Source organism: Streptomyces sp. NPDC050315 (genome assembly GCF_040655775.1).
In the GTDB taxonomy this organism is placed as follows: domain Bacteria; phylum Actinomycetota; class Actinomycetes; order Streptomycetales; family Streptomycetaceae; genus Streptomyces.
Genome location: NZ_JBFAKN010000014.1, coordinates 1 through 95,491, shown reverse-complemented (window position 1 = coordinate 95,491; position 95,491 = coordinate 1). Strand labels below are relative to the sequence as shown.

Sequence of the window (95,491 nt, the reverse complement as noted above, 5' to 3'; positions counted from 1 at the left end):
TCGGTGACCTGGGCGAACGCCGCACCGAACAGCTCGGCCAAGGTCTCGTCCCACTGGTCGGGGACCACGCCGCGCACGTCGTACGCCTTCACGATCTGCGACAGATCAGCCACAGCCACCCTCCTGAGGTTCTCTTCGGGGCCCCCAAGCTACCGGGAAGATCTGTGGACCGGCCGTGAACCATCGGTGAACGACGGCCCGTAGGTCGGCATCCGGCCCGAAACCGACTGTCCGGCGCGGCGGAAGCCGACCCTCACGGCAGCATCCAGCCCAGTACCGCCGTGCTCTGCGCCAGCACGATCAGGCACATCACGAGCAGGAGCAGCAGGCTCCACGGGAGGACCTTGCGGAGCAGATCGCCCTCGCGGCCCGCGAGACCGACGGCGGCACAGGCGATGGTGAGGTTCTGCGGGGAGATCATCTTGCCGAGGACGCCGCCGGAGCTGTTGGCCGCGGCGAGGAGTTCGGGCGAGAGGCCGGACTGCTGGGCCGCGGTGACCTGCAGGGCGCCGAACAGGGCGTTGGCGGAGGTGTCGGAGCCGGAGACGGCGACGCCGAACCAGCCCAGTACGGGCGAGAGGAAGGCGAGGCCCGCGCCGGCCGCGGCGACGAAGTGGCCGATGGTGGCGGCCTGGCCCGAGAGGTTCATGACGTAGGCCAGGGCGAGGACGGACGTCACGGTGAGGATGGCGAAACGCAGTTCGTGGACTGTGGCCAGCCATTCCTTGGCGGCGGCGCGCGCCCGTACGCCGAGGACGGCCGCGGTGATCACGCCCGCGAGGAGGACGAGCGTGCCGCCGGTGGCGACCAGCGGGAGCGTCAGGACGTTGCCGCCGACCGGCTTGCCGTCGGGCCCCGCGACGTTCAGCAGCGGCCAGTCGAAGGACCGGGTGGCGGCCGCCGCCCAGTCCTTGAACGGCGGTATCTGCACGAGCGAGAAGATGACGATGATCAGGCCGTACGGGGCGTACGCGCGGACCGTCTCGCGGCGGCTGTCGCGCACGTCGAGGTCCTCGCTGCGGGCGCCGGTCAGGACGGCTTCGCGTACGGGGGCGGCGGCGGGGCGCCGGGCGGCGGGCACCGCGACCAGCGCGGCGGCGCCGATCAGCGCCGCGCCGATGTCGGCGAGCTGCGCCGAGACGTAGTTGGCGGCGGCGAACTGGGTGGCGGCGAAGGCGACGCCGCAGGCGAGCGCGGGCAGCCAGGTCTCGCGCAGGCCGCGGCGGCCGTCCACGAGGGCGACGAGCAGCAGGGGGACGATCAGCGCGAGCAGCGGCGTCTGGCGGCCGACGACGGAGGCGACGGAGTCCAGCGGGAGGCCGGTGACCTGGGCGAGGGTGACGACGGGGGTGCCCATGGCGCCGAACGCGACGGGGGCGGTGTTGGCGACGAGCGCGACGACCGCCGCCTTGACGGGGTCGAAGCCGAGGGCGACCAGCATCACGGCGCTGATGGCGACGGGCGCACCGAAGCCCGCGAGGGCTTCCAGGAGCGCGCCGAAGCAGAAGGCGATGACGAGCGCCTGGATACGGGGGTCGGCGGAGAGCCGGGAGAAGGAGCGGCGGAGGACGTCGAAGTGCTGGGTGCGGACCGTCATCCGGTACACCCAGAGGGCGTTGACGACGATCCACATGATGGGGAAGAGCCCGAAGACGGCGCCCTGCACCGCGCCGGACAGCGCCTGCGTGACGGGCATGCCGGAGCCCAACGAGGCGGTGAGCAGGGCGACGGCGAGGCCGATGAGGCCCGCGTGGTGGGCGCGCATCCGTACGGCGCCGAGCAGGACCAGGACGGTGATCAGCGGCAGGGCCGCGACGAGCGCGGACAGGGCGAGCGAATCGGCGATCGGCTGAAGCTGCTGGACGAACACTCCGGACATGCGGCCTCCCCGGCGGCGTGGCGGCTCCCCCACTCCTTCCGGCATGCGGAAGGCGATCTCGCAGGAGTGGACGAATGGTCGTGTCCGCGCCAAGCCGGAGTCAATGGGCCGTCATGAACCGATTCAAGAACCGAGTCATGAACCCAGTCATGGACCGAGTCATGAACTGACTGCCGATCAGAGGTGATCGCGCGTCAGGAGCAGACGCGGTCGGCAGGCAGAAACGAATGCGCCGCGGAAACGGCCGAAAACCGGCGGTTGTTGAGCCGTGTCGGCTCCAACAGGGGCGCGCTCAGGAGTCCGGGGAACGGAGCACGCGCAGATGCCCGCGGCGGGCGACCTCCATGGGGTCGGCCTCACGGGGGCCTGCCGCCTCGGGTCCGCCGACCGTACGTTCCTGCGGACGCGCCGCTTCCCGCACCGCGTTGGCGAGTGCTTCGAGGTCGTCACCGCTCGGCTGGACCGCGCCGGGATCGGCGGCCAGCCGGACGACCTCCCAGCCGCGCGGCGCGGTCAGGCGCTCGGAGTGCTCGGCACACAGGTCGTAACAGTGGGGTTCCGCGTAGGTGGCGAGCGGGCCGAGCACAGCGGTCGAATCCGCATAGACGTACGTCAGCGTTGCGACGGCGGGACGGCCGCACGCAGTGCGCGAACAGCGACGTACAGGGCTCACGACGTTGGACGGTACCGCACTCTTGAGCGGGCCGCGACGACTCTCCACGACCTCACCCGGCCGTGTCGTCCCGGTTCGCCCGACCTGTCTGACCTGCGCACGCTCGGCCTGACCTGCGTCGAGAACCCGTTGCCGCCCGAGTGGGGGCGATGATTCCCCTCCTCACTCCAGTCAATTCGTGTCATTTCGCGGGCGTTACGCGAGCGTTCGGCGGTCACATCGGCCCGGATGAACGAACGGAACAGAACTCGGACCGATCAGTGAGCGACATGAGGCGGACGGGGCAAGAGTTCGGCCGTCCCCGGCCCGCGGCGGCTACGCTCGTGATTGATGGACAGCCCCGTACCTCCCCCGGCCGGCGCCGGGGGCAACCCCAGCCCGACGGAGCCGCGTCCGCGCCGCCGCGATCGCCACGGCCGCGGGATGCGCGGCCCGATCGCCCCGCCCCAGGTACCGCTCTCGGTGAGCCGTGCCGACGCCTTCGTGGACCTCGTGCACGACTCCGTGGAGCGGCTGGAGCGGCGCTGGCCGCAGCTGTCGGAGGTGGAGTTCTCGGTGCGCGAGGTGCCCCGGCTGGGGCCCGGCGGGGACGAGGGGTTCGCGGCGGACGAGGACACGGTGCCGCTGGGCAGGGTGCTGCCCTCGGAGGCCGGCCGCCGGGACCGGATCGTGGTCTACCGGCGTCCGGTGGAGATCCGTACGAAGAACCGCGAGGAGCGGGCGCTCCTCGTGCACGAGGTCGTCGTCGAACAGGTCGCGGAGCTGCTGGGGCTGGCCCCGGAGTCGGTCGATCCCCGGTACGGGCAGGACTGAACAGGACTGAAACGGGCCCCTCGGGAGTCATCTCCCCAGGGGCCCGCTCCGGTCCGGCCGCTCAGTCGTTCAGTACCGACATGTTCCAGCCCGACGTCGGCACCTCGACCGTGCCGCGGTCGTCCGGCAGGGTCTGGACGGTGAAGCTCTGGACGCCGCCGTGCGGCAGCGCGAGCGTGCGCGCCGCATAGACCGGCCCGCCGCCCTTCTCCGGCTCCACAGTGAGCGCATAGGTGCCCTTGAGGCCGTTCGGGCGCGGCGGCTCGACGGCGAGCGTGCTGCCGCCCTTGACCGTGTACGTCTTGGAAACCGGGCTGCCGCCCTCGCTGCCCGCCGACGCGGTGACCTTCACCCGCACGTCCTTGCCCTTCTGCGGGGCGACGAGCGAGAGCGTGCTGCCCTTGGCACGGTTGTCGGCCGCGGTGGCGCGGTCGCCGACCGGCTTCGTCGCGGGGATGAACGCCATCTCCTGGTCCGCGCCCTTGCCCCGGGTGACCCGCAGCGCGGCGGCGACCGGCGCCTTGGAGCCCTCGGCCGGCGTGAGGATCAGCGAGCCCGCCTCCCCCTTGGTGAGGTTCTTCAGGTCGACCGCGGTGGTCATCCCGCTCTTCAGGTGCAGCGTCTCCAACCCGGCCGGCACGATCGCGCCGGTGGGCGTCGCGAGCTGCACCTTCAGGTCGGCGTCGGCGGAACCGGGGGCGAGGGCCACCAGCCGTACGGAGGTGGCGTCGGCCGGGATGCCCGGCAGTACCAGCCCGGAGGCGCCGGAGGCCGGGTCGGCGGCGGCCGGCAGCCAGTCGCCGCCGGTCTTCTCGTCGGCGGCCTGCATGGCCGCGCCGACGCGGCCCTCACGGGCGATCACGTGCAGCGCCACGTTGGTGGCGCGGGTGTCGGAGAGCGTGGAGAGCAGTACCGGGACGCTGGAGTGCGGCGGCACCTGGATGTCCTCGCCGGACGCCGCCTTCAGGGGGCCGTCCTTGCCGTACAGCTTCAGGTCGACGACGGCGGCGGTGTCGTCGGGGTTGGTGAGGTGGACGTAGTCCTGGCGGTCGGGCGAGGTACTGGCGCCGGGGAACCAGAAGTCGGTGTCCGGAGCGCTGCACGAGGTGCCGAGCAGGCCGCGGCCGACGCCCGCGCTGACGTCGGTGGTCTGCTGGACGCTCCAGCCGGGCGCGAGACCGCCGTCGGCGGCGCCGATGAGGGCGGGCGCGTCCGAGCTGTCGGTGGTCGCGGTGACCGGCGTGCCGGGGGCCTTCAGGGGCGCGACGGGCTTCGCGTCCGCCGCCTTCTTCTTGTCCTTGCCGTCCTTCTTGGCGTCGTCCGCCAGGCCGTCCTCGGCGGGCTGCAGGCTCGCGCTGCCCTTGCCGGCCCCGGCGCCCTTGGGCGTGAAGGCGGTGTACGTCGTCTCGCCGACCTCGGAGGAGGTCGGGGCCGGGCACATCAGCGCGGAGCGCTGTACGGGCAGCCTGGTGGCCTTCGAGGCGGTGGGCTCCGCGCCGTCTCCGGGCGCCGCGACGGCGGCGACACCGGTGACGGCGGCGAGCGCGACGACCGCGCCGATCAGGGACATGGTGGTGCGGTTCACTGCTGGTCGCTCCCGTCGCGGCGGGGCTCGCGGTACGAGCCGTCGTGCGTGGTGCCGTCGTACACCGTGCCGTCCCCGTAGGGCTGCTGCTGCCCGTAGCCGTACGGGTCGTAGACGCCGGCCCCGTATGCCTGCTGGGCGTACGGGTCGGGCTGGTACGGGTCGGCTGGCGCGTACGGCTGCCCGTACTGCGCGGCCTGGTAGGGATCGGCACCCTGGCCGCCCTGCCAGTCCTGGTACGGCGGCTGCTGCGGCATCTCGGGCACGGCCTGCTGCGGGACGCCCTGCGCGGCCGCATAGGGGTCGGCGGCGTACGGGTCGCCCTGGGCAGCGGCGTACGGGTCGGCCTGCGGGGCGCTCGCCGCATACGGATCGGCACCGTCCCGGGCGCCGGGCACGGCCGCCTCCGGCTTCTGCGCTGCCGCCGCCTCCTGGGCCGCGCGCAGCCTACGGGCGCGGCGGCCCTCGCCCTCGATGGGCTCCGCGGGCACAGCCGCCGCGAGGCCCTCCTCGGGCAGGTCGTCGTCGACGTCCCGGCGGCGGCCCGGCAGGGCCATGACCACCAGCACGACGGCGAGCAGGCCCTGTGCCGTCATCCAGAGGGTGTGGGTGAGCGGGCTCTCGTGGGTGAGGTCCAGCCGGCCCCCCGTGGCGGGCAGCTCGAAGCCCTGCGCCCAGCCGTCCACCGTGACCGGCTGCAGCGGCTTGCCGTCCAGCGTGGCCTGCCAGCCCTCGTCGGCGGCGTCCGCGAGGCGCAGCACCCGCCCCTCGGGCCCGGCGGGCACCTTCGTGTGCGCGTCGACCGGGTCGGCGGCGACCGCGACCGGCGCGGCGGCCGTACCGGCCTGCGGGGCGCCGCTCTTCGTACCGCTGACGATGGAGATCCGGGAGACCCGGCGGTCCACCCGCCACAGGGCGCTGCCGTCCTCCTGGCTCATCCGGGTCAGGCCCGGCGTGGCGTCCAGGGTGCGGCCCATCTCGCGCGGGGCGCCGTCCTTGACCAGGACGTACCGCACGGCGTAGCCGCCGAGCCGGTCGGTCTGGTCGGCGCCGGAGCCCGCGACCAGGTTGGCGACGATGTCGTTCAGGCGGCTGTCCTCGCCGGCCTCGGCCGCGATGTCGGCGTCACCGAGGCGCGCGCCGGAGCCGCGCACGAGGGAGTACGCGACGTGCCCCGCGTCACCGTCCAGGACGAGGGTGCGGGGGCGGTCGGCACTGCCGGACTCCTCGGCCACGAACGCCGGGACCTGCTCGGGGCTGCGGCGCTCCACGGGGCCCGCGGCGCCGCCGATCATCCAGCTGACCGCCGCCCACACCGGGGCCAGCGCGGCGGCCAGCGCGATCAGCACGGCCACCGGCTGCTTCCAGCCGAAGCCGAGGGACATCATGCGGGTCCGGATGCCCTCGGCGCCGACCGCGGCGGCGCACAGCAGCGCCAGGCCGTAGACCAGCGCGGGCGGCCCGGCCCAGCCGGAGCCGTTGGCCAGGCCCGCGAAGAGCAGCGCGACCAGGCCGGCGACCCAGGCGGTACGGATGGTGCGCTGCCGCTCGCCGCGCAGCAGCGCGCCCAGGGCGGCGAGCACGACGCCGAGCAGCAGGACGCTGCCGTACGCCTTGGGGCCGCCGGGGCTGAACCCGAGCAGGTCCAGCCAGTCGGCCTGGCCGGGCTTCGAGGCGAGCCCGGCCTCCAGGAAGAAGCGGGACGGCTCGGTCAGCAGCGACAGCGACCAGGGCGCGAGCACGACCATCGGGGAGACGACGACGGCGAGGAAGCGCAGCGCGTACGCCACGATCTTGTCGCGGTTGCCGTCCAGGAAGCGCAGCACCAGGAGGCCGAGGCCGAGGAGGACGGCGATCGGCCAGACGATCGGGGTGAAGGCCGTGGTGAAGGTCAGCAGCAGCGCGTACGCCCAGGCGGCGCGGAAGCTCGGCCGCACGCCCGGCGCGAGCCGCAGCCCGCTCGCGGCGACCGCGGCGCGGGCCATCAGCGGCAGCAGGATGGCCAGTACGGCGGTGCCGATGCGGCCGCCGGCCAGCGCGCCGGTCGCGGCGGGCAGGAAGGCGTACGCCACGGCGGCCCAGGCCCGCAGCAGGCGCGAGGCGACCAGCGGCCGGGAGGCGAAGTACGCGGTCAGCCCGGCCAGCGGCACGGAGCAGACCAGCAGCAGCGTGACGGCGAAGCCGGTACTGCCGAAGAAGACGCTCGCCACGAGGGCGACGACCGCGAGGTAGGGCGGCGCCGAGGCGGTGGAGCCGATGCCGACGTCGTGCCAGCTGTGGAAGTACCGCGCCCACAGGTCGGAGACGTCGCCGGGCGCGGGCAGCAGGCCGCCGCCGGTCAGCGCGCCGCCGCCGAGCAGGCCGCGGCAGGCGATCAGCGAGACGAGGAGCAGGACGACGAAGAGGACGGGCGCGGGCCGGCGGGCGATCCGCTTCAGCCGCGCGAACTGCTCGACCTCCAGGAAGTCCGCGTCGTCGCCGCCGGGCCCGGACTCCACGGCGCCGTGCCGGCCGCCGGCGGAGGCGTCGGGCGCGGCACGCCCGGCGAAGTTGCTGGCGACCTGTTCGGCGGTGGCCCGTACGGTCGCGCCGGGCGGCGGGAAGAGCGGGCGCAGCTCGCTCGCCTCGACCGCGGGCTTCCCGCGTCTGCGCCGGGCCGCCATGATCTTGCCGGGCCGCAGCAGGGTGCCGAAGAGCCCGGCGAGTTCGTCCAGCGCCTGGCCCGGGACCTTGCCGACGAGGTAGGCGAGGACGCGCAGGAAGGTGCCGAGGACCAGGCGGAGCAGTACGTACGGCAGTATCGCGCCGCGGGTGTTGGCCAGCAGGGTGTAGACGGCACCGGCCTTGTCGACGCGGTGCGGGCCCGCCACGGAGCGGCCGACGCAGTCGATCGGCCGCCGCTCGCGGGAGGCCGCCTCGGCGTGCCGCAGTACCGCGTCCGGCGCGATGAGCACCTGGTGTCCGGCGGCCTGGGCGCGCCAGCACAGGTCCACGTCGTCGCGCATCAGCGGCAGCCGGCGGTCGAAGCCGCCGAGCTGCTCGTAGACGTCGCGGCGGATGAGCATGCCGGCGGTGGAGACGGAGAGCACTGAGCGCACCTGGTCGTGCTGGCCCTGGTCCTGTTCGCGGCGGTCCAGGCCGGTCCAACGGCGGCCGGAACGGGCAATGCTGACGCCGGCTTCGAGGAGCTGCCTGCGGTCGTACCAGCTGCGCAGCTTCGGCCCGACGATCACGGTGGAGGGGCTGGCATCGGCGACGCGCAGCAGTTCGGCGAGCGCGTCGGGGGCCGGCGCGCAGTCGTCGTGCAGCAGCCAGAGCCACTGCACGGGCTCGCCGTGCGGCAGGTCCGGCATGTCGTACGCCTCGTCGCGCCAGGTCCTGGTGACCGGGTCCCAGCCGCTGGGGCGCTTGAGGTAGGGCAGGTCGTCGGGGGTGAGCACCGGCGCGGCGCGGACCGCCTCGTCGACGGCGGTGCCGAAGCCGGAGCGGCGGGCGAGGTGCAGCACCCGCTCGTCACCGAGGGCTTCGGTCAGCAGCCGGGCGGAGTCGTCCGCGCTGCCGGTGTCGGCGCCGATGACGTTCTGCACCGGGCGCTCCTGGCCGAGCAGGCCGTCGAGCGCGTCGGGCAGCCAGCGCGCGCCGTCGTGCGAAACGATCACGGCGGTGACGACATGCCGCGGGAACTGTGGCGCGGCGGCTTCGTATGAGGCGGCCTGGGCCGCCGACTGGCTGTGCACGGACATCGAGGTACGGGCCCTCCGGACCCGGGGCTGCCGTCTCCCGCGGCGGGCGGGCCGCTGCGGGGTGTGGCCCCCGGAAGACACTGCGATGGACTGCGATGGACTGCGCTGGACGCGCGCTCACCATGCGGGTGTTGGTGCGTCTCGGACGGAGCCCCACACTAATGGTTCGCGCGGGCGCGTCTGCCGGGTCCGTACGCGGTGCCCGTCCGGCCGCGTGACCGGCCGTGCGACCGGCCGTGCGACTGGCTGCGGAAACAGCACTCCGCCCCCGGCCGGTGGCCGGGGGCGGAGTGGGTGCTCGTCGTCTTCCGCGGTGGCGGTGCCGGTCCGTCGACCGGCGGGTGTGCGCTGTGCCGACCGGGGCCGAGCGTCTGCCGCCCGGGCCGTCGCGGTCGGGCTTCAGACCGCGGCCTTCTTCAGCCGGCGCCGCTCGCGCTCGGACAGACCGCCCCAGATGCCGAAGCGTTCGTCATTGGCAAGAGCGTATTCAAGACATTCGGAACGGACCTCACAGGCGAGGCAGACCTTCTTCGCCTCGCGGGTGGAGCCGCCCTTTTCCGGGAAGAAGGACTCGGGATCGGTCTGTGCGCACAGCGCGCGCTCCTGCCAGCCGAGCTCCTCGTCCGCCTCCTCGACCAGCAATTCTTCGAACAGCTCGGTCATGTGCGCCCCTCGTCTGTCATTGCGTCCCCGTGATGTTGCCGTTACCGATGACGGCTGAACGACACGAGTGAAATTACAAGTGTGCCGATCCGGGCCAGTCAAGCCGAGATCTGCTATTGGGCCCCTTATTCACTCTGCGGAACCAAGGGTATGCGGTAAGTGTTCAAATCGGCAAAAACCAGGACAAACATTCGCCTCACACATCCCGCACCCCCCTTCTTCCCCTGAAGGACTCAACGGACAGCGATCACGTTGCACTCCAGTACCAGAAGCGGGCTTGATCACATTCAGATCACGGAACCGCAACGGCGTTTGGCGACACAACTGATGGGCCACCTCTCCCGGCCATCGGGTGCACAAACCTTTCGTCGGTCGCAGTTAACCGGATGAGGTGAAACATTTACCACAATCCAGACATCCGGTTGACACGGCCGCCAAGTACCCGCTCTCCTTGACTCCATGCCAGTGACGCCCGCGCCCCGCCTGACCCGTTCCTACGGGTCCCGCTGCGCTGCCCAGGCTCGCTGTCGCTGTTGCAGCTGTTGACGCTTCCGAGCTCCAGCTTTCTTTCTTCCCCGCACCACGCCTGAGCGCCGCCCGGCGCCGCCGTACGACGCACCGCGCCGCACGGCCCTTGCGCAGCCTCTCTTCTTCTTCCGAGGAACCAGAAGTCCATGAACAGCGACAGTGACCTCCAGATCGCCGGCGACATCTTCGAGGTCAGCCATCTCCTCCAGCCCGCACGCGAGCACCCCGCGACCGTGGCCGAATTCGCCGGGCTCGCCCGTTCGATCGCCGCCGACCGCGCCCAGTGGGCGCATCTGATCGAGTACGACGCCACCACCCGCTGGTACCACCGCCTGCGTACCGGGCCCGGCTACGAGGTCTGGCTGCTGAGCTGGCTGCCCGGCCAGGGCAGCGGCCGCCACGACCACGGCCCGTCCTCCGGCGTACTGACCCTGCTGGAAGGCGAGTTGACCGAGCGCGCGAAGAGCGGGGACCGCGAGCTGACCCCCGGCTCGCAGCGGGTCTTCGCGCCGGGCTACGTCCACGAGGTCGTCAACAACTCCCTCGCACCCGCCGTCAGCCTGCACATCTACTTCCCGGGCCTGACGGACATGCCGATGCACAGCGCGCAGTGCTCGCCCGCGCTCCAGAAGGCGCCCGCGCCCTGACATGCTGGGGCCATGCGCATTGTGGTTCTCGCCGGCGGCATCGGCGGCGCCCGCTTTCTGCGGGGACTGAAGGCAGCGGCTCCGGACGCGGAGATCACGGTCATCGGCAACACCGGTGACGACATCCATCTGTTCGGGCTGAAGGTCTGCCCGGACCTGGACACCGTGATGTACACGCTCGGCGGCGGCATCAACGAGGAACAGGGCTGGGGGCGTACGGACGAAACCTTCCGCGTGAAGGAGGAGTTGGCCGCCTACGGAGTCGGACCGGAGTGGTTCGGGCTCGGTGACCGGGACTTCGCCACGCACATCGTCCGTACGCAGATGATGAGCGCGGGCTATCCGCTCAGTGCCGTCACCGAGGCGCTGTGCGACCGCTGGCAGCCGGGCGTACGGCTGATCCCGATGACCGACGACCGGGTCGAGACCCATGTCGCCATCGAGGAGGACGGCGAGAAGAAGGCCGTGCACTTCCAGGAGTACTGGGTCCGGCTGCGCGCCTCCGTACCGGCGCAGGCCGTCGTCCCGGTCGGCGCCGATCAGGCCAAGCCCGCGCCCGGCGTGCTGGAGGCCATCGGCGCCGCCGACGTGATCCTCTTCCCGCCGTCCAACCCGGTCGTCAGCGTCGGCACGATCCTGGCGATCCCCGGCATCCGCGAGGCGATCGCGGAGGCCGGCGCGCCGGTCGTCGGCCTCTCCCCCATCGTCGGCGACGCGCCGGTGCGCGGCATGGCCGACAAGGTGCTGGCCGCGGTCGGCGTCGAGTCGACGGCTTCGGCCGTGGCCGCCCACTACGGCATGGGGCTGCTGGACGGCTGGCTCGTGGACACGGTCGACGCGGAGAAGGCCGCCGAGGTGGAGGCCGCCGGTATCCGCTGCCGTGCGGTGCCGCTGATGATGACCGACCTGGAGGCGACGGCGGCGATGGCCCGCGAGGCGCTGGCGCTGGCCGAAGAGGTACGGGCGTGACCGCCGGGCCGCAGGACGCGCCCGCGACCACGCGCGCCCCGTACGACGCGCCCGCCGAGGAGGCACCCTCGTACCGCGTCTGGGCGCTGCCCGGCATCCCCGAGGTGCGCCCCGGCGACGACCTCGCCAAGCTGATCGCCGCCGCGGCCACCGGGTCCGGGATGCCGGGCCTGGCCGACGGCGACGTGCTGCTGGTCACCTCGAAGATCGTCAGCAAGGCCGAGGACCGGATCGTGCGGGCGGACGACCGCGAGGCCGCCATCGACCGGGAGGCCGTACGGGTCGTGGCGCGGCGCGGCACGCTGCGCATCGTCGAGAACCGCAACGGCCTGGTCATGGCCGCCGCCGGGGTGGACGCCTCGAACACGCCGCAGGGCACGGTTCTGCTGCTGCCCGAGGACCCGGACGCCTCGGCGCGGGCCATCCGGGCCGGGCTGCGCGAGGCGCTCGGCGTGGACGTCGGCGTGATCGTCACCGACACCTTCGGGCGGCCCTGGCGCAGTGGCCTGACGGACGTCGCCATCGGCGCGGCGGGCGTGCGGGTCCTGGAGGACCTGCGCGGCAGCACCGACAGCCACGGCAATCCGCTCGGCGTCACGGTCGTCGCCACGGCCGATGAGCTGGCGAGCGCGGGTGACCTGGTCAAGGGCAAGGCGGGCGGGCTGCCGGTCGCGGTGGTCCGGGGGCTGCCGCACGTGCTGTCGTCCGCGCGGGGCGCCGGTGGCGCCGGTCGCGCCGATGGCGCGGAGAGTGCGGCGGGCGCGGAGGGTGCGGCGGGCGCGGATGATCTCGGGGCGCGGGCGCTGGTGCGGTCCCCCGCCGATGACATGTTCCGGCTCGGTACGTCCGAGGCCGTACGGGAAGCGGTGACGCTGCGGCGGACGGTCCGGCAGTTCACCGACGATCCGGTGGACGGCGGCGCCGTACGGCGCGCGGTCGCGGCCGCCATGACCGCGCCCGCGCCGCACCACACCACTCCGTGGCGCTTCGTTCTGCTGGAGTCCGAGGAGTCCAGGACGCGGCTGCTGGATGCGATGCGGGACGCGTGGCGCGCGGATCTGCGCGGCGACGGGAAGTCCGAGGAGTCGGTGGCCAAGCGGGTGCGGCGTGGCGATGTGCTGCGGAATGCGCCGTATCTGGCGGTGCCGTGTCTGGTCATGGACGGGGCGCATACGTACGACGGGCCGGATGCGGCGGCGGATGCGCGGCGGAATGCGGCTGAGCGGGAGATGTTCGTGGTCGCGGCCGGGGCGGGGGTGCAGAACTTCTTGGTCGCGCTGGCTGGGGAGCGGCTGGGGTCGGCCTGGGTGTCCTCGACGATGTTCTGTCGGGATGTCGTGCGGGATGTTCTTGGGCTGCCGGGTGACTGGGACCCGATGGGGGCGGTGGCCATTGGGCGGCCGGCGGGGGTTCCTGGGCCGCGGCCGGCGCGGGAGGTTGCGGACTTCGTCGTGGTGCGGTGAGGGCGCCTTCGGCGGGTGGCCGGCTGCCCGCCGGTGGGGGTGCCGCTGTGCCCACCCGTGCCGCCCTAGCGGCACGTATGCCCACAGCTGGGTGGGAGGGGAGGCGGAGGCGGAGGCGGCTACCCGCAGCCGGGTGGGGCGGAGGCGGCTACCCGCAGCTGGGTGGGAGGGGAGACCCGGGGGCCCGCAGTGGCGGGGTGCGGGTGCTACAGCCGGGCGATGTCGCGCGGCGAGTAGCGGGGGGCTCGGCGTGGGGGGACTCGGCCCGATAGGAGGAGGTAGCGGGTTGCTCGGTGGCGTTGGCCGTCGTACGGGGTGAGCAGGTCGAGCATCTCGTCGTCCGTGCCGTGCATCCGGCCCGTGAGGGCGTATACCGCGATGCGCGGTAGGTGGAGGTCGCCGAGGGTGAGGGCGTCGGGGGCGCCGTTGGAGCGCTGGAGGGCCTCTGCCGCCGTCCATGGGCCGATGCCCGGGACCAGCTGGAGGCGGTGCAGGGCGTCCGGGAGGTCCATGTGCGCCGCCTCCTCCAGGCGGCGGGCGACCCGCGCGGCGCGCACGATCGTGTCGGAGCGCTTGGCGTCGACGCCCGCGCGGTGCCACTCCCAGGACGGGATCATCGCCCAGCCGCGCGCGTCCGGCAGCACCCGCAGCCGCTCGTGCGGGCCGGGCGCCGGCTCGCCGAACCGCTGCAGGAGCAGCCGCCAGGCCCGGTACGCCTCGTCGCTGGTGACCTTCTGCTCCAGGATCGAGGGGATGAGTGACTCAAGGACGAGGCCGGTGCGGGCCAGGCGCAGACCGGGGTTGCGGCGGTGTGCTTCGTGGACGATGCGGTGGCGGGCCGTGAAAGCCGATGGGTCGTCCAACTCGCCGAGGAGGGACGGGAGTTGGTCCAGCATCCAGTCCGCGCCCGGGCCCCAGGCCTCGGCTTCGACGCACGCCTCCGAAGGGCGCGCCGCGACCTTGAGCGTCACCGGCCCGTCGGGCGTGCGGGTGGCCCGCCAGACGATGCCGCCCTCCACCCGGTACGCGGGATCGCCCGGTCCGCGGCCCAGCACACCGAGGGTGCGCAGGAGGTCGTACGGGCCGGGCGGGGCCCAGGTGCGGATGCGGGGCATCCGTTCAGCGTACGGGAGCGGGGCGACGCGCCCGCCGCCCCGCCGTCACACTGCGGCGGCCATCAGGCGCTCCCGCCGTCACACCGTGGCGGCCGTCACTGGTCCGAGGAGAAGCGGACCGCCCCGGCCGGCAGCTCCGCGCCGCACCACACGCGGACACCGTCGCGCAGCTCGTTGTCCGCGCCGACGGTGGCCCCGTCGCCGATGACCGCGCCGTGCAGGACCGTACGGGCGCCGACCCGGGCCCCGGCCCCGATGAGCGAGTCGTGGATCTGGGCGCCGGGCTCGACGACCGCGTCCGCCAGCACCGTGCTGCCCACGACGCGCGCGCCCGCGCCGACCCGGGCGCCCGCGCCGACGACCGTGCCGCCGCTGAGCTTGGCGTCCGCGGCGACGTCGGCGCCGTCCAGTACGAGGTGTTCGCCGCGCCGCCCGGGGACGGCCGGGGAGGGCGCGTGGCCGAGTACCAGGTCGGCGGAGCCGCGGACGAAGGCCTGCGGGGTGCCCAGGTCGAGCCAGTAGGTGGAGTCGACCATGCCCTGGAGGTGGGCGCCGGACTCCAGCAGGCCGGGGAAGGTCTCGCGCTCGACGGAGACCGGGCGGCCCTGCGGGATGGCGTCGATCACGGAGCGATTGAAGACGTAGGCGCCCGCGTTGATCTGGTCGGTGACGATCTCCTCGGGGGTCTGCGGCTTCTCCAGGAAGGCGGTGACCCGGCCGGTGTCGTCGGTGGGGACGAGACCGTACGCGCGCGGGTCCTCGACCCGGGTGAGGTGCAGCGAGACATCGGCGGAGGTCTCGCGGTGGGTACGGACGAGCGCCGCGATGTCCAGCCCGGTGAGGATGTCGCCGTTGAAGATCAGTACCGGGTCGTCGGGGCCCGAGTGCAGCCGGTGGGCGACGTTGCGGATCGCGCCGCCGGTGCCGAGCGGCTCCTTCTCGGTGACGTATTCGAGATGAAGGCCCCATTCCGCCCCATCACCGAAATACGGCTCGAAAACCTCGGCGAGGTAGGAAGTGGCGAGCACGATGTGCTCCACGCCCGCCGCGCGGGCCCGGGCCAGCTGATGCGTCAGGAACGGCACACCCGCGGCCGGGACCATGGGCTTGGGCGTGTGCACCGTCAGCGGACGCAGCCGGGTGCCCTTGCCGCCGACCAGAAGGATCGCTTCAGTCACCTTTGTGTTCTCTGCTTCCTGGTGGGGTCGGCCGGACGGCGGACCAGTGTAGGCAGACGGTTTGCCCGCTTTGCCAGCGGGCTTACCCGCCAGTAGACGGGATGTTCCGGCGCCGCCCGGCCTGGGCGCCCGTGCAGGTCACGGGCGCCGACCCCGGGCCCTCAGCGCCCCTGGAAGCGGGCGGAGGCGGTGCGCGCCGAGCCGAGTGTGCCGTACAGCGCGGCCCCTGGGCAGCTCGTCACATATCCGTCCCTGTGTCCGGAGATGACATTCAGCCGGACTTTGGTTCCCTTCTTGTAACGGTTGTTGCCTGCCGAGGTCAGAGTGGCTTTTCCGTTCGGATCGCGGCCGTGCAGCCCCAGCTTCCAGGCGGTGAGCTTGCCGAGCACGTCGAGCGCGGGGGCCGGTGGCTTGGCCTTGTCGAAGGTGCCGATGACGGCGATGCCGGTGGTGTCGTTGTTGAAGCCGAGGGTGTGGGCGCCCACGACGGGTCTGGCGACGCCGCCGGCCCGCCCCTCGAAGACCGCGCCGCACTTGTCGATCAGGAAGTTGTACCCGATGTCCCGCCAGCGGTTGCTCTTGACGTGGTACCGGTAGATGCCGCGGACGATCGCCCCGGACTCGTTGCAGGCGTAGCCGTTGCCGGTGGCGCTGTGGTGCACGAACGCCGCCTTGACGGTCTTGCTGTATCCGAACTTGGGCTCCCGCAGCTGCTCGTTGGCGCCCCAGCCGAGCCTGGTGATGATCGCCGGCCGCGGCCCGACCTTCGGCTGCGGCACGGGCGCCGCCTGCGACTGCGGCGCGGCGCCGCTCTGCGGTTGCGGCACGGGCGCCTGGCCGCGCGCCTCCCCGCCGGCCGCCGCCAGGTCGGCCTGCAGGGCGTTCGCGGGCGCGGCCGGGATGGTGGTGGCGCCCGGCTGCGCGAGCCCGGCGTTGGCCTCCGCGCTGTCCGCCGCCGCCTGCCCGGCGGCGGCGTTCGGCGCGGGATCGCGCGGCTTGGCGGGGCGGCCGGGGTCGACCAGCTCCAGGCGCATTCCGTCGGGCAGTTCGGTCACGGCCTGCCGGCCCTGCTCCGGGGCGATCCGCATCTGTACGGCGTCGGAGTCGCCCACCCACAGCGGGGCGGTGCCGCCGCGCGGCTTGTCGCCGCGGCGTTCGGGGGCGTCGAGGTCGGGGGCGTCGTCGTAGTGCGTCTGCACGTCCTGCCAGGCACCCCATCGGTGGCTGCCGGTGGCGCGGGTGCGGACCTGCGGCTGGCCGTGCAGCTCGGCCTCGGCGTCGCTCCAGACGACGCCGACGAGCGAGAAGGGCCGCACGACCTTGACGGGCATCCCCAGGGGCGCGGCCTTGCCGGCCCGGCCCGAATGCCCGCCGGGCAGCGCCCGGTCGCGGTCGCCGAGCCGGACGAGCGGCAGGGACTGGGTGCTGCCGGGAACGTCCGCCGAGGCGGGCCCGGGAGCGGCGGCTGTCCGGGCCGGGGCGGGGTTCGCTCCGGCCGGCAGCGCGAGCGGTACGACGAGGGCCGCGAAGGTCGCGGCGCCGAGCGAAGTGGCAACGAAGGCACGCATGGCAGCGATCCTGTACGCAGTAGGGCAAATCCGCCATTTGGCACCTGACGCCTCATCGGCGCGGCGGGAGCCGCGGGTACGCCGTACGGCGGCGGGCGGCCCGCGTAGGCTTCCGGGGATGAACGCCACCGACCGAACCCCCGCCGACCTGCTGGGATCCGCGCTGTCCTCGGACCCGGCGCGGCCGCTCGTGACCTTCTACGACGACGCCACCGGCGAGCGCGTCGAACTGTCCGTCGCCACCTTCGCCAATTGGGTGGCCAAGACCGCCAACTACCTCCAGGACGAGCTGTCCGCCGAGCCGGGCGACCGGCTCGCGCTGCTGCTGCCGGCCCACTGGCAGACCGCCGTCTGGCTGGTGGCCTGCTCGTCCGTCGGAGTGGTCGCGGACGTCGGCGGCGCCCCGGCGGCCGCGGACCTCGTCGTCAGCGGCCCGGACACCCTGGAGGCGGCGCGCGCCTGCTCCGGTGAACGGGTGGCGCTCGCGCTGCGCCCGCTGGGCGGCCGCTTCCCCGAGCCGCCGGCCGGCTTCGCCGACTACGCGGCCGAGGTGCCGGGCCAGGGCGACCGCTTCGCGCCGTACGTGCCGGTCGACCCGCACGCGCCCGCGCTCGCCGTGGACGGCCGCGAGTTCACCGGCGCGGAGATCGGGACGGCGGCCGTGGAGCTGGCGCAGCTGCCCGAGCGGCAGCGGGTGCTGAGCGCCCTGCCGTACGAGTCGTGGGACGGGCTGGCGTACGGGCTGTACGCGCCGCTGGCGACCGGCGGCTCGGTCGTCCTGTGCCGCAACGCCGACCGGCTCGACGAGGACGGGCTGGCCCGGCGCAAGGAGGCCGAGCAGGTCACGCTCACGGCGCCTGCCGCCGCCTGAGCCCACTGCCAGGCGGTTCGCGTCCGTCGCCCGACCGGCCCAGCCGGCGCCCGCTGCGGGAGCCGATCCGTCCGGCGCGGTGAATGATCGTGGGGAGGTACAACCCCGCGCGGAACTCGGCCGTCTGCCTGAGTACCGGGGCCCGGGCACGTCACCCGGACCGCGGCACCGAGTGAGACGGCCGTATCCCGTGCGGCCGACGCACGAGGGGTGGACGCAGCCGTGGACGACAGGCCGGAGATCCCCGAGGAACTGCAGCGCTGCAATGAACCCGCGCCCGAGGGCGGCCTGCCCCGGCGGCGGTGGCTGCGCTGGACCGCGCTGGGCGGCGGCGCCGCCGTGCTGGGCACGGCGGCCGTCGGCTGGCTGGCGTACGACAAGCTCAACGGGAACATCACGGCCGACTCGGACACCGCGGCCCAGCTGCGCGAGTACGAAGCGGAGCGGCCGCCCGCCTCGGCGACGAACGTGCAGAACATCCTGCTGATCGGCTCGGACAACCGCGGCGGCGGCAACCGCAAGTACGGCACCGACGACGGCACCCAGCGCTCGGACACCACGATCCTGCTGCACCTGGCGGCGGACCGGAAGAGCGCGACGGCGGTCAGCATCCCGCGTGACCTGATGACGCAGGTGCCGCAGTGCACGAAGCCGGACGGCAGCCGTACGCAGCCGCTGTTCACCCAGTTCAACTACGCCTTCGAGGCGGCGGGGCCGGCCTGCACGATCCGCACGGTCGAGCGGATGACCCACATCCGCATCGATCACCACATGATCCTGGACTTCACCGGCTTCAAGAAGATGGTGGACGCGGTGGACGGCGTGGAGGTCTGCCTGCCGCAGGCCGTCGCGGACCAGGACGCGCACCTGAACCTCGCGGCGGGCCGCCACGTGCTCCGCGGCGAGCAGGCGCTGGGGTACGTACGGACCCGCAAGGCGCTGGGCAACGGCAGCGACACCCAGCGGATCGAGCGGCAGCAGCAGTTCCTGGCGGCGCTGGTGAAGAAGGTGCAGGGCAACGGCGTACTGCTCAATCCCACGCGCCTGTACCCGCTCCTGGACGCCGCGACGAGCTCCCTCACCACCGACGAGGGGCTTGCCTCCCTGAAGGACCTGTTCAACCTGGTGCGCAGCGTCCGCGACATCCCCACCGAAAAGATCCGCTTCCTGACCGTTCCCCGGCAGGCATACGCGTACAACGTGAACCGGGACGAACTGGTGCAGCCGGACGCCGGCCTGCTCTTCACGCGGCTGCGTGCCGACCGGCCGATTCCGGTCCGCCCGGCGCCGACAGAACACACGGACACCACCGAATACGACGACCCGGCCAAGGACCCGCACACCGGACAGACGGATGCCCGCGGGCAGGGCCATTCGAACAGCCGGGACGAAGCTGACAAGCCCGGCCATCATGAATCGGCCACGCCGGGGCCGTCGACCACCTTCCGGGGAACCACAGCAGATCGGGGCATCTGCCAATAAAACCTGCGCAAAGGGTGGATCAAGGACACGAAAGTATCGGGTGGATTGCCCAGTTGTAGGGACGTGGAATTTGTCACGGGCGTCGCTTGACGCTGAACTGGGCGGATAGTGTGAGCGATCCGGTCCGCACGACCAGGCTGACCGCGCACTGCAATCCGACCGACCGAGCGCCTTGAGGGGGCAGGCGCCGCGTGGCACCGACGGAGGACTCTCAGCACCGTGGACGCGCAAGGCCGTGGGCAGGCGGGGGACATGGACCCCGCCGATCAGTGGGTGTTCGACCCGAACACCGGCAACTACGAACTGCGACTGGATGCTGGCTCAAAGTCAGCCCCCAGGCAGGCCGGCCGGAGAGCCGCAGCCCCCTCGGCGACCGCCGCTGGGAGCAGCAGGAGAGAGCGACGGCTTCAGGAGCGCGGCCGGACGGCCGGCGCAGGCGGTGACACACCGACCCGCGAGCTGCCCGCCCAGCGCAACCGCCGGGCCGGCGGCCGCGCGGGGCACCGCTCGGCCGCGGCGGCGGCGCCCGTGGCGAGCACCGGCCGGCGCAAGCCGAAGCCGAAGGCGTCGAAAAAGAAGAAGGCGCTGTACTGGGGCGCGGGCGTGATGGGCTTCGTGCTGGTCGCCGGCTGCACCGGTGCGTACTTCGTCTACCAGCACCTCGACGGCAACATCTCCAAGGTCGACGTCGGCATCAACAACGAAGCGGTCACCGACGGCCCGGTCAACATCCTGATCATCGGGACGGACGCCCGCGAGGGCAAGGGCAACGAGGGCTACGGCGACATGGGCAGCGTCGGCCACGCCGACACCACGATCCTCATGCACGTCTCCGCGGACCGCACCAACGCCACCGCGCTCAGCATCCCGCGCGACATGGTCACCGACATTCCGGACTGCCCGACCACGATGAAGGACGGGACCAAGAAGACCATCCCGGGCGAGACCGGGGTGCGCTTCAACACCAGCCTCGGCCAGGAGGACCGGGACCCGGGCTGCACGTGGCGGACCGTGGAGAAGCTGACCGGCCTGAAGATCAATCACTTCATGATGGCGGACTTCAACGCCGTCAAGGAGCTGTCCACCGCGGTGGGCGGCGTCGAGGTGTGCGCCGGCAAGGACATCAACGACCCCAAGTCGCACCTCAAGCTCAAGGCCGGCCGGCACGTCGTCCAGGGCGAGCAGGCGCTGGCGTTCGTACGGACCCGGCACACCGTCGGCTTCGGCAGCGACCTGAGCCGCATCGAGCTGCAGCAGCAGTTCCTCAGCTCGATGATCCGGAAGATGAAGTCCAGCGGCACGCTCAGCAACCCCAGCAAGCTGTGGAGCCTGAGCAACGCGGCGACCAAGGCGCTCACCGTCGACACCGGCATCGGCAGCGCGAGCAAGCTGATGGATCTGGCCAAGGACCTCAGCCGGGTGGACGTCAAGAACGTCACTTTCGCGACCGTGCCCGTGCTGGACAACCCTGAGGACCCCGCGACAGTCATATTGGACAAGGCCAAGGCCGAACCGCTGTTCAAGATGGTCCAGTCCGATAAATCGCTGACCAAGACGAAGAAGGAAAAGAGCAAGAAGAAGGCCAAGCCGGTCACCAAGGCGCCCGCCGCCGAGGTCCGGGTCGACATCTCCAACGGTGGCGGCCCGCTGGGCGCCGCCCAGGAGACCGTCGACTGGCTGCAGAACGACAAGGGCGCGCCGCTCACCACGAACGCCGGCAACGCCACCACGACGCTGGACAAGACCCGCCTGGAGTACGCGCCCAACCAGGCAGGCCAGGCCGCCACCCTGGCCGAGTGGATGGGCCTGCCCAAGTCCGCGATGAAGCAGACGAACGGCGACGCCGGGCCCAAGGTGCCGATGAAGCTCATCCTCGGCAAGGACTTCACCGGTGCCGGGGAGCCGATAGCGGCGCCCGACAAGGCACCTGACGGAGTCCAGAACGTCAACGCCGACGACAAGAACATCTGCGCCAAGTAGGCCTGCAGAGAACCACCAGCACCAGCAGTACCAAGTGAAGACCGACCGGCCGCCCTGCCAGGCCGCCGAGCGCACCACCGGATGAAGGAAAAACGGGGAGGGGCAGCCGATGCGGCAGAGCAGTGTGCGTGGTGACCGATCACGCCGACACCAGCCCGACGCCCAGGAGTTGGGCTGGGACGACAGCCTGTACGAGGGCCGCAGCGACGGGGGCGGGGACGGCGGCGCGGCCGTCCCCGCGGAATCCGGCGGGCACGGCCGGCGGAAACGCCGAAGAGGCCGCCGGGTCCTTCGCTGGACCGCCGGCATCGCCGCGCTCCTCGTGCTCGGCACGGCAGGCGCCGGTTACCTCTACTACGAGCACCTCAACGGCAACCTCCGCAAGGGCATCCTGGACCTCGGCGACGGCGGGCTGAAGAAGCCCGAGCCCAACGCCTTCGGCCAGACCCCGATGAACATCCTGCTGCTCGGCTCGGACAGCCGGAACAGCAAGGCGAACGTGGAGCTCGGCGGCGCGAAGGCGGACGTGGGCCGCAAGCCGCTGGCGGACGTGCAGATGCTGCTGCACGTCTCCGCCGACCGCTCCAGCATGTCGGTGCTCTCGATACCGCGCGACACCCGCGTGACCATCCCCGAGTGCACCGACCCCAAGTCCGGCGAGAAGTACCCGCAGACCACCGGGCCCATCAACCAGTCGCTCCAGCACGGCGGTCCGGGCTGCACGGTCGCCACCTGGAAAGAGCTGACCGGCATCTACATCGATCACTTCATGATGATCGACTTCGCGGGTGTGGTGCAGATGGCCGACGCGGTGGGCGGCGTCCCGGTCTGCGTGGAGAACAACATCTACTCGCACGACAGCAAGGGCCACGGCAGCGGGCTGAAGCTGACCGAGGGCGAGCACAACATCAAGGGCGTCCAGGCGCTCCAGTGGCTGCGCACCCGCTACGGCTTCGAGGACAACACCGACATCGGCCGGGCCAAGGCCCAGCACATGTACATGAACTCGATGATCCGTCAGCTCAAGGCGGGCACCAAGCTCACCGACCCGGGCAAGCTCCGGGCGCTGGCGGAGGCCGCCACCAAGGCGCTGACCGTGGACGAGGGGCTCGGCAGCGTGAAGAAGCTGTACGACCTCGGCGGCGACCTCAACCGGGTGCCGATCAAGCGCGTCACCATGGCGACCATGCCGTGGTCCTACGGCCCCGGCGAGTCCTATGTGATCCCGAAGCCGGGCGACGCCGAGCAGGTCTTCGCGATGCTGCGCAACGACACCGCGCTGGACGGCAAGGACAAGAAAAAGCAGAAGCCCGCCGCCGACCCGAAGCCCACCACGCCCAAGGACCAGCTCCAGGTCACCGTGCAGAACGGCACCAACGGCGCGATCCAGGGCCCGGTGGTCGGCCGCGCGAGCCAGATCCAAGGGCAGCTCGCGTCGCTCGGCTACGCGGCCGCGGCCACCGACGCCACGCTCATCGCCCAGGCCGACACCACGATCACGTACGGGGGCAAGGACGCCGAGGGCGACGCGCTGGCCGTCGCCAAGGCGCTCGGGCTGCCCAAGAGCGCGGTGAAGGAGTCCAGTTCGGCACAGGGCATCCGGCTGATCGTCGGCAACGACTGGCGTACCGGTACGGCGTATCCGGAGACGGCCGGCGGGAAGCAGCAGGCGAACAAGGCCCCGGAGAGCGCGGACGCCCTCAACGGCGAGGACAAGAAGGCGTGCATGAAGGTGAACCCGGACTACACCTGGTGAGCACGGCGTAAGCAGAGCGGCGCCCGTATCCCTGGGGATACGGGCGCCGCTCTTTACTGGTCAGGGCCGCTGGGCGGTCTCCGCCGGGGCCTTCGTCACCGCCGGGCGGCGGCTGGCGATGACCTTCTTGGCCAGCGAGCGCGGGCTGGTGAGGAAGCCCCAGCCCCACGAGAAGTGCATGGTCGCCAGCGCGACGGGGATCTGGGCGCGGGCCTTGAGCGACAGGCCCTTGCCGGCCGGGACGGAGCCCGCCAGGATCGCCGCGAGGTAGGCGCCGGGGACGACGAAGCCCCAGGGCGTCACGGCCGCGCCGACCACGAGGCCGGCGGCGAACGCGCACAGGGCGGTCGGCGGCGCCAGGTAACGGGCGTTGATCGAGCCGGAGTGGTAGCGCGCGACGACGTGCCGCCACTTGCCGTAGTCCTTGTACTGCTTGGCCAGCGCCTTGACGCTGGGCCGCGGGCGGTACTGCACCTTCAGCTCGGGCGAGAACCAGACCAGCCCGCCCGCCTCGCGGATACGGAAGTTCAGCTCCCAGTCCTGCGCGCGGATGAACTCGATGTTGTACCCGCCCTGCTGCTCCAGCGCCTCGCGTCGGAAGACCCCGAGGAAGACGGTCTCGGCGGGGCCCGCCTGGCCGCCGGTGTGGAAGGCCGCGTTGCCCACCCCGATCTTCGAGGTCATGGCGGCCGCGACGGCCTCTTCCCAGGCGTTCTCGCCCTCGGCGTTCATGATGCCGCCGACGTTCTGCGCGCCGGTCTCCTCCAGGAGGCGCACCGCGGTCGCGATGTAGTTGCGCGACAGCATGCCGTGGCCGTCCACCCGCACCACGATGGGGTGCCGGGACGCGTTGATCGCGGCATTCAGCGCGGCGGGGGTGCGCCCGGTCGGGTTGGGCACGGTGTGGACCCGCGGATCCTCCCGTACCAGCTCGGCGGCGATCTCGTCGGTGCGGTCCGTGGACGGCCCGAGCGCGATCACCACCTCCATCTCGCCCTCGTACTCCTGCTCCAGGATGTGGCGCACGGAGTTGCGCAGATGACGTTCCTCATTGAGCACCGGCATGATCACGGAGACTGCGGGGTGCTGGCTCGGCGTGGCGTTCATCGGTACTCACGTTACCGCGAACGGGCGTACGGGCCCCACGGCAGCCGAGTGGCGCGATGGACCGGTGCGGCGTGTGATGACAGTCAGCCGATCATACGGACGTACTGTCATCTTTCGCCGCGTCTACGAGGAGGTGCCCTCTATGCCCGAGCCGCCCCGCACCCTCCCCCTCCCCGCACCCGGCAGGCGGCGCCGGAGGGCGCGGTGGATCGTGCGGGCGACCGCCGGCGTCTCCATCGTCCTGCTGGCCGCGAGTGGCGTCGGCCACGCGATGGTGACCGGGGTCAACGAGGGCATCTCCCGGGTGGACGCCTTCAAGGACATGGGCGAGCGGCCCCGGACGAGCTCCGGGGACGGGATGAACTTCCTGGTCGCGGGCACCGACGGCCGGGACCGGCTGTCGGCGGCGGAGAAGGAGAAGTACCACCTCGGCGGTGAGCCCTGTCACTGCACCGACACGGTCATGCTCGTCCACCTCTCGGCGGCCCGGGACCGGGCCAGCGTGATCAGCCTGCCCCGCGACTCCCTCGTCGAGGCGCCCGAGCGCAAGGACGAGAAGACCGGGCGGACGGTGCCGGCGCACAAGATCAAGCTGAACGCGGCGTACGCGGAGGGCGGCGCGAACCTCACCGTCCGCACCGTGGAGCACATGACCGGGGTGCACATCGACCACTACCTGGAGGTCGACTTCACCAGCTTCATGAAGACCGTGGACGCGGTCGGCGGCGTACGGGTGTGCACCACCCGGCCGCTGCAGGACCGGTACTCCGGGCTGGACCTGCCCAAGGGGACCAGCGAGCTGAACGGCGGCGAGGCGCTCCAGTACGTCCGCGCCCGGCACCTCGACGGCGGCTCGGACCTGGGCCGTATGCAGCGCCAGCAACGCTTCCTGGTCGCCCTGCTGCACAAGATCACCGACTCGGACGCGCTGGTGAACCCGGTCACGTTCAAGCGGATCACCTCGACCCTGCTGGACTCGCTGCGCGCCGACGCGGGCTTCGGGACGCGCGAGATGGTCGCCCTCGGGCAGGCGCTGCGCGGCTTCAAGCCCGCCTCCTCGGAATTCGCCTCCGTCCCCGTCAGCGACATCAGCTACTCGGTGCCGAACCTCGGCTCGACGGTGAAGTGGGACGAGGACCGCGCGGAGAAGCTCTTCGCGGCCGTCCGCGCCGACCGCCCGCTGGCCGTGCACAAGAAGCGCAAGCAGCGCGCGACCGTGGTGGACGTGCCGCCGGACGAGATCCGGGTGCAGGTCGACAACGGCACCCGCACCCGCGGGCACGCGGCGCGGGCCGACAAGGCGCTGCGCGCGACCGGCTTCGACACCACCGGCACGCCCCGCAACGCATCGGCCCCCGCCGACCGTACCGTGATCAGCTACGACCCGCGCTGGAACCGCTCGGTACGGACGCTGGCCGCCGCGCTGCCCGGCGCTGAGCTGCGCGCGGTACCGGGCCAGGGCCCGCTCCTGCGGGTCACCCTCGGCCCCGACCACGAGGACGTCCACAAGGTGCGCGCCGAGGTCCCCGCGCCCGACTCCGGCGATGTGCCGGCGGTCACGGGGGACGAGGAGGAGTGCCGCTAGCCCCGGCCTCGTACGCGGGTCCTCAGCCCTCGTCGACGCCGTCGGCGGCGCGGCTCTGGCGCAGCTCCATGATGGCGCGGCGCCGGGCGAGCCGGTGCGTGCGCCGGATCTGCGCCTCCTGGTAGCGCCGCTTGTCGCGCTCGGTCTCGGGGATCACCGGCGGGACCCGGCGCGGCTTGCCGTTCTCGTCGACGGCGGCGAAGACCAGGTACGCGGAGCCGACCTGCTGGGCGGGGGTGGACTCGTTCCAGCGCTCGGCCAGTACGCGCACGCCGACCTCCATCGAGGACCGCCCGGTCCAGTTGACCTGCGCCTTCACATGGACGAGATCACCGACCCGGACCGGCTCCAGGAACGCCATCTCGTCCATGGAGGCGGTGACGGCGGGGCCGCCGGAGTGCCGGCCGGCCACCGCGCCCGCCGCGTCGTCCACCAGCTTCATGATCACGCCGCCGTGCACGGTGCCGAGCAGATTGGTGTGGCTCGCGTCCATGATGTGGCTGAGCGTCGTACGCGAGACGGAGGTGGGCTTGCCGGGAAGGTCGCCCTCCGGGCCGTCGGTGACGAGGTCGGTCATACGTCCACCCTATGCACCCCGCCGGACGCCTTCTGCCCGAGACGGTCACGGAGCCCACCGACCGGTCCGCTTTACCCCCGTTTCCTCCCATTACAAGTGCAATCGCGGGCAAACATGCGCCCCGCCCGTCCCGAAACGTCGTTTCCTGTCCCACGCGGCCCAATCGTCGCGCCCTCCCCTTTATGCCGCTTCGTTTTGCATCAGCTCTGCAACAGCCGGGGTCCGATCCCGTCCCCGCCCTGTATGGCGAGGTGTACCGGCAGGCACACTTTGCTCCATGAACGAGTGGCGCGACGGGCTCCCCCGTGACGACGACAGGAACCGGTACGGACGCGGCAGCAGCAGCGCCCAGCCGGAGGGCGCGCGCGCCATGCGACAGGTGCGCCGGGAGCCCGCGGCCGATTACCACGCGGCCGGCTACAACGAGCCGCCGCTGCCGCCCGGCATGTCGCCGCGCCGCCAGGGCGTCCCGCCGCAGCCGGGCCGCGACGGCGGGCACGGCGGCGGCCGCTACGACGACGGGTACAACACCGGCCAGGTCTACGGCGGCGGCCACGGTGGCGGCGGCGGTTACGGCGACGACGGCTACCGCCCCCGCCCCAACTGGGGCCGCCGCATCAAGCGGACCTTGGTCACGCTCATCGTGGTGCTGCTCGTCGTGTCGGTCGGCACGTACTTCTGGGCCGACTCCAAGATGCGCAAGGAGGTCGACCTCAGCAAGGTGATCGACCGCCCCGAGGAGGGCGACGGCACCAACTACCTGATCGTCGGCTCCGACAGCCGCGAGGGCATGTCCGACCAGCAGAAGAAGGACCTGCACACCGGCTCCGCCGACGGCAAGCGCACCGACTCGATGATGATCCTGCACGTCGGCTCCAACGGCCCGACGCTGATCTCGCTGCCCCGCGACTCCAACATCACGATCCCGGAGTTCCGCGGCTCCGAGTCCGGCAAGATGCAGCCCGCGATGGGCCCCAACAAGCTCAACGCCGCGTACTCCATCGACGGCCCCCAGCTGCTGGTGCGCACCGTGGAGTACAACACCGGCCTGCACATCGACCACTACGCCGAGATCGGCTTCGCCGGCTTCGCGAACATCGTGGACGCCATCGGCGGCGTCGACATGAAGCTCGACAAGGGCTTCAAGGACAAGTGGTCCGGCGCCGACTTCAAGGCCGGCGAGCAGACCCTGAACGGCCAGCAGGCCCTGGCGTACGTCCGTACCCGGCACGCCTTCTCCGGCAGCGACCTGGATCGCACGAAGAACCAGCAGAAGTTCCTCTCGACGCTGGCCCACCAGGTGGCCTCGCCGGGCACGATCCTGAACCCCTTCGCGCTCTACCCGGCCATGGGCGCCGGCCTGGACACCCTGATCGTCGACAAGGACATGGGCCCCTACGCGCTCGGCAAGATGTTCTTCGCGCTGAAGGACGTCACCGGCAAGGGCGGCGAGGGCAAGTCGATGAACATGCCGACCTCCGGCAGCGTCGGCGGCAACCTCCAGTGGGACATGCCCAAGGTCAAGCAGCTGGTCGGCGAGCTGAAGAACGACGACCCGGTCACGGTCACCGCGGACGAGTGACCCGCTCCTGATCGCGCGAAGGCCCCGGCTCCTGGGAGGGAGCCGGGGCCTTCGCGTACGCCCTGTACCGCGCCGTTACGGCAGGTTGCGCGCCATGACGATGCGCTGGACCTGGTTGGTGCCCTCGTAGATCTGCGTGATCTTCGCGTCGCGCATCATTCGCTCCAGCGGGTAGTCACGGGTGTAGCCGTAGCCGCCGAGGAGCTGGACGGCATCGGTGGTGGCCTCCATGGCGACGTCCGAGGCGAAGCACTTGGCGGCGGCGCCCTGGAAGGTCAGGTCGGCGTCGCCGCGCTCGGACTTGGCCGCGGCCGCGTACGTGAGCTGGCGGGCGGCCTCGATCTTCATGGCCATGTCGGCAAGCATGAACTGCACGCCCTGGAAGTCGCCGATCGGCTTGCCGAACTGCTTGCGCTCCTGGACGTAGCCCTTGGCGTAGTCCAGCGCGCCCTGGGCGATGCCGAGCGCCTGGGCCGCGATGGTGATGCGGGTGTGGTCCAGGGTCTTCATGGCGGTGGCGAAGCCGGTGCCCTCGGCGCCGATCATGCGGTCGGCGGGGATGCGGACGTTGTCGAGGTAGACCTCGCGGGTCGGCGAGCCCTTGATGCCGAGCTTCTTCTCCGGGGCGCCGAAGGAGACGCCCTCGTCGCCCTTCTCCACGACGAAGGCGGAGATGCCCTTGGAGCGCTTCTCCGGGTCGGTGACCGCCATCACCGTGTAGTACTCGGAGACGCCCGCGTTGGTGATCCAGCGCTTCACGCCGTTGAGGACGTAGAAGTCACCGTCGCGGACGGCCTTGGTCTTCATGCCCGCGGCGTCCGAACCGGCGTCCGGCTCGCTCAGGCAGTACGAGAACATCGCGTCGCCCGCGGCGAGCGGGGCCAGGTACTTCTTCTTCAGGTCCTCGGAGCCGGAGAGGATCACCGGCAGCGAGCCGAGCTTGTTGACGGCGGGGATCAGGGAGGAGGAGGCGCAGACGCGGGCCACTTCCTCGATCACGATCACGGTGGCGAGCGCGTCGGCCCCGGCACCGCCGTAGGACTCCGGTACGTGCACGGCGTGCAGGTCGTTGGCGACCAGGGCGTCCAGCGCCTCCTGCGGAAAGCGGGCCTCCTCGTCCACCGGGGTGGCGAACGGTGCGATCTTCGCCTCGGCGAGCGCGCGCACCGACTCGCGGAGCATGTCGTGCTCCTCAGCCGGCCGGTACAGATCGAAATCAGCGTTTCCCGCCAAGGTCTCTCATCTCCCCTGAGTGCTAACTACCGTTAAGTAACCTGTCGCGTTTCCCCGAATTCTAGAGCCGGAGCACCCCCTGGGGTACGTGAGGTTGCCGACAACGACCGGATCGCCACACCCCTTGTCCCGGCTATGCTCGGCCCCGCAACAGACTTCGTTCGCACCTGGAGCGTCCATGCCCCTCAAGATCACCGTGATCGGCACCGGCTATCTCGGCGCCACGCACGCCGCCGCCATGGCCGAGCTCGGCTTCGAGGTGCTGGGGCTCGACATCGTGCCCGAGAAGATCGAGATGCTCGGTCGCGGTGAGGTGCCCCTGTACGAGCCGGGGCTGGAGGAGCTGCTGCGCAAGCACGTCGCCGGGCTGCCGGGCTCCAGCGGGCGGCTGCGGTTCACCACGTCCTGGGAAGAGGCCGGCGCCTTCGGCGATGTGCACTTCGTGTGCGTGAACACCCCGCAGAAGCACGGCGAGTACGCCTGTGACATGTCCTACGTCGACAGCGCCTTCGAGTCCCTCGCGCCGCACCTCACGCGGCCCACGCTGGTCGTCGGCAAGTCCACCGTGCCGGTGGGCAGCGCGGCCCGGCTCGCCAAGCGGCTGGCCGAGCTGGCGCCGGCCGGCGAGGAGGCGGAGCTGGCCTGGAACCCGGAGTTCCTGCGCGAGGGCTTCGCCGTCGAGGACACCCTGCACCCCGACCGGCTCGTGGTGGGTGTCGCGAGCGAGCGTGCCGAGTCGCTGCTGCGCGAGGTGTACGCCACACCGCTGGCCGAGGGCTCGCCGTGGGTCGTGATGGACTACCCGACCGCCGAGCTGGTCAAGACCGCCGCCAACTCCTTCCTGGCGACCAAGATCTCCTTCATCAACGCGATGGCCGAGATCTGCGAGGCGGCCGACGGTGACGTGGTGAAGCTGGCCGAGGCGATCGGCCACGACGAGCGGATCGGGAAGAAGTTCCTGCGCGCCGGTGTCGGCTTCGGCGGCGGCTGCCTGCCGAAGGACCTGCGCGCCTTCATGGCGCGCGCCGGTGAGCTGGGCGCCGACCAGGCGCTGACCTTCCTCCGCGAGATCGACTCGATCAACATGCGCCGCCGCGGCCACATGGTGGAGCTGGCACGCGAGGCGGTCGGCGGCGGCTTCCTCGGCAAGCGGGTCGCCGTACTGGGCGCGACCTTCAAGCCGGACTCCGACGACGTACGGGACTCCCCCGCGCTCAACGTCGCGGGCCAGATCCACCTCCAGGGCGGCCAGGTCACCGTGTACGACCCCAAGGGCATGGAGAACGCCCGCCGGGTCTTCCCGACGCTGGGGTACGCGCCGACCGCGCTGGACGCCGCGCGCGGCGCCGATGTCGTACTGCACCTGACCGAGTGGCGGGAGTTCCGCGAGCTGGACCCGGCCACGCTGGGCGAGGTCGCCGCGCACCGCCGCATCCTCGACGGCCGCAACGCGCTGGACCCGGAGCTGTGGCGCAAGGCCGGCTGGACGTACCGGGCGCTGGGACGCCCGCGCGCCTAACCCTGGGCCTTTCGGGCTCTGTACGTACGCATCTTCGCCCGGCTGCCGCAGACCGCCATCGTGCACCAGCGGCTGCGTGCGGCCGGGCTTCGGTCGTAGAAGACCCACTGGCAGTCGTGCGCCTCGCAGGCCTTGAGGCGGCGCCAGGTGCCGTCCGCGGCGGCGGTCGCGATGCCCGCGGCGATACGGGCGGTCAGTGCGGCGACCCCGGTGAGTCCGGGCGCCGGGCACAGTGCCGCCTCGCCCCGCGCGTCCACGGTGAGCGTCAGCGGCGCGGCGGTGAGCAGCGCGCCGAGGGTGCGCTCGGTCTCCTCGGGCAGGTCGGTCCCCGTGTGCGCCAGACAGGCCGCACGCAGCGCCTCGCGCAGCCGTTGGACGGCGGCCAGTTCACGTTTCCCGGCCGGAGCCGGTGGCAACCCGTGGTCGCGCAGGAAGGCGGCGAGGCCGCCGGGCGCGGTCAGCGCGTCCTGTCCGGTCTCGATGTCCAGGGTGTTCGCCAGATCCTGGACCAGTGCCAGGGAAGGCGGCGCGCTACGGTCGGCCACCCTTGCCACGTTACCCGCTGAGGGCCATCATGCAGTAACCGAAGTTACCGCTACACCGTCGCAGGAGGTAACACCATGGCCATCGCTCAGTACGGCGTCGTCGTGCTCGACACCCCCGACCCGGAGGCCCTCGCCAAGTTCTACGCCGACCTGCTCGGCTGGGAGGCCGGGAAGCTGGAGGGCGACTGGATCGAGGTGGCCGGGCCGCAGGGGCGGATGCTCGCGTTCCAGACGGCGCCCGACATGGTGCCGCCGGACTGGCCCAGCGGTGAGCGCTCCCAGCAGCTGCACCTGGACTTCCGGGTGCCGCGGGACCGTATCGACGAGGCCGAGCAGGAGGCCCTCGCGCTCGGCGCGCGGCTGGTCCAGCACGACGAGGGCAAGCGCGACTTCCGGGTCTACCTCGACCCGGCGGGGCATCCGTTCTGTCTGTGTCTGCACTGAGGACGGCCCTGGCGGGGGCCGGGCGGGGAGCCCCGCCCGGCCCCCGCTCTCAGGTCCAGGCCCAGTGCAACCGCGTCATCCGGTCCCGCCGGTCCGCCCGGTCCAGCCGGTCGATGGTCGCCGTGGACGGCCCGCGGCGGTGCCGGGCCTCGCGCGCGGCGAACTCCGCGCCGCGCATCGCCCGCAGGGCATTGCCCCAGGTCAGCCCGGCCAGATCGGAGAAGGTCCAGCCGCGGGTGATCAGTTCGGCGAGCAGCCGCGGATAGCCGGAGACGTCCTCCAGGCCCTCCGGCCGCCCGTCGGCCGGATCGGTGTCGAAACCGCCGCCGAGGCCGACGTGCCGGGCCCCCGCCACGTTCCGTACGTGATCGAGGTGGTCGGCGACGTCCTCGACGGTCGCGGCGCCCACCGGCCCGGTCACCCGCTGCGGGGCGAAGGTGACCATGCAGATGCCGCCGTTGCGGGGCAGCTGCGCGAGCACCTCGTCGGGCACGTTGTGCCGGTGGTTCGTCAGATTCCGGGCGGCGGACCGGTGCAGGAAGACCGGCGCCTTGGTGATGGCCAGCGTATGGCGCATCGTGTCGACCGAGGCGTACGAGAGGTCGATGAGCATCCCGAGGCGGTTCATCTCCCGGACCACCTCCTCGCCGAAGGCGGTGAGGCCGCCCGCGCACGGGGTGTCGGCCGCCGCGTCCGCCCACGGGGTGTTGCGGTCCGGCGTGAGCAGCATCGAGCGCACGCCCAGGGTGTGCAGGGCCCGCAGCGCGCCGAGCGAGCTGTCGATGATCTGGCCGCCGGCCGAGCCGAGCAGGCAGGCGATGCGGCCGCGGTTGCGGCACTCGGCGACATCGTCGGCGGTCATCGCCAGGCGCAGCGCTTCGGGGTAGGCCCGCACCAGCTGGTGCACGAAGTCGATCTGTTCGAGGGTCGCGCTGATGGCGTGGTCACCGCTGAGCGCGGTGGGCACCTGTACGGACCAGAACTGCGCGCCGACGCGGCCCTGCCGCAGCCGGGGGAGGTCGGTGCTGACGGCGGGTTCGCCGTATTCGAGGTCGTAGTAGTGACCCGGCGTCAGGTCGTCGCCGTGGTGCAGCCGCAGCGCCCAGGGCAGGGCGTTGTGGCCGTCGAAGACGGGGTGCGCGGCGAGCAGCGCGTGCGCGCGGGAGAGCGGGTCGCGGCGCAGCGGGGGGTCGGCGGGGCGCCCGATTGATCCGTAGGGGGAGTGGGCGTCCTCGGCGGTGCCGAGATCCCCGGCGGCACCGGTGAGGTCTGCGGCTTCCAGATCGGGGGCGAGGTCGGCCATGGTCGGAGCTCCTGGATCGGTGGCAGTAGGGCCACGGTGACACGGGAGATCCACTTCTTCGCGGTGAGTGATGCGTACGGGTCATCCCCCGCGCGACACGCGGTGGATGACCCGTACTGCAGGCCCGTACTGCGGCTCTCAGCCGTCCAGCTGACCGATCGTCGCGTTCGACGGGCCGCGCCGCTTCTGGAGGTCACGGGCCACGTCCTCCGCCGCCCGCAGCGTACGCACCGCGTTCTGCCAGGTGAGCTTGGCGAGGTCGGCCTCGGACCACTTGCGGTCCAGCAGCTCCGCGATCAGATTCGGGTAGCCCGCCACGTCGCGGAGGCCGTCCGGGGTGAAGGCCGTGCCGTCGTAGTCGCCGCCGATGCCGATGTGGTCGACGCCCGCGACCTCGCGCATGTGGTCCAGGTGGTCGGCGACGGTGGCGGCGGTGGCCACCGGGCGGGGATGCGCGGCCTCGAAGGCGCGCTGCACCTTCATGCCCGCCTCGGTGGTGTCGAGGTGGTGCAGGCCGTGCGCGCGCATGTTCTCGTCGGCGCGCTTCGTCCACTCCCCGGCCCCGGGCAGCACGAACTTCGGTACGAACGTGACCATCGCGACGCCGCCGTTGGCGGGCAGCTGTGCCAGTACGTCGTCGGGGATGTTGCGCGGGTGGTCGCAGACGGCGCGCGCCGAGGAGTGCGAGAAGACCACCGGCGCCTCGGTGACCCGCAGCGCGTCCCGCATCGTGTCGGCGGAGACATGGCTGAGGTCGACGAGCATGCCGAGCCGGTTCATCTCCCGCACGACCTCCTCGCCGAAGGCGGTGAGGCCGCCGTGGCGCGGCTCGTCGGTCGCCGAGTCCGCCCAGGCGATGGTGTCGTTGTGCGTCAGCGTCATGTACCGCACGCCGAGCGCGTACAGGGCGCGCAGGGTGGCCAGCGAGCAGTGGATCGAGTGCCCGCCCTCGGCGCCCATCAGGGACGCGATCTTCCCCTCGGCGCGGGCCGCCTCCATGTCGTCGGCGGTGAGCGCGCGCCGCAGGTCGCCGGGGTACCGGTCGATCAGCTGCGCCACGCAGTCGACCTGCTCCAGGGTGGCGCTGACCGCCCGGTCGCCGTCGTAGTCGGAGCGTACGTACACCGACCAGAACTGCGCGCCGACGCCGCCCGCGCGCAGCCGGGGGATGTCGGTGTGCAGATGCGCGGACTGGTCGGTGGCGATGTCGCGCTGGTCCAGGTCGTACGTGACCTGCTCGCGCAGCGCCCAGGGCAGGTCGTTGTGGCCGTCGACGACGGGCCAGCGGGCGAGCAGCTCGCGGGCCGCCTCGCTCACTTGCCGCCCCCGAAGCCGAAGCCCTCGTTGCCTCCGACCTTGTTCCGCAGCCGCTTGCCCTTCTCGGTGGCCTGGTCGTTCAGCTCCTGCTGGAACTCGCGCATCCGCTCCTGCAGCTCGCCGTCGTGCGCGGCGAGCATCCGGGCGGCGAGCAGGCCCGCATTGCGGGCGCCGCCGACCGAGACCGTGGCGACCGGCACGCCGGCCGGCATCTGCACGATGGACAGCAGCGAGTCCATGCCGTCGAGGTACTTCAGCGGCACGGGCACGCCGATGACGGGCAGCGGGGTGACCGAGGCCAGCATGCCCGGCAGATGGGCCGCTCCCCCGGCACCCGCGATGATCGCCTTCAGACCGCGGCCCGCGGCCTCCTCGCCGTACGCGACCATCTCGCGCGGCATGCGGTGCGCGGAGACGACGTCGACCTCGTAGGGGATCTCGAACTCGTCGAGGGCCTGGGCCGCGGCTTCCATGACGGGCCAGTCGGAGTCGGAGCCCATGACGATGCCGATGACAGGAGAGCTGTTCTGGCTCATTCGGTGATCGTTCCTCGCAGGTAGCCGGCGGCGTGCGCGGCGCGCTCGCGCACGTCGGCCAGGTCGTCGCCGTAGGTGTTGACGTGCCCGACCTTACGGCCCGGCTTCACGTCCTTGCCATACATGTGGATCTTCAACTGCGGGTCCCGGGCCATGCAGTGCAGATACGCGCTGTACATGTCCGGGTAGTCGCCGCCGAGCACGTTGGCCATCACGGTCCACTGGGCGCGCGGGCGCGGGTCGCCCAGCGGGAGGTCCAGTACCGCGCGGACGTGGTTGGCGAACTGCGAGGTGATCGCGCCGTCCTGGGTCCAGTGCCCGGAGTTGTGCGGGCGCATCGCGAGCTCGTTGACGAGGATGCGGCCGTCGGCGGTCTCGAAGAGCTCGACCGCGAGGTGGCCGACCACGTCCAGCTCCTTGGCGATCCGCAGCGCCAGCTCCTGGGCCTGCGCCGACAGCTCCTCGGAGAGGTCGGGAGCGGGCGCGATGACCGTGTCGCAGACGCCGTCGACCTGGATGGACTCCACGACCGGGTACGCGACGGCCTGGCCGTGCGGGGAGCGGACGATGTTGGCGGCCAGCTCGCGGGTGAAGTCGACCTTCTCCTCGGCGAGGACGGGCACGCCGGCGCGGAACGGCTCCTCGGCGTCCTTGGCGGATCGTACGAACCACACGCCCTTGCCGTCATAGCCGCCACGGACGGTCTTCAGGATGACCGGAAAGCCGTCGCCCTCGGCCGCGAAACGCTCCACATCGGCCGGGTCCGAAACGATGCGGTGGCGCGGGCAGGGGGCGCCGATCTCGGTCAGTTTCGCGCGCATCACCCCCTTGTCCTGGGCGTGCACGAGCGCGTCCGGGCCCGGGCGTACGGGAATGCCGTCCGCCTCCAATGCCCGTAGATGCTCGGTGGGGACGTGCTCGTGATCGAAAGTGATCACGTCACAGCCGCGCGCGAACTCCCGCAGGGTGGCCAGATCGCGGTAGTCGCCGATGACGACATCACCGACGACCTGCGCCGCGGAGTCCTGCGGGGTGTCACTGAGGAGCTTGAACCTGATGCCGAGGGGGATGCCTGCCTCGTGTGTCATACGGGCGAGCTGTCCGCCACCGACCATGCCGACTACCGGAAACGTCACGCCTTCAGGGTATCCGCTCCGACCGACCGTTCCCGGCCACCCCTTGGACGATCCTCTGAATCCGGACGTTCCGTACCTCTGTGCGAGCCGCCAGCGGGCGATAGGCTCGTCCGGACGCGCGGATCCGGGGGAGGACGCATGGACGCCACCGACGGCATATCGACGCCGTCCCGCAAGATCGGCATAGCGGTCGCGGTGGCGGCCTTACTGGTGACGGTGTACTCCCTGATCTCCCTGCTCACCGCCGGTCCCCAGGTGTACGGGCCGCAGGACACGGTCATATCCGTCGCTCCCGGCGAGCGCTTCTCGATAGAGCTGGAGGACAACCCGAGCACCGGCTACCGCTGGGCCGTCTCGCCCCCGCCGCCCGACCCACAGGTGCTCAAGCCGGCCGGCAGCCACTACGAGGCCGACGAGCCGGTGGTCGCGGGCTCCGGCGGCACCCGCTACCTGGAGTTCCAGGCCGTCCGGGCCGGACGTACCGAGCTGGCGCTGCGGCACTGCTTCCAGTGCGGCACCGAGCGCGCCGACAGCGACGGCGGCGAGCGGCTGGCCTTCCGCATCACCGTGACCGACTGACGCGCCTCCGCACCGGCGGAACCACCCGGGACACGGGCGGCCCGCAAGCCCGCTGGTTAGCATGAGTGAGCGGCCGGCCGCCGACCACGGTCCGCCGGACACGACGCCTCACGGGGAGCTGAACCGCCAATATGTCTGGACCGAGCCCGCTGCGTTCGCGGCTGGAGCTGCTGGGCCGCGAGATCGTGAAGTTCGGCGCGGTGGGCGGGGCCGGTGTGCTGGTCAACCTCGTGGTCTTCAACCTCGTACGGCACACCACCGAGCTGCCCGTCGTGCGGGCCGGGATCGTCGCGACGATCGTCGCGATCCTCTTCAACTACATCGGCTTCCGCTACTTCACCTACCGGGACCGGGACAAGAGCGGCCGCACCAAGGAACTGGCGCTCTTCCTCTTCTTCAGCGCGGTCGGCCTGGTGATCGAGAACGGCATCCTCTACGCCGCGACGTACTGGTGCGGCTGGAACACCCCGCTGCAGAACAACGTCTTCAAGTTCCTCGGCATCGGCATCGCCACGCTCTTCCGCTTCTGGTCCTACCGCTCCTGGGTCTTCCGGGCGCTGCCCGAGAAGGAGCCGGCGAAGGCCCCCGAGACGGCCGGCCGCCGGTAACGCTCAGCGCGGGCCGGGCTCCGTACCGGGCTGCGGGTCGGCCTCCGGGGCGGGCTCGCTCTCGCCGCCGTCCGGCCGGTAGCGCTCGGACTCCCGGCTGAGGAAGAGCGCGAAGACCGGCGGCTCCTGCTGGAGCAGCTCCAGCCGGCCACCGTCGGCCTCCGCCAGGTCCCGGGCCACCGCGAGCCCCAGCCCCGTGGAGTTCCGGCCGCTCACCGTCCGCTCGAAGACCCGGGAGCCCAGGTCGGGCGGTACGCCGGGGCCCGCGTCGGTGACCTCCACGACGGCCTGGTTGCCGGTGACCCGCGTACGCAGCGCCACCGTGCCGTCACCGTGCATCAGCGAGTTCTCGATGAGGGTCGCGAGGACCTGGGACACCGCGCCCGGCGTACCCACGGCCCGCAGGTGCTTCTTGCCCGAGCGGACGATGGCCCGGCCCGCGCTGCGGTACGCCGGGCGCCACTCCTCGATCTGCTGCTTGACGACCTCGTCCAGGTCGAAGGCGACGGCGGAGCCGGAGCGCGGGTCGCGGGAGTTCGTCAGCAGCCGCTGGACGACGTCGCTGAGCCGGTCCACCTGCCCCAGCGCGATCGTCGCCTCCTCCTTCACCGTCTCCGGGTCGTCGGTGAGCGTGATCTCCTCCAGCCGCATGGACAGCGCGGTCAGCGGCGTACGGAGCTGGTGGGAGGCGTCGGCGGCGAGCCGTCGCTCGGCGGTCAGCATCCGCGCGATCCGCTCGGCGGAGGCGTCCAGCACGTCCGCGACCCGGTCCAGCTCGTGCACGCCGTACCGGCGGTGCCGGGGCCGGGGGTCGCCGGAGCCGAGGCGTTCGGCGGTCTCGGCGAGGTCGGTGAGCGGCGCTGTCAGCCGGCGGGCCTGCCGGATCGCGAGGATCACGGCGGCGACGATGGCCAGCGCCGCGACCGCCAGGATGATCAGCAGCGTACGGCCGATCTCGGCGCTGACGGCGGAGCGGGGCTCCTGCACGGTGACGGTCTCGCCCTGCTCGCCGTGGACGGTGGAGGCGATGACATCGCCGGAGGGGCGGCTGCCGATCTGTACGGGGGCATGGCCCGGCACCTCGATCAGCGCGTACCGGTCGGTGGTGATCTGTTCCGACAGCACCTCGGCGGTGATCTTCTCGCCGCCGCTCAGCCGGCTCTCGACCATGCCCACCAGGCGCACGGCCTCGGCGCCCACGCTCTCCTGGGCCCCCGCCTGGATGGTGCGGGTCTCCACGATGACGAGCGAGACGCCGAAGACGGCGATCACGACGAGCACCACGGCGAGGGTGGAGTTGATCAGTCGGCGGCGCACGGTGCCCTCCGGGCGGGGGTGGTCGTTCTCGGCGGAGCGTCAGCTCTTCTCGAAGCGGAAGCCCACGCCGCGCACGGTGGCGATGTACCGCGGATTGGCCGCGTCGTCGCCCAGCTTCTTCCGCAGCCAGGAGATGTGCATGTCGAGCGTCTTCGTCGAGGACCACCACGTGGTGTCCCAGACCTCGCGCATCAGCTGATCGCGGGTCACCACCCGGCCGGCGTCCCGCACCAGCACCCGCAGCAGGTCGAACTCCTTCGCCGTCAGCTGGAGTTCCTCCTCGCCCATCCACGCGCGGTGCGACTCCACGTCGATCCGGACACCGTGGGTGGCCGGGGGCTGCTGGGGCTCGGCGGTGGTACCGCGGCGGAGCAGGGCCCGGACCCGGGCGAGCAGCTCCGCCAGCCGGAAGGGCTTGGTGACGTAGTCGTCGGCGCCGGCGTCCAGGCCGACCACGGTGTCCACCTCGTCGGCGCGGGCCGTGAGGACCAGGATCGGGAAGGAGTGGCCTTCGTTGCGCAGCCGGCGGGCGACCTCCAGGCCGTCCATGCCGGGCAGGCCCAGGTCGAGTACGAGCAGGTCGATGTTGCCCTGCAGACCGGCGTCGAGCGCCGTGGGGCCGTCCTCACGCACCTCGACTTCGTAACCCTCACGGCGGAGTGCGCGGGCCAGCGGCTCCGAGATGGACGCGTCGTCCTCGGCGAGCAGTACACGGGTCATGGCCCGATGGTAGTCCGACAGGTCACGGCCACGATGCCCCTCCGGGGGTCCCGGGCAGCGGCGGTGGGTGCGCCGCCCGGTTCCCCGCGCCGGGTGTGACCGTTGTCTCAGTGAGCCCAACCTGCGCTACGCGCGTCGTACAGTGGCATGAACGTCCGTTGTACACCCCGGGACCATGGCGCTCATATGGCGTCGGGTCCCTGTTGTGTGCGGGGCCGGCACGACCGGGCCCGCGGGCAAATGACCTCCTAGACCGGGTCCATCGCACATACACGGGGGCGTGGATTCCGGTGTACGGCCGTCCTGTCGATTCCTCTCTCCATAGTGGTGTCGCACCCTCCTACCGGGCGTGGGCGGGCGGACGGCACTGCGCCGGTGCCGGTCAGCCGACCCGGGCGCGCGGCCCCACCCGTGCGTCCCGATCACCCAAGGATCGACCATGGCGTCCAGCCTGACGAAGGATTCCCCGGGGCAGGGAACCCCTGCCGGCGGCAAGACCTTCCTCGGCCACCCCCGCGGACTGGCCACCCTGTTCATGACCGAGATGTGGGAGCGCTTCAGCTTCTACGGCATGCGGGCCCTGCTGACGATCTACCTGCTGTCCGGCGGCCCGGACGGCAAGGGCATCGCCGAGGGCGGTCTGGGATTCAATGCCGCCACGACGACGGCCATCTACTCCATCTACATGGCGATGGTCTACCTCCTGGCGATGCCCGGCGGCTGGCTCGCCGACCGCGTCTGGGGTCCCCGCAAGACCGTCGCCATCGCGGCCGCGGTCATCATGCTCGGCCACCTCTCGCTGGCCGGCCCGGGCCAGGGCTTCTTCTTCGCCGGTCTGGCGCTGGTGGCGCTCGGCTCCGGTCTGCTGAAGGCCAACATCTCCACGATGGTCGGCCACCTCTACGACGGGCCGAACGACCCGCGCCGGGACGGCGGCTTCACCATCTTCTACATGGGCATCAACCTCGGTGCCTTCCTCGCGCCGCTGATCATCGGCACCGTCGGTGAGAAGCACAGCTGGCACCTGGGCTTCGGCCTCGCCGCCATCGGCATGGGCATCGGTCTGGTCCAGTTCCTCTGGGGCACCAAGCACCTGAGCCCGGAGAGCAACAAGGTCCCCACCCCGCTCTCCGTCGAGGAGCGCAACTCCTGGCTGCGCAAGGGCCTGACCTGGCTCATCATCGCGGTGGTCTTCTACAGCGTGGTGACCATCACCGGTCACTTCACGCTGAACTGGGCGATGATCCCGCTCACCGTGCTGGGCATCGTCATCCCGGCCGCCGTGCTCTTCCGCATCAAGCGGGACAAGGAGCTCTCGAGCGACGACCAGAGCAAGGTCTCGGCGTACATCTGGTTCTTCGTCGCCGCCGCGGCCTTCTGGATGATCTACGACCAGGGCGGCTCCACCGTCCAGGCGTTCGGCTCCACAAAGACCTCCGGCGAGCTGCTGGGCATCTCCTTCCCGTCCACCTGGTTCCAGTCGCTGAACCCGATCTTCGTCATGGCGCTGGCCCCGGTCTTCGCCTGGCTGTGGCTGTGGCTGAACCGGAAGGGCAAGGAGCCCAGCACGATCCTGAAGTTCGCCGCCGGTCTGTTCCTCATCGGCGTCTCGTTCTTCTTCTTCCTGATGCCGCTGGCCATGGCGGCCGGGGGTGCGAAGGTCAGCCCGATGTGGGTGCTGGGCATCTACCTGATCCAGACCATCGGTGAGCTGTGCCTCTCCCCCGTCGGCCTGTCGCTGACCACGAAGATGGCGCCGCTGAAGTACGCCAGCCAGATGATGGGCATCTGGTTCCTCGCCAACACCGCGGGCGACTCGGTCACGGGTCTGCTCTCCATCGGCGGCGTCGACATGAGCGGCTCGCGCGCGGTACTGATCGAGGCGATCCTCGCGGCCCTCGCGGGCTTCGCGATCTACATGTACCGCAAGAAGGTCCGCGCCCGCATGGGCGAGATCCACTGACGGACCCGCTGTACTGAACCGCTGCTACGAGCGGACGTAGGGCCCCGGCGCCACGGCGTCGGGGCCCTACGCGTACGCGGCCGTTCGAGTGGGGTGCCCGGGCGATCGGGGAGGGCGGCGGCGGGCCGCGGTAACGATCCCGGTGTGCGGCGAGGAACGGTATGGACGGGTCTGTGCGGGATCGTGGCCGCCGTGTGTCTGGCGGTTCCGCAGGGGGGCCGGGCGGATGCGGCGCCGGATGCCGTGTTCAAGGGGACGTACTCCTACGGGACCCAGAAGCGGCAGACCGTCGGGGCCTACCGCACCGCCGGCACGGACGTCCGGCCGGTGGTGATGATCCTGCACGGCGGGTACTGGGCGCGGGACTCCGACTGGAGCGGGTGGGCCCGGAAGCTGGCGGCGCGCGGGTTCGTCGTCTTCGACGTGGACTACCGGCTCAACACCGACGCGCGCTGGCACGCGCAGCGCACCGACGCGCTCGCCGCGCTGCGCTGGATCCGCACCCAGGCCGTCCGCTTCCGGGCCGATCCCCGGCGCATTGTGCTGCTCGGCTCGTCGGCGGGCGGGCAGATCGCGGCGAACACCGCGGAGTACACCGCAGGCACGGCCGAGCGGCCGGCCGGGGTGATCGCGCTGTCGCCGGTGGCCGATCCGCATCTGGCCTGGCGGGACGGCGGGCGCTCCGGCGCCTCGGCGGCCCAGCGTCGGCTGCGGCGCGAGGCACAGAAGCTGGCGGGGTGCGCCCCGGCGAAGTGCCGCGCCGTTTGGGACGACATGGCCGCGCGGACCTGGGCACCCGGTGGTACGGAGCGGCCCGGCAGGCCCGGTATGCCGATGCTGCTGATGCACTTCGCGCACGACTTCGTCCCCGTGGCGCACTCCCGGGGCCTGGCGAAGGCCGAGCCGCGGGCCACGGTCTCGGTCCTACCGGGCACGGGCCACGGCATGAAGGCCCTCACCCGGCCCGGGGTCGAGCACCGCGTAGTGGCCTGGCTCATGGCGCGGGTGGGGCGTCCGGCGGACCGCGCGTAGGACGTACGGGACGGAGAGCCGTACGCCCGGCGCGGATCACCGGACGCCCCGGCCGGTCAGCGCCGCAGGTAGCGACGCGGCATGAAGGTGAAGACGGCGCCGCCGAGCAGGATCACCGTGCCGGCGATCAGGCCGAGCGCCTGCAGGCCGCCGTGGTCCTCGGCGCCCGTGTCGGCGAGCCCGCCGGAGCCGCCCGCCGCGCCCGCGGCACCGCCACTGTCCCCGGTACCGCCGCTGCCGCCGGTCGCTGCGCCGCCCGAGTCGCCGCCCGAGGACGTGCCGCCGCTCGCGCCGCCCGGCTGCGCGCTGGTGTCCAGCTCCAGGGAGACGCCCGGGTCCTTCTCGGGCGTGCAGGTCGTGGTGGTTCCCATCGCCTTGACCGTCAGGACGCCGGGCGTGAGCGTCGCCTTACCGCTCGCGCCGGGCTTGTACGTGCCCTTCAGGTCGGGGATCTCGATGGGTTCGCCGGACTTGATCGGCTCCTTGTTCGTCGGGCCCTCGACGTGCACCGTCCCCTTGTCGACGCCGCCCAGCTTCACCTCCATCGACGGCTTGACCGAGTCCTTGGGGATGTCGGCCGGGCTGTCCATCACGGACTTGCGGAATTTGACGACGATGTCGAAGTCGCCGCCCTTCTTGGTGCCGTTGATCTGCACCGGCGAGGTGGCCTTCTTGTCCCCGATCGGCGTCTTGCAGGCGTAGGGGACCTGGACTTCCTTGCCCTTGTAGGCGGTGCCGTCGGGGTCACCGTTGCCACCGCCGGAGCCGCCGCCCGTACTGCCGCTCGTACTGCCGCCGTCGGAGCCACCGGAGGACGTGCCACCGGAGGACGTGCCGCCGGACGAGGACGAGCCGCCCGACGACGACCCGCCCGATGAGGACGTGCCGCCCGAGTCCGACCCGCTGCCGTCCGTCACCTTGATCGTGAGCGCGGGCTTCACCTCGCCCTTGGGTGCGCACTTGGTGTCCGTCGAGACGGGCTTGTTGACGTTGATCGTGTACGCGCCCGGGGTCAGCGTGACCTCGCCCGGCTTCTCCAGCTTGAGCTTGCCCGTCATGTCGGGCAGCTGCATCGGGCTGTTCTTCGGGATGGGTGGATTCTGCCGCGGGCCCTCCATCGGGACCTCGCCGGTCTGGGCGCCGCCCGCCTTGAGCACGCCGGTCGGCTTGACCGTGTCCTTGCCCAGGTCCAGTACGTCCGGGTTCTTCGACGCGGCGCCGACCGTCGTCCACACCACCTCGACCGTGTCCCCCACCTTCGCCGTGGCGGGCGCGGTGATCTCGACCTTGGTGGTGCCCTGCACCGGATCCAGGCCGGAGATCGGCGGCGGGATGCACTCCGTCAGGTACGACACGGCGGCCGTCGGGCCGGGGACCGGGGCCGCCGCGGCGGTGCCGGACACCGCCACCAGGCCCGCGCCCGCGAGCATCAGCGCGCTCCCGGCCGCGGCCGCCCTCCTCCGTTGCCTCATCCGTTGCCTCATCACAGGGAACCCTTCGACGTCGGTCGCTCGGTGAGTGTGGTGACGGACGGTGCGGTGTCCGGGGTGAACCAGGGCAGGCCGGCCGGCGCTTCGTCCTCCGTCCCGCCCGGGGCGGGACGGTCGCGCGGCCGTACCTTGTCGACGATCGCCATGCCGATGCGGAAGACCGCGGCCGGCACCACGACGCAGAGCAGGATCCAGAAGAGCGTCACGCCCCACGGCCGGCCGACCTGCCAGGGCTGCTCGGCCAGGACCTTGCCGCCGTACTTCACGGCGACCGTGTAGTCGCCGTGCGCGCCGGCCGCCAGCTCGACGGGCAGCGTCACCCGGGCCTTCTTCCCGGCGTCGATCGTGCCCCGCCACTGCTGGTCCTCCCACTGCGGGGCGAGGACGCCGTGCCGGGTGCCGACCTTGAACACCGGGTTCTTCGCGGGCTCGGCGCCGAGGTTGCCGACCGTGAGGACCAGCTCCCGCTGCGGCGGCGCGCCGAACCAGGTCAGCAGGGACGAACTGCCGCGCAGCCGGGCGGGCGCCAGTACGGAAAGGCGCCCGCCGCCGGTCCGCTCGGGGAGCGGGGCCACGGGGTGCCCGGCGACGGTGAACGGGGCGTCCGCCGCCGCGGCCCGGCCGGTCACGGTGGCGACGTGCACCACGCACGGGCACGGCTTCGGCGGCTCGGCGACCGGCAGCTCGATGCGGAAGCGGCCGTCCTTGCCGGTGGTGACGGCGCGGCCGTCCGCGTTGGCGCAGGCGTTGGTGCCGCCGATCATGTTCTGCCCGCAGATCAGCAGCGTGAGCAGCGCCTTGGGGCGCCATCCCGTACCGGTGACCGTGATCGAGCCGCCCTTGCCCGCCTGCCGCTGGGAGAGCTCGGCGGTGGGCCGGTCGTCGGCGGCGCGTGCCGTACCGGCCAGGGGCGAGGCGACGAGTACGGCCGCGGCGGCGAAGGCGGTCAGCGCCGCGACCACGGCGGCCGCCCAGGGTGTCGCGCATGCGCGTACTCCGCGTACCTGGCTGTCCCGCCTCACGCCCGCCCTCCCGTCGCCAACTCCTGATCCACGTACGGAACTTCGTCCACCCGGTCCGCCTGCGCGGCCTCGTCCCCGCCACCCGGGTGCCTGCGGCGCAGGAACCACCAGGCCCCCGCCGCGACCGGGCCCGCGAGGACCAGGCCCACTGCGGTCCACGGCACGAAGGAGTGGGAGACGTGCGCGCGGCCGCGCGCCTCGCCCGCCCCCGTGGCCGTGACGGTCACGTCCACGGAGTCCAGCGCGGGCGGGTCCGGCCAGGTCTCGGTACGGGTGATCCGCCGCCCCGGCGGCAGGTCGCCGGGTACGGCGTGCGCGGGGCGGCGCAGCTCCCCGCCGAGCAGCCCGTCGGCGCGCACCGCGACCCGCGGATCCAGCGTCGTATTGCCGCGGTTGACCAGGTCGTACCGGATGACGGCCGCGCCGCCGCGGGCCGCGACGGACACGTTCTCGACGGTGAGGGCGGCCAGCGTGGGGCCGCTCACCCGCAGATGGAGGCGTACGGCGCGCTCGGCCCCGCGCTGCTCGCGCACCCGGAGCGCGGCCGGGTGGTCGCCCGGTGCCGTACCCGCCGGCACGGTGACCGTGAACGGCACCTCCGCGCGGGTACGGGCCGGCACCCGCACGGTCCTGGCCGCGGTGACGATCCAGGCCCCGGCGCCGGACCCGGGGCTCCCGGAGACCGTGAACGTCCGCGCGCGGCCCGTGGGGTTGGTGAGCGCCAGCCGGTCGGTGAGGACGCTGCCGGGGTCGCCCTCCAGGTAGAAGTACGGGCGCGGGTGCGCTCCCGCGGGCGCCGCGCGCCAGCCGTCCGCCGCCGCTGCGGACGGTGGTGCGCACGGCAGCGTCGCGGCGGTCAGCGCGGCCGCGCCCGCGGCCACGGCACGGATACGCCAGGCCACCGGCGCTCAGGCCCGCCGCTGCCGACGGCGCGTCAGCCAGAGCGTGCCCGCGACCCCGGCGAGCAGCACCGTGCCGCCGAGCGTGCCCAGCGCGATCGCGTCGTCGGCGGGCCCGGTCTGCGGCAGTTCGCCGCCTGGAGCGGGCGCGCCGCCGCCGGTGCCCTTCACGTCGAGGCTGAGCGACGGCTCGGGATCGTTGCTGGGCGTGCAGGTCGTCGTCGTGCCCAGCGCCTTGATGGTGAGCGTGGACGCCGTGAAGGTGACCTTGCCGCTCTTCTTCGGTGTGTACGTACCGCTCAGATCGCTGATCTTGATCGGGGTGTTGGCGGGGATCGCCTTGTCGTTGGGCGGGCCGCTCACCGGTACGTCACCGGTCTCCGCGCCGCCGAGCTTGATCAGCGCGCTCGGCTTCATCGCGCCCTTGCCCAGCTCGACGGGGCTGGAGGAGACGCCCTTCTGGAAGGACATCACGAGCTTGTAGCCGTCGCCGGACTCGGTGGACTTGATGTCGATGGGCGAGACGGCGCCCTTGTTCCCGATCGGGGTCTTGCACTGGTAGTCGACGTCGACGACTTCGGCGTGCGCGGCGGGGGCCGCGAAGAGCACCGATGCCGCCGCCGTGAGCAGCACGGCCGCCGCCGGTCCTGCCGGGCCCGTGCGGCGCCGGCTGCGCTGGGGTTTGAAGCGGGCCACCTCGATCTCCCCTTCTCCGGTGAGCGCACCGCCGGAAGTTACTGACGGCACATCAGATTGGGCGTCAAGGTACGCCGGGGGCCTCGGAGAAGGAAGAGAGAGCACACAAGGAAAGCCGCCCCGCGGGGCGGCTCGAACGGTACGGGGAGGCGGTTGCCGGGTTCTGGGGCTGCACCGCCCACTCCCTACGACGGAGCGGCCAGCTCCGCCCACACGGTCTTGCCCGCGCCGTCGGGGTTACGGACGACCCCCCAGTCCAGGCAGAGCCGCTGCACGATGAACATGCCGTGGCCGCCGGGACGGCCGGCGCGGTGCGGGGTGCGCGGGGCCGGCGAGCCGGTGCCCAGGTCGGTGACCTCCAGGCGCAGCACCTTGGCATTGCAGCGCAGCCGCAGCTCCTCCGGGCCCTCGGCATGCAGGCAGGCATTGGTGACCAGCTCGGAGACGACGAGCAGGACGTCCTCGGCGGCGGCACGCTGATCGGCGCCCGCGGCCGGCAGCCAGCCCCAGTCGTGCAGCGCCTGCCGGGCGAAGTCACGGCCACGGGCGACCGCGCCACGCGCGCCTGCGAGACGCAGCCTGCGGACCTGACCGGCCGGAACGGGGGCCGGGGAGACGGCGGCGGCGCCGGCGTTCCCCGAGTCCGGGCCCAGATCGCCCGGCGGGTACGGCCGGGTGGTGCTCATCAGCGCTTCACCTCACCGATTCGCCTTTTCACGGATGACGGATACCTGACGGGTTCAAAAAGATTCAGATGTCTCCTGCCCGGCCGGACCGTGAGAACACCCACTTCTTGGGGACGGAAGTTGTGAGGGAGCCAACGTGATCGGAAACGGTCCTTCCGGAAACCGTCCGCCACTGCCGCCCCCCGTCCATCCGGCTCAGCCGACGACAAGCGCCGCGTCAACCGTGTCGTGCACGGTGAAGACCGCGTCCGCGCCGGTGATCTCGAAGACCCGGGCCACCACCGGCTGCATCGCCGCCAGGTGCACCCCGCCGCCTTCGGCCTCCACCCTCAGGCGGGCCCCCAGCAGGACGTTCAACCCCGTGGAATCCATGAACTCCAGTTGCGAACAGTCCACGACCAGTCGCACATAGCCATCATCCGCACAACTGTCGAGTGACTCGCGCAACAACTCCGCGGTGTGGTGATCCAACTCACCCGCCGCGGTGACGACCGCACTGGCGCCGTGATGGCGGACCCCGACGTGGAGCCGTCCCCGGCTTGCACTGCCGACCGTCCCACGGTCCATGCGCGCGCACCCCTCTTGCTGTCTCGGCGTCTGGTTTTGCTTACGACTGCGCACGTCGAAGCCTACGCCCTTGACCCCCGGGCTGGTACCCGAACATCACGCGTACTAACACAAATACGGACAACACGCACTTGCCATCTTCAGGTGAACCCGGGTAGGCGTATAAGGAACACATTCGACTCGGCCGGCTTTGGAGGCGCCGCAGACCGCAGCTTCACGTACAGGCATCGGCAGCCATATGCCGAGAACCATGGAGGACACCCATGTCACCCCGGCTCGACGAAGTGCGCACCGACCAGACCACGGACCACGCGTCGTCGACATCCCTGTCCGAAGAGATCCCTGCCCAGCACCTGCCGATCGATGCAACCGGATTCCCCGGGATGCCCGAGATCGACGGCCTGCCCGAGATTCCGCCGTACGACGAGGTCGGACCGGTGGACGCGCGGGCGCTCTCCAAGACGCTCTTCGGGCGCCTGGAGACGCTGGAAGAGGGCACGCACGAGTACGCATACGTCCGCAACACCCTGGTAGAGCTCAACCTCGCCCTGGTGAAGTTCGCGGCCTCCCGGTTCCGCTCGCGCAGCGAGCCGATGGAGGACATCGTCCAGGTCGGCACCATAGGGCTGATCAAGGCGATCGACCGCTTCGAACTGGACCGCGGCGTAGAGTTCCCCACCTTCGCCATGCCGACCATCGTCGGCGAGATCAAGCGTTTCTTCCGTGACACCAGCTGGTCGGTACGGGTCCCGCGGCGCCTTCAGGAGCTGCGCCTGGACCTGGCCAAGGCCGGCGACGAACTGGCGCAGAAGCTCGACCGCGCACCCACCGTGAGCGAGCTGGCCGCACGCCTGTCCATCAGCAAGGACGAGGTCGTCGAGGGGATGGCCGCGAGCAACGCGTACACCGCGAGCTCGCTGGACGCCCAGCCGGAGGAGGACGACACCGAAGGTGCGCTGGCGGACCGCATCGGTTACGAGGACCACGGGCTCGAGGGCATCGAGTACGTCGAGTCCCTGAAGCCGCTGATCGCGGAGCTCCCGCCGCGCGACCGCAAGATCCTCTCGCTCCGCTTCGTCGCGAACATGACGCAGTCGGAGATCGGCGAGGAGCTGGGCATCTCCCAGATGCACGTCTCCCGCCTGCTGTCCCGCACCTTGGTCCGGCTCCGCAAGGGCCTGATGATCGAGGAGTGAGTCGCCGCGGTCACGGCGTCCCGCACGGCTGACCGCGCGGAGGAGGGCCGGCCCCGAGTAATTCGGGGCGGGCCCCCTTTCGCTTTTGCTGGACGTTCTGAGGGCCGTTCTGCGGGGCGTACGGCGGCCCCGTGGGGGATTTCCGCCTGCCGCCGCTCCGGGCCGCTCAGACGGCGCGTACGCCCGCTCGCCAGACCTCCGTGACGAGGGGCACGCCCGGGCGGTACGCGAGGTGAACGTGGGACGGGGCGTCCAGGAGGGCCAGGTCGGCGCGGGAGCCCGGGGTGAGGCGGCCCACGTCGGTCCGGCGCAGGGCCTGCGCGCCGCCCGCCGTCGCGGACCAGATCGCCTCGTCAGGGGTCATCTTCATGTCGCGGACGGCGAGCGCGATGCAGAAGGGCATCGAGGACGTGAAGGACGAGCCGGGGTTGCAGTCCGTGGAGAGGGCGACCGTGGCGCCCGCGTCCAGGAGGCGGCGGGCGTCGGGCCACTCGGCGCGGGTGGAGAACTCCGCGCCCGGCAGCAGCGTCGCCACGGTGTTGCCCTGCGCCAGCGCGTCCACGTCGGCGTCCGTCAGGTGCGTGCAGTGGTCGGCGGACGCCGCGTCCAGCTCGACGCCCAGCTGCACGCCGGGCCCGTAGGAGAGCTGGTTGGCGTGGATGCGGGGCAGCAGGCCGCGCTCCTTGCCCGCGGTGAGGATCGCCCGGGCCTGGTCGCCGTCGAAGGCGCCCTTCTCGCAGAAGACGTCGATCCAGCGGGCGTGCGGGGCGCAGGCGTCCAGCATCGGGCCGGTGACCAGGTCCACGTATCCGGCCGGGTCCTCGGCGTAGTCCGGGGAGACGATGTGCGCGCCGAGGTAGGTGACCTCGTCGGTGTGCGCGGCGGCGATGCGCAGCGCGCGGGCCTCGTCCTCGACGGTGAGGCCGTAGCCGGACTTGGTCTCGAAGGTCGTGGTGCCCTGGCGCAGCGCCTCCGCCATGTACTGCGCGACGTTGGCGGAGAGCTCCTCGTCGGTGGCGGCGCGGGTCGCGGCGACCGTCGTACGGATGCCGCCGGCCGAGTAAGCGCGCCCGGACATCCGGGCGTTGAACTCCTTCGTGCGGTCGCCGCCGAAGACCAGGTGGGAGTGGGAGTCGACGAAGCCGGGGATGGCGGCGCGGCCGCCCGCGTCGACGGCGGTGTCGGCGGCGGGCGCGCCGGCGGCCGGGCCCGCCCACGCGACACGGTCGCCCTCGATGACGAGCGCGGCGTCCTCGATCAGGCCGATCGGGCCGGTGCCGAGCGCCGGGTCGTTGGTGACCAGGCTGCCGATGTTGGTGATGAGGGTGGTCGTGGCCATGGTGGCGGGGTTTTCCTCTCCGGGTGGGAACTGCGGTACACGGGGTCCGGGCGGGAACGCGGGTACGCCGGGCCCCGCGTGAGGGCGGCGGGACCCGGCGTGGTCAGGGTGCTGCGGGCGGCAGCGTCACTCCCGGAGTGCGTCGATCGCCGAGGCCAGCGAGCCTGCGACATCGGGCACGAGGGCGTGCGCGCCGTCCCGGACGACCTGGCGGCCGCCGACGACGGTGTGCCGCACATCGGCGTTGCTGGCCGCGAAGACGGCCGTCTCAGCACCGAGTCGGGGCAGCGGCCCCGCCGTACGGACGCTGTCCAGGGCGATCGTGGTGAAGTCGGCGAGCGCGCCGGTGCGCAGCGCGCCCGCGTCGTCCCAGCCGAGCGCCCGGTGGCCGTCGGCGGACGCGGCGCGCAGCAGCGCGGCGGCGGTCCAGTGGCCCCTCGTACGGGTGCGCAGCCGCTCGTTCAGCTCCATCCCGCGCGCCTCTTCGAACAGGTCGATGACGGCGTGGCTGTCGCTGCCGAGGGAGAGCGGGGAGCCCGCCTCCTGGACGGTGGTGGCCGGGCCGATGCCGTCGGCGAGGTCCCGCTCGGTGGTGGGGCACATGCACACGCCCGTGCCCGAGCCGCCGAGCAGTCGGATGTCCTCGTCGGTGAGGTGGGTGGCGTGCACGGCCGTCGTGCGCGGCCCGAGCACGCCGTGGTCGGCGAGCAGCCGGGTCGGCGTGCAGCCGTGCGCGGCCCGACAGGCGTCGTTCTCGGCGGTCTGCTCGGAGAGATGGACGTGCAGCGGGGCCTCGCGGTCCTGTGCCCACTGCGCGACCGTACGGAGCTGATCGGCCGGTACGGCCCGTACGGAGTGCACGGCGGCGCCGATACGGGCGTGCGCGCGGCCCTCCTTGAGCTGCCCGGCGCGCTCGGCCCAGCCCTGCGCGTCGCCGTCGCTGAAGCGCAGCTGCTGCCGGTTGGGCGGCTCGCCGAAGCCCGCGGACAGGTACGCGGTGTCCAGCAGCGTGATGCGGATGCCCGCCTCGCCGGCCGCGGCGATCAGCGCCTCGCCCATCGCGTTCGGGTCCTCGTAACGGCCGCCGCCGGGCGCGTGGTGCAGGTAGTGGAACTCCCCGACGCAGGTGATCCCGGCGAGCGCCATCTCCGCGTACACGGCGCGGGCCAGCTCGTGATAGCTGTCCGGCGTGAGCCGCGCGGCGGTCGCGTACATGACCTCGCGCCAGGTCCAGAACGTGCCGCTACCCACCTGCACCGTGCCGCGCAGCGCGCGGTGGAAGGCGTGCGAGTGCGCGTTGGCGAGGCCCGGGAGCGTCAGCCCGCGCAGGATTTCGGCCCCGGGCGGCGGGGCCTCGACTCCGGTGCGGACGGCGGTGATCCGCCCGTCCCCAGTCTCGACGACCACCCCGGGCTCGACATGCGTGTCGAGCCAGGCGTGCTCCAGCCAGTACGTCGTCGGCGTCAGTTGCACGCCAAACCCTCCAGTACGTCGGCGAGTGCGCGGACCCCCGCGACGCAGTCGTCCTCCGCCGCGTGCTCGGCGGGCGAGTGCGAGACGCCGGTGGGGTTGCGTACGAACAGCATGGCGGTCGGGACAGTGGCGGACAAAATACCCGCGTCATGCCCGGCGCCGGTGGGCAGCACGGGGACATCGCCGAGCATCTTGGCGAGCCGGTCCCGCAGGTCATGGGCGAACTCGACGACCGGCGTGAACGACTCCCGGGTGACCGTCACATCCACCCCGTCGGTCCGGCCCCGTTCGGCCGCGGCCCGCTCGATCCCGCCGACCACCGCGTCCAGCGTCGCCTGGTCGGCGGCGCGCGAGTCCAGCCAGCCGCGGACCAGGGACGGGATGGCGTTGACGCCGTTGGGCTCGACGCCGACCTTCCCGAAGGTGGCCAGCGCGCCGTGCCGCGCGGCGTACTCGCGCGCGGCGAGCACGGTCTGCGCGTACGTGAGCATCGGGTCCCGGCGGTCTTCGAGGCGCGTCGTACCGGCGTGGTTGGCCTCGCCCCGGAAGTCGAACCGCCAGCGGCCGTGCGGCCAGATCGCGGACGCGACACCCACCGCGTCACCGGACAGGTCCAGCGCGCGACCCTGCTCCACGTGCAGCTCGACGAACGCGCCGATACGGGCAAGCCGCTCGTCGTCGGCGCCGATCGCCTCCGGGTCGTACCCGGCCCGCTCCATGGCCTGCGGGAGCGTGACGCCATCGGCGTCCGTCAACTGATGCGCCTTCTCGACGCTCAGCTGACCCGCCGCGAGCCGCGACCCGACGCAGGCCAGCCCGAAGCGGGCACCCTCCTCGTCACCGAAGTTGGTGATCGCCAGCGGCCGGGAGAACTCCACTCCCCTCCCGCGGAGTTCGTCCAGCGCGGCGAAGGAGGACACCACGCCCAGCGGCCCGTCGAAGGCGCCGCCGTCCGGTACGGAGTCCAGGTGCGACCCGGTGACGACGGCGTCCCCGGCGGCCGGGTCGCCGAGCCAGGCCCACTGGTTGCCGTTCCGGTCCACCTCGTACGTCAGCCCGCGGGCCTCCGCCTGCCCCCGGAACCAGGCCCGGCAGTCGGCGTCCGCGCCGGTCCAGGCGTAGCGCCGGTAGCCCCGGCTGTCGGCGTCCTGCCCGATGGGGAGCAGGTCCCGCCACATCTCGTGGAACGAAGTACTCACTGGTCGCCGCCTTCGCGCATCGGGACGCGGACGCCGCGCTCGGCCGCGACGGAATCGGCGATGTCGTATCCGGCGTCGACGTGCCGGATGACACCCATGCCCGGGTCGTTGGTCAGCACGCGACGGACCTTCTCGCCCGCCAGCTTCGTACCGTCGGCGACGGAGACCTGGCCCGCGTGGATGGAGCGGCCCATGCCGACCCCGCCACCGTGGTGGAGGGAGACCCAGGACGCGCCGGAGGCGACGTTGACCATGGCGTTGAGCAGCGGCCAGTCGGCGATGGCGTCCGAGCCGTCGAGCATGGCCTCGGTCTCCCGGTACGGGGACGCCACCGAGCCGCAGTCCAGGTGGTCGCGGCCGATGGCCAGCGGGGCCTGGAGCTCGCCGGACGCCACCATGTCGTTGAAGCGCTCACCGGCCTTGTCCCGCTCGCCGTAACCCAGCCAGCAGATACGGGCCGGCAGCCCCTGGAAGTGCACCCGCTCGCCCGCCATCTTGATCCAGCGGTGCAGCGACTCGTTCTCGGGGAAGAGGTCCAGGATCGCCTTGTCGGTCTTGTGAATGTCCGAGGCTTCGCCGGACAGAGCCGCCCAGCGGAAGGGGCCCTTGCCCTCACAGAACAGGGGACGGATGTAGGCGGGCACGAAGCCGGGGAAGGCGAACGCCCGCTCAAAGCCCGCCAGCTGGGCCTCGCCGCGGATGGAGTTGCCGTAGTCGAAGACCTCCGCACCGGCGTCCATGAAGCCGACCATCGCCTCGACGTGCTTGGCCATCGACTCGCGGGAGCGGGTGGTGAACCCGGCCGGGTCCTTGGCGGCGTAAGAAGCCATCTCGTCGAAGTCGACCCCCACCGGCAGGTACGACAGCGGGTCATGCGCGCTCGTCTGGTCGGTGACGATGTCGATCGGCGCGCCCTCGGCCAGCATCTGCGGCAGCAGCTCCGCCGCATTGCCCAGCAGCCCGATGGAGAGCGGGCGACGGGCGTCGCGGGCCTCGGTGGCCAGCTGCAGCGCATGTGCCAGGTTGTCCGCGCGGACATCCAGGTACCGGTGCTCGATGCGCCGCTCGATCGCCCGCGGGTCACAGTCGATACAGATCGCCACACCGTCATTCATCGTCACGGCCAGCGGCTGCGCACCGCCCATGCCGCCCAGCCCCGCCGTCAACGTGATCGTCCCGGCCAGCGTGCCGTTGAACTTCTTCGCCGCCACCGCCGCGAAGGTCTCGTACGTGCCCTGCAGGATCCCCTGCGTACCGATGTAGATCCACGAACCGGCCGTCATCTGCCCGTACATGGTCAGCCCCAGCTGCTCCAGGCGCCGGAACTCCTCCCAGTTCGCCCAGTCCCCCACCAGATTGGAGTTGGCGATCAGGACGCGCGGGGCCCACTCGTGGGTCTGCATGACGCCCACCGGACGGCCGGACTGCACCAGCATCGTCTCGTCCTGCTTCAGCGTCCGCAGCGTGCGCTGCATCGCATCGAACGAGCGCCAGTCACGCGCGGCCTTGCCGGTACCGCCGTAGACGACCAGCTTGTCCGGGTGCTCGGCCACCTCCGGGTCCAGATTGTTCTGGAGCATCCGCAGGGCGGCCTCCTGCTGCCAGCCCCGGGCGCTCAGTTCCGTACCACGCGATGCTCGCACGGGTCGCGGTCCTGACATGCGCTGCCTCCTGCCTCGGCGGTGCCCAGCACCCACATGGCACTGGATCGAACTATTCACATATTGACGCTACTGAATAGGACTAGTCAACGGCACCCGTGGCGCGCCCGGCCGCCGGATGATGGAGTGGCGTCATGACCTTCACGGGCTCCACAGGCAGCGGTACGGAACGGACCGAACGCCGGGAACGCGCCGTCGCGGCGGCGGTGGCGCAGGGGCTGGTCGGCCCCGACACCCCGATCATCGGGCTGCTGGACGTGGCCGGCATCCGGGCGGGCGCCGAGGCGCTGCGGTCCGCGTTCGCCGCGGTCACCGACGCGCCGGTGCTGCACGCCTTCGCCGTCAAGGCGGCCCCGCTGGTCCCCGTCCTGCGGTTGCTGCACGAGGCGGGCATCGGTGCCGAGGTCGCGAGCCCCGGCGAGCTGGCGCTGGCCAGAGCTGCCGGGGTGCACGCCGCGCACACGGTCCTGGACTCGCCCGCCAAGACCCCCGCCGAGCTGCGCGAGGCGCTCGCGCTGGGCATCGCGGTCAATGCCGACAACCCGCAGGAGCTGGACCGCATCGACGCGCTGGTCTCCTCGGCCCCCACCCGCTCGCCGCTGGGCCTGCGGGTGAACGCACAGGTCGGCGGGGGCAGCATCGAGGCGCTGTCCACGGCGACGGCGACCTCGAAGTTCGGCGTCGCGCTGCGGGACGAGGGGGCCCGCCAGTGGGTGATCAACGCCTACCTCGCGCGGCCCTGGCTGACCCGGCTGCACACCCACTCCGGCTCGCAGGGCGTACCGCTGGAGCTGATGGCGCAGGGCGTGCGGGCGGTGTACGAGCTGGCCGAGGAGATCAACGAGGCGGTGGGCCGGCAGCAGATCGACACCATCGACATCGGCGGCGGCCTGCCGGTCAATTTCGCCTCCGACGCCGACGACCCCACCCACGAGGCGTACGCGCGGGTCCTGAAGGAGCAGGTGCCGGGGCTGCTGGACGGGCGGTACGGCCTGGTCACCGAGTTCGGCCGGTCGCTGCTGGCGAAGCACGGCACGGTGCTGGCGCGGGTGGAGTACGCCAAGAGCTCCGGCGGCCGGCCGATCGCGGTCACCCACGCGGGCGTGCAGGTGGCCACGCGTACGGTGTACGCGCCCGCCGCCTGGCCGCTGCGGATCGCCGCGTTCGACGCCAAGGGGCTGCCGAAGAGCGGCGGGGAGCTCGCGCAGGACGTGGCGGGCCCGGCCTGCTTCGCGGGCGACCTGCTCGCCGAGAACCGCACGCTGCCGCCGCTGGCGCAGGGCGACTACGTGGCGGTGCTGGACACCGGCGCGTACTACTTCGCCCACCACTACGCCTACAACAGCCTGGCCCGGCCGGCCGTGCACGGCTTCGCCGAGGGCGCGGACGGCTCGGTCGGCTTCGCCACGGTCCGCCGGGCCCAGACGCTGGAGGAGATCGTCGCGGAGGCCGGCGGCGGCCCGGAGCGCGACGCACTCGCCCAGCTCTGAAGCCCGTCGGCCTGGGCCCAGCCCTGAAGTCCCTCAGCCCGGCCCAGCTCTGAAGTTCCTCAATTCCGGCATTCGGCGCGCCGGGCGCGGGCACTAGCTCCCCCACGTCACCATCTCGGGGGAGGTTCCAGATGACGGACACCACCACGCCCGGCTCCACCACACCGCCCGAGGAGACCGGCCTCAAGCGCGCCATCGGCCCCAAACTGCTGATCCTCTTCGTGATCGGCGACATCCTCGGCACCGGGATCTACGCCACCACCGGCAAGGTCGCGGGCAAGGTCGGCGGCGCGCTCTGGCTGCCGTTCGTGATCGGCTTCGTCGTGGCGATCCTGACCGCGGCCTCGTACGTGGAGCTGGTCGGCAAGTACCCCCGGGCGGCCGGCGCCGCGCTGTACACGCAGAAGGCGTTCAAGGTCCCCTTCCTGACCTTCATCGTGGCCTTCATGGTGATGTGCTCGGGGCTGTCCTCGGCGAGCGCGGCGGCCCGCGCGTTCGGCGGCGACTACCTCGCCGAGTTCACCGACGCGGTGCCGCCGACCGTCGTCGCGATCCTCTTCGTCCTCGCGCTCGCGGCGCTCAACCTGCGCGGCGTCTCGGAGTCGGTGAAGGCGAACGTCGTCCTGACGCTGGTCGAGGTGACCGGGCTGCTGGTGATCCTCGCGATCGGGGCGTACGCGATCCTCAGCGGCGACGGGGAGCCGGGGCGGCTGGCCGAGTTCGAGGCGTCGGGCAGCGGTGGGTACGCCCTGCTCACCGGCGTACTGGGCGCCACCGCGCTGGGCTTCTTCGCGTTCGTCGGCTTCGAGGACTCGGTGAACATGGCCGAGGAGACCCGGGACCCGGTCCGCACCTTCCCGCGCGCGATCTTCATCGGTGTGGGCGTCACGGGCACCGTCTACGTCCTGGTCGCGCTCGTCTCGTCGCTGCTGGTGGACCACCGCACGCTGGAGAAGTCCAGCGGGCCGCTGCTGGAGGTGGTCAAGGCCGGCGGGCTGGACTTCCCGCCGAAGCTCTTCGCGCTGATCGCGCTCTTCGCCGTCACCAACTCGGCGCTGATCAACATCATGATGGCCTCACGGCTCTGCTACGGCATGGCCAACGAGCGCATCCTGCCCAGGGCGATGGGCCGGGTGCTCGCGAAGCGGCGCACCCCCGTCACCGGCATCGTCTTCGTCTCGCTGCTGGCCATCGGCCTGGTGTCGACCGGCGAGATCGCGGGGCTCGGCGACACGACGGCGTTCCTGCTGCTGTGCGTGTTCGCGGTGGTCAACATCGCGGTACTGGTGCTGCGCAAGGACCGGGTGGCGCACGCCCACTTCCGTACGCCGACGGTCCTGCCGGTGCTCGGCGCGCTCAGCGCGCTGATCCTCGCCAGCCCGCTGGCCGACCGCCCGGCCGAGGTCTACATCCGGGCCGGCGTCCTGCTGGCCATCGGCGTGGCGCTGTGGGGACTCAACAAGCTGGTGATGAAGGTGCGCGGCGAGGAGCATTGAGGACGGTACGCGCTCCCTGACGCGGCCCGCGCCCCTCGCCGGGCTCACTCCGCGAACAGGCCGCGGGCCGCCGCCCGCGCGTCGAACGCCTCCAGGCTGGCCTGGGCGTCCGGCAGCGCGTCGCACATGGCCTCCAGCAGGACCCGGCCGAGGAGCATGGGGGCGCACACCGTGTCGAAGGCCAGCCCCGTGCCGACCGCAGCGGGCAGCATGAGGTCGGTGTGGCGGGCGACCGGCGCGAACGCGCTGTCGGCGACGGTGACGACGGTCAGCCCGGCGGAGCGGGCGTACGCCAGCGCCTCGATCACCTCGCGGGGGTGGCGCGGCAGCGCGAAGCAGAGCAGGACGCTCGCGCCCGCGCGCACCGCCCCGTCGATCCGGTCGGCGAGCATCGAGCCGCCCTCGTCCAGCAGCCGCACGTCGGGGTGGACCTTGCGCGCGAAGTACGCGAAGCCCGCGGCCTGGCCCATGGCGGCGCGCAGGCCGAGCACCGGCAGCACCGGGGAGGCCGCGAACAGCCGGGCCGCCTCCGTTATGGGCGCGGGGTCGGCGAGCGCCGCCGACAGCTCCTGGAGGTTGCCGATCTCCTCCTGTACGGCCTGCTGGTACTCGTTGAGCGAGTCGGGGGCCGCCGCGGCGCGCTCCGGGGCCACGTCCCGCAGGTGGCGGCGGAGGGCCGGGTAGCCGTCGAAGCCGAGGGCGACCGCGAAGCGGGTCACCGAGGGCTGGCTCACGCCGGCCAGCTCGGCCAGCTCCACGCTGGAGAGGAAGGGCGCGTCGGCGGCCCGGCGCACCATGCAGTGCGCGATCCGGCGCTGGGTCGGCGTGAGCCGGTGCCCTTCGAAGAGCTTCTGCAGCCGCGCCGCCGCACCGGCGGCCGCCTCGGTGGCGCCCTCGCCCCCGTTGTCCCCGCTCATCGTGTCCTCTCGGTCCGGTCCCCGGCGTGTGCTGCCCGACTCTACGGAATCCCCGGGCGTGACCTGCCCGGGCCTAAGCCGTAACCAGCGTTTTACTCCAGCCTATTGCATTTCCATTCACCCGCACCTAATGCTGAATGACTTCATGCAGCGAGAGAGGGACGGCTTATGGCAGGCGTGGTGGAACAACGCTCGATCGACGTCGTACCGGACTCCGAACGGCACGGCACCGCCTTCAGTCAGTTCACGCTCTGGCTGGGCGCCAACCTCCAGATCACCGCGGTGGTCACCGGCGCGCTCGCCGTCGTCTTCGGCGCGAACGCCTTCTGGTCACTGATCGGGCTGCTGCTCGGCAACGTGCTGGGCGGCGCGGTGATGGCCCTGCACTCGGCGCAGGGGCCGCGGCTCGGCCTGCCGCAGATGATCTCCTCGCGGGCCCAGTTCGGGGTGCGCGGCGCGGTCGTCCCGCTGGCCCTGGTCATCATCATGTACATCGGCTTCTTCGCCAGCGGCACCGTGCTCGCCGGGCAGGCGGTCGGCCATCTGACGCACCTCGGCGACACCGCCGGCATCATCACGTTCGGCGCGATCACCGCTTTCGCCGCGGCCGTCGGCTACCGCCTGATCCACGCGCTCGGCCGGATCGCCGGCCTCGTCTGCGCGGTGGCCTTCGTCTACCTCGGCGTACGCCTGCTGGAGCGGACCGACCTGGCCCTCCTGCTGCACGACCGCAGCTTCGACTTCCCGGTCTTCCTGCTGGCCGTCTCGCTCTCCGCGTCCTGGCAGCTGGCCTTCGGCCCGTACGTCGCGGACTACTCCCGCTACCTGCCCCGCGACACCTCGGCCCGCGCGACCTTCTGGTGGACGCTGTCCGGCTCGGTGCTCGGCTCGCAGTGGTCGATGACCTTCGGCGCGCTGGCCGCGGCCGCGGCGCCCGCTGCCTTCGTCGGCCACGAGGTCTCGTACATCGTCGGGCTGGGCGGCACGGGCCTGATGGCCGCGGCGCTGTACTTCGTCATCGCCCTCGGCAAGCTGACGATCAACGTCCTGAACACCTACGGCAGCTTCATGTCGATGGTGACGAGCATCAGCGGCTTCCGCGGCCAACGGACGCTCTCGCCGCGCGGCCGCAGCCTCTACTTCGCCGGGATCATGGTCGTCGGCACGGCGGTGTCCCTCCTCGGCAAGGACTCGTTCCTGACCGCCTTCAAGGACTTCCTGCTCTTCCTGCTGACGTTCTTCACGCCCTGGTCCGCGATCAACCTCGTCGACTACTACCTGATCTCCAAGGAACGCTACGACCTCGACGCCCTCCACGACCCGGCGGGCCGCTACGGCGCCTGGAACACCAAGGCCCTGGCCGTCTACACCATCGGCGTACTGACCCAACTCCCCTTCCTGGTAACCCACTTCTACACAGGCCCCCTGGTAGCCCCCCTGGGCGGCGCCGACATCTCCTGGCTGGTGGGCCTGGCAGTACCGGCCACCCTGTACTGGCTCACCTCTCGGGGTGATCGGGGACCGTCGCACAGCGCCCCGTCAGGGGCGCGGGGAACTGCGCGAGCAACCACAACGGCGCCGCAGTCGACAACGCACGCCGACTAAAACGGCGCGGGGACCGCCGCACCCCGGCGCGCAAGCGCCAGGGGCGGGACGACGGCGGTCCCCGCGAAGGACGCGGACCGGGTCAGGGCCGGTCGGACGCGTCCTGGCGACTGGAGTCCGGGAGCCGCTCCGAAGTCCTTGTCGCCGCACGGATTAATCTGCCGGACCAGTGTTAAGTCCGTGCTGCCTCCGCGTGACACATACGTACACCTTGCGTCGACGGGGAGTTGACCCCCGCCTCGGCCCTACTGCGCGCCCCGCGCGCTCCCACGGGCCAGGAAGGCCAGCAGGTCCTGCCGGCTGACGACACCTGTCGGCTTGCCCTCCACCAGAACGATCGCCGCGTCGGCGGTCTCCAGTACGGCCATCAGGTCGGCGACCGGCTCCCCCGCGCCGACCTGCGGCAAGGGCGCGGACATGTGCTTCTCCAGCGGATCGCCCAGCGACGCGGTCTGCGTGAACAGCGCATCCAGCAGCTCGCGTTCGACGACGGACCCGATGACCTCGGCGGCCATCACATCCGGATGGCCGGCGCCCGGCTTCACGATCGGCATCTGGGAAACGCCGTACTCGCGCAGCACCTCGATGGCCTCGCCGACGGTCTCCTCGGGGTGCATGTGCACCAGTTCGGGGATGCCGCCGTGCTTGTTGTGCATGACATCGGCGACCCGGTCGGTGTCCCCGGTCTCCAGGAAGCCGTAGTCGTTCATCCAGTCGTCGTTGAAGATCTTCGAGAGATATCCACGGCCGCTGTCCGGCAGCAGGACGACCACCACGTCGTCCTCGCTGAGCCCCTCGGCGGCCTTCAGCGCGCCCACCACGGCCATCCCGCAGGAGCCGCCGACCAGCAGGCCCTCCTCCTTGGCGAGCCGCCGGGTCATCTGGAAGGCGTCCTTGTCGGAGACCGCGATGATCTCGTCGGCGACGGTGGCGTCGTAGGCGGTGGGCCAGAAATCCTCGCCGACGCCCTCGATCAGGTACGGGCGCCCGGAGCCGCCGCTGTAGACCGAGCCCTCCGGGTCGGCGCCGATGACCTTGACCTTGCCGTCACTGACGTCCTTCAAGTACCGCCCGGTCCCGCTGATGGTGCCGCCGGTGCCCACGCCCGCCACGAAATGCGTGATTCGGCCGTCGGTCTGCTCCCACAGTTCGGGCCCCGTGGACTCGTAGTGCGACCGCGGGTTGTCCGGATTGCTGTACTGGTCCGGCTTCCAGGCGCCGGGCGTCTCGCGTACCAGCCGGTCGGAGACGTTGTAGTACGAATGGGGGTGATCCGGGTCGACGGCCGTGGGGCAGACCACGACCTCGGCGCCATAGGCCCGGAGCACATTGATCTTGTCCGTCGACACCTTGTCGGGGCAGACGAAGATGCACTTGTAGCCCTTCTGCTGGGCCACGATCGCCAGGCCGACGCCGGTGTTCCCCGAGGTCGGCTCCACGATCGTGCCGCCCGGTTTCAGTGCGCCGGACCGCTCGGCGGCCTCGATCATGCGCACCGCGATCCGGTCCTTCACGGACCCGCCCGGGTTGAAGTACTCGACCTTGGCCAGGACGGTCGCCCGGATGCCCTCGGTCACGTTTTTGAGCCGTACGAGCGGGGTGTTGCCGACCAGCTCAATCATGGATTCATAAACCTGCACGGTGGTCTCCGCGGTAGGGGGCGCGCTGTCCTGCGCCCGTCCGGCCAGCCTATTGCGCTCACCCCCACAGGGCAGGCGCGTTGCGGCGAAGGCCCGGCGGGGCAAGACGTTCTTGACACGAGTTTCGCGAGTCCGCGGAGCGCGCGCCGGGATTCACGCCCTTCGCACGCCCGTGTACGCACTGCGGGGAGGTGCCCGGCCGATGCCGATGACCATGTCCAGGGCGAGAGTGGCACGCCGGATCGCGACGGCCGCGGCGGTCGGCAGCGGGGGCGTCGGGCTGCTCGGCGTCGCCGCGGTGGGCCTGCTCCTGACCGAGGTGCGGCTCGCCCGCCGTACGGTCGGCGGCGCCACCGAGCTGCCGCCGCCCGCCGACGGCCGCTACGGCGCCACGTTCTGGTACCGCACCGACCGGATCCCGCTGCGGCTCGGCTTCCTCGGCGACTCCACGGCCGCCGGCCAGGGCGTCACACGGGCCCGCCAGACGCCCGGGGCGCTGCTGGCCTCCGGCCTGGCCGCGATCGCCGAACGCCCGGTCGACCTGCGCAATGTCGCGCTGCCCGGCGCCCAGTCCGACGACCTGGAGCGCCAGGTGACGCTGCTGCTGGCGGACGGCCCGGTGCCGGACGTCTGCGTCATCATGATCGGCGCGAACGACGTCACGCACCGGATGCCGCTCGCCCACTCCGTCCGCATGCTGTCGGAGGCGGTGGCCCGGCTGCGCCACGCGGGCAGCGAGGTGGTGGTGGGCACCTGCCCCGATCTCGGCACGATCGAGCCGGTGTACCAGCCGCTGCGCTGGGTGGCCCGGCGGCTGAGCCGCCAGTTGGCGGCGGCGCAGACCATCGGGGTGGTGGAGAACGGCGGGCGGACGGTGTCACTGGGCGATCTGCTCGGCCCGGAGTTCGAGGCGAATCCGCGGGAGCTGTTCAGCTCGGACAACTACCACCCCTCCGCCGAGGGGTACGCGACCGCGGCGATGGCCGTACTGCCCACGCTGTGCGCGGCGCTCGGCCTGTGGCCGGAAGAGGAGGAGCGCCCGGAGCCGGCGCGGCGCGAGGGCTTCCTGCCGGTCGAGGAGGCGGCGGCGCAGGCGGCGTCCGAGGGCGGCACCGAGGTCGCGGGCAGCCGGGCGCCGTGGGCGCTGCTCAAGCACCGCAGGCGGCAGCGGATCGCGGTACAGGAGGCCGAGGAGCCGACGGCGGAGGCCGAGGAGCGGGCGCCGTAGCGGGCGGGCGGGTGCCGCCCCCTTGCGCGGCACCCGTCCCATGGGTGAGCATCCGCTCAGTACGGAGGTAAGCAGCCGCTTAGAAAAGAGGTCCGCATCACAGCGCAGGAACCGTGACCTTCGCTGTACGTGCAGGTAGCTTCCCTCACAGCCCACCCGTCACCCGACCACCACCCCTCAACGAGGCGCTCCGCGCCGCCGCTTTGAATTCAAAACCTCTCGTCTGGAGCCGCGTGATGCCCGAAGCCGTGATCGTCTCTGCCGCCCGCTCCCCGATCGGCCGCGCCTTCAAGGGCTCGCTGAAGGACCTGCGCCCGGACGACCTGACCGCCGAGATCATCAAGGCCGCGCTGGCCAAGGTCCCCGAGCTGGACCCGAAGGACATCGACGACCTGATGCTCGGCTGCGGCCTGCCCGGCGGCGAGCAGGGCAACAACCTGGGCCGCATCGTGGCCGTACAGATGGGGATGGATCACCTCCCCGGCTGCACGGTCACCCGGTACTGCTCCTCGTCGCTGCAGACCTCGCGGATGGCGCTGCACGCCATCAAGGCGGGCGAGGGCGACGTCTTCATCTCGGCCGGCGTGGAGACCGTCTCCCGCTTCGCCAAGGGCAACTCCGACAGCCTGCCCGACACCCACAACCCGCTCTTCGCGGAGGCCGAGGCGCGTACCGCCGCCGTCGCCGAGACCGAGGGCTCGACCTGGCACGACCCGCGCGAGGACGGCCTGGTCCCCGACCCGTACATCGCCATGGGCCAGACCGCGGAGAACCTCGCGCGCCTCAAGGGCGTCACCCGCCAGGACATGGACGAGTTCGGCGTACGGTCCCAGAACCTCGCCGAGCAGGCCATCAAGAACGGCTTCTGGGAGCGGGAGATCACCCCGGTCACCCTCCCCGACGGCACGGTCGTCTCGAAGGACGACGGCCCGCGCGCGGGCGTCACGCTGGAGGGCGTGCAGGGCCTCAAGCCCGTCTTCCGCCCCGACGGCCTGGTCACCGCGGGCAACTGCTGCCCGCTCAACGACGGCGCGGCCGCGCTCGTGATCATGTCCGACACCAAGGCGCGCGAGCTGGGCCTGACCCCGCTGGCCCGCATCGTCTCCACCGGCGTCTCCGGCCTCTCCCCCGAGATCATGGGCCTGGGCCCGGTCGAGGCGTCGAAGCAGGCGCTGCGGCGCGCGGGCCTGTCCATCGGCGACATCGACCTGGTCGAGATCAACGAGGCGTTCGCCGCGCAGGTCATCCCGTCCTACCGGGACCTGGGCATCGACCTCGACAAGCTGAACGTCAACGGCGGCGCGATCGCGGTCGGCCACCCCTTCGGCATGACCGGCGCCCGTATCACCGGCACGCTGATCAACTCCCTGCAGTGGCACGACAAGCAGTTCGGCCTGGAGACGATGTGCGTCGGCGGCGGCCAGGGCATGGCGATGGTCATCGAGCGCCTGAGCTGAGCGAATTGAGTACGGTACGTACCAACTGAGCTACGCACCGCGACGATCGGTGGCCCACGTCACCGCGTGACAAGATCGTTGTACCGACTCCCCCGGGATTGTGACCAACACCCCGGGGGAGTCACGTTTCTGCAGGTCGGCGAGGGGTCATCGGGCCGTAGGGGACCCCTGCCGCCGGTCGTCAAGAGACGTGGCGCACTGCGAACGGTCGCCGACCTCCGGCAGGCTGATGTAGGAAGTTCTCCGGGGGACTATCTGCTACCGGGAGTACGTCAGTGACTGCCATCGCTTATGCACTGCTGCCGGCCGCGGCCATCGCCGTGGCGCTGGGAGCAGCCTCCCTGCACACCGCTCGCACCCTGCGCCGCGAGGTCGCCGGACTGCGGGCCGAACTCAGCACCGCCCGTGAGGACGGCGCCGCGGCCCTCGCCGCCATTCCCGCCGCCCGCCCGGCACCCGCCGCCGAGACCCCGCTGGACGACATACGTGCCGCGGTGGCCGACGCGCTGGCCGAGGAGCGGGAGCGGGAGCTCGCCGAGGCGCGTGCCTTCTGGGCCGCGCAGGAGGCCAGAGACGCCGACTCGCCCTCGACGCTGCTGCCGGGCCACCCCGCGCCGGGTGACGACACCGCGCCCGGCGACGGCTTCGACCGCTTCTACCTGCCGCGGCAGGCCGACTTCGCGGGCCTGGACCCGGATGTACTGGGCTCCGAGCCGCTGTTCGGCATGGACGAGGTGGACCTGGAGCCGGTCGACGCCCCGCACGCCGAGACCGTCGACGAGACCGAGTCCGCCGAGCTGGCCGCCGCCCGCCGGCGCCACCCCTCGCACCCCGACTTCTCGCCCCACCCCGCCATCGGCGACCACGAGCGCACCGTGGCGCGCCTGGAGGAGCTGGCCGAGGACCGCACGCCGCTGGCCGACGTCCGGCCGGGCCCGCTGGGCACCCTCGACGTCTATGTCTTCGCCGACGGCACGACCGTCTGCATGACGCCGGGCCACCGCGAGACGGCCGAGCGGGTCGCCGAGGCGCTCCGCGATGGCCACACCACCGTGCTGCTCGGCGGCTCGGGCGTGGCCGGTGCCTACGCGCTGACCTTCGCCTGGGGCGAGGGCCGCGACGACAGCGTCTACGTCCTCGCCGACCGGGTCATCGCCTCCCTCTGAGGCAACCGGCGTCATCGCCTCCCTCCGAGGCGACCGGCTTCGCCGCCCCGGCCTCCCCCGACGGGGCCTTCCTTCGGACCGGGCCCAGTACCCGCCCGGTCCCGGACCGCTCAGCAGCGCGCCGCGGTCCGCCGTACGTCTTCCACGGCCTGTGCCACATCCTCGGCACGGGCCGTTTCCGCGTCCCGCAGGGCGTACGCCAAATCATGACCGGCCACCGCCACTTGGTCGCCGACCGCGAACATGCCGGCGTCCGGCAGCTCGCGCGGCTCCGTTCCGGGCTCCTCCACGCGCTGCGCGCGCAGCGCGAACTCCCTGGCGAGCGCCAGTCCTTCGGCCGCCGCGCCCCGCGCGAGGGCGCTCTGCGGCAGCGCCCTGAGGCGGTCGGCCAGGGTGTCCACAGCGGTCTGCAAAGGCATCACGTCAAGCACGCCGTGAGCCTATGCGCCACTCCCGGGTGGTTGCCAATGCCGGAACGCTCAGGCACGGTGTGCTGAAGGACCAGCATCGAACGCGTCCGGAGGCGCCGATGTCCCAAGTCTTCTCCGAAGAGACCCACCGGAACCTGCTCTCCCGTATCCCCCATTGCACCGGCCGTGAAGTCTCCGACTGGCTTCGCACCGTCGATGAAGGCCCCGCTCTCTTCCGCTTCGAGGAGAAGGTCAGCTGGCTCCGTGGCGAGCACAACCTCGCCTATGGCCACGCCAAGGCGATCGTCCACGAGTACGACCTGCGGCGCGCGGCCCGGAAGTTCTAGCGGACGGTTACCGCGCTCGGTCCGGTCCCGTGACCGGATCGCGCCGGAAACCCGAAGGGCCCGCGGGAGGCAACCTCCCGCGGGCCCTTCGCCGTGTCCACGGCGCCTGGTCGGCACCGGGGTCACGGGTCGTACTAATCGTCGCCGTTCAAGATGGCGACCAGGCGCAGCATCTCCAGGTAGATCCACACCAGGGTCATGGTGAGGCCGAAGGCCGCGAGCCAGGACTCCTCGCGCGGCGCGCCATAGGCGATGCCGTCCTCGACCTGCTTGAAGTCCAGGGCGAGGAAGAGCGCGCCGAGCAGCACGCCGACGAGGCCGAAGACGATGCCCAGGCCACCGCTGCGGAAGCCGAGGCCGTCACCGCCGCCGAACGCCATGAACAGCAGGTTGACCACCTGCAGCAGCAGGAAGCCCATGGCGGCGAAGATCACGAAGCGGGTGAACCGCGCGTTCACCCGCACGAGGCGGGTCTTGTAGGCGACGAGCATCACGACGAAGACCGCCATGGTGCCCAGCACCGCCTGCATGGGTGCGCCGGGGGCCACCCACTGGTTGATCGCGTTGCTGATCGCGCCGAGGAAGAGGCCCTCGAAGGCGGCGTACGCCAGGATCAGCGGCGGCGATGCCTTGCGCTTGAACGCCTGGACCAGGCCGAGCACCATCGCGACGAGCGCGGCGCCGATGGCCAGGCCCATGGAGAGATCCATGATCCATGCCACGGCGGCGCCGGCGACGACCGTGCCGAGCGTGAGGCCCGTACGGACGACGACGTCGTCCATGGTCATGGGGCGGGTCTGCGGGACGTACGGCGGGGCCTGGGTGACGTCCTGCTGGCCCTGGGCGTACGGATTACCACCCGCGTACGGGTTCGTCTCCGCGTAGGGGGCCTGTCCGGCGTACGGGTTCGTCCCCGCGTAAGGGTTGGCGGCGGCCCCGGCCTGCGGCGGCGCATTGAAGCCGGCGTAGCCGTTTCGGCTGAACCCCCGTCGCGAGAAGACCGGGTTGCTGCTCCTCATCTCACTCCTCCATGGCCGCCCTGCGCGGCCTTGGCCTCAAGGGTAATGGCTTGGCAAAGCCACGTCCCTACTCCTCAGGCAGGATCTTCCCGGAAATCCCTCGTCGATGCGGTGCAGACCGGCCCCGCGGCGATATGTGGTGGAAGAGCAGGTTGAGGACGAAGGCGGTGAGGGCGGTACAGGTGATCGCCGAGCCGAAGACGATCCGTACCCCGGCGGGCAGCCCGTCATAGATGTGCGGCGCGCTGACCGGGACCATTCCGGCGGCCAGCGAGACGGCGACGATCAGCAGGTCGGGGCCGTCCCGGAAGTCCACCCGCTGGAGTATGCGCAGACCCACGGCCGCGACCATGGCGAACATCACCAGGGCCGCCGCACCCACCACGGGGTCCGGCAGCGCGGCCACGACCGCGCCGAGCCGGGGCAGACAGCCCAGCGCGATCAGGATCACCCCGGCGACGGCCGTGATCCAGCGGCTGCGGACCCGGCTCATCTCCACCAGGCCCAGGTTCTCGGCGAAGAGCGTGTCGGGGAAGGAGTTCATGCCGGCGGCCAGTACTCCGGAGAGGCCGTCGGCGGCCAGTCCCCTGGCCAGGTCCCCGGTCGACAGCGGCCGGTCGGTCATCTCGGCCACCGCGAGCATGCTCGCGGTGGACTCCGTGAAGATCACCAGCATCACGACGCACATGGCCGCCACCCCGGCCACCGGGAATTCCGGCGCCCCGAAGTGGAACGGCTCGGGCACCCCGGCCCACGCCGTCCCGCCGACCCCCGAGAAGTCGGCGAGCCCCAGCGGCACCGCGGCGACGGTGCCCGCCACCAGCCCCAGCAGCACCGCGATCTGCCCGAGGAACCCCTTGCAGAGACGGGTCAGGGCAATGATCACGACGATGACACCGGCGGCGAGCAGCAGCCGCTCGGGCGCGGCGTAACCGGGCGCCGTGGCGTCCTCGCCCGCCACCAGCTGCGTCCCCACGCCCATCAGGGACAGCCCGATGACCGTGATGACGCACCCGCCGACCAGCGGCGGGAAGTACCGCGCCAGCCGCGCGAACGGCGCCGCGACCAGCAGGCCGAAGACCCCGCCCGCCAGCATCGAGCCGTAGACGGCGGGCATGCCGTACTGCTGCGCGATCAGGATCATCGGCGTGATCGCGGCGAAGCCGGCCCCGGCGACCACCGGCAGCCGTACGCCCAGGAGGCGCCCCGCGCCCACGCTCTGCACCACCGTGATCACCCCGGCGATCAACAGATCCGCCGCGATGAGCAGGGCGATCGTGTCCTGCGGCAGGTCCGCAGCGGCGCCGAAGAGCAGCGGGACCGCGAGCGAGCCGGTGTACATGACCAGGACGTGCTGGAGGCCCAGGACGAGCGTCCGGCCGAGCGGCGGCACCTCGTCCACGGGATGCCGTTCCCGGGCGGCGGCGCTCGGGGCCGCCATCAGGCGCCCGCGCTCTCCGCGGCCGGCCGCGCGTGTTCCGGCGTGGGCTCCGGGACCGCGGCCGACCGCAGCCGCGCGGCCTCCCGCCCGGCGCCCTCGTTGGGCCGCAGCGCCCGCGACCCGGCCAGCTTCGCCGCGATGTGCTCGCCGATGGTGACCGGCTCGTACAGCGCCTCGTCGCCCGGGGCCACACAGCCGGGGAGCGCGCTGATGACGGCGTCGTGGTTGCCGTCGTGGAAGTAGGCGGCCGAGCGGCGCCGTACGAGGCGTCCCGCCGCGTCCGTGGGCGGCAGCACCCGGTGCAGGGTGGAGCGCCACCGGTCGTTGGTCCATCGGGCCAGCGCGTCGCCGAGGTTGACCAGGACGGCGCCCTCCGCCGGTACGACGTCGTGCCAGGTCCCGTCGGTGCCGAGGATCTGCAGGCCGGGCACGCGGTCCGCCCACAGGACGGTGACGATGCCGTAGTCGGTGTGCGCGCCCATCCCCATCTGCCGCTTGTCGACGACCGTCTCCCCCGGCGGCAGCGCGTAGTTGTTCATCCGCAGCACGTCGACCGAGCGGTGCGTGTACGGCGTGAAGAAGCCCGGCTCCAGGCCGAGCGCCACCGCGAACACCTCGGTGAGCCGGCGCGCGAGCGCCCCCGCCTGCGCGAACCACTCCTCGACCGCCTCCCGGAACCCGGGGACGGTGTCCGGATCCGGCCAGAGGTTCGCGGGGAAGTACTCGGCGGGCAGCGCGGCACCGGCGTACGGTCCGTCGGCCGCACCGGCCTCGACCCCCACGTTGAACGCCTCGAACAGGTCCTCGGGGCTCGCCACCCCGAGGCTCAGGCTGAGCTTCTCGGCCCTCGGCGGGGTGTAGCCGCGGTTGATCTCGGGCGGCGCGCACAGCGCCCGTTTCTCCGCCGCCGGCCGGCCGAAGAACGCGTCCATCGCCGCGGCCAGTCCGTCGGCCGCGCTCCGCGGGATGCCGTGCCCGGTGATCTGCATGAATCCGACGGTGCGGGCCGCCTCGTCCACGGCCGCCGCGACCGCGGCCCGCGCCTCGGCCGTTCCGTCCCGCCAGCCGGACAGGTCGATCACCGGAACGTCGAGCCGGCCGTCCCCGCGCTGTGTCTCGCCCATTGCCGTGCACCCCTTCCGCCGCTTCAACAGTTTGTTGCGGCATGGTGCACCTGTGCTGACGGCTCGTCAATTAACGTCCGTACAGCGAGACTTGTGGGCTCGTATGACCCGCGTCAGGGGGTGGACGCGCCGGAAGGCAGGCCGGACGGGGGCGCCGGCCTGCCTTCCGGGGCGCGTCCCGCCCGGCTCGGGGGTGCCGTCGGCGGGACACGGCAGGCGCTGGGGGACGCCTGCGGGGAGGAGGGTCAGGAGAGTTCGCGCAGGACCAGCTGCCGGGCCTCGCCGAGCAGGTCGGCGCAGCGGTGCCAGTCCGGCACGGGGGTGGTGAACACCAGGCTCTCGGCGCCCGCCCGGACGAAGTCCATGAGCTGCTCGGCGACCTGCTCGGGGTCGCCGGTGACGGACAGGGTGCGGGCGGTGTCCTGGTCCATGCCGTAGGACGCGGCGAGCGTGGCGGCGTAGCGGTCGCGCAGGCCGTCCGTGGCACCGCGCGGGGCGAGCGCGCCGTGGATCATGGTGGCCAGCCGGGGCGCGGGGCGCTTCTCCGCGGCGGCCAGCTCCCGGAGCCGGTCACCCGTGGCGCGGAACGCGTCCGGGGTTCGCAGGGCGCCGAGCCAGCCCGTGCCGTACCGCACCGTGCGGCGCAGCGCCGCGGTGGCGAAACCGCCGATCCACACCGGCGGGACGGGCACCGCGGGGGCGAGCGTGCACTCCGGGGTGCCGGGGACGTCGGGGAGCGGCGTCGGACGGCCGGCCAGCAGCTGCGGGAGGAGGCGGAGGAACGCGTCCGTACGGTGGCCCCGGTCGGCGTCGGTGGTGCCCGCCGCGTGCCATTCCGCTCCCCCGCCGCCCACGCCGATGCCGAGGTCGAGGCGGCCATCACCGGCGAGGTACTGGAGGGTGCCGATCTGCCGGGCCGCCCAGGAGACGGTCCGCAGAGAGGGCAGGTAGACGGACCAGCCGATGCCGAGGGTCCGGGTGGCGGCGGCCGCCGTGGCGAGGGCGAGGCCGGAGTCGAGCGCGGGCGCCTCGCCGAGCGTGAGGTGATCGCCCGCCCAGACCCCGTCCAGCCCGGCTTCCTCGGCCCGGCGGGCGGCCTGCGCCACGTCGGGGAGGGCCTCGCCGGGCGCGCCGATCGAGGGGAGGGTGATGCCGATCCGGGGGATGTTCACGTGACCTCCAAGCGGCGGCCGGCCGTGCCCCGCTGTGCGGTGGGCGCAGCGGGGCACGGGCCGGACTGTCGGGTTCGGTACGGGCGGGTGCTCAGGGCGTCAGGCCTGGTAGGGCGTCTCGGCGCGGGCGGTGCGCAGCGCGTAGCCCCACCACGACAGCTGGTCCAGGAACTTCTTGGCGGCCGCCTCGGCGCCCTCGGGCGCGGCACCGTCCTCGAAGGCACCCCAGGGGTTGTGGAAGCTGATCATGTCGCGGATGGTCATGGCGTGGACCTCGGCGAAGACCTGGCGCAGGTGCTCGGCCGCGCGCAGGCCGCCGCCCATGCCGCCGTACGAGACGAGGCCGACGGGCTTGGCGGCCCACTCGCTCAGGTGCCAGTCGATGACGTTCTTCAGCGAGGCGGGGAAGGAGTGGTTGTACTCCGGGGTGATCACCACGAAGGCGTCGGCCGCCGCGATGCGCGGGGTGATGCCGTCCTTGATCTGCTGGGTGGCGGCGTCCGGCTCCTGGCCGAAGCCGGGGATCGCCAGCGGCAGCGGGTGGTCGATCACGTCGATGACGTCGACCTCGACGTCGGGGTGCTGGGTGGCCTCGCGGACGAACCAGTCGCCGACCTTGGCGCCCAGGCGGTTCTCGCGCACGCTCCCGATCACGACGGCGAGCTTGAGGGGTGCAGTACTCATGGGTTCTCCATGCTTCTAAGTGGATGCAGTCGAAGTGGGTGCGGAAGGCAGGCGCGTGGCCGGTGTGCACCGGGCGGGGCCCGGTGCTGCCGCTGTCTGCCGGCCACGCTACTGGCGGGATGTCCCGCCCGGGCGGCTTGCGCCGTCGCCCTCAGCGGCTTTGGCAAGTCACTTGACGGTGGCCGGGGTTACGCGGCGCCGGCCAGCAGCCGCTCGAAGGCCGCCCGGCTCTGGTCGCCGACCAGCGGGGTGCTGCCGTCGGCGAGGAAGACCGGCACGGCGCGTACGGCCAGCGCCCGGGTCTGCTCCAGACGGCGCGTCAGTTCGGCTTCGTCGGCGGCGTCGGGGGCGCTGGGCAGGCCCGCTTCGGCGGCCAGCCGGCCGAGCGTCTCGGTGTCGGCGATGTTCAGGCCGTCGGTGAAGTGGGCGCGGAAGAGGCGCTCGGCCACCTCCTCGCCGCGGCCGTGCCGCTCGGCGTGGGTGATCAGGAGGTGGGCGGGGCGGGTGTTGGCGTTCACCGCGCGGTCGTAGTCCAGTACGAGCCCCTCGCCCGCCGCCTTCTTCGCCATCGCGGCCGCGGAGTCCAGCGCCGCGGGCCCGAACTTGCGCGTAAGGACCGTCTTGAGCGGTTCCGGCGTGTGCGGCGCCGCGGGGTCGAGCTGGAAGGGGAGGAAGGTCACCTCGGCGCTGCCGCCGGCCGCGCGGTGGGTCTGCAGGGCCTGCTGCAGGTGGTGGTAGGCGAGGTAGGAGTGGGCGCAGATGACGTCCAGGACCATGGTGATCTTCATCGGGGGCCTCCGGGGGCGTGGTTCGGAAGGAGCGGCGCGGTCAGCGCACGGTCGCGGTCTGAGACGCGGCCGGGGCCTCGGCGGTGCCGGCGTTCTCGGCGGGCGGGGCGGTGCGGCGGGCGTTGCGGGTGAACAGGAGGGCGGCCAGGGCGAGCGCCGGGACCCCGGCGACCAGGAAGAAGCCTGCCTCGAAGCCGGTGGCGGCCAGCAGCGGGCCGACCAGCAGCGGCGAGACGAACTGCCCCGCGAAGGTGGCGGTTCCGGAGAGCGAGGTGGCCTGGCCGCGGACGGCCTCGGGGACGCCCTCGCCGATCAGTACGGTCACGACCGGGAAGAACACGCCCTGGCCGATGCCGAAGAGGACGGGGACCAGGAACAGCAGCACCGGCTGGCTGGTCACGGCGAGGAGGGCGAAGGCCACGACCCACAGGGCGACGGCCAGGTGCAGCAGGGTGCGCTCGCCCAGCCGTTCGCGCAGCGGGGCGTATCCCAGGCCGATCAGGCTCATCACGGCGGACATGGCGACGGTGTACAGGGAGACCAGCATCGGGCTCGTGACGCCCGCGGCGGCCAGCTGCTGGGGCAGGAAGACCATCAGCGCGTACAGCAGCAGCGAAGAGAGGAACTGCAGGCCGTACCAGGCGAGGAGGATGCGGTGGCGGCGCAGCAGGGTCAGGGCGCCCATGGTCTCGCCGGCCGGGCCGCCGGCGGGCACGACGTGCTTCGGCAGAACGAAGAGGGTGGCGAGGCCGAGCGGGACGGCGATGAGGTAGATCGCGAAGGGCAGGTGCCAGGAGATGCCGCCCACGGCACCGGCGGCCAGCGGCCACAGGACGCCGCCGAGGCTGGTGGCGGTGGACCGCCAGCCCATGGCCCGGTCCTTGGCGCGGCCCTGGTAGAGGGAGAGCAGCGCGACGGTGGTGCCGGCGAAGACGAAGGAGGCACCGGCGCCGAAGATCAGGCGGGCGACGATGAGCGCCGGGTAGCTGTCGATGAGGGCTCCGGCGCCGCCGGCCACGCCGTAGACCAGGAGGCCGGCGGCGAGCGGGACGCGGGTGCCGAAGCGGTCCAGCAGGCGCCCGGCGAACGGGCTGACGAGGGCTATCCCGAGGCTGTGGACGGTGACGACCAGCCCGGCCGCCGTGCCGCTCACGCCCAGGTCACCGCGGAGGACCTCGATGACCGGGGAGAGCACCGAGCCGGCCATGACGGTCAGGGTGGAAGCGAAGAGCAGGAGGGGGAACACGCCGGCGCGGGGCGCGCTGGTGGTGGCTGTCATCGGGCCACTCCGATCGCGAGGGAGCGCACGGGGGCGCGGGTGGGCAGGCCGTGGTTGGTCAGGCGCAGGACGCGGGCGTTGAAGGCCATGAAGGGCTGGATGAGGCCGTCGACGCAGACGAGGAAGGCGAGGGTGCCGACGCCGACCGGGCCGCCCAGCAGCCAGCCGAGGGTGAGCAGGACGCCCTCGATGCCGACCTTGGCGAGCCAGAAGGGCACGTGCAGACGCTGGTTGAGGCTGATGACGAGCAGGTCCATGGCGCGGATGCCGGTGCCGCTCATGATGATCAGCGCGGAGCCGTAGGCGCACAGCAGTACCGCGGTGACCAGGGCGGGCACCGAGGCCAGCCAGCCCAGGTCGGCCAGGCGCATCAGGTCGATCAGGGAGCCGCAGAGCAGGAAGGTCACGAAGGGCATCAGGACCGGGCGGCGGCGGTTCCAGACGGACCAGATCAGGATGCAGACGGCGGCGATGGCGGCCTGGGCCAGCCCGATCGTTCCCGGCAGGTGCTCCAGGAGCCCGAGGGAGAGGACGTCGAGGGGGTCCACACCCATCCCGGCGTGGATGAAGAGCGTGGCTCCGGCGGCGAAGACGACACAGCCGACGAGGTAGAGCGCGTAGCGCGCGAGCCGGCTGCGGTGGGTGGGCTCGGCATCGGGGCGCGTGGGGGCGGAGGTGTGGGTCACGACGGTCTCCCTGGGCGAGGTGAGGAGGTCCGCGCTGCCGCCCGCTGTGGCGGGCGGCGCGCTGTCAGGCGTTGACGAAGATGAGGTTGTTGCCCTGCGGGTCGGTGATCTCGAACCGCTCGCCGGTCTTGTGCGGCGCGATGTCGGTGGCGCCCAGGTCGGCCAGCGCCTGGTGGGCCGCGGGGATGTCGACCTCGGTGAAGGCGATACTGATGGGCTGGTCGCCCTTGGTGTTGGTGACGATCAGCTCGCCGCCGTGGCCGGTGTCGAAGACGAAGGTGGTGCCCGGGTACTCCTGCAGGACCTTCAGGCCCAGCCGGTCGCGGTAGAAGGCGACCATGGCGTCCAGGTCGTCGCAGAAGAGCTTGGTGACCGTGAGCTTGCCGAACATAGTGGTGTCCTTTCGTGGGGTCCCAGTGGCCGGTGGTGCGGTGCCGCCGGCGGAGAGGAGGTGGGACGGGAAGCGGGGTTCCGCGGGGTTTCCCGGCGGCTCCGACACGAAGTAAACTACACCGTGCAGTTCACCTTGTAAACCGCCCAGTGCAATTTGAGGAGACCGGCCTGCCATGACGCCTTCCGCCGCCCCCCGTACGACCCCCGAAATCGCGCCCACCGGCCGCCCCGGAAAGCGCGCCGCCATCGACTGCGCGGCGCGCACAGTCTTCGGGAGGGAGGGCTACAGCCGGGCCAGCGTCGACGCCATCGCCGCCGAGGCCGGGGTCTCCAAGCGCACGATCTACAACCACCACCAGGACAAGGAGCACCTCTTCCTCGCCGTCGTGCAGCAGAGCTCCCAGGCCGTCGCCGCACACCAGGAAGAGATCATCGACCACCACCTGGGCAGCCCCGAGACCGATCCGACCGCCGCGCTCACCGCCCTCGGGCGCGCGCTGGCCGTGCCGCAGACCGACTTCGAGAGCCACTTCGCGCTGGTCCGCGTGATCTTCGCCGAGGCCCCGCACCTGCCGCCGCACGTCATCGAGAGCTGGCGCGGCACCGGCCCCGGCCGGGTGCGCGCCCGGCTGGCCGAGCGGCTCGGCGGACTGGTGAAGGCCGGCGTGCTGCGCGACGGCACCACCCCGGAGACCCTGTCCGTCCACTTCACCCAGCTGGTCACCTCGGAGGTGTACGAGCGCTCCCTGCACGGCGCGCTGCCGCTGCCCGCGGACGAGACGGAAGCCCTGATCGAGTCCGGCGTCGCCGCCTTCCTCGCGCTGCACGGCCCCGCCTCGTAAGCGGCGGGGCGGGCTCAACCTAGGTGCTATCAACCGCTCCGCGCGGCCGCTCGCGTGCCACTGTGCTCTGGGCAGCGCCCGAGGGGCGCGTAGACGGGGGTACATGCCCGTACTCCGTCCTGCGCACGGGCGGTACCGCAGCGCCGCGGCCGCCGTCCGCACCCTCCTCGCAGCCCGCGTCCACCCGCGAACTCCAGGAGGAGCCCGTGTCTCAGACGGTCAGGTCACTCCCCCATCCGTCACCGGTGTCACCGGCCCGCCCCGGCCCGGCGCCGCTCACCGCGCAGCCGGCCGGGCCGTGGCGGGTCCTCGTCGTCGAGAACGACGCCCGCACCGCCCAGACCCTCACCCGCAGCCTGGAGCGCCACGGCCACCAGGTCAGGACCGCCGCGACCGGCGCCGCCGCGCTGCGCGAACACCACCACGCCGATGTGATCCTGATCGACCTCGAACTGCCCGACGTGGACGGGCTGGAGATCTGCCGGTCCATCACGGCCGTGTGCGACACCCCGCTGCTCGCGGTCACCGCCCGGGACAGCGAGGTCGACCGGGTGCTCGGGCTCCAGGCCGGCGCCGACGACTACCTGGTCAAGCCCTACGGATTCCGCGAACTGCTGGCCAGAATGGGCGCGGTGATGCGCCGGGCGCGGCCCGCGGCCACGGCCGGCGCGGTCCTGCAGCTGGGGCCGCTCGTCGTCGAGCAGACCACCCGTACGGTACGGATGCACGGCCGGCCCGTCCCGCTCACCCGCAAGGAGTTCGACCTGCTGCTGCTCCTGGCCTCCCGGCCCGGCGCCGTGGTCACCCGGCGGCAGATCCTCCAGCAGGTCTGGCAGGACACCGACACCCCGCGCAGCCGCACGCTGGACACCCACGTCAACGGACTGCGCCGCAAGCTCGGCTCCGGCGACTGGATCGTCACCGTACGCGGTGTCGGTTTCCGGCTCGGCCAGCCCTGGAACTCCACCGCCGCGGTGCGGTGAGGGGACGGCAGCTGCCACCGACGGCAGCCGTCCGCCCGCCCTACCGGGGAGAAGCGGACTCGCTCGGGGCCTCGGCGGGGTGCCGCGCCGCGTCCTGAACGCCGCGCCGCTCGCCCCGCGGGGCGGCGAGGGCGCAGGCGGCCAGGGCCCCGGCCAGGCATACGGCACCGGCCACCCACAGGCCGCTGCGGGCACCCGCGCCACCGGCCAGCCAGCCGGTGAGCACGGCGCCGATCGGCGTGGTGCCCTGGTAAATGACGGTGTAGAGCGCCATGACGCGGCCGCGGTAGGCGGACTCCGTGCCCAGCTGCACGCGGTGGTTGGCCGCCTGCGAGAAGACCATCATCGCGAAGCCGGTCAGGGCCAGGGACAGCAGCGCAACGGGGAAGGTGGGCGCCAGCCCGGAAGCGATCTCCGCGACGCCGAAGGCCACCGCCGCGGTCAGCACGACGCGCTGCCGGGGCCGGCCCCGGCGCACCGTGGTGACCAGCGCCGCCACCAGCGAGCCGGCCGCCATCGCCGCGGTCAGCAGCCCGAAGGTGCCGGCCCCGGTGTCGAAGACCGTTCTGGCCAGCAGCGGCAGCGTGACCTGGAAGTTGAACCCGACCAGCGCCAGCAGGGCCACCAGCGCGAGCGGCAGCAGCAGGTCGCGCCGCCCGGCGACGTACCGCAGTCCGGCCACGACGCCGCCGCGGGCCGCGCGGGCGGTGCCCCGGTACAGCTCCTCCGGGCGCATCCGCGCCAGCGCGACCACCGTGCCCAGATAGCTGACGGTGTTGAGCAGCAGCACCGCCGGGGCGTCCCACACGCTGATGAGCGCGCCCGCGGCGGCGGGCCCCAGCACCCGGGCCGTGTTGAAGTACGCGGCGCTCAGCGCCGAGGCGTTCGGCAGCAGTTCGCCGCCGACCATCTCGCTGACGAAGGACATCCGTGCCGGGATCTCCACCGCGTTGACCACGCCCAGGCCCGCCGCGCAGCCGATGATGTGCCACAGCCGCAGGTCGCCGGTGAGGGCCACGGTCGCCAGCAGCCCGGCCAGTACCGCGGAGGCGAGATTGGCCGCCAGCAGCAGGCGGCGCTTGTCGTAACGGTCCGCCAGCCGTCCGCCCAGCAGGGTCAGCAGCAGTACGGGCGCGAACTGGGCCGCGGTGACGGCGCTCAGCGCGGCGGCCGAATCCCCGGTCAGCCGCAGCACGAGCCAGTCCTGCGCGGTGAACATCATCCAGGTGCCGGTCACCGAGGCCAGCTGGCCCAGCGTGAACAGCCGGAAGTTGCGCACCCGCAGCGACGCGGTCATGCGCAGTACGGCGCCGCCGCTCACCGCGCGCCCCCTTCGGCGCGCGCCACGCACTCCTCCAGGAACGCCAGGACGCCCAGGTGGTAGCCGCGTGCCGTCCGCCCCAGGCTGATGTTGTGGCCCGCGCAGGCCAGCCGGTCGACGCGGACGAGGGGCGCGGCCAGCCGGGCCGTCATCGCCTCCACCGTCCACCGGTCGGACCGCCACCACTTCTCGTGCTCGGCGAAGGTGAAGCGCACCGGCACCCGCACATCGCGCGCGACCGACGGATACGTACGCGGCCAACAGGGCACGTCCCGCAGCTCGTTGCGGGGTATCGGGCCCACCAGCGGCTCGGCCATCCGGAAGGTGCCCGGCGGGTAGAGGGCCAGTGGGCCCCAGTGCAGCCGGTGGCCGCGGCGGCCGGCGGGGTCCGCCAGCCGGTCGGAGCCGACGGCCCAGCGGTCGCTGATGCCGGACACGTCGACGCCGAGCAGCCGCTGCCCGTCGCCGCCGTCCCGGGCCGCGGTCATCAGGGCGAGCTTCCCGCCCATCGAGTGCCCCAGCAGGAAGAAGCCGGCGCCCACCGGGTGCTCGCGCGCATGGCTCTCCAGGGCCGCCAGGACGTATCCGGCCTGCTCGGCCAGCGGCAGGCCGTCGGGCAGCGCGGCCGCCGAACTCCCGTACCCGGGCCGGTCCAGCGCGAGCGCCGCGTACCCGCAGGAGGCCGCGAGGGCGAGCATCGAGGTGGCCGGGTCGGCCCGGCCGTGGAAGTAGCCGGCCCGCATCCCGCCGCCGTGCAGCGCGACGAGCACGGCGCGCGGCGGGACGCCTGCGGGCAGGGCGAGCAGGCCGGACAGGCGCAGCGGGCCCGCTTCGACCTCGACGGCCCGGACCGGATCGTCCGGCGGGGTGGGCGGTGCCTCGGGCGGCAGCAGCTGGGGCATGGAAGTACTCCAAGTCGGGTGGGTGCCCGGCGGTGGCGGGGAACAGGGGGGAGCGGAGGCGGACGCGCGCGGGCGGGCGCCGGGGAAGCGGCGCCCGCCCGGGATGCGGCCGGTCAGTCCGTACCGCGGATGATGTGCGGTTCGGCGTCGAAGTCGTCCTCGGCATCGAGGGGCGGCAGCTGCCACCCGGCCCGTGGCGGGCCGCTGTCCTCGACGGTGCCGGGCGCTTCCTGTGTCACGGTCACGGTGTTTCCTCCTCGTACGACACGGCGCTACGCGGCCAGTTCCTGCCAGCTGCGCGGCCCGGGGCCGCGTTCGGCGCGCTCCAGGCGGCGCCAGCGCGCGGTGGCGGGCCGGACCGGCGCGGGGTCTTCGGGAGCGGCGGCCATGACCCTGAGCAGGACGGCGGTGACGGCCGCCAGCTCCTCGGGGGTGGGCAAGCCCTTCTCCACACGGATCACGTCGCGTGCTTCGCTCACTCGGTACTCCTTACTGGGGCTTACTGAGGCGGGTTGCCGTGCTTGCGGGAGGGCAGGCCGGCGTGCTTGCTGCGGAGCATCGCCAGCGACCGGGCGATGACCTGGCGCGTGCTGCGCGGGTCGATGACGTCGTCCACGAGGCCGCGTTCGGCGGCGTAGTAGGGGTGCATCAGCTCCTCGCGGTACTCGCGGATCTTCTGGGCGCGGGTCTCCTCCGGGTCGGCGGAGGCGGCGATCTCCCGGCGGAAGATGACGTTGGCCGCGCCCTCCGCGCCCATCACGGCGATCTCGTTGCTCGGCCAGGCCAGCGCGAGGTCGGTGCCGATCGAGCGGGAGTCCATGACGATGTACGCGCCGCCGTACGCCTTGCGCAGCACCAGGGAGATCCGCGGAACCGTGGCGTTGCAGTACGCGTACAGGAGCTTGGCGCCGCGCCGGATGATGCCGTTGTGCTCCTGGTCGACGCCGGGCAGGAAGCCGGGCACGTCCACGAGCGTGACCAGAGGGATGTTGAAGGCGTCGCAGAACTGCACGAAGCGCGCCGCCTTCTCGCTGGCCTCGATGTCCAGCACGCCGGCGAAGTGCGCCGGCTGGTTGGCGACGATGCCGGCCACCTCGCCGTTGAAGCGGGTCAGGGCGCACACGATGTTGCCCGCCCAGCCCGGGTGCACCTCGAAGTACTCGCCGTCGTCGGCGATCTCCTCGATGACCTGGCGGATGTCGTACGTACGGCCCGGCTCGGCCGGGACCACGTCCAGCAGCGCCTCGCAGGAGCGGTCGACGGGGTCGGTGGCCGGTGCGGAGGGCGGCAGTTCGCGGTTGTTGGAGGGCAGCAACGAGAGCAGGTAGCGGACCTCTTCGAGGCAGGTGCGCTCGTCGTCGTACGCGAAGTGGGCGACGCCCGAGGTCTCGGCGTGCACGTCGGCGCCGCCCAGCCCGTTCTGGGTGATCTCCTCGCCGGTCACCGCGCGGACCACGTCCGGGCCGGTGATGAACATCTGCGAGGTGTCGCGGACCATGAAGACGAAGTCGGTCAGGGCCGGGCTGTACGCCGCCCCGCCCGCGCACGGGCCCAGCATGACGCTGATCTGCGGGATGACGCCGCTCGCCTTGGTGTTGCGCTGGAAGATGCCGCCGTATCCGGCGAGCGCGGAGACGCCTTCCTGGATACGGGCGCCGGCGCCGTCGTTGAGCGACACCAGCGGCGCACCGGCCTGCAGGGCCATGTCCATGATCTTGTGGATCTTCTGCGCGTGGGCCTCGCCGAGCGCGCCGCCGAAGATCCGGAAGTCGTGCGCGTAGACGAAGACGGTACGGCCGTGCACGGTGCCCCAGCCGGTGATCACACCGTCGGTGTAGGGCTTCTTGTCCTCCAGGCCGAAGCCGGTCGCGCGGTGCCGGCGCAGCGGCTCGACCTCCGTGAACGAGCCCTCGTCCAGGAGCAGTTCGATGCGTTCGTGCGCGGTGAGTTTGCCCCGGGCGTGCTGGCGTTCGGTGGCGGCCGGGTCCGGTCCCTGGCGGGCCATCTCCTTGAGCGTTTCCAGCTCCGCCAGGTGGGCCTCGGGCGGCAGCACGGTCGGGGTGAAGGTGGTGACGGTCACTGAGATCTCCTTGCGGGTCGGTGGGGTACGTCGGGCCGCGCGCCGCGCCGGTCAGGCGGCGGGCGAAAGGGCCGGGGCGCCGGTGGCGGCCGGCACGGACGCACCGCCGGGCAGCAGTACGGCGGCGGGCAGCCGGTGCACGGCGCGGGGCGCTTCGGCCGCGCCCCGGTAGGCGACGGCACCGTCGTGGTGCGGGCCGCAGTCGAGGTCCAGGACGGACCAGCCCGGCGGGCGCCGCGGCACGTCGGCGCCGAGGTAGTCGGCGGCCGGCGAGCGGCTGAGACCGGTGCCCAGCGCCTTGAGGTACGCCTCTTTGCGCGTCCAGACGCGGCCGAAGACGGCGCAGTGTCCGGGCGGCGGCACCTCCTCGATCTCGGCCCGTTCGGCCGGGTGGAGCGAGGGGGTGCACACCTCGACGGTGCCGGGACGCGGCCGGCGCTCCACGTCGGCGCCGACGGTCTCGGAGGCGACGGCGACGAGCACCATGCCGCTGCTGTGCGAGAGCGAGAAGTGCAGCGGCGGGTCGGGGTGGGCCACGGCGGGGCGCCCGTGGGGCTCGCCGCAGCCGGGACACGGTTCGCGGACGAACGGCACCCGTTCCGGGGCGAGTCCGAGGTAGTGGCCGAGGACCCGGCGCAGCGCGATGTGTGCCGAGGTGTACAGCACGCCGTCGTGGGGCCGGGTGAAGGAGCGGCCGCGGGCCTGTTCGCGGGCGTCCAGTTCCGAGCTGTCGAGCAGCGGTCCGAGCTGGTCGGGGCGGGGCAGGCGGAGCAGCCAGGCGTCGAGAAAACCGTTCATGCGTGCTGCCTGACTCTGTGGCCGTGGCCGTTGCGGTGGCCGTTGTCGTGACCTTCGGGACCGAGCTGGCCGGCGAGGCAGTCGATGAGCTCCTGGGCGCTGCTGGCCAGCAGCAGCATCTGGAGGTTCACCTCCACCTCCAGCGCGCGCTCGATGCGGTTCTGCAGCTGGAGGCCGGCGACGGAGCCGACACCGAGGCTGTTCATCGTGCGGCCGGCGACGTCGATGTCACGCGGGGCCACGAGGAGCACGCGGGCGAGTTCTCGGCGGATGTAGGCGTCGATGATGCGGGTGCGCTCTTCGAGAGGCAGCGTCACCATCACGGACCGGCCGGGCACCGCGACCTCCGGCCCGAGCAGCGTGTCTTCCGCGTCGTCGTCGAACTCCCAGCCGTCGACGTCCCAGGCATCGACGTCCCAGGCGTCGAGGTCCCAGGTGTCGACGTCCCAGGCCGTACGGCTGTCTTGGACGGTCATCCGGATTCCTTCGGTGAGTGGCGGACGGTGGTGGGAACTACGAGGCCCGCCAGCGCCGTGACCACGCCGAGCAGGCCGACGGCGGCGACGAGCAGATGGGCGGAGCGGTGGTCCGGCGTTCCGGTGCCGGCCGTCAGCAGCGCCGCGGCCAGCGCCGGCATGAGCGCGGCACCGGCCTGGACGGCCGTCTGGTACGCCGCGCCCGCGACGGCCTTGTCGCTGTCGGCCGCCTCGGAGACGGCCTGGGTGTTGAAGGCGGTGAAGGCCAGCACGAAGCCGGCGCCCACCAGGAGGAGGCTGGGCAGCAGCCCGGTGACGTACGAGGTGCTCTCGCGCAGCAGGAGGAGGTACCCGGCGAACGCGGCCAGCGACCCGAGGGCGATGAGCGGCCGGGCCCCGAAGCGCGCGACCATCGCCCCGGAGTGCAGGGCGGTCAGGGCCAGCGGCAGGCTCGCGGGCAGGAAGGCCAGCGCGGTGTACAGCGGGCTGCGGCCGAGCTCGTCCTGCAGCTGGAGCGTGGCGATGAACAGCATGCCCAGGTAGGACCCGTTGAGGCAGGCGGCGCCCAGCGCCGACCTGCGCAGCGCGGCGCTGGTGCGTACGGAGGCGGGCAGGATCGGGGCCGCCGAGCGGCGTTCCCGTACCACCAGCAGGGCGAAGAGGACCGCGGCCGTCAGCAGCAGTCCGGCCGTGCGCGGGCCGGTCCAGCCGTCGGTGGGCACCTGAGCGATCCCGCCGACCAGGGCCGCGGTGCCCGCGGTGAGCAGCAGGACCCGCGCCAGGGGTAGCGGCTGCCGCGCGGCCGCGGGTTCCTGCGCGGGGATGAGCCGCAGCCCCGCGACGAACAGCACGGCCACCACCGGGGCCGGGAAGGCCAGGGTGAAGCGCCAGTCCCAGCCGGTCAGCAGCCCGGAGAGCAGCAGGCCCAGGGTGAAGCCGCTGGCCCCGAAGAGCGTGTACACGGAGATCGCGCGCCGTCGCGCCGGGCCGTCGGGGAAGACGGACATGATGATGGCCAGCCCCATCGGCGCCGTCAGCGCGGCGCAGCCGCCCTTGACGAAGCGGGTGGCCACCAGCAGTACCGGATCGGTGGCGACGCCCGCGACGAGGGACGCGACGGCGAAGACGGCCAGCGCGCCCAGGTACAGGCGCCGCCTGCCCCAGCGGGCGGCCAGCCGCGGCCCGAGCAGCAGCAGACCGGCGAAGCCCAGGGCGAAACCGCTCATGGTCCACTGCGTGCCGGCCGGCGCCAGGTGCAGGTCGGCGCCGATGGCGGGCGCCGCCACGACCAGTACGGACACCTCCAGGGCGTCGATGAGCATATTGCCGGCGAGGACGGTCAGCAGGCCCCAGCGCCGGGTGCCGGCGGCGGCCGCGGCGGGGCGGGGCACGGAAGAAGTCGTAGACGTCATGGTGGTCTTCCCGGTGGGAGAGGTGGCTGGTCCTGGGGCGGGGGTCCGGATGTCCGGGCGTCCGGGCGTCCGGACCCCGCGGCCGTAGAGGCCCGTCCGGTTCACCCCAGGAGGGTGCCGCCGCTGGCGTCGAGGAAGGCGCCGGTGACCCACCGGGCGTCGTCGGTGGCGAGGAAGGTGACGACGTCGGCGACGTCCTCGGGCTCACCGACCCGGTTGAACGCGGAGAGCTGGGCCATCTGCTCCACCGCCTCGGGGATGTCGAACACCGGGTTGCCGTTGCGGGTGATGCCCGGCGCGACGCTGTTGACGGTGATGTTGCGCGGCCCCAGGAGCTTGGCGAAGTGCAGCGCGAGCTGCTCGACCGCGCCCTTGGTCATCGCGTACGCGATCTCCTCGGGGTTGGCGAAGTGGGTCAGCCCGGAGGAGATGTTGATGATCCGGCCGCCGTCCGGCATGTTCTTCAGCGCCCGCTTGATGAGGAAGAACGGCGCCTTGGCGTTGACGGCGACCAGCCGGTCGAACTTCTCGGGGGTGGTGTCCTCCACGGAGACACCACCCATCTCCCCCGCGTTGTTGACCAGGATGTCCAGGTCGGTGCTGCCGGTCCGCTCCTTCAGGCCGGCCTCCAGGGCGAGGAACAGCTCGTGCACATCGCCGGGCACGCCCAGCTCGGCGCGGACCGTGAAGGCCCGGCCGCCCTCCGTCTCGATGGCGGCGACGGTCTCGGCGGCCGCCTCCTTGTTGCTCGTGTAGTGCACGGCGACCAGCGCGCCCTCGCGCGCCAGCCGCACGGCGGTGGCCCGCCCCATGCCCCGGCTGGAGCCGGTGACCAGTGCCGTCTTTCCGTTGAGCCTGCCCATGGTGTTCCCTCCCTGCGCGGCCGCGGACGCGGCCGGATTCGTCAGTGGTGCGGCCGGCCCGGTCAGGCCGAACCAGCGGTACAGCGCGGCGTCCAGGCCGTCGGTCGTCCGTCCCGTCCACACGAGGTGGCCGTCGGGCCGGACCAGGACGGCGCCGGCCCCGGCCAGCGGGTGGCCGTCCGCGCCGCCGGCCAGGCGGGCGGCGAGCACGGTGACCCGGTCCTCGCGGCCCTCGGCCGCCCGGTGCAGCGGCGCTTCGGCGTCCTGCTCGCCGGACAGGTCCAGCAGCAGGCCGCGGCCGGTGCGCAGCAGGGCCGCCGCGGTGGTGGTGCTGCCGTCGGCACACAGCAGCGGGGTGTGCGGGAGCCGGGCGCCCAGCAGCGGGTGGTCGCCGGTGCCGACGTCGTACCGGACGTCCAGGCCGGAGATCATGCCTGCCAGGTGGGCGCGTACCGGCTCCTGCTCGATCAGCTCGGCCAGTACGGAGCGCACCGCCTCCACCTCGGGGCCGCCCAGCAGCAGCAACGCCTGCGCCTGGATGTTGGACCGGACGCGGGCGCCGACCGCGTGCCGTTCGTCGTGGTAACTGTCCAGCAGGCCCTCGCTGCCGAGCCTGCGGACCTGGATGGCCAGCTTCCAGCCGAGGTTGACCGCGTCCTGGAGCCCCAGGTTCAGCGCCTGCCCGCCGATGGGCATCTGCTGGTGCGCGGCGTCACCGGCCAGCAGGACGCGTCCGTCGCGGTAGGCGGTGGCCTGCCGGTCGGCGTCGCCGAAGGAGTTGACCCACAGCGGGGTGCCGCCGCTGATGTCCTCCCCCGTGACCCGCTCCCAGACCGCCGCGACCTCGGCGAAGTCCGGGTCGCCGGTGCGCGTCCCGGCCGGCCGGCCGAACTCGTGCACCATGACGCGGGTGACGCCGTCGTCCCGCCGGGCGGCGATGGCCAGCCCCTTCTCCAGCCGTTCGAAGCGCCGGTTCGGGATGTCCAGGCCCGCCACGTCCGCGCGCAGCAGCTCACGGGTGGCGTCCCGGCCGGGGAATTCCGAGCCGGCCAGGCGGCGTACCGTGCTGTTCTCGCCGTCGCAGCCGACCACGCACAGCGCGGAGACGGTGACGGTGGTGCCGTCCCCGGTCACCGACTCGACCTCGACGCGGTCGTCGAGGACCGACAGGCCGCGGACCTCGTGCCCGCGGCGTATGTCGGCGCCGAGCGACCGCGCCCACTCCTCCAGCAGTTCCTCGGTGCGGTGCTGGAGGACCTTCCACTGGCCGGGGTGGCTGCTGTCGAGGGTCAGGTCCAGGGGGATGCCGCCGAAGTGGCCGCGGGGTTCGCGGGGCGGGGTGCCCAGCTCGTCCAGCAGGCCGCGGGAGTCGAGGATCTCCATGGTGCGGGCGTGCAGGGTGGAGGCCCGCGACTCGGTGGTGGGGGCCGTACGCGCTTCCAGCACGACGACCTCCGCACCGCCCAGCCGCAGTTCACCGGCGAGCATCAGCCCTACGGGGCCCGCCCCGACGACGATGACCTGGGTGTCCAGTACGGCCATCTCAGCGTCGCGCCTCGGCGTGGTCCTTGGCGTGGCCCAGCGTGGCCCGGCTGTTGGTGCTGAGCGCGGTGCGCACGTACTCCGTGGCCTCGGCGACGCCGGCGTCCGGACCGAGGATCTTGGTGATGTTCTCGGTGTTCAGGACGACCGTGTGCTGCGAGGTCGCGGCCACCCCGTCCGCGGTCTCCTCGAACGTCCACCGGCCGGTGTGCAGGGTCATCAGCGCCGGGAGGGTGACCTGCTTGTACGCGATCTTGTGGTGCGGGAAGCAGACCCGGTACGACTTCGTGGTGTGCGTGGAGCCGTCCTTGGCGCGGGTGTCCATCTCCAGGCTCTGCAGCCCGGGGGTGGTCTCCTCCAGGCGTACGGAGGCCACGTGCGGGAGCCGCTCCTGCCAGAGGTGGGCCTCGTTGATGAAGTCGTACGCGTCCTTGGCGGAGCCCGCGATGTGGACCGTGTCCTCGAAGGAGAAGGTCAGGTCCGCCGAGGCGTGGGCCAGTTCGACGTTGGTCTTCAGCGCGGCCAGCTCCGAGCGGGAGTTGCGGTCGACGGCCTGGTCGATCCACTCCAGGGAGGCCGGGTCGTCGTCGATCGCGCGGTAGTCGTGCAGCAGCCGGATCCGGGACTCGTCCGCGCCGAGCGGCTCGATGATCCAGGCACCGCCCATGGCCGCGACCGGCGGCGCGGAGACCTCCTGGCGGAAGGTGATCCGCAGGGCCTCGGGGTCCAGGGTGCGGCGGGACGTCCAGTTCTTGGCCTCGCCGTTGGCGGTGGCCCAGATCCGGATGCGCTCCTCGTTGGCGCCCTGCTCGACGTGGTCGACGTAGAGGGTCGGCGGGAAGATGCGGGGCCAGTTCTCCACCTCGGCGAGCAGGCGGTAGACCTCGGCGGCGGGGGCCTGCACGGTGATCTCGTGCTCGACCTCACGGACCGTCATGGTGAACTCCTTGAGAAAGAAGAAGAGTGGGGATGGATCAGAAGTTGCCGAGGCCGCCGCAGACGTTGAGCGCCTGCGAGGTGATGGAGGCGGCGGTGTCGGAGGCGAGGTAGCCGACCAGTCCGGCGACCTCCTCCGGGGTGGAGTAGCGGCCGAGCGGGATCTTGGACTGGAACTTCTCGAGGATGGCGTCCTCGGTGGCGTTGTACGCCGCGGCGTAGCCCTGGCGGACGCGCTGGGCCATCGGGGTCTCGACGTAGCCGGGGCACACGGCGTTGACGGTGATGCCGGTCGGGGCCAGCTCGTTGCCCAGCGCCTTGGTGAAGCCGACGACGCCGTGCTTGGAGGCCGAGTACGGGGCGCCGAGGACGACGCCCTGCTTGCCCGCCGTGGAGGCGATGTTGATGATGCGGCCGCGGCTCTTGTGGCGCATCCGGCCGGTGTTGAGCACCTCGCGGGTCATGCGGAAGACGCTGTTGAGGTTGGTGTCGATGACGTCGTGCCACAGCTCGGTGGCGATGTCGGCGGTGACGCCGCCGCCGCTGCGGCCGGCGTTGTTGACCAGTACGTCGACGCTGCCGTGGCGGTCGACGGCGGCCTGCACGAAGTCGTGCACGCTGGCGTCGTCGCGGACGTCCAGCTCGGCGCCGTCGGCCTCGATGCCGTCCTCGCGCAGCTGCTTGACGGTCGCTGCCACGTTCTCGGCGTTGCGGGCGCCGAGGAAGACGGTGTGGCCCTGCTCGCCCAGCAGGCGCGCCGCGGCCAGGCCGATGCCGCTGGTGCCGCCGGTGATGAGGGCGAGGCGTCCGGTCGTACGGGACATGAAGGGACTCCTTGTGTCTGGGCCCGGGCGGTGCCGGGTGGGGAGGGAGAAGGGCCGGGACCGGGGCGGCCGCGGATGAGGCGCGGCCGCCCCGGGACGGGGTCAGGCCGCGGAGAGGGCCAGGTGGGCGTTGACCGTCTCGATGAGGGCGCGCGGCGTGGCGGCGTCGGTCAGCGCCGAGTCGTCCAGCGTGATGCCCCACTCGCGCTCGATGCGGCCGCCGGTCTCCAGCAGGGCCAGGGACTCGTAGCCCAGCTCCTCGAAGTCGGTGTCGAGGATGTCGCCGTCCAGGTCGACGCCCTCGTCGGCGCCGGCGCCCTCCAGGAGGATGCGCTTGAGGTCGTCCAGGGTGAATGCAGCAGACATGTGCGTTCCTTCGTTTCGGATCATGGGTGTCCCGCGCCGTTGCGGGACACAGCGGGAGGTCAGCCGTCGGCGCGGAGCACGACGGCGGAGTTGAAGCCGCCGTGGCCGCGGGCCAGCACCAGCGCGGTGCGGACCTCGGCGGTGCGGGGCTGGCCGACGACCAGGTCGAGGTCGTAGGCCGGGTCGGGGTCGGTGTGCACGGTGGGCGGGATGAGGCCCTCGTCCATCGCGAGCAGCGCGGCGGCCACGTCCAGCGGCGCGGCGCCGGAGTACAGCCGGCCCGTCATGGTCTTCGGCGCGGTCACCGGTACGCCCCGGGCGCCGAAGACAGCGCGCAGCGCGTCCGCCTCGGCCCGGTCCAGCTCCACGGTCCCGGCCGCGTCCGCGAAGACCACGTCCACGTCCTCGGGGGCGCACTCCGCCTCACTGAGGGCCAGCTCGATGGCGCGGCGCAGCCCGGGCTCCCCGCCGGTGCCCGGCTTGGGGTCGAACGTCGCGGCGTACCCGACGAGTTCGCCGTAGATACGGGCGCCGCGGGCGCGCGCTGCCGCGGTGTCCTCCATGACGAGGAGGGCGCCGCCCTCGCCCGGCACATGGCCGCTCGCGGCCGCGTCGAAGGGCACATAGGCGCGGTCGGGGTTGTCGCTGGTGGACAGCCGTCCGCTGGTGAGCTGGGCGGCCCAGCCCCAGGGGCAGATCGAGGCGTCCACGGCGCCGGAGACGATCAGCGGGGTGCCCTTGCGGATCTGGCGGCGGGCCTGGGCCAGCGCGTCGAGGCCGCCCGCCTGGTCGCTGACGAGGACGCCGCTGGGGCCCTTCATGCCGTTGCGGATGGAGATCTGCCCGCTGTTGACGGCGTAGAACCAGGCGAAGGACTGGTACGCGCTGACGTACTGGCTGCCCTGGCTCCACAGCTTCCGCAGCTCGTTCTGGCCGAACTCGAAGCCGCCGGAGGAGCTGGCGGTGATCACGCCCATGTCGAAGGCGGGCTGCTCGCCGGGGGTGATGCCGGCGTCGGCCAGCGCCCAGTCCGCCGCCACCAGCGCCATGCGGGTCATGTGGTCGGTCTGCGGGATCAGCCGGCTGGGCAGGTGGGCCGCCGCGTCGAAGCCGGGCACCTCGCCGGCCAGCGTCGCCGGGTACGACGAGGCGTCGAAGCGGGTGACGGGGCCGATGCCGCTCTTGCCGATCCGGGTGGCCGCCCAGAAGTCCTGTGTGCCGAGCCCGTTGGGAGAGGCGACTCCCAGGCCGGTCACTGCCACGGAGGTGGTCATGCGTCGCTCCTCTCGGGCCGGGCGAGCACCATCGCGGACTGGAAGCCGCCGAAGCCGCTGCCCACGGTCAGTACGGCGTCGGTGCGCTGCTCGCGCGCGGTGACCGGGACGTAGTCCAGGTCGCATTCGGGGTCGGGGGTGTGCAGGTTGGCCGTGGGCGGCACGACGTGGTGCTCCATGGCCAGCGCGCTGGCGGCGATCTCGATGGAGCCGATGGCGCCCAGCGAGTGGCCGACCATGGACTTGATGGAGCTGACCGGCGTGGCGTAGGCGTGGTCGCCCAGGCTCTTCTTGAACGCGGCGGTCTCGTGGCGGTCGTTCTGCTTGGTGCCGGAGCCGTGCGCGTTGATGTAGTCGATGTCCTCCGCGTTCAGCCGCGCCTCGGCCATGGCGACGCGGATGGCCTCGGCCATCTCCGCGCCGTCCGGGCGCAGGCCGGTCATGTGGTACGCGTTGGAGCGGGTGGCGTAGCCGGCGATCTCGGCGTAGATGTGCGCGCCGCGCGCCTGGGCCGCGGTGAGCTCCTCCAGGACGAAGAAGGCCGAACCCTCGCCCAGTACGAAGCCGTTGCGGGTGTTGTCGAAGGGCCGGGAAGCCGTCTCGGGGCTGTCCTGGCGGGGCGTGGTCGCCTTGATCGCGTCGAAGCACGCCATCGTGATGGGCGAGATCGGGGCGTCCGAGGAGCCCGCGATCATGACATCGGCGCTGCCTTCGCGGATCAGCTCGACGGCGTGGCCGACCGAGTCGATGCCGGATGTGCAGCCGGTGGAGACCACGGTGGCCGGGCCCTGCGCGCCGGTCGCCCAGGCGACCTCGGCCGCGAACGAGCTGGGGACGAGGTAGTCGTACAGGTGCGGTACGGCGTAGGTGTGGTCGACCAGGTCCAGCCGCCCGCCGTCGCTGACGGTGCGGTACTCGGTGTCCAGGCCCATGGTGGCGCCGACGGCGCTGCCGACCGTGACACCGGTGCGGAACGGGTCGAGGTCCGCGAACTCCAGGCCGCTGTCGCCGAGGGCCTCGCGGGCCGCGACGACGGCGAACTGGGCGGCCCGGTCCATCCGGCGGATCTCCTGCGGAGACAGGCCGTGCAGCTCGGGGTCGAAGTCGATCTCCGCCGCCACCCGGGAACGGAAGGAGGAGGCGTCGAAGAAGGTGATGGCGCGGGTCGCGGTGCGGCCCTCGCTCAGCAGGGACCAGAAGTTCTTGGTGCCGACACCGCCCGGGGCGAGGACCCCGATGCCGGTGATGGCGACGCGTCGGGCGCTCACGCGGACGCCTCCCAGTTGTAGAAGCGGGTCGCCATCGCGTCCTTGGGCGAACGCCAGGTGGCCGGGTCGTAGGCCTCGATGAAGGGCTTGAGGTCGTCGCTGATCTGCACGAAGCGCGGGTCGGTCTTGGCTTCCTCGATGAGCGCGCCGCCGTTGTCGGTGTCGAAGTCCTGCAGGTGGAAGTAGAGGCCGCGGTACGAGAACAGCTGGCGGCGGCGGGTGCCCATGCGGTGGGGCATCTCGGTGCCGTCGAACTCCCCGAAGAGGCGGGCGACGTCCTCGGCGGACTGCGGGTTCATCCGCGCGACGATGAGGGTGCTGTGCATTGGTGGGATCTCCTTGTCGGCCGGTGGGAATCCGGCGCTGTGGGCGGGGCTCAGCGGGCGGGGCCGAACCACCGCTCCAGGGACATGGGCAGGTCGTCGTGGGTGCCGGGCGCGGCCCAGGCGACGTAGCCGTCGGGGCGGACCAGGACGGCGGTGGTGCCGGCCAGTTCGCTGCCCTCGGCCGGCGCGGCAGTGGCGGTGATGATGTCGACGCGGTCCGACCAGCCGGCCGCGCGGCCGCGCAGGACGGCGTTGTCGGCCAGGTCGAGCAGGACGCCGCGGCCGGAGTGGAGCAGCGCGGTGCTGCCCGTGGTGCGGCCGTCGGGGCGGGTCAGTTCGAGGTCGGGCATCCGGCGGCCGAGCAGCGGGTGGCTGCCGCCGCCGGTCTCGTACCGGATCTCCAGCCCGCTGACCATCGCGGCCAGGTGGCGGCTGACGTCCTCGTAGCCGATCAGCTCGTTCAGGACGTCGCGCAGCGGCTGGATCTCGGCGCCGGAGAGGAACAGCAGGCCCTGGGCCCGGGTGTTCATCAGCAGCCGCCGACCCACCGCGTGCCGCTCCTCGTGGTAAGTGTCCAGCAGGGTCTCGGGGGCGCGTCCCTGGACGACGGCGGCGAGCTTCCAGCCGAGGTTGACCGCGTCCTGGATGCTGGTGTTCATGCCCTGGCCGCCGGCCGGCAGGTGGATGTGGGCGGCGTCGCCGGCGAGCACGACCCGGCCGCGGCGGTACTCGGTGACCTGGCGGGTGGCGTCCCCGAAGGAGCTGACCCAGACCGGCTCGCCGTGCGAGATGTCCTGGCCGGTGACGCGCTTCCAGCCGGCGACGATCTCCTCGTAGGAGGGGGCGCTGGTGCGGCGCTGCGGCGGGGTGCCGCGCTCGCAGAGGATGAGGCGGGTGATGCCGCCGGGCAGCGGCCCGACCATCACCATGCCGCCGTCGAAGGTCTCGCCGATCATGCGCGGGTCCAGGTCCAGGCCCTTGACGTCGGCGAGGAACATCTCCAGCGTCGACGCGGTGCCGGGGAAGTCGAACCCCGCCGCCTTGCGGACGGTGCTGCGGCCGCCGTCGCAGCCGACCAGGTAGCCGGTGCGCAGCGTCTGCGTGCTGCCGTCGGGCGTACGGACGGTGACCTCCACCGCGTCGCCCTTGTCGAGGAAGGAGACCAGTTCGTGGCCGCGGCGCAGGTCGGTGCCCAGCTCGCCCACCCACGCCTCCAGGACCGCTTCGGTCTGGGACTGCGGGATGGTCTTCGCGGCCTGGTGTGCGCCCTCCAGTACGCCGAAGTCGACGGGCAGGCCGCCGAAGTGGCCGACGTTGCTGGTCTCGATGTCGCCGAAGCGGGGCAGCAGCCCCCGCTGGTCGAAGATCTCCATGGTGCGCGCGGTGAAGCCCAGCCCGCGGGACTCACCGGTCCGCTCGGGCAGCCGCTCCAGGACGATCACGTCGACCCCGGCGAGCCGCAGCTCTCCTGCGAGCATGAGGCCGGCCGGGCCGGCCCCCACAACTATCACTGCAGCGTCCATTGCCTCTTTCTCCTTGGGTGGGCGGGGTGTTCCGTCGCTCGCGACGGTTCGCGCCGGGGTACGGCGGTCGGCGGCCGCGGTCACGCGTCGGCGAAGACCGGCAGCAGCGGGGCGGGAAAGACCCCGGTGCCGGCGGCGGTGGTCACCAGGCGGCGGCACAGGGTGGTGAGCCGGGCGACGCCTTCGGCGCCCAGGTGTGCGTACGGAGCGGCGTCCAGGCGGTCGGTGTCCCGCTCGACCTGTGCGCGCAGTTCCAGGCCGCGGGCGGTCAGGGCGCCCGCGGCGTCCAACAGGCCGCGGTTGCGCAGCCGTTCCTCGGCGGCGGTCCAGTCCTCGTCGGTCCAGCCGCGCTTGGTCATCACGAAGGCACGGGGCATGCCCCCGGGCCCGGCGGAGTGCGAGACGAGCCCGTCCAGCCCGGCCAGTCCCGCGTGCGTCAGTACCGCGAAGTGCCCGTCGCCCCGGTACTCCCGCAGCAGGGTCGCGGCGTGCCAGAGGGCCAGATGCGGCTGGTCCGGTACGGGCAGGTCGGTGTGGGCCGCGTACATCGGGCGGCCGGCCCGCTCGCAGCCCTCCGCGGCGCGCAGGGCCAGCTCGGCGGCCTCGGCGGTCTCGGGCGCCTCGGCGATCTCCTCGCCCAGGCAGCGGCGCAGCGTCGTATCGGCCGCGCGCAGCCGTTCCGCTATCACCTTGGCGGGGGCCACCCGGTCCCACAGGGCGGGGAAGTGCCCGGCGATCAGCCGGTGGTGGAAGCCGTTGGTGACGGCGGTGACGGCGCCGGGGCCGACCGGGCCCAGAGCGGCGGTACGGGCGGCGAAGTACCCGGCCATCGGGTCGTCGACGCCGTGCGCCGCCAGGTTCTCGTCGAGGTCGGGGGTGAAGTAGAGCAGCGAGTGCAGGGAGTTGAGGTAGAACTGGCAGCGGTTGGCGGGAGTGGCGTCGATGGTCATGGGCGCACCGCGCTGTGGTGGAGGTGGTAGCGGGTGTAGCCGATGGGCCGCACCCCCGGGATGGCTTCGTAGGACGCGCGGGCCCGGCCGGAACAGCCGTCGCGCAGGAACGCTTCGTGCGCCTCGTCCGTGGTCCACTCCGCGTAGTTCAGGACGCGGGTGCCGTCCACGCTGGTGTGGAAGTACGCGCCGAGCATCCCGTCCGAGGCGTACGGGCCCTCGCGCCGCAGGTTGCCGGTGATCTTCTCGATCACATGGCGCTGGCGCAGCGGGCCGTCGGTGTCGAAGGACGCGGCGACCACACAGCCGGGGGCCTCGCCGGTGGCGCCGTCCGGTACGAAGCCGGTGTGCAGCCGGTACTCCACCGGCTCCGCGCACGCGGCCCCGGCCAGCGAACGGACGAAGGGGCGGTAGGCCGCGGCGGACGCGCACTGGGCGTAGGTCAGTACGGTGTCGCCGGCGGCGCTGACGTAGCTGCTGAAGGAGAGGATGTCGGCCGGCCACTCGGTGGTCTCCCACTCGGCGGTGACCTCGTCCAGGTCCTTCAGGGCCGCGGTGCGGTCGGGCACGTACCAGTGGCTGACGAACACCGCCGCGGTCCCGGCGTGGCGTATGTCCGGGAGGGTCGGGTGGCACAGCATTCTTTACTGCCCTCTCTGTTGGGCGGTGGTCTCGTGGCGGTGGAAAGCGCTGGAAATTCGCTCCGGATTCCCCCGGAAAATACGGGGTGCAAGACGGGATGAAAGACGAGGCGAATTCTTCTCGACCGGCCGACTTCATTTCCCTGGCGGCCGATTACTATTTTCGCCGCCCGAACGGTGCCACTCAAGGCATTCCGTGTCAGATGAATGTCAACTTCCGTCAGGTCTTCGCGACGCCGACGGGCCGGCTGTTCAGCCCTTGTTTTCGGGTCAGTCCTTGATTTCGCAGATGACGGCGCCGGCGGTGAGCGAGGCGCCGACCTCGGCGGTCAGGCCCTTGACGGTGCCGGAGCGGTGCGCGTTCAGCGGCTGCTCCATCTTCATCGCCTCCAGGACGACGACCAGGTCGCCCTCCTTGACCTCCTGCCCGTCCTCCACCGCGATCTTCACGATGGTGCCCTGCATGGGCGAGGCGAGCGCGTCGCCGGAGGCGGCGGAGCCGGACTTCTTGGCCGCCTTGCGCTTGGGCTTGGCACCCCCGGCCACCGCGGCGCGCGCCAACGGCATGCCGAGCGAGGCAGGCAGCGACACCTCCAGCCGCTTGCCACCGACCTCGACGACCACCGCCTCGCGGCCATCGGCCTCGACCTCGTCCGCACCCGGTGCGCTGAACGGGGCGATCTCGTTCTTGAACTCGGTCTCGATCCAGCGGGTGTGCACGGCGAACGGGTCCGCGGTGAACGCCTCGTCCTCGACCACGGCACGGTGGAACGGGATCGCGGTGGCCATCCCGTCGACGGTGAACTCCGCCAACGCCCGCCGCGCCCGCTCCAGGGCCTGCTGCCGCGTCGCACCGGTGACGATCAGCTTGGCGAGCAGCGAGTCCCAGGCCGGGCCGATGACCGAGCCGGACTCCACACCCGCATCCAGGCGCACGCCGGGGCCGGTGGGGCCCTCGAACTTCGTGACGGTGCCGGGGGCCGGGAGGAAGTTACGGCCCGGGTCTTCGCCGTTGATGCGGAACTCGAAGGAGTGCCCGCGCACCGCCGGGTCCTCGTAGCCCAGCTCTTCGCCGTCGGCGATGCGGAACATCTCGCGGACCAGGTCGATGCCGGTGACCTCCTCGGTGACCGGGTGCTCCACCTGCAGGCGGGTGTTGACCTCCAGGAAGGAGATCGTCCCGTCCTGCCCGACCAGGAACTCGCACGTCCCCGCGCCCTCGTAGCCGGCCTCCTTCAGGATGGCCTTCGACGCCCGGTACAGCTCGGCGTTCTGCTCCTCGGACAGGAACGGCGCCGGGGCCTCCTCGACCAGCTTCTGGTGGCGGCGCTGCAGCGAGCAGTCCCGCGTCGAGACGACGACCACGTTGCCGTGCTTGTCGGCCAGGCACTGGGTCTCCACATGCCGCGGCCGGTCCAGATAGCGCTCCACGAAGCACTCGCCGCGGCCGAAGGCGGCGACGGCCTCGCGCACCGCCGAGTCGTACAGCTCCGGTACTTCCTCCAGCGTGCGGGCGACCTTCAGGCCGCGGCCGCCGCCGCCGAAGGCGGCCTTGATGGCGATCGGCAGGCCGTGCTC

Annotated in this window: 85 protein-coding genes; 26 read left to right on the top strand and 59 right to left on the bottom strand. The window is 72.2% G+C overall.

The annotated features are described in order from the left end of the window. Nucleotides 1–253 precede the first annotated feature (253 nt). Nucleotides 254–1,870, bottom strand: a complete 1,617-nt coding sequence (locus tag AB0I82_RS35055; protein WP_363261536.1) for an L-lactate permease — start codon at nt 1,868–1,870, stop codon at nt 254–256. Nucleotides 1,871–2,171: 301 nt separating this feature from the next. Next, on the bottom strand, nt 2,172–2,600 hold the full coding sequence (locus tag AB0I82_RS35050; RefSeq protein WP_078601067.1) for a DUF3499 domain-containing protein: 429 nt from the start codon (nt 2,598–2,600) through the stop codon (nt 2,172–2,174). A 282-nt stretch (nt 2,601–2,882) separates the two neighbouring features. Here AB0I82_RS35050 and AB0I82_RS35045 point away from each other — a divergent pair, with 282 nt between their 5' ends. Next, nucleotides 2,883–3,365 (top strand): metallopeptidase family protein, encoded by a 483-nt coding sequence (locus tag AB0I82_RS35045; protein ID WP_030266028.1) that lies wholly within the window; start codon nt 2,883–2,885, stop codon nt 3,363–3,365. A gap of 61 nt (nt 3,366–3,426) precedes the next feature. On the opposite strand, the gene AB0I82_RS35040 is transcribed toward AB0I82_RS35045, so the two are convergent. The 3 genes from AB0I82_RS35040 to AB0I82_RS35030 all read right to left on the bottom strand — a co-directional run bounded on the left by AB0I82_RS35040 (nt 3,427) and on the right by AB0I82_RS35030 (nt 9,356). Further along, on the bottom strand, nt 3,427–4,950 hold the full coding sequence (locus tag AB0I82_RS35040; RefSeq protein WP_363261529.1) for a DUF5719 family protein: 1,524 nt from the start codon (nt 4,948–4,950) through the stop codon (nt 3,427–3,429). After that, nucleotides 4,947–8,693 (bottom strand): glycosyltransferase, encoded by a 3,747-nt coding sequence (locus AB0I82_RS35035; protein ID WP_363261528.1) that lies wholly within the window; start codon nt 8,691–8,693, stop codon nt 4,947–4,949. The genes AB0I82_RS35040 and AB0I82_RS35035 overlap by 4 nt, the downstream gene beginning before the upstream one ends. Before the next feature lie 399 nt (nt 8,694–9,092). Then, nucleotides 9,093–9,356, bottom strand: coding sequence for a WhiB family transcriptional regulator (locus AB0I82_RS35030; protein WP_030266018.1), 264 nt, complete (start codon nt 9,354–9,356; stop codon nt 9,093–9,095). A gap of 674 nt (nt 9,357–10,030) precedes the next feature. Between AB0I82_RS35030 and AB0I82_RS35025 the strand changes: the two genes are divergently transcribed. Genes AB0I82_RS35025 through AB0I82_RS35015 form a run of 3 tightly spaced genes read left to right on the top strand, consistent with a single transcriptional unit; the run spans nt 10,031 to nt 12,963 of the window. After that, complete coding sequence (locus AB0I82_RS35025; RefSeq protein ID WP_363261527.1) at nt 10,031–10,531, top strand: cysteine dioxygenase family protein; 501 nt, start codon at nt 10,031–10,033, stop codon at nt 10,529–10,531. A gap of 12 nt (nt 10,532–10,543) precedes the next feature. Continuing rightward, entirely contained in the window at nt 10,544–11,500 is a 957-nt protein-coding gene (gene cofD, locus AB0I82_RS35020; RefSeq protein ID WP_363261526.1) for a 2-phospho-L-lactate transferase, read from the top strand. Continuing rightward, nucleotides 11,497–12,963: a coenzyme F420-0:L-glutamate ligase gene (locus tag AB0I82_RS35015; protein ID WP_363261525.1), complete on the top strand. Its 1,467-nt coding sequence runs from the start codon at nt 11,497–11,499 to the stop codon at nt 12,961–12,963. Before cofD ends, AB0I82_RS35015 begins: the two co-directional genes overlap by 4 nt. 206 nt (nt 12,964–13,169) lie before the next feature. Here AB0I82_RS35015 and AB0I82_RS35010 read toward each other — a convergent pair whose 3' ends face one another. The 3 genes from AB0I82_RS35010 to AB0I82_RS35000 form a co-directional block, all read right to left on the bottom strand. Continuing rightward, on the bottom strand, nt 13,170–14,078 hold the full coding sequence (locus AB0I82_RS35010; protein ID WP_363261524.1) for a DNA-3-methyladenine glycosylase 2 family protein: 909 nt from the start codon (nt 14,076–14,078) through the stop codon (nt 13,170–13,172). Nucleotides 14,079–14,173: 95 nt separating this feature from the next. Then, nucleotides 14,174–15,256, bottom strand: a complete 1,083-nt coding sequence (locus AB0I82_RS35005) for an NDP-sugar synthase (protein WP_363261523.1) — start codon at nt 15,254–15,256, stop codon at nt 14,174–14,176. A gap of 161 nt (nt 15,257–15,417) precedes the next feature. Further along, on the bottom strand, nt 15,418–16,824 hold the full coding sequence (locus AB0I82_RS35000) for an N-acetylmuramoyl-L-alanine amidase (protein WP_363261522.1): 1,407 nt from the start codon (nt 16,822–16,824) through the stop codon (nt 15,418–15,420). Between the two features lie 118 nt (nt 16,825–16,942). Here AB0I82_RS35000 and AB0I82_RS34995 point away from each other — a divergent pair, with 118 nt between their 5' ends. The 4 genes from AB0I82_RS34995 (at nt 16,943) to AB0I82_RS34980 (ending at nt 22,913) form a co-directional block, all read left to right on the top strand. Further along, nucleotides 16,943–17,695, top strand: a complete 753-nt coding sequence (locus tag AB0I82_RS34995; RefSeq protein WP_363261521.1) for a TIGR03089 family protein — start codon at nt 16,943–16,945, stop codon at nt 17,693–17,695. Nucleotides 17,696–17,947: 252 nt separating this feature from the next. Then, complete coding sequence (locus tag AB0I82_RS34990; protein ID WP_363261535.1) at nt 17,948–19,177, top strand: LCP family protein; 1,230 nt, start codon at nt 17,948–17,950, stop codon at nt 19,175–19,177. A 219-nt stretch (nt 19,178–19,396) separates the two neighbouring features. Continuing rightward, complete coding sequence (locus AB0I82_RS34985) at nt 19,397–21,157, top strand: LCP family protein (RefSeq protein WP_363261520.1); 1,761 nt, start codon at nt 19,397–19,399, stop codon at nt 21,155–21,157. Nucleotides 21,158–21,266: 109 nt separating this feature from the next. Further along, nucleotides 21,267–22,913 carry an LCP family protein gene (locus AB0I82_RS34980; protein WP_363261519.1) on the top strand — a complete coding sequence of 549 codons (1,647 nt, stop codon included), beginning with the start codon at nt 21,267–21,269 and terminating at the stop codon, nt 22,911–22,913. Nucleotides 22,914–22,973: 60 nt separating this feature from the next. Here the strand turns inward: AB0I82_RS34980 and AB0I82_RS34975 are convergent, their stop codons facing one another. Then, the gene (locus AB0I82_RS34975) at nt 22,974–24,020 is read right to left on the bottom strand and encodes a glycosyltransferase family 2 protein (protein WP_363261518.1); all 1,047 of its coding nucleotides are present in this window, start codon (nt 24,018–24,020) and stop codon (nt 22,974–22,976) included. 142 nt (nt 24,021–24,162) lie between these two features. Between AB0I82_RS34975 and AB0I82_RS34970 the strand changes: the two genes are divergently transcribed. Continuing rightward, nucleotides 24,163–25,605, top strand: coding sequence for an LCP family protein (locus AB0I82_RS34970; protein ID WP_363261517.1), 1,443 nt, complete (start codon nt 24,163–24,165; stop codon nt 25,603–25,605). A 22-nt stretch (nt 25,606–25,627) separates the two neighbouring features. Here AB0I82_RS34970 and AB0I82_RS34965 read toward each other — a convergent pair whose 3' ends face one another. Then, nucleotides 25,628–26,182, bottom strand: a complete 555-nt coding sequence (locus AB0I82_RS34965; protein WP_363261516.1) for an acyl-CoA thioesterase — start codon at nt 26,180–26,182, stop codon at nt 25,628–25,630. A gap of 277 nt (nt 26,183–26,459) precedes the next feature. On the opposite strand from AB0I82_RS34965, the gene AB0I82_RS34960 reads away from it, so the two are divergent. Continuing rightward, nucleotides 26,460–27,764 (top strand): LCP family protein, encoded by a 1,305-nt coding sequence (locus AB0I82_RS34960; protein WP_363261515.1) that lies wholly within the window; start codon nt 26,460–26,462, stop codon nt 27,762–27,764. Nucleotides 27,765–27,839: 75 nt separating this feature from the next. On the opposite strand, the gene AB0I82_RS34955 is transcribed toward AB0I82_RS34960, so the two are convergent. After that, nucleotides 27,840–28,997 (bottom strand): acyl-CoA dehydrogenase family protein, encoded by a 1,158-nt coding sequence (locus AB0I82_RS34955; RefSeq protein WP_363261514.1) that lies wholly within the window; start codon nt 28,995–28,997, stop codon nt 27,840–27,842. A gap of 178 nt (nt 28,998–29,175) precedes the next feature. On the opposite strand from AB0I82_RS34955, the gene AB0I82_RS34950 reads away from it, so the two are divergent. Next, nucleotides 29,176–30,516: a UDP-glucose/GDP-mannose dehydrogenase family protein gene (locus AB0I82_RS34950; RefSeq protein WP_363261513.1), complete on the top strand. Its 1,341-nt coding sequence runs from the start codon at nt 29,176–29,178 to the stop codon at nt 30,514–30,516. Here AB0I82_RS34950 and AB0I82_RS34945 read toward each other — a convergent pair. Further along, a complete protein-coding gene (locus AB0I82_RS34945) occupies nt 30,513–31,061 on the bottom strand; it encodes a CGNR zinc finger domain-containing protein (protein WP_363261512.1) in 549 nt (182 codons plus the stop codon). The two genes, AB0I82_RS34950 and AB0I82_RS34945, sit on opposite strands and share 4 nt — an antisense overlap. Nucleotides 31,062–31,136: 75 nt before the next feature. Here AB0I82_RS34945 and AB0I82_RS34940 point away from each other — a divergent pair, with 75 nt between their 5' ends. Then, complete coding sequence (locus AB0I82_RS34940) at nt 31,137–31,505, top strand: VOC family protein (RefSeq protein ID WP_363261511.1); 369 nt, start codon at nt 31,137–31,139, stop codon at nt 31,503–31,505. Nucleotides 31,506–31,554: 49 nt separating this feature from the next. Here AB0I82_RS34940 and AB0I82_RS34935 read toward each other — a convergent pair whose 3' ends face one another. The 4 genes from AB0I82_RS34935 to AB0I82_RS34920 form a co-directional block, all read right to left on the bottom strand. Then, the gene (locus AB0I82_RS34935; protein WP_363261534.1) at nt 31,555–32,688 is read right to left on the bottom strand and encodes a dipeptidase; all 1,134 of its coding nucleotides are present in this window, start codon (nt 32,686–32,688) and stop codon (nt 31,555–31,557) included. Between the two features lie 258 nt (nt 32,689–32,946). Further along, nucleotides 32,947–34,125: a dipeptidase gene (locus AB0I82_RS34930; protein WP_363261510.1), complete on the bottom strand. Its 1,179-nt coding sequence runs from the start codon at nt 34,123–34,125 to the stop codon at nt 32,947–32,949. Continuing rightward, nucleotides 34,122–34,661, bottom strand: coding sequence for a 5-(carboxyamino)imidazole ribonucleotide mutase (gene purE / locus AB0I82_RS34925; RefSeq protein ID WP_363261509.1), 540 nt, complete (start codon nt 34,659–34,661; stop codon nt 34,122–34,124). The genes AB0I82_RS34930 and purE overlap by 4 nt, the downstream gene beginning before the upstream one ends. After that, nucleotides 34,658–35,776, bottom strand: coding sequence for a 5-(carboxyamino)imidazole ribonucleotide synthase (locus AB0I82_RS34920; RefSeq protein ID WP_363261533.1), 1,119 nt, complete (start codon nt 35,774–35,776; stop codon nt 34,658–34,660). The genes purE and AB0I82_RS34920 overlap by 4 nt, the downstream gene beginning before the upstream one ends. Nucleotides 35,777–35,935: 159 nt before the next feature. Between AB0I82_RS34920 and AB0I82_RS34915 the strand changes: the two genes are divergently transcribed. Both AB0I82_RS34915 and AB0I82_RS34910 read left to right on the top strand, forming a co-directional pair. Next, on the top strand, nt 35,936–36,376 hold the full coding sequence (locus AB0I82_RS34915) for a protease inhibitor I42 family protein (protein WP_363261508.1): 441 nt from the start codon (nt 35,936–35,938) through the stop codon (nt 36,374–36,376). Nucleotides 36,377–36,507: 131 nt separating this feature from the next. Then, the gene (locus AB0I82_RS34910) at nt 36,508–36,984 is read left to right on the top strand and encodes a GtrA family protein (protein WP_363261507.1); all 477 of its coding nucleotides are present in this window, start codon (nt 36,508–36,510) and stop codon (nt 36,982–36,984) included. 3 nt (nt 36,985–36,987) lie between these two features. Here AB0I82_RS34910 and AB0I82_RS34905 read toward each other — a convergent pair whose 3' ends face one another. Together AB0I82_RS34905 and AB0I82_RS34900 are read right to left on the bottom strand one after the other, a co-directional pair. Then, a complete protein-coding gene (locus AB0I82_RS34905; RefSeq protein WP_363261506.1) occupies nt 36,988–38,301 on the bottom strand; it encodes an ATP-binding protein in 1,314 nt (437 codons plus the stop codon). Between the two features lie 39 nt (nt 38,302–38,340). After that, nucleotides 38,341–39,021 (bottom strand): response regulator transcription factor, encoded by a 681-nt coding sequence (locus tag AB0I82_RS34900; protein ID WP_030265943.1) that lies wholly within the window; start codon nt 39,019–39,021, stop codon nt 38,341–38,343. A 439-nt stretch (nt 39,022–39,460) separates the two neighbouring features. Here AB0I82_RS34900 and AB0I82_RS34895 point away from each other — a divergent pair, with 439 nt between their 5' ends. Both AB0I82_RS34895 and AB0I82_RS34890 read left to right on the top strand, forming a co-directional pair. Then, nucleotides 39,461–40,984: an oligopeptide:H+ symporter gene (locus AB0I82_RS34895; RefSeq protein WP_363261505.1), complete on the top strand. Its 1,524-nt coding sequence runs from the start codon at nt 39,461–39,463 to the stop codon at nt 40,982–40,984. Nucleotides 40,985–41,128: 144 nt separating this feature from the next. Then, nucleotides 41,129–42,016: an alpha/beta hydrolase gene (locus AB0I82_RS34890; RefSeq protein WP_363261504.1), complete on the top strand. Its 888-nt coding sequence runs from the start codon at nt 41,129–41,131 to the stop codon at nt 42,014–42,016. A gap of 56 nt (nt 42,017–42,072) precedes the next feature. Here AB0I82_RS34890 and AB0I82_RS34885 read toward each other — a convergent pair whose 3' ends face one another. The 6 genes from AB0I82_RS34885 to AB0I82_RS34860 form a co-directional block, all read right to left on the bottom strand. Beyond that, nucleotides 42,073–43,488: a hypothetical protein gene (locus AB0I82_RS34885; protein ID WP_363261503.1), complete on the bottom strand. Its 1,416-nt coding sequence runs from the start codon at nt 43,486–43,488 to the stop codon at nt 42,073–42,075. 11 nt (nt 43,489–43,499) lie between these two features. Then, complete coding sequence (locus tag AB0I82_RS34880) at nt 43,500–44,414, bottom strand: hypothetical protein (protein WP_363261532.1); 915 nt, start codon at nt 44,412–44,414, stop codon at nt 43,500–43,502. Nucleotides 44,415–44,524: 110 nt separating this feature from the next. Further along, nucleotides 44,525–45,430 (bottom strand): hypothetical protein, encoded by a 906-nt coding sequence (locus AB0I82_RS34875; RefSeq protein ID WP_363261502.1) that lies wholly within the window; start codon nt 45,428–45,430, stop codon nt 44,525–44,527. 6 nt (nt 45,431–45,436) lie between these two features. Next, complete coding sequence (locus AB0I82_RS34870; protein ID WP_363261501.1) at nt 45,437–46,123, bottom strand: LPXTG cell wall anchor domain-containing protein; 687 nt, start codon at nt 46,121–46,123, stop codon at nt 45,437–45,439. Between the two features lie 185 nt (nt 46,124–46,308). Next, a complete protein-coding gene (locus AB0I82_RS34865) occupies nt 46,309–46,809 on the bottom strand; it encodes an ATP-binding protein (RefSeq protein ID WP_363261500.1) in 501 nt (166 codons plus the stop codon). Nucleotides 46,810–47,004: 195 nt separating this feature from the next. Further along, nucleotides 47,005–47,376: an STAS domain-containing protein gene (locus AB0I82_RS34860; protein WP_363261499.1), complete on the bottom strand. Its 372-nt coding sequence runs from the start codon at nt 47,374–47,376 to the stop codon at nt 47,005–47,007. Nucleotides 47,377–47,639: 263 nt separating this feature from the next. On the opposite strand from AB0I82_RS34860, the gene AB0I82_RS34855 reads away from it, so the two are divergent. Beyond that, nucleotides 47,640–48,572, top strand: a complete 933-nt coding sequence (locus AB0I82_RS34855; RefSeq protein WP_363261498.1) for an RNA polymerase sigma factor SigF — start codon at nt 47,640–47,642, stop codon at nt 48,570–48,572. A 166-nt stretch (nt 48,573–48,738) separates the two neighbouring features. Here AB0I82_RS34855 and hutI read toward each other — a convergent pair whose 3' ends face one another. The 4 genes from hutI to hutU form a co-directional block, all read right to left on the bottom strand. Next, the gene (hutI, locus tag AB0I82_RS34850; RefSeq protein ID WP_363261497.1) at nt 48,739–49,911 is read right to left on the bottom strand and encodes an imidazolonepropionase; all 1,173 of its coding nucleotides are present in this window, start codon (nt 49,909–49,911) and stop codon (nt 48,739–48,741) included. 126 nt (nt 49,912–50,037) lie between these two features. Next, nucleotides 50,038–51,384 (bottom strand): formimidoylglutamate deiminase, encoded by a 1,347-nt coding sequence (locus AB0I82_RS34845; protein WP_363261496.1) that lies wholly within the window; start codon nt 51,382–51,384, stop codon nt 50,038–50,040. Continuing rightward, nucleotides 51,375–52,562 (bottom strand): allantoate amidohydrolase, encoded by a 1,188-nt coding sequence (locus tag AB0I82_RS34840; RefSeq protein WP_363261531.1) that lies wholly within the window; start codon nt 52,560–52,562, stop codon nt 51,375–51,377. The genes AB0I82_RS34845 and AB0I82_RS34840 overlap by 10 nt, the downstream gene beginning before the upstream one ends. 17 nt (nt 52,563–52,579) lie before the next feature. Next, nucleotides 52,580–54,244: a urocanate hydratase gene (hutU, locus tag AB0I82_RS34835; protein WP_363261494.1), complete on the bottom strand. Its 1,665-nt coding sequence runs from the start codon at nt 54,242–54,244 to the stop codon at nt 52,580–52,582. A 134-nt stretch (nt 54,245–54,378) separates the two neighbouring features. Between hutU and AB0I82_RS34830 the strand changes: the two genes are divergently transcribed. Together AB0I82_RS34830 and AB0I82_RS34825 are read left to right on the top strand one after the other, a co-directional pair. Then, a complete protein-coding gene (locus AB0I82_RS34830; RefSeq protein WP_363261493.1) occupies nt 54,379–55,734 on the top strand; it encodes a diaminopimelate decarboxylase in 1,356 nt (451 codons plus the stop codon). Between the two features lie 131 nt (nt 55,735–55,865). Continuing rightward, nucleotides 55,866–57,230: an APC family permease gene (locus AB0I82_RS34825; RefSeq protein ID WP_363261492.1), complete on the top strand. Its 1,365-nt coding sequence runs from the start codon at nt 55,866–55,868 to the stop codon at nt 57,228–57,230. A gap of 44 nt (nt 57,231–57,274) precedes the next feature. On the opposite strand, the gene AB0I82_RS34820 is transcribed toward AB0I82_RS34825, so the two are convergent. After that, nucleotides 57,275–58,147 (bottom strand): MurR/RpiR family transcriptional regulator, encoded by an 873-nt coding sequence (locus AB0I82_RS34820; protein ID WP_363261491.1) that lies wholly within the window; start codon nt 58,145–58,147, stop codon nt 57,275–57,277. 168 nt (nt 58,148–58,315) lie between these two features. Between AB0I82_RS34820 and AB0I82_RS34815 the strand changes: the two genes are divergently transcribed. Further along, nucleotides 58,316–59,752, top strand: coding sequence for a cytosine permease (locus tag AB0I82_RS34815; protein WP_363261490.1), 1,437 nt, complete (start codon nt 58,316–58,318; stop codon nt 59,750–59,752). Between the two features lie 245 nt (nt 59,753–59,997). Here AB0I82_RS34815 and AB0I82_RS34810 read toward each other — a convergent pair whose 3' ends face one another. Continuing rightward, nucleotides 59,998–61,392 carry a cystathionine beta-synthase gene (locus AB0I82_RS34810; protein ID WP_363261489.1) on the bottom strand — a complete coding sequence of 465 codons (1,395 nt, stop codon included), beginning with the start codon at nt 61,390–61,392 and terminating at the stop codon, nt 59,998–60,000. A gap of 202 nt (nt 61,393–61,594) precedes the next feature. On the opposite strand from AB0I82_RS34810, the gene AB0I82_RS34805 reads away from it, so the two are divergent. The 3 genes from AB0I82_RS34805 (at nt 61,595) to AB0I82_RS34795 (ending at nt 65,243) form a co-directional block, all read left to right on the top strand. Further along, nucleotides 61,595–62,620, top strand: coding sequence for an SGNH/GDSL hydrolase family protein (locus tag AB0I82_RS34805; protein ID WP_363261488.1), 1,026 nt, complete (start codon nt 61,595–61,597; stop codon nt 62,618–62,620). 236 nt (nt 62,621–62,856) lie between these two features. Further along, nucleotides 62,857–64,077, top strand: coding sequence for an acetyl-CoA C-acetyltransferase (locus AB0I82_RS34800; protein WP_363261487.1), 1,221 nt, complete (start codon nt 62,857–62,859; stop codon nt 64,075–64,077). Nucleotides 64,078–64,352: 275 nt separating this feature from the next. Continuing rightward, the gene (locus tag AB0I82_RS34795; RefSeq protein ID WP_363261486.1) at nt 64,353–65,243 is read left to right on the top strand and encodes a hypothetical protein; all 891 of its coding nucleotides are present in this window, start codon (nt 64,353–64,355) and stop codon (nt 65,241–65,243) included. Nucleotides 65,244–65,353: 110 nt separating this feature from the next. Here the strand turns inward: AB0I82_RS34795 and AB0I82_RS34790 are convergent, their stop codons facing one another. After that, a complete protein-coding gene (locus tag AB0I82_RS34790) occupies nt 65,354–65,674 on the bottom strand; it encodes a hypothetical protein (RefSeq protein WP_363261485.1) in 321 nt (106 codons plus the stop codon). Between the two features lie 98 nt (nt 65,675–65,772). Here AB0I82_RS34790 and AB0I82_RS34785 point away from each other — a divergent pair, with 98 nt between their 5' ends. Then, nucleotides 65,773–66,000, top strand: a complete 228-nt coding sequence (locus AB0I82_RS34785) for a DUF4287 domain-containing protein (RefSeq protein ID WP_031067161.1) — start codon at nt 65,773–65,775, stop codon at nt 65,998–66,000. A 134-nt stretch (nt 66,001–66,134) separates the two neighbouring features. Here AB0I82_RS34785 and AB0I82_RS34780 read toward each other — a convergent pair whose 3' ends face one another. The 9 genes from AB0I82_RS34780 to AB0I82_RS34740 all read right to left on the bottom strand — a co-directional run bounded on the left by AB0I82_RS34780 (nt 66,135) and on the right by AB0I82_RS34740 (nt 74,584). After that, the gene (locus AB0I82_RS34780) at nt 66,135–67,019 is read right to left on the bottom strand and encodes a Bax inhibitor-1/YccA family protein (RefSeq protein ID WP_363261484.1); all 885 of its coding nucleotides are present in this window, start codon (nt 67,017–67,019) and stop codon (nt 66,135–66,137) included. A gap of 67 nt (nt 67,020–67,086) precedes the next feature. Next, nucleotides 67,087–68,460: a nucleobase:cation symporter-2 family protein gene (locus AB0I82_RS34775; RefSeq protein ID WP_363261483.1), complete on the bottom strand. Its 1,374-nt coding sequence runs from the start codon at nt 68,458–68,460 to the stop codon at nt 67,087–67,089. Beyond that, nucleotides 68,460–69,584, bottom strand: coding sequence for a 2-oxoglutarate and iron-dependent oxygenase domain-containing protein (locus tag AB0I82_RS34770; protein WP_363261482.1), 1,125 nt, complete (start codon nt 69,582–69,584; stop codon nt 68,460–68,462). The genes AB0I82_RS34775 and AB0I82_RS34770 overlap by 1 nt, the downstream gene beginning before the upstream one ends. 245 nt (nt 69,585–69,829) lie before the next feature. Then, nucleotides 69,830–70,756, bottom strand: a complete 927-nt coding sequence (locus AB0I82_RS34765; protein WP_363261481.1) for an LLM class flavin-dependent oxidoreductase — start codon at nt 70,754–70,756, stop codon at nt 69,830–69,832. A gap of 99 nt (nt 70,757–70,855) precedes the next feature. Next, entirely contained in the window at nt 70,856–71,440 is a 585-nt protein-coding gene (locus tag AB0I82_RS34760; RefSeq protein WP_363261480.1) for an NAD(P)H-dependent oxidoreductase, read from the bottom strand. 188 nt (nt 71,441–71,628) lie between these two features. Then, nucleotides 71,629–72,228 (bottom strand): DsbA family oxidoreductase, encoded by a 600-nt coding sequence (locus tag AB0I82_RS34755; protein ID WP_363261479.1) that lies wholly within the window; start codon nt 72,226–72,228, stop codon nt 71,629–71,631. A 40-nt stretch (nt 72,229–72,268) separates the two neighbouring features. Next, a complete protein-coding gene (locus AB0I82_RS34750; protein ID WP_363261478.1) occupies nt 72,269–73,507 on the bottom strand; it encodes an MFS transporter in 1,239 nt (412 codons plus the stop codon). Beyond that, a complete protein-coding gene (locus AB0I82_RS34745) occupies nt 73,504–74,193 on the bottom strand; it encodes a hypothetical protein (protein WP_363261477.1) in 690 nt (229 codons plus the stop codon). Before AB0I82_RS34745 ends, AB0I82_RS34750 begins: the two co-directional genes overlap by 4 nt. A 64-nt stretch (nt 74,194–74,257) precedes the next feature. Then, complete coding sequence (locus AB0I82_RS34740) at nt 74,258–74,584, bottom strand: VOC family protein (protein WP_051831754.1); 327 nt, start codon at nt 74,582–74,584, stop codon at nt 74,258–74,260. Between the two features lie 175 nt (nt 74,585–74,759). Between AB0I82_RS34740 and AB0I82_RS34735 the strand changes: the two genes are divergently transcribed. Beyond that, a complete protein-coding gene (locus AB0I82_RS34735; protein ID WP_363261476.1) occupies nt 74,760–75,428 on the top strand; it encodes a TetR/AcrR family transcriptional regulator in 669 nt (222 codons plus the stop codon). A gap of 206 nt (nt 75,429–75,634) precedes the next feature. After that, entirely contained in the window at nt 75,635–76,411 is a 777-nt protein-coding gene (locus AB0I82_RS34730) for a response regulator transcription factor (RefSeq protein WP_363261475.1), read from the top strand. A 40-nt stretch (nt 76,412–76,451) separates the two neighbouring features. Here the strand turns inward: AB0I82_RS34730 and AB0I82_RS34725 are convergent, their stop codons facing one another. From AB0I82_RS34725 to AB0I82_RS34635, 19 genes are all read right to left on the bottom strand, one after another. Then, nucleotides 76,452–77,732 carry an MFS transporter gene (locus tag AB0I82_RS34725; RefSeq protein ID WP_363261474.1) on the bottom strand — a complete coding sequence of 427 codons (1,281 nt, stop codon included), beginning with the start codon at nt 77,730–77,732 and terminating at the stop codon, nt 76,452–76,454. After that, nucleotides 77,729–78,634, bottom strand: coding sequence for an alpha/beta fold hydrolase (locus AB0I82_RS34720; protein WP_363261473.1), 906 nt, complete (start codon nt 78,632–78,634; stop codon nt 77,729–77,731). Before AB0I82_RS34720 ends, AB0I82_RS34725 begins: the two co-directional genes overlap by 4 nt. A gap of 113 nt (nt 78,635–78,747) precedes the next feature. Beyond that, a complete protein-coding gene (locus AB0I82_RS34715) occupies nt 78,748–78,879 on the bottom strand; it encodes a hypothetical protein (protein WP_363261472.1) in 132 nt (43 codons plus the stop codon). Between the two features lie 27 nt (nt 78,880–78,906). Further along, nucleotides 78,907–79,113 (bottom strand): acyl-CoA carboxylase subunit epsilon, encoded by a 207-nt coding sequence (locus AB0I82_RS34710; protein ID WP_363261471.1) that lies wholly within the window; start codon nt 79,111–79,113, stop codon nt 78,907–78,909. Between the two features lie 20 nt (nt 79,114–79,133). Next, nucleotides 79,134–80,639 carry an acyl-CoA carboxylase subunit beta gene (locus AB0I82_RS34705; RefSeq protein ID WP_363261530.1) on the bottom strand — a complete coding sequence of 502 codons (1,506 nt, stop codon included), beginning with the start codon at nt 80,637–80,639 and terminating at the stop codon, nt 79,134–79,136. A 126-nt stretch (nt 80,640–80,765) separates the two neighbouring features. After that, entirely contained in the window at nt 80,766–81,512 is a 747-nt protein-coding gene (locus AB0I82_RS34700) for a 4'-phosphopantetheinyl transferase superfamily protein (protein WP_363261470.1), read from the bottom strand. Continuing rightward, nucleotides 81,509–81,988, bottom strand: a complete 480-nt coding sequence (locus AB0I82_RS34695) for an acyl carrier protein (protein ID WP_363261469.1) — start codon at nt 81,986–81,988, stop codon at nt 81,509–81,511. The genes AB0I82_RS34700 and AB0I82_RS34695 overlap by 4 nt, the downstream gene beginning before the upstream one ends. Next, complete coding sequence (locus tag AB0I82_RS34690; RefSeq protein ID WP_363261468.1) at nt 81,985–83,379, bottom strand: MFS transporter; 1,395 nt, start codon at nt 83,377–83,379, stop codon at nt 81,985–81,987. The genes AB0I82_RS34695 and AB0I82_RS34690 overlap by 4 nt, the downstream gene beginning before the upstream one ends. Nucleotides 83,380–83,501: 122 nt before the next feature. Continuing rightward, complete coding sequence (locus AB0I82_RS34685) at nt 83,502–85,805, bottom strand: SDR family oxidoreductase (RefSeq protein ID WP_363261467.1); 2,304 nt, start codon at nt 85,803–85,805, stop codon at nt 83,502–83,504. A gap of 1 nt (nt 85,806) precedes the next feature. Beyond that, complete coding sequence (locus AB0I82_RS34680; protein WP_363261466.1) at nt 85,807–86,742, bottom strand: aromatase/cyclase; 936 nt, start codon at nt 86,740–86,742, stop codon at nt 85,807–85,809. A gap of 37 nt (nt 86,743–86,779) precedes the next feature. Further along, complete coding sequence (gene fabG / locus AB0I82_RS34675) at nt 86,780–87,565, bottom strand: 3-oxoacyl-ACP reductase FabG (protein ID WP_363261465.1); 786 nt, start codon at nt 87,563–87,565, stop codon at nt 86,780–86,782. A 102-nt stretch (nt 87,566–87,667) separates the two neighbouring features. Next, nucleotides 87,668–87,931, bottom strand: a complete 264-nt coding sequence (locus AB0I82_RS34670) for an acyl carrier protein (RefSeq protein WP_363261464.1) — start codon at nt 87,929–87,931, stop codon at nt 87,668–87,670. A gap of 59 nt (nt 87,932–87,990) precedes the next feature. Continuing rightward, nucleotides 87,991–89,205 (bottom strand): ketosynthase chain-length factor, encoded by a 1,215-nt coding sequence (locus tag AB0I82_RS34665; protein ID WP_363261463.1) that lies wholly within the window; start codon nt 89,203–89,205, stop codon nt 87,991–87,993. Continuing rightward, entirely contained in the window at nt 89,202–90,473 is a 1,272-nt protein-coding gene (locus AB0I82_RS34660) for a beta-ketoacyl-[acyl-carrier-protein] synthase family protein (RefSeq protein WP_363261462.1), read from the bottom strand. The genes AB0I82_RS34665 and AB0I82_RS34660 overlap by 4 nt, the downstream gene beginning before the upstream one ends. Continuing rightward, nucleotides 90,470–90,799 carry a TcmI family type II polyketide cyclase gene (locus tag AB0I82_RS34655; protein WP_363261460.1) on the bottom strand — a complete coding sequence of 110 codons (330 nt, stop codon included), beginning with the start codon at nt 90,797–90,799 and terminating at the stop codon, nt 90,470–90,472. Before AB0I82_RS34655 ends, AB0I82_RS34660 begins: the two co-directional genes overlap by 4 nt. Nucleotides 90,800–90,849: 50 nt before the next feature. Next, nucleotides 90,850–92,322, bottom strand: a complete 1,473-nt coding sequence (locus AB0I82_RS34650; RefSeq protein ID WP_363261459.1) for an FAD-dependent monooxygenase — start codon at nt 92,320–92,322, stop codon at nt 90,850–90,852. An 80-nt stretch (nt 92,323–92,402) separates the two neighbouring features. Next, on the bottom strand, nt 92,403–93,272 hold the full coding sequence (locus AB0I82_RS34645; protein WP_363261458.1) for a hypothetical protein: 870 nt from the start codon (nt 93,270–93,272) through the stop codon (nt 92,403–92,405). Beyond that, entirely contained in the window at nt 93,269–93,913 is a 645-nt protein-coding gene (locus AB0I82_RS34640) for a hypothetical protein (protein WP_363261457.1), read from the bottom strand. Before AB0I82_RS34640 ends, AB0I82_RS34645 begins: the two co-directional genes overlap by 4 nt. 270 nt (nt 93,914–94,183) lie before the next feature. Further along, nucleotides 94,184–95,491 (bottom strand): biotin/lipoyl-containing protein (locus tag AB0I82_RS34635; protein ID WP_363261456.1); only part of this gene is annotated, 1,308 nt, incomplete at its 5' end.

What these genes read in the sequence shown, in the direction of transcription:
- AB0I82_RS35045 (WP_030266028.1), top strand. Translation starts at nt 2,883, where the DNA reads ATGGACAGCCCCGTACCTCCCCCGGCCGGCGCCGGGGGCAACCCCAGC.
- AB0I82_RS35035 (WP_363261528.1), bottom strand. Translation starts at nt 8,693, where the DNA reads ATGTCCGTGCACAGCCAGTCGGCGGCCCAGGCCGCCTCATACGAAGCC.
- AB0I82_RS35030 (WP_030266018.1), bottom strand. Translation starts at nt 9,356, where the DNA reads ATGACCGAGCTGTTCGAAGAATTGCTGGTCGAGGAGGCGGACGAGGAG.
- AB0I82_RS35025 (WP_363261527.1), top strand. Translation starts at nt 10,031, where the DNA reads ATGAACAGCGACAGTGACCTCCAGATCGCCGGCGACATCTTCGAGGTC.
- cofD (WP_363261526.1), top strand. Translation starts at nt 10,544, where the DNA reads ATGCGCATTGTGGTTCTCGCCGGCGGCATCGGCGGCGCCCGCTTTCTG.
- AB0I82_RS35010 (WP_363261524.1), bottom strand. Translation starts at nt 14,078, where the DNA reads ATGCCCCGCATCCGCACCTGGGCCCCGCCCGGCCCGTACGACCTCCTG.
- AB0I82_RS35000 (WP_363261522.1), bottom strand. Translation starts at nt 16,824, where the DNA reads ATGCGTGCCTTCGTTGCCACTTCGCTCGGCGCCGCGACCTTCGCGGCC.
- AB0I82_RS34995 (WP_363261521.1), top strand. Translation starts at nt 16,943, where the DNA reads ATGAACGCCACCGACCGAACCCCCGCCGACCTGCTGGGATCCGCGCTG.
- AB0I82_RS34980 (WP_363261519.1), top strand. Translation starts at nt 21,267, where the DNA reads ATGCGGCAGAGCAGTGTGCGTGGTGACCGATCACGCCGACACCAGCCC.
- AB0I82_RS34975 (WP_363261518.1), bottom strand. Translation starts at nt 24,020, where the DNA reads ATGAACGCCACGCCGAGCCAGCACCCCGCAGTCTCCGTGATCATGCCG.
- AB0I82_RS34970 (WP_363261517.1), top strand. Translation starts at nt 24,163, where the DNA reads ATGCCCGAGCCGCCCCGCACCCTCCCCCTCCCCGCACCCGGCAGGCGG.
- AB0I82_RS34965 (WP_363261516.1), bottom strand. Translation starts at nt 26,182, where the DNA reads ATGACCGACCTCGTCACCGACGGCCCGGAGGGCGACCTTCCCGGCAAG.
- AB0I82_RS34960 (WP_363261515.1), top strand. Translation starts at nt 26,460, where the DNA reads ATGAACGAGTGGCGCGACGGGCTCCCCCGTGACGACGACAGGAACCGG.
- AB0I82_RS34950 (WP_363261513.1), top strand. Translation starts at nt 29,176, where the DNA reads ATGCCCCTCAAGATCACCGTGATCGGCACCGGCTATCTCGGCGCCACG.
- AB0I82_RS34940 (WP_363261511.1), top strand. Translation starts at nt 31,137, where the DNA reads ATGGCCATCGCTCAGTACGGCGTCGTCGTGCTCGACACCCCCGACCCG.
- purE (WP_363261509.1), bottom strand. Translation starts at nt 34,661, where the DNA reads ATGAGCCAGAACAGCTCTCCTGTCATCGGCATCGTCATGGGCTCCGAC.
- AB0I82_RS34920 (WP_363261533.1), bottom strand. Translation starts at nt 35,776, where the DNA reads ATGGTCGGTGGCGGACAGCTCGCCCGTATGACACACGAGGCAGGCATC.
- AB0I82_RS34915 (WP_363261508.1), top strand. Translation starts at nt 35,936, where the DNA reads ATGGACGCCACCGACGGCATATCGACGCCGTCCCGCAAGATCGGCATA.
- AB0I82_RS34910 (WP_363261507.1), top strand. Translation starts at nt 36,508, where the DNA reads ATGTCTGGACCGAGCCCGCTGCGTTCGCGGCTGGAGCTGCTGGGCCGC.
- AB0I82_RS34900 (WP_030265943.1), bottom strand. Translation starts at nt 39,021, where the DNA reads ATGACCCGTGTACTGCTCGCCGAGGACGACGCGTCCATCTCGGAGCCG.
- AB0I82_RS34895 (WP_363261505.1), top strand. Translation starts at nt 39,461, where the DNA reads ATGGCGTCCAGCCTGACGAAGGATTCCCCGGGGCAGGGAACCCCTGCC.
- AB0I82_RS34885 (WP_363261503.1), bottom strand. Translation starts at nt 43,488, where the DNA reads ATGAGGCAACGGAGGAGGGCGGCCGCGGCCGGGAGCGCGCTGATGCTC.
- AB0I82_RS34865 (WP_363261500.1), bottom strand. Translation starts at nt 46,809, where the DNA reads ATGAGCACCACCCGGCCGTACCCGCCGGGCGATCTGGGCCCGGACTCG.
- AB0I82_RS34860 (WP_363261499.1), bottom strand. Translation starts at nt 47,376, where the DNA reads ATGGACCGTGGGACGGTCGGCAGTGCAAGCCGGGGACGGCTCCACGTC.
- AB0I82_RS34855 (WP_363261498.1), top strand. Translation starts at nt 47,640, where the DNA reads ATGTCACCCCGGCTCGACGAAGTGCGCACCGACCAGACCACGGACCAC.
- hutI (WP_363261497.1), bottom strand. Translation starts at nt 49,911, where the DNA reads ATGGCCACGACCACCCTCATCACCAACATCGGCAGCCTGGTCACCAAC.
- AB0I82_RS34840 (WP_363261531.1), bottom strand. Translation starts at nt 52,562, where the DNA reads ATGTGGCGGGACCTGCTCCCCATCGGGCAGGACGCCGACAGCCGGGGC.
- hutU (WP_363261494.1), bottom strand. Translation starts at nt 54,244, where the DNA reads ATGTCAGGACCGCGACCCGTGCGAGCATCGCGTGGTACGGAACTGAGC.
- AB0I82_RS34830 (WP_363261493.1), top strand. Translation starts at nt 54,379, where the DNA reads ATGACCTTCACGGGCTCCACAGGCAGCGGTACGGAACGGACCGAACGC.
- AB0I82_RS34825 (WP_363261492.1), top strand. Translation starts at nt 55,866, where the DNA reads ATGACGGACACCACCACGCCCGGCTCCACCACACCGCCCGAGGAGACC.
- AB0I82_RS34820 (WP_363261491.1), bottom strand. Translation starts at nt 58,147, where the DNA reads ATGAGCGGGGACAACGGGGGCGAGGGCGCCACCGAGGCGGCCGCCGGT.
- AB0I82_RS34815 (WP_363261490.1), top strand. Translation starts at nt 58,316, where the DNA reads ATGGCAGGCGTGGTGGAACAACGCTCGATCGACGTCGTACCGGACTCC.
- AB0I82_RS34805 (WP_363261488.1), top strand. Translation starts at nt 61,595, where the DNA reads ATGCCGATGACCATGTCCAGGGCGAGAGTGGCACGCCGGATCGCGACG.
- AB0I82_RS34800 (WP_363261487.1), top strand. Translation starts at nt 62,857, where the DNA reads ATGCCCGAAGCCGTGATCGTCTCTGCCGCCCGCTCCCCGATCGGCCGC.
- AB0I82_RS34785 (WP_031067161.1), top strand. Translation starts at nt 65,773, where the DNA reads ATGTCCCAAGTCTTCTCCGAAGAGACCCACCGGAACCTGCTCTCCCGT.
- AB0I82_RS34780 (WP_363261484.1), bottom strand. Translation starts at nt 67,019, where the DNA reads ATGAGGAGCAGCAACCCGGTCTTCTCGCGACGGGGGTTCAGCCGAAAC.
- AB0I82_RS34775 (WP_363261483.1), bottom strand. Translation starts at nt 68,460, where the DNA reads ATGGCGGCCCCGAGCGCCGCCGCCCGGGAACGGCATCCCGTGGACGAG.
- AB0I82_RS34770 (WP_363261482.1), bottom strand. Translation starts at nt 69,584, where the DNA reads ATGGGCGAGACACAGCGCGGGGACGGCCGGCTCGACGTTCCGGTGATC.
- AB0I82_RS34760 (WP_363261480.1), bottom strand. Translation starts at nt 71,440, where the DNA reads ATGAGTACTGCACCCCTCAAGCTCGCCGTCGTGATCGGGAGCGTGCGC.
- AB0I82_RS34755 (WP_363261479.1), bottom strand. Translation starts at nt 72,228, where the DNA reads ATGAAGATCACCATGGTCCTGGACGTCATCTGCGCCCACTCCTACCTC.
- AB0I82_RS34750 (WP_363261478.1), bottom strand. Translation starts at nt 73,507, where the DNA reads ATGACAGCCACCACCAGCGCGCCCCGCGCCGGCGTGTTCCCCCTCCTG.
- AB0I82_RS34740 (WP_051831754.1), bottom strand. Translation starts at nt 74,584, where the DNA reads ATGTTCGGCAAGCTCACGGTCACCAAGCTCTTCTGCGACGACCTGGAC.
- AB0I82_RS34735 (WP_363261476.1), top strand. Translation starts at nt 74,760, where the DNA reads ATGACGCCTTCCGCCGCCCCCCGTACGACCCCCGAAATCGCGCCCACC.
- AB0I82_RS34720 (WP_363261473.1), bottom strand. Translation starts at nt 78,634, where the DNA reads ATGCCCCAGCTGCTGCCGCCCGAGGCACCGCCCACCCCGCCGGACGAT.
- AB0I82_RS34705 (WP_363261530.1), bottom strand. Translation starts at nt 80,639, where the DNA reads ATGGCCCGCCAGGGACCGGACCCGGCCGCCACCGAACGCCAGCACGCC.
- AB0I82_RS34700 (WP_363261470.1), bottom strand. Translation starts at nt 81,512, where the DNA reads ATGAACGGTTTTCTCGACGCCTGGCTGCTCCGCCTGCCCCGCCCCGAC.
- AB0I82_RS34695 (WP_363261469.1), bottom strand. Translation starts at nt 81,988, where the DNA reads ATGACCGTCCAAGACAGCCGTACGGCCTGGGACGTCGACACCTGGGAC.
- AB0I82_RS34685 (WP_363261467.1), bottom strand. Translation starts at nt 85,805, where the DNA reads ATGGCCGTACTGGACACCCAGGTCATCGTCGTCGGGGCGGGCCCCGTA.
- AB0I82_RS34680 (WP_363261466.1), bottom strand. Translation starts at nt 86,742, where the DNA reads ATGACGGTCCGTGAGGTCGAGCACGAGATCACCGTGCAGGCCCCCGCC.
- fabG (WP_363261465.1), bottom strand. Translation starts at nt 87,565, where the DNA reads ATGTCCCGTACGACCGGACGCCTCGCCCTCATCACCGGCGGCACCAGC.
- AB0I82_RS34670 (WP_363261464.1), bottom strand. Translation starts at nt 87,931, where the DNA reads ATGTCTGCTGCATTCACCCTGGACGACCTCAAGCGCATCCTCCTGGAG.
- AB0I82_RS34665 (WP_363261463.1), bottom strand. Translation starts at nt 89,205, where the DNA reads ATGACCACCTCCGTGGCAGTGACCGGCCTGGGAGTCGCCTCTCCCAAC.
- AB0I82_RS34655 (WP_363261460.1), bottom strand. Translation starts at nt 90,799, where the DNA reads ATGCACAGCACCCTCATCGTCGCGCGGATGAACCCGCAGTCCGCCGAG.
- AB0I82_RS34650 (WP_363261459.1), bottom strand. Translation starts at nt 92,322, where the DNA reads ATGGACGCTGCAGTGATAGTTGTGGGGGCCGGCCCGGCCGGCCTCATG.
- AB0I82_RS34645 (WP_363261458.1), bottom strand. Translation starts at nt 93,272, where the DNA reads ATGACCATCGACGCCACTCCCGCCAACCGCTGCCAGTTCTACCTCAAC.
- AB0I82_RS34640 (WP_363261457.1), bottom strand. Translation starts at nt 93,913, where the DNA reads ATGCTGTGCCACCCGACCCTCCCGGACATACGCCACGCCGGGACCGCG.